We start from the raw sequence: 113,775 nt of genomic DNA, 5'->3' as shown, positions 1-113,775 counted from the left end.
CCGCCTTGATGGCGCTGTAGCGCCCGCCATTGGCCCGCACGGCCATTTCCATACCAGCGCGATAGTCGAAGACAAAGACGCGCGCGTCGCAGCGCCGGGCTTGAGTCATGAGGAAGGCTGACAACACCGATTTGCCGGAGCCAGGGCGGCCCAGGATCAATGTATGTCCACCGGTTGGCTCTTTTTCCGGCTGACCTGTCTCATGGTAGTTGAACAGAAAGCCCGAACGTTCAGGCGTCGGGAAGAGAGTAATCGGCTTGCCCCAAGGCACTTTGTGTCCAGGTTTGCCCAGTTGACCGCGATGAAGCGCTGCGAGGTCGGCAAAGTTGATGTTGGTGATGGCGGCCTTGCGGCTGCGCATCTGCCCATTGCCCGGATGCTGCGCGAAGTAATGGGTCCGCGCCGCAAAGCTCTCATTCACCAGATTGACGCCTTCACTGGCCGCGATGTTGCGCACTTCGGCGGCGATGGCTTCCAGCTTTTCTTCGGTCTCGGCGAAGACCGTCACCGTCATGTGATGATCGCCAAAGCTCAGCCGTTTGGATTCCAGATCGTCCAGAGCGTCGACCAGCTCTTCGGCGAGGGAAATCGCGCCGTCATCGCTGGCCTTCATCAGACGCTGTTGCCGCTTTATCCGACTGGCCATGATGTTGCTGTTGATAGGTGTGAACGATTGCGTGACCACCATGTCGACGGGCAGGTTCAACTCATCGAACATGGTGCAGTTGGTTTTGGCGGGATAGGTCTTGATTGCAAAGCTAGTGCCAAACCGCTTGCCTGCCGTCCCATCGTCGAGCGTAAAGCCTCGCCCCTGAAACGTGACGCGGGTGTTGGCTACATCTTCGGCAATGACGCCAAAGCGAGATTTTGCGAAGAGCGGTCGCTCCTGGCCAATGTTGAGCGCGCCGAGGAACCCGAGAAGCTCGCCGCTTTCGGCCCCCAGCAGATGCGGGTTCATTTCCGCAAAAGACGACAGTAGAAACCCGACGACCTCCTCGAGCTTGCGCAGTTGCTTGGCTGTCTGGTCTTTCAGCTGTGCGATGGAGGCTGAACGTTTCAGGCGCAGCCGCGCGCCGAGGGGAGGACGCTTCAACACGGTGAGCGTCAGCGTCTTGTCCCGCAGACCCGCCATCGCAATGGCCGATTGCCAGCGGGCATCCAGAGCGTGCGCAAACCCTTCCTCGCGAACCGGTGGCAAGGCAGTTTCGATCGCTTTCGAAACCTTGTGGACATAGTAACTGTATTCTGGCCCGATCTGCGCAATGATCGCCGCGAAAAGCGTGCGGATCTTCTCCAGATGCGCGTCATCGCTGGTCATGCTGTTGACGCCATCAAGACGGATGCACTGGAACAGCGCATTGCCGCGCGTGCGGATCGTCACGTCATTCACGAGGCTGACATAGGGCATCATGCTGGCCATCGGGCGCTCTTTGTGCGCCCAGTCCGGTAGCATCGCAAGATCATCCGAGGGGTTATGGAGCATAGCTGTCCCCCGAATGGATCTTGCGGTTCGGGGTGGGTGGCGTTTCCTGCAGGGCAGTGACTATCACTTCAAGAAAGGCCGGATCCCAATCCGCCGCTTTCCACAGCGCAGGATAGGCCAGCGCGGCGATGACGATCACCGGCCAGCTCTGGACCCACAGAAACAGCAACACAAACCCGAAGAGCCAGACCATGGCATACATGATTGGCAAGCCAATGAGCTTCGGTGGCCGGATCAGGCCCAGGAAGAGGCGAGTTTGCGTTGCCATGCCGAATTTACGCGCCCCAGATCGCGGTCACGATGGTCGGCGCAGCTGCGATGCCTGCGATGGCCACCAGAACCCAGAGTGCTTGGCGGAAATCCAGAATGCCAAACAGCCAGGAGAGAAACACGCCGATCAACGCCAAGGTGCCGATGACTATGCCCAAAGGGCCGGTGATCGTGTCGACGATGCCTTGCAGAAGGTTCTGCACCGGCGAAAGGTCGATGCTCTGCGCGAGTGCGGGGTTGGCAATCATTAGACTGGCCAGAGCCAGCGATAGGATCGTGCGGAATTGAATGTGCATCAGGAGGCTCCAGTCAGTCGTTCACGCACCGCCATGACGCGGCGCACGTGATTTTGGGTTTCTCGGTAGGGGGGAATGCCGCCGTGGCGCGCGACCGCGTCAGGCCCCGCGTTGTAGGCAGCAAGCGCGAGCTCAGGCGTGCCGAACTGCGCCAACATCATCAGAAGGTAGCGGGCGGATCCATCGAGGTTGGCCTGCCAGTCATTCGGATCAACGCCGAGCTGCGCGGCCGTCGCGGGCATCAACTGACCGAGGCCGATCGCGCCTGCCGAGCTGCGCGCAGTTGGTCGATAGGCGCTTTCGATCTCGATATTGGCTTGGAAGAGGGCCTGCCATTCCGTCACCGACAGACCCGCGCGACGCAACGCCGGGTGCCCGCCATAGCGATGCGCGGTGCTTTCAAGTGCTGCGAGGATTTCGGGGCGGGGAACTGCGCGGTCGGGTGCAGGAGGCGGAGCTTCAGGCTCAGGCGCTGTAAAAACGATCAGCTCTGGCGGGTTGGCACCAATCCCGTCGACGTAGCTTTGTGCAAAACCTGATTGGGGAGCTTTGGTTTCTAGCTGGCCATCGGCCCGCATGAAAAGAACGAAGCCTTCAGAATACGCGGGTGCAGCGATGATTGCTGCAAGGACGGCAAGTGGCTTAGCCCGCGTCGTACAGGTTGTGCGAGGCGATCTTGCCTTCGAGCATTGGGATCGAGACGATCGAGACACCAAGTCCAGCAAGGAAGCTGGATAAACCGTTGATAGTCTTGAACTCTCGGGCAGCCATGTTGTTGCGCGCGGTGACGAGCAGGCGACGCGTCTCGCCATCTGGCGAGACGCAATGCACGGTCCAAACCCCGGACCACTGAGCACCTGTACGTTTGGGCGTAACCCGGCACACAACATCCGCCGAATGACCCTCGGCAAGCAGCGTGCGCAGCCCGTCTTCACTGACAACATTGGGGGCGTCTTGCATCAAATTCATAGGATCGAGCCTTGCAGAATTGTGCATTAGCCCGGCAGTCCCTCATGGACTACCGAACCGATACAATATTATAATCTTGCAATCAATAGGTGCAATTTGAGTTGTTGCGCCCTTCATGCGTTGAAACAAATTTACTGCAACGGAGTGGCTGAGCCAAGATAATATGGCGCTTTTGAAACAAACATGGGCGGTTATGGCCGTTTTGAGTTGGGGGTCTGCCGCGATCGCAGGAAGTTGCCTACTGCCTGCGCCGCCCTGGATGCCGACCGATCCCGATGATGTCAGGGCCTATGCGGACCTTTTGAGACGCGATGCCGAGACGTATTTTGACGATGTTGAGAGGTACTTCCGTTGCCTAGATCAGGAGCGACGGGAGGTTTTTGAGCAGGCCCGCGAGGTTGGTGAAGACTATGCGCGCGTTCTGGAGTTCCTAGATTACATGAGGAATTGATACCCGTCTTCACATAAAGAAAACGGCCTTACGAAAAGGCTGCACCGGAGGTGGGAAAGTGGACAAATCTGCTATTCTTTCTGGGTGGAACAAGTCCCCGACCGATCGACAATTGTGAGGCCTCAAAGTGGCAGTAAGCCAGTGTGGCTTTTGGTTCGGCGCGGTCATCCGCTAAATGAGTACGGAGTAAAGCCGCTAGGACTGACAATCGTCTCGCCAAGCTGCCCCAAATTCAAATGGGTGGGCGACCGCTGGCAGCGCTCAATCGTAGCACCGGGCAAACATCAGCCGTCGTCATCTTTTCTGGAAACCCGCCCAAGTCTTGAGAGCATACGTGCCCAATCATCGACATCAGTGGAGAGCCGAGCTGCGGGTTCGGAACGTGGTTTGTCGGTTTTTTTGGCTGATTGCGAAACCGAATTGCCAAATTGTGTTCTAGATAAACGTGGGCGCTTCTTTACGCGTGCATGTGGTTGCGGCTTCTGAGCCTTTTGAGGTTTGTGACGTGCGGTTCGTTTCTTTTGCTTAGCTGGTTTTTCTTGCGAGACGCCGGATAGGGCAATCAGAAAAAAGGCAAGGCGAGGAGTCCAAGGCGAACCATCAGCAGTCACACGGCCTGTTTCATTCAAATAGTGAGAAACAAGTTTGGCCCCCACGATCCCCTTCTTGACGAAATCTTCGAGTACAGAACGTAGAGTTCCTGACACTTTGGCAGATCCGCCGCTTCCTGACCCAAAGTGCCTCCTCTCGGATGGCAAAAGCTCTGAAACATCACCGGGAATTATGCTAGGGTCGATATCCTCTTCCAGCGCTTCGAAGTCGACCAGCCGGTCCCCGTTGACAACGGTAGTATCTTCAAGTGACTGCGGGTGGAGAAATGAGAACGTCTCTCTACGACGACTGACGAGGTCACCTTCAACCAAAAGCGGCTGGTCACAGTAGATGAAAAATCGAAATTTCTGATGATTTTGGCTTGAAAGGTCTTCAACGTGAACTTCCATCCCGAAGTCGGCAAAGCGGACTTCAACCACCACCGCAAGCTTCCAGGAATCTCGTCTCGCTTTCCGGCCTACAGGTAGTATTCTCTGTTCGATCTTTTGTTCCGCACCGAGAATTTCTTTGATTTCGGCAACTGGTCGACTGGAGGGGCGAGTACGCACAGAGACAGAGGCAGTGCGCTCGTTGTCCGTGCAAGGGTGCTTCGCCCAAGGTTTTCCGAGTTCATCAAAGAATACACGGCTGCCGTGTTCATTGGCATAAAAATAGACGGGCTGACCGCAGACGGGGCAGAATGCATTGGGATTCACGAAGCAGCGAGAGTAGCTTGTTGCGCCGTAGCCTTTCAGCGTTTGCGTCGCTTGACGCTTTTCATAATCGGAATAGACCGGCTGAAGGGACTTTGTCGCTGGCGCAGCGGAGACGCCTCCACCGTTTCGGTTGCCTCCGCCGACGCACCATCCGCATGTGCACCATGGGTAATGATTGTGTCCTGTCAATTTAACACCAATATGGTTTTGGGAATTTCCGTAGACTGAACCAATATTGCTCCGTTAGGTAGCCCTTTTCCCATTTACTAAGAGCCTCAAGCCGCAGAACAAGGCGACGTTACTTTCCAACGAGCGAAATGTTTGATTTGGGCGGCGATACCGACGCGTGCGCGTGAAGCATGGATCCGTTCTGGCGAGCGCATTTTGAGCGGTTTTCAACCACTAGCCGCGTTTTGCGCCAAGGTTCGGTTCAGTAACCTGATTTCGGAAGCTTGGCGGTTTGCTTGATCCGTCTACATAAAGCGCGGCCTGCGTCTCGCCGTTATCCCACTGATACAGCAGACCGATTTCTTCGCCTGTTTGGATGCATGAAATACGACCGATGGCTTCGGCCGTTGAGCGAAAACTCTCACGTTTGGGCAAAACTAGCCCCTCTCGTTAAACAATTCCTTGGGATCGACCTCGAGAGCATCCGCGATCCGCTCCAGAACATCGATTGATGCTGAATTTTTGGCGAGTTCAATCTCGCTGATATAGCTGCGATCTACATCCGCAGCCAAAGCTAGCTGTTCTTGGCTCAATCCTCTGGAACTTCTTAGATTCCGGACATTTAACCCTACTCGTTCCCGTAATTTCATGGCCTGTATTCGGCCAGATCACAAGAACCGCTCTACGGAATATATTCCACAAAACGCGCGCGAACATCACAAACGCTATGCTCGCATATGGTGTGAGAGTCCGGGTTGGATGTAGTGTATCAATAATGCGGTAATGTAGTCATAAGGTAATTAATGATATGTGGTGCAGACTTATCAGAAATTGGGCCGCCGGAGCTGGCTTGGCTTTGCTTTCTACCGTGGTCCCGCAGGCGGCTAAGGCCTATCAGGTTGACTGCGCTATTTTGCTTTGCCTGGCAGGTGGGTGGCCTGCTTCAGCAGAATGTGCCCATGCCCGTGCCGTGTTTATCCGCCGGATCACGCCCTGGCCGATTGAGCCGCCTTTGCAAATCTGGCGCTGCCCTATGGGCGTTTCTGAGCGCACGCCTTTGCAAAGCTTGGCCCCAAAGATCTGGGAGGCCAGCAACCACAATGGCCAGACACTCGCCCAAGTTATTCAGGCTCAGGTGGCTGAAGGCGGTGCCGATATCGATATCAGCGGTCTGGAGTTTGATTTTGTCCGCTCGATCCGCGTCTGGGATGTGCGGTACTACAGCCATCGCGAGCGCGGTCGCGACGATGATTGCTCTGAGAGCTACAACATGCGCCTCGGGACCTACGGTACGCAGGGCGAATTCGGCTGGCAACGCACGACACCAGCCGCCGCCCCGCAATGGGTTCTGCCGTCACGGCGCTGTTCGTCATCAAATTGGCGACGAGGCGTCGGTGTGGAATGGGAAGATCACGAAGGCAACCACGGATATGAGTGGGTGGCCTACTAATGCCTAGCGCCCCTTTTTCCGTTCCCGTTTTGCCGTTTGGTGATTTGTGCTGTTGTTCGACAACGAGGGAACGAGGAGCACCCAAGGAACGGTTTGTCGTCTGGCCCCATTCGGAGAACCATGGTGCCTTGATTGCATGTTGGACATTTCGTCCCTTCAGCTATAGGGTCTTTTAGTCGAATAGATTTCACCGATGAAGCGCTGCTTCTACCAACCGAAAGTAGTCGCTTGGTATAATCACATTCTGGATGCGCGCTGCACGCTTCAAACGGCCCAAATCGTCCGTTTTTTTGGCTCAGCGTGCCAGCACCGCATTTTGGGCAGACCTTCAACGTAGCCTTTTCGCTTATAATCTCGGTATGCCCGTCTTTGGCGAGCTCGACGACAAACCGCGAAGGCTTGTCCTGCAATGTATAGATACGCGTTTGTCGGCGGGCGCGTGTCAGGGCAACATAGAAAAGGCGGCGCTCCTCAGCCAGTGGGAAGTCATCGGGCTCTGGCATCGCGAGCTGCAATGCAGGGTCGTCAACGATTTGGCTTGGAAAACCCATCAAGCCTTCGGTGACGTTGAGAAGCATCACATAGTCAGCCTCGAGGCCTTTTGCGGCATGGGCAGTAGAATAACTAAGATCAAGTTGATCGCCATAGGCGCGCTTCCAGCTGTTGAAGCTGGCGGGCTTATCCTTGTGATAACGGCCCAAGAGCATGATGGTGATTTTGTTGCCGTCGGGAACGTCAAGGAGGCCTTTTATGGCGGCACCATGCAGCTGCCTAAGATCTTTCTCGATGCGCTCAAGAGCGCCACTCATCGTCTCAGCTGCAAATGTATGAAGTCCGGCTCTTTCATACGTGTTGGTGGTTTCAACGGTCTTTCTTATTTGGATGGGATTCTTCTGGATGAATTCGCTGGATGCTTCGCACAAAACCTGAGGGCATCGGAACGTTTTGCTTAGTGTGAGCTGTGTAGCGTTCGGGAATGTTCGGTCGAAACCGGTCATGACAGAAATATCGGCACCAGCGAAACGGTTGATCCCTTGCCAGTCATCGCCAACAACGCACAAGCTTGCGGAAGTCCCTGCGCTTTCTTTTAGGGCTTTGAGTAAACGCAACTTAGCCTGAGAAACATCCTGAAACTCGTCCGCAAGAATCATGTTGAAGGGGCTTTGATATGTCCCTTCTTTCAGGTGCTTGATCGCATCGAGCAACATGTCATCGAAGTCGATGCAGTTTTCGACAGCAAGACGCCGCTGCCATTCCTCGGCGACCCTTTCGTAAAGTTTAACGAAGCGCGTTAGCCGGTCGCGGTGGCCACGCTCATGATCAGCAATCTTCTGGTGCAAGTCCCTCGGGTTCAGTCCATTACTTTTGACATGCTGCTGGAAAGCACGGATCGTCGAGGCTAGTTGCTTGGTTGGAATTGGCTCTTGGCCGGTGGATTTTCGGTTTTCGTCGAACTCCAGAACTTCGCCGTGTTTCTCCAGTTCGGATTTCAGCCGATCTAGGTCGTTCCCGTTTCGCAAGCCATGCGAGGTGGTTTCGAAAAGCTGGGTTTCTTTTTCGTCGTGTAGCTCCCTTTTCCAGAGGACACCCGCAACATAATCGCCGGTAAAATGGGCCGGTGCCTTACCATCCGCGTCAAGCGCAAAATGCTCATGATAGAGGTGCAAGCGGGGGTAATAAAAGTCAGGATGGTATTGGGAGTGCGCTTCTGTGGCAGTGTCGTGTTCGTATGCTCGTTCGTATTCATATGGCACGCCGTGGTAGAAGAGAAAATCGCAGATCATGCGCTCTTCATGGCTCTTAACCACTTTCCCGTCTGCAGTTGGAATGCTGCCTTTACCTATGACGTCGGTTTGCGGTTGTTTGAGGTTGTCCCACTCATCAATGCCGCGACCATAGACCGTTCTGAATAGATCCCAGTCAAGCCGGAAGCGGGGATCGCGTTGGCGAAGATCTTCTACAATTTCTGAGATGGCTTGAACGTCTTTGCCTGGTTCAACCCAGTCAGCCAACCTTGGCTTTCGCCCGGTGCTCTTTCCGATTACCTCCAGGCCGAAAGCATTGAATGTCTTTACATTAATGCGTTGAACATTGGGAAAATCACCAAGGCGTTCTTTGATACGAGCTTCCAGTTCGTCCTTTACAGATCGGTTGAACGCAAGAATCAAAATCTCCTCAGGTGGGACCAAGCCTTCCTTTAGGGCATACCCGACACGTGCAACGATAGTTGATGTTTTACCGGATCCTGCGGCGGCAACGATTTGAAGCGCGTTGTCCATGCAGATACAGCAATCCATTTGCTCATCGGTGAGCGGGTTCCGCTCGATTGACGAAAAAAAATCGCTCAACCGTTCTTTCTGTTTTTTGCCAAAAGCGGCGTTGGCCGCATCAAACTCCTTTGCAAGAGCCTTCTGAAAATGCGGATACTGCGAAGTGGTTTCAGCTTCTTCTCTCCCGTTCTTAAATGGTGGAAAGCGTCGGATAATGCTCTCGGCCGCACCTTTAGGTACCCACCTATCTGGGTCAACTTCGCCCTCCCACTTTGCTCGCCAAGCGGAGTATTCAGAGTCTTTGGTTATTGAAAGCGTTGGCTCAATTAGCTTTAAGCTAGCGCGTGCCAATTTGGGGCCGGGGTCTTTCGATTGCCCTTTGCCACCAAATAGCAAGCCGCCGAGTACGGCCGTTCCAATAATCCACTCAATCAATTCGAGCTCTTTCCTGCGTGCTTAGCCGCGCTCGTTCTTCGCATCGCCGCGTTCAATAGCGACCATCCGCGTTACTATCTCGTTGGCAATTGTTTCGTACAGCGCCGCTTGGCGCTCTCTCGCTGAGCCCGGTTTAGGCGCTCTGCGTCGTATTCTTTTGGCAAGCCAAAAAAGAAGCCTTGCAGCCGGATCGGTGACGTTTTCCGGTACAGGGGCCGGATAGTTTTCTTCGAGGAGGGCAACGACCTCAGCATTCATGCTGCGATGGTTAGCCTCAGCCGCGAGGCGTATTCGATCGCGCAGACCGTCTGGCAGACGCACGATGAATTTATCCTGATTTTGAGAGCTTTGTTCTGGCATGGTGGCACTGTGCCATAAAAAGCAATTGACGCAATAGTGGCTAAGTGCCACTAACAGGTTATGGTTTCAACCTGGAGGCGTTTCATGAAAAGTCGTAAACCAATGCAGCTTCGGCTTCCGCAAGAGCTCAAAGAGTGGATCAAGGCGGAGTCAGATCGCAATGGAAACTCCCAAAATTCTGAAGTGATCCGCGCCATTCGCGCGGCGAAAGACAGGCGGTCTACACTCGGATCAGTTGGAAATATCAATATGGATCAGGGTGATAGTGCGCGTTGTTGACGATTAAGAGAGGTGTCGATCAGATGACCAAAGCAAGTGTACAGACAAAGGCGAGACAGGCAGCCTCCGCCTTCATTCGCGAGGCGCGGGAGGCAGGTTGGCAGCGGGCAAAATTTGAGATCAAGCCTGATGGCAGTGTCATCGTCGATGCCAACATGGTCGCGCCAGAGGCGGCAGACGACTTTCTCAACAGTGACCTGAGAATGGGCGAATGACTCGCAAGAGCTTGCCCAAATACGTCTACAATGACCGGGGGTATCTCCGGTTCATTCGGCGTTCACGCGGTATCTCGGTCATGATGCACGAGGAAGCGGGCACCCCGGAATTTTGGGACCATTACAATCGCCTGCTGAAGGGAAAACCAGCGCCTGCGTCGGTTAAACGCAATTTTGAGGCGTTGATTCTCAGCTACTACGAGAGCGACGCCTACAAGAAGCTGAAGCCTCGGACGAAATCCGATTATCGGCGTTATATCAGCCACATTCGTGAGATCTGGGCCGACAAAGACCCGGCCAGGATCGAAACCCATCACATTTATGAATTGCACCGGGCCAATGCGGATCATTGGCGGCAAGCCAACTACCTTGTCCAGGTCATGGTTGTCCTGATGAACCACGCCCGGTTGATCGGCTTCATCAAGAAAGAGCACGGCAATCCGGCAAAGGGCATCCCGCTTTTCAAGCAGCAGAGCGACGGCTGGGAGCCTTGGCCGGACGATGTTCGCGCAGAGTTTGAAGCGCTGGCTTCAAAGCGGGCACGGCTGGTCTATGAGCTTTGCGTTGGAACAGGCCAGCGCATTGGCGATGTCGTGAAGATGAAATGGGAGCATTTTTCAGATGAAGGTTTCGATTTCACGCAGGGAAAAACCGACAAGCCGCTTTGGATCCCGCTCACCGACCGCCTGAAAACCCATCTCGACGGGCTCGCACGAACGGACGGCACTGTTGTGACCGACGCGAAAGGTCGACCAGTGAGCTACCGTATCGTTGCGGAGGAAATGCGCACCATCAAAAAGAAGATGCAGCACGAGAAGGCGAGCTACTACAAAACGCACGGGCTCAGGAAAAACGCGACAATCGAGCTTTATCTGGCGGGGTGTGATGACGAGATGGTCAAAGCCGTCACCGGTCACTCAGGCGTTGAGATGCTCAAAAAATACGGTGGGCCGATCCGGCAAAGGGAACTGGCGAAGCGCGCTCAAGAGGCAAGAAATCAAATGGAACGAAGCAAGACCGAAACGTGAAAGTTTCAACGGTTGTTTCAAAAATGGCAGTGAAGGAGAGGAAAGATGACGCAAGTTATTGATTTTATTGGAGGCGAGTACCGGAATCGAACCGGTGTACACGGATTTGCAATCCGCTGCGTCACCACTCCGCCAACTCGCCTTTTCAAGTAAAATCAAATACTTGCCGTGGTGTGCGTGGGGTTTTAGCAGCTTTCCGAAGGGGCGTCCAGAGGATTGCGCGCAATTTTGACGTATGGATTCAAAATTTACCAAAACCCGCGACGGCAAATGCGCAGGCGCAGGCGAGTTGCGTCAACAGGGCCGTTGCTGGCCGCTTCAGGATGTGGCACAAGCCGGGTAACTTTGGGAATGACACGAGAGATCCTATGACAGATTTCGCAGCCCGGCGCCGCACTATGGTTGACACGCAAATCCGACCTTCGGATGTTACAAAGTTCCCGATCATTGAGGCGATGCTGAATGTCCCGCGCGAAAACTTCGTACCTGATGCGCAGCGAGAGGCTGCTTATGTCGACGGCGTAATCGATCTGGGTAATGGGCGCTGTATGCTAGAGCCGAGAACGTTGGCTAAAATGCTGGACGCGCTTAACATTTCAAACGATGAGATGGTTCTCGATATCGCTCCGGCGACGGGGTATTCCACGGCGGTTGCCGCTCGTATGGCCCAATTGGTTGTGGGTGTGGAAAGCGACGACACGCTGGCGTCCGAGGCGCAAAGCCTACTGGCTGAGGCGGATGTGGACAACGCCATCATCCACGTCGGTCCGTTGGAACAGGGCGCGGCTGAGCATGGTCCTTACGATGCAATTATGGTGCAGGGCGGTGTCGAACGGGTTCCCGAGGCCCTGCTGGATCAGCTCAAGGAACACGGCCGGATCGCTTGCCTGTTTGTCGAAGGCAGTGTTGGGACTGTGCGGATCGGTCGAAAGGCCGGTGGCCGCGTCAGCTGGCGGGATACCTTCAACGCCAGTGCACCGATACTAGAGAGTTTTTCTGCGGAGTGTGCATTTTCGCTATAGTTCGCCGATAGATTTTTCTGGCGCCTTGAATAGTTGAAAAGAAGACCGCAAACTGCCTTCAGGGCAGTGTAATTTCGTTTTGAGAGGATTTCGGTATGCGTGGTTCAGCGACAGGCAAGCTGGTCAGGGCATTCGCAGTGACCGCAGGACTTGCCATCAGCGTTATGCCAGGGCGTCCGGTGTGGGCTGACAACATAACAGACGCCTTCATCGGCGCATATAACACAAGTGGCTTGTTGGAACAGAACCGGGCGCTGCTGCGAGCGGCAGATGAAGACGTGGCGATCGCACTTGCTGCATTGCGGCCGATCATCAACTGGACCGTACAGGTCAGCCAGGACTATACCCGGTCAAGGACCAGCAATGTGGTCACGACGACCGAGCCGTCCCGGTTTTTCACCGGGCTGGGACTGACTCAGCTTCTGTATGATGGCGGTGCTTCGGTTCTGGGCAAGCAATCGGCGCAGGAAACGGTTCTGTCGACACGGCAAACCCTGATCGACATTGAACAACAGGTGCTTATCCGCGCTGCGAACGCGTATCTGGGCGTGCTGCTACAGGAAGAGACAGTCGCAATTCGCCAGAACAACGTGGATGTTTCGGCGGAAGAACTTCGCGCATCGAATGATCGCTTCGAAGTCGGCGAAGTGACGCGCACGGACGTTGCGCTTTCCGAGGCGCAGTTGGCAAGCTCGCAGGCGGATCTTGCGGTTGCACGTGGTGAATTGAGCATTGCGCAAGCTGAATATGTCAACGCGGTTGGCAAGGCGCCAGGGCGGACGGCTGGTCAACCAAGTCTGCCCAATCTGCCGCGGAGCGAGGCAGAGGCGATTAGTCTCGCGCAACGCAACCACCCGGCGATTCTGTCGGCGCAGCATCAGGTCCGGGCCTTTGATTTGATTGTGCAGCAACAGCGGGCCAACCTTGGGCCGAATGTCAGCTTGAACGCCGATGCGGGCGTGCGGGAAAGCTATGACAACAACGACTATGTAAATGACGCAACCGTTTCGTTGGACTTTACACAGCCGATTTACGCCGGTGGCCGGTTGGCCGCCAATGTGCGGCGCGCTATGGCAAACCGGGATGCGTCTCGTGCGAACCTACTCAATGTACAGAAGAACATCACACAGGGTGTAACGGACCGGTATGCGGCTTTTCAGGCGGCCAGTGCCAGCCTCAGGGCATCTACGGAACGGGTTCGCGCCTCGCAAGTCGCATTTGACGGCATCCGGGAAGAAGCGACCTTGGGCGCCCGTACTACGTTGGATGTGTTGAATGCTCAGCAGGATTTGCTGGACGCGCAGTTGGCAGAAGTGGCATCCCGCACGGAACGATCCCGCGCAGCATATCAGTTATTGCAGGCGCAAGGTCTTTTGACGGCAGAACGTCTGGGGTTGGCGGTTCAGATCTATGATCCGACTTTGTACTACAATCTGGTCAAAAAAGCCCCCGCGCGTGTCAGCAAACAGAGCAAGGATCTGGATCGAGTCCTCAAAGCGTTGCGTCGGGACTAACCGGCAATACTATTTGTTGTAGGGCTCGGATTGTTTGGCTACACTCGATCCAACGATAGAGCGGTAGAGAACAATGTCTGATAATGTCGTGAAAGCAGGGATCGAAGACGTTCTGTCTTCGGTCAAACGTCTGGTCAGTGAAGATAGTCGTGGTAAACCCGCCCCGGATCAACAGGGTGCAACGCGTAAGCCGGGGCGTCTGGTGTTGACGGACGCACTCCGCATCAGCAAACCCGCTCAGCCCGAGGTCATATCAGCCAAGCCGACGCCTGATGTTGCCGACTCGGCCAAGCCGATGCTGCTGCGCACCTGCGACATTGTCAGGGCAGGGGATCCGGCCAACACTTCGGATGACGAGGTGGAGGCAAAAGCTGCAAAATCCGGCTCATCTGATGACCCTGCGATCAGTCTGAGCGCCAAAATCGAAGCACTGGAAGCGGCAATCGCGCAAACCGAGGATCAATGGGAGCCGGATGGCGACAGCGGTGATGCTTATTCGGGTACACCGACTCAATCCCTGCCGTGGAATGTCGAAGAAGAGTTTGCCGCCGCAAGGTCCATCGTTCTGACTGACGAAGAAGATGCAGGCGACCCGCGGCCTGAGGCCGATACGGCCCAACACGTTGAGTTCATCCGATCCGCACAACCGGTTGAGGCCGATCCTGCCGCTGATGTGGCAGAAGACGTCGCGACAATGGACTTGGATGAAGAGACATTGCGCGACCTGATCGCGGAAGTTGTACGTCAGGAACTGCAAGGTGCAATGGGTGAGCGGATCACGCGAAACGTGCGCAAGATGGTCCGACGGGAAATCGCTCGCGCGCTGAGCGCGAAAGATCTGGGATAAGATTCAGCCACGCTGCGGTGGCTGAGCCAGACTTAGCAGCAGGTCAAGATTCATGTGGCGTTCCAGATGATCCGCAAGATCGTTCAGCGCCTGCTCTACACCGTCTTCGTAAGCAATGTCCGACGTCACGCCCAGCGTTGACAAGTAGCGGGCGCGAAATGCGTCTGACGAGAAAATACCATGCAGATAGCTGCCTTTGACCCGGCCGTTGCTGCTGGCCGCACCTTCTGGTCTGCCTTCGACTTCCAGCCAGGCGCGGGCGCGGTCCGGGCCGTCGGTGTGCCCCATGTGGATTTCGTACCCGCTAACCGGTTCCAGGTCGGGCAGGGCATGGGCCGAACGCAGAATGACCTGTTTCTGGCCGCCCATGACGGTATCGACGTTCAACAATCCCAATCCATCAATCTTGCCTGGCCGGCCATCCACGCCATCGGGATCGGAAATGGTTTTGCCCAGCATCTGATAGCCACCGCACAACCCCAGGACATGTCCGCCCCGGCGAACATGGGCATAGAGGTCGATATCCCAGCCCTGTGCCCGGAAATAGGTCAGGTCTCCGATTGTGGATTTGCTTCCGGGCAGCAGAACCAGATCGGCGTCGCCGGGCAGGGGGCGTCCGCCAGGGATGATCTCGACACTTACGCCGGGTTCGGCGGACAACGGATCGAGATCGTCGAAATTCGCCATTCGCTCAAGCTGAGGCACAACGACCTTGCTCACGCCGCCGGTATGGGAACGGATGTCCATCATGTCCTCGGCGGGCAGTTTCCATGCGTCGTGAAACCATGGCACGACTCCCAGACAAGGCCATCCGGTGCGTGCGGAGATGTCCTCGCGCCCTTCCTCAAACAGGGACACATCCCCTTTGAAACGATTGACCGCAAAACCCTTGATCTGCGCCCGGTCTCCTTCGTCCAGCACGGCCTGAGTGCCAACGATCTGCGCAATCACCCCGCCCCGATGAATGTCCCCGACCAGAACCACTGGTATCTCCGCGGCACAGGCAAACCCCATATTGGCGATGTCACCCTTGCGCAGGTTGGTCTCAGCCGGGCTGCCAGCGCCCTCGATCAGAACCAGATCAGCGTCGGCGCAGAGCCTGTCAAAGCTTTCCAGCGCTGCTCCCAATAGCTTGGATTTGTCCTTGCGGTAATCTCCGGCCTTCATCGTGCCAGCGCGCTGCCCCTGAACGATGATCTGCGCGCCGGTATCGGTTTCAGGTTTCAGCAGAATAGGGTTCATGTCCGTGTGGGGTGTCCGCCGTGCAGCACGGGCCTGAAGGGCCTGCGCGCGGCCAATTTCGCCCCCTTTTTCGGTGACGGCAGCGTTGTTCGACATGTTTTGCGGTTTGAACGGCGCGACCTGAAGCCCCCGACGCGTGTAGGCGCGCGCCAGCCCGGCCACCAGAACTGATTTTCCGACATTGCTGCCGGTGCCTTGAATCATGATGGCGCGAACCATGTTTTGTCTCCTATATGTCAGGGCGCAGATGATCTGATTTGAGCCGAAAGGGAAAGCCCCGGATGAACACGCCAGCACATCTTTTGATCGGGGCTGCCGCGTTTGCCCGGCCGCCGCAAGGACGTATTCTCTGGGCTGCGCTCCTGGGAGCGTTAATGCCGGACATGTCCCTGTATGTGATGGCGGGCGTGTCCCTTTTTGTTCTGGCCATTCCCGAACAGGTGGTCTTTGGGCAGCTCTACTTTTCCCCGGCCTGGCAGACCGTATTCGCCATAGACAATTCCTTTATCCTCTGGGGGTTGGTATTCCTGCTGGCAGTCTGGAGAGGTTGGCATGTTCTGGCTGTCGGTGCAGCGGCGGGTCTGTTGCATCTTGCGACAGATTTTCTGCTTCATGCGGGCGACGGACGGCCACAGCTCTGGCCTGTCAGCGACTGGGTGTTCCACAGCCCTGTCAGCTATTGGGACAGCGACCATCATGCCTTGTGGGTGGCGCCGGTGTCAGCCTTTGTCTGTCTGGCTGCATATGTTTTGCTGTGGCAGCGTGGATTGCCTGTTTGGGGCAAAGCTCTGTTCGCGACCATGCTGGCGGCTGAATTCTGGGTGGTGCGGCAATGGCTGTTGTTCTTTTGATCCAACAACTTCATGCCTGACGATCAGGCATAGAAAAACGCGCTCTGATAGGCAGAGCGCGTTTGTTCAATCCAAATCCGCCCTGGTTCAGGCAGCTTCGGCCTGCTGTGCAGCGTTGCGGCGTTCGCTCTCTTCACGCGACAGGGCAACCGACGTGCGGACGCCGCGCCCAACGAATTCCATCAATCCGCTGACAACCCGTTCGTTTGGGTCAATTCCTGCGCAGGACAGCACTTCGCGCCCATCGCGCGAACGCGCCCAGCGGGCGATTTGTTCGGGGCCATTGCCGTATTTCTTGTCATCGGCGATAGCATCATCAAGTGCAGCCAACACAACGGCCGCGAAAAGTTTGCGCGCACGATTGCCTTGCTCATTGTTAAAGGCAGTGCCGTCAACGAAATCTCTCATCTCGTTTTCCTTGTTGTTCTTGCTCTTGCATTTTCGGCGTGAGGGTCCTTATGACCGATTAGGTGCGATTCGGATACAGCTAAAATGCATAGTTGCGTTGCGTCACTTGCATGGCTTGCTGCAAGTGCAGCACTAGGTGTCGTTGTCTTGTCAGGTGTGGTCCCGCCAGATATAGGGACCGCAACTGATGCATCAACCGTTTGTGAAGGATTTATGTAATGCCCAAGATAAATGGGAACGAAATTCGCCCCGGCAATGTGCTTGAGCATAACGACGGCCTTTGGGCAGCGGTCAAGGTTGACCATGTAAAGCCGGGCAAGGGCGGGGCTTTTGCACAGGTGGAACTGCGCAACCTGCGCAATGGCTCGAAGCTGAACGAACGCTTCCGCTCTGCGGACAAGGTCGAACGCGTGCGTCTGGAGCAAAAGGATCAGCAGTTCCTGTACGAATCCGACGGGATGCTGGTGTTCATGGATTCTGAAACCTACGAACAGATTGAATTACCTGCAGAATTGCTGGGAGAACGCCGCCCGTTTCTGCAAGATGGCATGACCATTGTTGTCGAGTTCTACGAAAGCGAGGCGCTGAACGCGACGCTGCCGCAGAAAGTGACTTGCAAAATCGTCGAGACCGAGCCGGTGGTAAAAGGTCAAACTGCGGCGAACTCGTTCAAGCCCGCGGTGCTGGACAATGGCGTGAAAGTCATGGTTCCACCCTTCGTCGGTCAGGACGAAATGATCGTCGTGAACACTGAAACTATGGAATATTCCGAACGCGCGTGACGTTTCGTCACGTTTCGCATCAGACCGCGCAGGCACCCGCCGCGCGGTCTTTTCTTATGCGTTGGGTCGATGGCGATAGCGGGTTGGATCCGGGCCAAACAATTCCAGCATCAGTTCGTATTTGATACGATTGGCACTGACCTGGCGATAGAATGCGATCAGAAAGGCAGTGGGCCCCTGAATGCGGCTGAGCCCACTGGTGGCAGCCACCACGGTGCCGACATCCGTTTTCCCTTGCAGGACCAGGTAGCCACCCAGCATCAGTATGCCGACGGTGCCGGCCCCGTTGATCACGCTCAGCAGGAACTTTGCCGATAGTTTCCACAGGAACATCCGCCGCCGCGTGTCGTAAATGTCATCGAACATGGTGTTGATGTCGCGCTCGACGGCTTCGATATCCTCGGTCGTAAGCCGGTCCGTGGCACCGCGCAGAATGCGAACGCGTTCCGCCACGAACGTGTTCACTTTGCGCTGCGAGGCCAGTACGATGATGATCTGCGGAACGATCATTGAAAGCGCAATCAGCCCCAGACCTGGTTGCGTGGATGAGATATAGCCGATGACGCTGATCAGCGTTCCGATCTGAACAACCGGATCCGAGAAAGCACCGCCCGCGAATTTTCCTAATTCTTCAGCCTCAGCTGAGATGGCTGTGGTCATGGTGCCCTTGCGAAGGTCTTCGCCGGTTTCCTTCAGGTCAGTCGAGCGCCAAAGCAAGCGCTGGCGGATCAGGCGTATCATGTCTTCGCCCAAGGTTCCTGCGCGAAACCCCAGCACCCATTTCAATGTCAGGCTCAGCAGGATGACCGCCATCATGCCAATGCCCAACTGGATCAGTTTCTCGACCCCGACATCATCGGACGTCAGGTGGTTGACGATGTCGCGCTGAAACTCCAGCGGCACGGCGGCAAGGCCCGCAATGGCAATGGACAGCAGGATAAGTATGATTTGCCGCCCGGCACTGGCGCGCCAGATCGCGGAGTAAAGTCGAAACATGCAGGTATCCGGTTTGCCCCGTTTGCCTATACTGTGGCAGCGCTGGACGACAGGTTCAAACTTTACGATACAAGCTGCTGTGCCGGACGTGCCGTTTAGGCAACAAGGTTGGTTTAGTCTTCCAGGCGAACGGTGGCGTCACCGGCCTGCATCTCTCCGCTTGCGCGATCAAATCGCAGATATGCAATCCCGTACCCGCCTGACTGTGTGTACAAAGTTCCGACAGGTTTGCCATTTGCCGTGATTTCGGTCCCTACTGGAGCAGAGCCCTGAACGACGACGCGTCGCAGACCTTTGCGCAATTCGGTTTTGTGCTTCATACGCGCAGTCACTTCCTGTCCGACGTAGCAGCCCTTTTTGAAATCCACGCCATTCAGTGCTTCGAACCCTGATTCCAGGATATAACTGTCCGGAGTCAGCTCAATGCCTGACTCGGGAGTGCAGTGCCGGACGCGCAGCGCATCCCAGTCGGATCCGTCATCGCCCTCTGGTTCGGTGGAATAGGTTCGCCAGCCCATGTTCGGGTGGCGGGGATCGGGCAGGGCGTTTTTCGACGCGGCCCCGGTGCCGCGTTGCAGGTTCAGATCAGCTCCCTCGATCACCACATCTGCACGCAGTTTGTACATTGTCAGACGTTTGACCAGATCATCTGCAAGGTGTTCGGCCACATCCAGAAGAACGCCATCGCCATCTCGTTTCAGGAAGAAATCCGCCAGGTACTTTCCCTGCGGTGTAAGCAGAGCGGCGTAGACCAGCCCGGTGCCCAGCCCCTGAATGTCGTTGGTAATCAGGTCCTGCAAGAAGCTATCGGTATCCGAGCCGGTCAGGCGCAGTATGCGGCGGGTGGGCATGGCTTGGTCCTCGTCATTTCCTCAGGCCTCGTGATATAGGAAGTTCCGATGCCAAGACCAGAGGTTATCAAACGTGCCTGCACCCATTTCCGTTGTGATTCCGACCTTTGATGCCGCTGACGCATTGCCGGCCTGCCTCGAGGCCCTGATGGAAGGGCTGCATGGCGGATTGATCCGGGAGTTGATCGTCAGCGACGCATGCTCAACCGATCATACGCTGGATATTGCAGAAGAGGCTGGCGCGAAGGTTGTGACCGGCCCGCCATCACGAGGTGGTCAGCTACGCCGAGGGTGCGCAGAGGCCAAAGGGGATTGGCTGCTGATCCTTCATGCGGACACTGTGCTGCAACAGGGATGGAGCGAGACCGTGAGCGCCCACCTGCCTTCGGGCAAACCGGCAGCTTTTCGGCTGGCGTTCCGCGCGCACGGTGTCGCTCCAGCGTGGGTGGCTGGCTGGGCCAATCTGCGCAGCAGGGTGCTGGGTTTACCCTACGGAGATCAGGGATTGCTGGTTCCGCGTCACGAGTATCAAACGGCGGGCGGGTTTCCGGACCAGCCGTTGATGGAAGATGTGACTTTGGTGCGCGCGCTGCCACGGATTACGATTTTGGAGACCCACGCCTTTACGAGTGCGGAGCGGTATGAGCAGGTGGGCTGGTTTCGGCGCGGCGCTCGGAACCTGTGGACTCTTCTGCGTTACTTTCTGGGGGCTGATCCGCAGGTTCTGGCGCAGGCTTATCGACGCTGAACGTGGTGCGCAGCTCGACCACGGATTTCCCGAGCCGAAAAGGTGCCGCAAAACTGACAAGGCATAGGGCCACAATCTGCAGGACAAGAATATGGGCATTGTCCTGTAGGTATTCCCATTCTTCTTTCAGCTTCCCGACCTGCGCGATCAGGTCGTCATAACTTTGCGCAAGTATCAGGTAGTCGCCCGCAATTGCGGGAACCTTGCGACGCATGTTGTCTATGGCGGTCTGCGTGCTTTCGTCCAGTGAAGTGAAGACAAGGAACTGGTCGATGTCAAATGCTTCGGCCTTGGCGGCCATGTCACGTATTTCGTCCATTTCGTCCTTGGACTGACCCCCAACGAGGAAGTGAAGCCCCTGCAAGGGGGCCACCTCATTCGTGACTGCGATGAACAGGGGCAGTTCCGAGTTGCTGGCTGTCGAGGCTGAAAGGAATTCAACTTTTTCACATAAAACGGCGGTGTCCGGGTCAAAGGCCGGATCACAGAACCGCAGACGGAACCGGGCAGCATCTCTGTCAAATGCCAGCGTCGCGGCATAGGCCACGTCGATTTGTCGGTCCAGTCGCGAACTGTCCGACGTATAAAGCCCGGCCAAAACAGCAACAAGTGCCCCGATGCCACCCAGCACAACCCATACCAGATCAGCCAGTTTCCACGCCCGGTGCCCCGCCGGTTTGCGAAACAGAAACGCGGTGCCGATTGTGCCTATGACAAAGAACAGGATCAGCAGGAGCAATTGATTGTCGGTCACAAAACTCATGGGCCCGATCTTAGGACCTGTGAACCGTCCTGCAACAGGGATCACGGGCAGTTGTAACATCTTGCCACATGCCCATACTCGGTCTTGCGTTGAGGGAGATTGTCCATGCCAAATGAAATTGTACTGATCCACGGGGCTTTTGCTGGACCATGGTGCATGCAGAATTACGCTTCCTTCTTTCGTGATCGGGGTTGGACGGTACATGTCCCGGCTCTGCGCCACCACGGTGGTGATCCCAAGAGCGGTCCCGACCCGGAACTGACGAACACCAGCGTCATCGACTACACCGATGACATTGCGGCTTTTGTGCAGGGATTGGACACCAAGCCGGTCATACTGGGACATGCCATTGGGGGTGTAGTCGCGCAGCAGGTGGCCGCACGGGGATTGGCCAGCGCCATTGTTCTTATCAATCCGAATGCACCTTGGGGAACGTTGCCTGAAACCGACGACGAGCGCGCCGTGCCACGAGCATTGATGGAGGGAGGCGCGTTTTGGAAACAGTCCATGCGGGTCGAGTTCGACCTGATGGCTCCGTTTGCTCTCAACAAAATGCCTGAAACGCAGCAGCATGTTGTGTTTGATCAGCTGGGGCCGGAAAGCGGGCGCGTTATGTTCGAGATGTTCTTTTGGATGTTTGATGACCACCACGCGATTAAAGTCGACTTCGACAAGATAGATTGTCCGGTACTCGTGGTCTCTGGCGCGGAAGATCGCGCCGTTAGCCCCAACACCTGCCGGGCCCTAGCTGATCAGTATGGGCAACGCGGAACTTTTCTTTTGGTTGAAGACCATGCGCATTTTCTGTTCATGGAGCCGGGATGGGAGCAACCTGTCACAAAAATTGAATCCTGGATAAACAGTCATGTGATCTGAAACAGGCTTGACAACAAACCACCCATTGGAGACATCGCGCCAAGTAAACAGGGCCACAGACCCTTTTTGCGCAAACTCTCTGCGGGAAAGGTTTTGGAGTGACCCTGTTCGTCATCCCTATCATTTTGTCGGCCGCGTTGTTGCATGCCGTTTGGAATGCCATAGTCAAGACAGCGGCGGATCGAACCACAATGCTGGGTTTGGTCGCTTTGGGTCAAGTCCTGCCTGCGGCGGTCATGGTGATGTTGCTGCCGCTGCCAAGCCCAGAGAGCTTTGTCTACATCCTGCTCTCGACCGTTGTGCATTTCGGCTATTACTTCATGCTGGGTAAAGCCTATCAGCATGGTGATCTGAGTGTGGTCTATCCCATCGCCCGCGGTATTGTCCCGGCGCTGGTCTCGCTCTGGGCCATGCTCTTGGTCGGAGAAGTGCTGCCTTTTCAAGCCTGGGGTGGGATCGCCCTGATTGCCGTTGGCATTCAGTTGAGTAGCTGGAAAGCGCTGCGCTCGGGCGTTGGGCGCAGCACGCTGCAGTTTGCGCTGGGCACCGGGTTCTGCATTTCGATCTATTCGGTCGTAGACGGGATCGGGGTTCGGCTATCGGGCAATACGCTAAGCTATTGGGCGTGGGGGGCATTTCTGCACCTGTTCATAGCCGGTTTTGTAGGCGTTCGGAAACGAGCGGCCCTCAAAGACCTTCCATCCAAAATATGGATGACAGGTATTCTTGGCGGACTGGTATCGATGACGGCCTATGGTCTGGTGCTGTATGCCAAGAACTTCGCACCATTGGGCGCGGTTTCGGCGCTGCGCGAGACGTCGGTCATCTTCGCAGCACTGATCGGGTTCATATTCCTCAAGGAAGGCAATTGGGCGCGACGGCTGGGTGCCGCGGTACTCATGGCTGTTGGCATCGCCCTGATAGGAATGGCTGTCTGATCCGGCTGAAAAGCACTGGATGGCGGTGATATCTCTGGCTTAGCGACCGACTTGAAACGTGCTTTGTGGTTTCCAGTGCATGTTGCCCTTGTCGTTGCTCACACATCGCAGCAAGCGTTCTTCACGCGTGTTGATCGTTTCTGTGACGGTATTGTCGCCAAAGATCACGATGAAGGAATCCGGGGAATAAGCCAGCCCTTTGTAATAGCAAAACCGCGTTTCCGCCCCGTCCGGGATCGGAGAAGCCAAGCTGAGCGTCTGTTGCGCCAGCGTCTGGGTCGCGAGCATGGCTAAGGCCAGCCCAAAAGTCAGTGTTTTCATGTCGTCCTCCCGTCCTGCAAATCTGTTGTCGATCAAAAGGTTTTGGACGCCCGGACCTCAATCATTGTTTTTGTTGCCGCAAGTTTGAACGGGATCAACGGGTTAGGCAACGAAAATCCGACAAGCACAGTGGCAACGCCGCGGGGCGATTTTTACGACCGGTCGTTTCTGTGGTAACATGACCGCATTGTTTTAGGAGAATTGAGAGATGTTCAGACCCTCTGTGGAAGCGATTATGGATGTCATGTCCCAAAAAGATTACGTGGTTTTCGATACCCCTACTGTGGATTGGAACCTGAACATAGTAGGCATTCGCGCCCACCCTGTTTCACCCAAGAAATTCGATGATGTCATGACGGTGTTCCACCGGTTTCTTGGCGTTTGGGATATTGCCTATTACCCGATGACCGCCGATCCAAGCGATCACTACCTGAAGAACCCGATAAACCCGGATGGGACGGCCATTCTGGCGCCGGGGCAATACCGGTCCTGCTACAAGATCGATATTCATAAAAGAGGCCGGCCCGGAGGCCACAAAGCGCTGTGTCAAAGGCTGGGAAACGTTACCGTGTTTCGGGACAACAACGAGGATGGGAACCTGAACCTTGATAATCCTCAAAGTGGGATGTTTGGCATAAATCTGCACAAGGGGCCAAACAACGGTGATGATGACACTGCGAATACGATCTATTCCGCCGGGTGTCAGGTATTCGCGGATCAGCGTCACTTTGCCGAGTTTCTGCTGAAATGCGAAGCCGGGCGCGATGCGTTTGGCAACAAGTTCACCTATACGCTGCTAGATCAGGCAGATTTCGAATAAGGCGACGCCTTGCGAAGGTTCTTCAAGCGCCGGGGCAGGTCAGGGGCTTTGGTCGTGCCCGGTTCCAAAACCGGGCGTTGACCCTAGGTCTCGACTTCGGCCTGAAGCTCGCGGAAATACCGGATGGTTGCGTTCAGCCCTTCTTTCAGCTGCACTCTGGGTTCCCAGCCCAGAAGGGTCCGCGCCAGAGTGATATCGGGCTGGCGCTGTTTCGGATCATCCTCTGGCAATTGCTTGAAACTGACGGGGGTTTCGGCCCCCACAAGGGCCTGCACTTCGCGGGCCAGTTCGTTCATCGAGAATTCGTTGGGATTGCCCAGATTGACCGGTCCGGTGACGTCTGGGCCTGTCTCCATCAGGCGGATGAACCCTTCGATCAGATCATCCACGTAACAGAAAGACCGGGTCTGCGTACCGTCGCCAAAGATCGTGATCGTCTCGCCGGTCAGGGCCTGCATGATGAAGTTCGACACGACGCGCCCATCGGCAGGGTGCATTCTGGGTCCGTAAGTGTTGAAGATGCGGGCCACCTTGATCTCCAACCCCATCTGCCGGTGGTAATCGAAGAACAACGTTTCGGCGCAGCGCTTGCCTTCGTCATAGCACGAGCGCGGACCAACGGGGTTGACGTTGCCCCAATAGTCCTCGGTCTGCGGATGGATGGTCGGGTCGCCGTAAACTTCGGAGGTCGAGGCCTGAAAGATCTTGCATTTCAGCCGCTTCGCCAGCCCCAACATGTTGATCGCGCCATGCACGCTGGTCTTGGTCGTCTGCACCGGGTCGTGCTGATAATGCACGGGCGAGGCGGGGCAGGCGAGGTTATAGATCTCGTCCACTTCCACAAACAGAGGGAAGGTCACATCGTGGCGCATGAACTCGAACCGCGGGTTGTTGTGCAGATGGTCGATATTGCGCTTGGTGCCAGTGAACAGGTTGTCGACGCACAAAACCTCATGCCCCTGATCCAGAAGCCGGTCACACAGATGCGAGCCCAGAAACCCGGCCCCACCGGTTACGAGAACACGTTTTCGACTGTCATAAAGGCGGGCCATTGCAAATCCTTAATCGTTAAATCCAAGCCAGCTTGCCACCGGGAAACCGGTTCTTGATCTGATTAGTAAACCGAAGGGGTTTGAATTGCAGTAGAATTTGGTTTTTTGAGGGCGCGTGTGGTGTGTGTGTTTCATCTTCCCAATGTATTGCACGAGGCAAGTTGCACGCGGGCAATTTGCCTCTTAGGCGCGTTAGATGCTTAGTTAGTTAGGATGAATACTTGCAGCAATCTAGAAGTAGTTGAAAAACAGATAAGTGCAGCCATCCCAAGCTTGTTGTTAGCCAACTATTTTTTTGTGAAAAAAGCTGATGCTATTCTTGAGTTTCTCAATGTCGGCTACATCTTCCTGTTTGTGAATCACTCGGTGACAGGTTGGACATAGCACCAGGAAGTCGTCTGGAATTTTGTACCTGCGTGTCTCACCTTCTGAGAGCTCTCGAATTGGTTTTGCATGGTGAACATCAAGCGGAACGTTCTTGATTGGGCCTTCGTAGCGATAGTGTTCGACTGGCGCTAAACCGCAACCTTCGCATTTTATCCCACGACGCTCCAAAACCCGCAACCGTACATTCTTTGCCCGTTCAATTCTTCTAGAAAGAACATAACTCCTGGTCTCGAGGATGTCCGTTGAACCAGACTCCTCCATCATGGTGTCGACAGGTGTTCTGCCCCCACGGTCTACAAGCGCTTTGTACGCCGCGAGAATCATTTCCAAGTCTTCGTAGAACTGGTTAGGATCAATCATATCTGCTTGGTAGACCCTACCGAATGCATGGCCAGCAACATATCCTGATGGAAGTTTTTCAGTCGAGCCGAGATTGATACTACCACTGTCAAATCTTTCAAAAAACTCGGGAATCCTCTCCGCTATGTCGACAGCACGACGAGCGAGAATACTCCGACCTTTGTCGTTTTCTCCGAATTCACGGTAAACCTCTGTCGTACCTTGATTGAGAGATAACACTACCTCTTCTGTTTGTGCGTTAATAAGGTAGACGACGTAATAACCGCGAGTTGCAGTGTCTGTTACGAGTGGGTCGAAGAAAGCTAACCACGGCACCGAAGCCCAACGTGATTGGCCGACACTTGCTTTCACTTCCAGTTCGTATGGTAGGAAAAGTAGGCGTTTCTTTGCTTCTATCGCTATGTCGTGCCGTACAAAATTTCCAAATTCACTCCCAGAGAAACTTTTAGCACGTTCAAAGACGTACTCGCGCGCGAGACGCGATAGATACTCATGAAGCATTTGGGCTACTCAAACATCCAGCTCCTCCACAAACCGCGCGTTCTCCTGAATGTATTGGAACCGCAGTTCGGGCTTTTTGCCCATCAGGCGCTCGACCAGATCGCCGGTTTCGCCGGGTTCGTCCTCATCGATGGTGACCCGGATCAATTTCCGGGACGCGGGGTCCATCGTGGTCTCTTTCAGGTCCTTGGCGTCCATCTCGCCCAGACCCTTGAAGCGGGACACGTCGATCTTGCCCTTGCCGCCCAGACCTTTCTCAAGCCACTCATCCCGCTCGGCCTCGTCCAGACAGTAAACGCGCTTGGCCCCTTGGGTCAGACGATACAGAGGCGGGCAGGCCAGATACAGGTGGCCCGCGTCAATCATCGGGCGCATCTGGGTAAAGAAGAACGTCATCAGCAGCGCCGCGATATGCGCCCCGTCCACATCCGCGTCGGTCATGATGATGATCTTGTCATAGCGCAGGTCGTCGACGTTGAACTTGGTGCCAAGCCCCACACCCAGCGCCTGCGTCAGGTCGTTGATCTCGGCATTGGTGCCCAGTTTCGAACTGGCCGCGCCCAGTACGTTCAGGATCTTGCCGCGCAGGGGCAGCAGGGCTTGCGTTTTGCGATTCCGGCCCATTTTGGCAGAGCCGCCCGCAGAATCGCCCTCGACGATGAATAATTCTGTGCCGTCCCGTGTTGAACTAGAACAGTCCACCAGCTTGCCGGGGAGACGAAGTTTCTTAGTGGCGGACTTGCGTTGTGTTTCCTTCTCGGCCCGTCTGCGCAGGCGTTCCTCGGACCTCAGGATAAGGAAGTCCAGAATCGCGCCTGCGGATTTATTGTCCGCGGCCAGCCAGTTGTCGAAATGGTCGCGGACCGAGTTTTCCACCAATCGCTGCGCCTCGACCGTGGCGAGGCGGTCCTTGGTTTGGCCGACGAATTCCGGTTCCGAGATAAAGCACGAGACCAGCGCGCAGCCGCCGGTGATCAGGTCCTCGCGGGTGATTTGCGCGGCCTTTTTGTTGTTGATCAACTCTCCGTACGCCTTGATGCCCTTGAGAACAGCAGCCCAGAACCCGGCCACATGGGTGCCGCCTTCGGGGGTGGGGACGGTGTTACAATAGGACTGGATGAACCCGTCGCGCGAGGGCGTCCAGTTGATCGCCCATTCGACCTTGCCGGGGGTGTTGAACTTTTCCTGAAAATCCACGGTGCCCGCAAAGGGTTGGTCAGCATAGGTGGAGGAGCCGTTCATCGTCTCCTTGAGGTAATCGGACAGGCCGCCGGGAAAGTGAAAACTGGCTTCTGTCGGGGTTTCACCGTCATCGATGGCGGATTTCCAGCGGATTTCTACGCCTGAGAACAGGTAGGCCTTGGAGCGGATGGATTTGAACAGGCGGGCGGGTTTGAACTTGTGATGGCCAAAGATGTCGGGATCGGCATGAAACGTCACCGTGGTCCCGCGTCGGTTTGGGGCCGCGCCGATCTTTTCGACAGGACCAAGGGGAACGCCGCGCGAGAAACGTTGTTCATACAGCGTCTTGTCGCGGGCCACCTGAACGACCATCGAATCTGACAGAGCGTTCACTACGGACGCTCCCACGCCGTGCAGGCCGCCCGAGGTCTGATAGGCCTTGCCCGAGAACTTGCCGCCCGCGTGCAGGGTACACAGGATCACCTCAAGTGCCGATTTGTCAGGAAACTTGGGGTGCGGATCAATCGGAATGCCACGCCCGTTGTCGCGAACGGTCAGGGCATAGTCAGCATGCAGCTCAACCTCGATCCGGTTGGCATGACCCGCGACGGCCTCGTCCATCGAGTTGTCGAGAATCTCGGCGACCATATGATGCAGCGCACGTTCATCGGTGCCGCCAATATACATGCCGGGGCGTTTGCGGACCGGTTCCAGACCTTCGAGCACCTCAATTGAGGAGGCGTCATAAGTTGTGGTCGCTTCTGGCGTCAACAGATCGTCGGGCATGGGTGCTGCTCTTGTTTTTGAGTTTCCCCCATTATGGCAGGTGATGTGGTCCGGGGGAAGAGGGGCGCGAGGTGTTGTGGATGGATTGAGGTCGCTGAGCCGTTGGCTGCCTGTACATTGTGTCGAACACCAAGATTGGCCCCCTTGCTGCCTGCCTCCACGACGCGAGCTGGTTCCGCAGTGCCGTTATCGACCGAAGAAAGGCCGGCATCTCTGGCTGAACATCGCGCGATAAACCCGTCCGATACAACAAGCGCCGCGGCAAACGCTGTACGCATCGGGTTCTTGTTCGGACGCCGGCAGGGCTGGCGCCAAACCGCAACCTGCTGGGATAAATGTCCGAAGATCTTCCTGTCGGCCATCGCTGTCGTGTCGGATAAACCTTCCTTCTTTCGGGCAGCAAGAGAGTTGTAACCGGTATGGCATACACATTTGGGTTTGGTGGAATCGTGTCTAGATTCAATTCGCTGTCTGGAAAACTCAATCCTAAAAGCTCAAGCCAGCCGAGGTATTTTCGAGAGAATCCTCTTTGGTTATTTTGCCAAATGAAGCAGTGTTTGCACCAGATCAGAACCCTTTCTTCAGCTGTCGATATCGGTTCAGTGCAGCCTTGTGGCGCTTCCGGATCATTGACGGAATCGCTGGAAAAATATAACGTGAAGGCAGACTCCCAAATTATCCATTTATGAGTACCAAGCGTTCATGAGTTACGATTTTTCGTAATTGGAAGGCTGCTATGGCTACGTTTCAGGACGTTCAGGCAGCAGTGCACGATATTGCTGCGCGTTTGAATGTTACCCCAGAGCTTGCTCGCGCTGCGCTAATTAACCCGCTGTTGGCGCTTGAGGAACTTGGGTTCGATCTGGATCTTTCAGGTCGGCTTGAGCTGGAGGACAGGGCGCGGTTTTCCAAGAAACAGATCGTTGAACGCAAAAGCTTGCGGAAAAAAATTTTCGTCGCGGCCGGGCATGAATTTGACCCCGGGCAGGAACACGACCTAGCAGCCGTGCTTTTCGATGAGTTGAAACTGGGCGAGGAAAATTCAAAACGCCCTGACGTGTCCCCCTTGTCCATGCCGAAACGAAGAGTGCGTTCTTCCACTTCCAAAGTGAAGATTACGAGGGTCAAGGCAACTGAAATCGCCCGTCAGTTTTCAGTGAAAGCCAAGGGCAACTCAGTCGCCGGGCTGGATCCAAGCCTGATCGGATCCGCGAAAATTCCCGACCCGCTGGAAACATTGAACAAGGCTCACAAAATCATCTCTCCATTGCTTGCCTACAGGCAACTTGATGCAACGGTACCGCGCTTCGCGCCCGCGTCGCTCTATCATGCCGTGCGATCCGGAAAACGCAGGCTTGTCAATATCACGCCCCGCGCCGTTGTCACCGGCACTGCTTGAAGACACCCGGGCGCGATTCCGTCGCGCCGATAGACCGAGGACGTCAGGATGGCAAATACAAGAGGATATGAAGTCGTCGTTGAAGCCTCGGAAGAGGTCCTGCGAAAGGTCATACGGGGGGCGTGGAAGTCTGCAGAATGCGACGATGACCCCGGCGATGAAGGCCGCATTCCCGAATTCATGGATGTTCCCGCGGGTGAAACCTTTGGTGGTTTCGTCGTAGCTGACGGATCTGTTCAGATTCCCGAAGACCAGTTGGACGCAAGCCTGCGCCCGGACATCACCGGTGCCGAAATCCAACTTGGTGTTTTGATCGAGATCGAGATTGAAAACCCACCGGTTCCTTCCGCGCAAATGCTGACGATGACGGCTGATCTTGCTGCGGCTGCGCCCATTGGTCTGATTCCCGGGCGACAGGATGTGGGATGGCTGTTGGACGGTATGCCCCGCAATCAGGTGTCAGCCACTCTGACCAGCGGCGACCCTATTGCCGCCAACATCGATTTGTATGCAACCGAATTCGTGGACAAAGCCTATGAGAACGGTGGCCCGGGTGGACCGATTGACCCGGCCTTCCCATCCATCCCCCATGTTATCGATGAGACCGCGCTGCCATTTGCCTTGGGAGCGTTGACGACGGATGTCCATGCCGAAATATTCAACGACGACTCGGTCGCGGCGCACGATATTGAAACCACCGTGTCCGGCGGTGACATAACAATTTCGCTGCCGGTCTATCTGCGGATGTTCAACATTGTTGTCGGCCCGGCGGTACAGCTCTTTTTCAATCCGCAGGATCCAATGGGGATCGAAACGCGGATCAACATTACGGCACCTTTCAGCCGGGTTGGTTCAGAGTTCCGTACAGATTTGAATGCGGCCATCGTCACCGTGGACGCGATCAATCCGGCCGGTCCGGAGTATGGGCCAGAGGGTGACAACTATATCGATAACCGCGATCAGCTTGCGGCAATCCCGTTGGTCGCGATTGACCTCGACGCCCAGATTTCCAGCGAACTGGTGTCGCGCGGGCAGGAACTGGCCAGTGGCCTAGGCGAGGTTTCCATTGCTGCCCCGACCGTAGACGAAATCGAAGAATTCATCGGCGACTTCTTTCACCGGGATCTGGAAGCACGCGACTTCGTTTACATCTGGGGCCCGGAGGCAACGGACGAAGAGTTTCAGGTCGACAGCATCACCGTCGGAGTGACAAACGAGTTTCTGGCCATCGCCTTGAACGATGATGGTGGCGGTGACGTAGGCGGGCTTGCCAATTTCATTCCGGCTGACAGGGATTTTGCAATTGCCATCAGCGCGGCCCAGGTCGAAGCGTCGATTGAAGCTGCTCGCATTGAAGCCGAGTTGTCGGATGATGACCTTCCGAAGACGTTTACGCCTGACGGGCGCGAAGTCCGGCTGACTGATCTGGACGTGAGCCTCAGGGCGGGGGCGATCAGAATATCGGGCAAAGTGACTGTTGTAGACGCGATCCTGGGCAGCATTGATGTGGACGCCGACTTTTTCAACGACGTCGGTTTGCGCTGGCAGCCGAACGGTTCGCTGGGCCCAGACGGCGGGCAGCAAATGGATCACTTTGAAATCGACAGCGATGTCGATCCCGAAGAGTCCGTGCTGCTTTGGGTGCTGACGGCAATCGCCGCGATTTTGTCGTTCGGAGCTTTCGGAATTCTGGGCGCACTGGTTGTTGTGATCGTGGCACTTGTCGTTCGCGGTATTGCCGAAAGCATGGGCAGCGAAATCCTGTCTGATGAAGTTACGAATACGGTTACGGGCATCACCGGCTGGCCGGAAAACCTTGCCAGGATCGGAAGGGTCGAGGCGGTTTTTTCGGACCCGATCGTCATTGATACGGACGGCCTTGAAATCGCCGGAGATTTCACTGTTATAAGCAGTTGTGAGGCCACGGATGTCGTCCCGGCGGATTCGGGTGGGGCACGGTCGGGTGCTGCGGCGTCCTCCATGTCGCTCTCGGCTGTGAATGAACACCCTGACGCAGGCTACGAATGGTTGCCGGGTGACGGAACTCCGGCCGCAGTTTTGCCTTCGATCCAGCATGTCTATGCGGCAAGTGGTGTCTACACCGCGAAACACGCGCTGACGATCAACCAACCGGGCGGCGCGCGCAGTCGCAGTTTCTCGCTTGTTACCGTCGAAAACGTGCCGCCGACAGTGGATGCCGGACCTGATCTGACGGTGCAAGAAGGCGAAGAGGTCGCGCTGATTGCACGGTTCAGAGATGTCGAATACCCCGACACGCACGAATCCATGTGGTATTTCGGTGATCACCACGCGCCCAAACCTGGTGTGATTTCTGAAACAAACACACCTCCCGAGGCGACAGGTACCTCGACCGTGACCCATGCCTGGTGCGACAATGGTGAATACACTGTCACGGTGCGCATTCGTGACGTCAATGGTGGCGAGGCCATTGACACCTTGCGTGTCACCGTCACCAATGTTCCGCCCGAGGTCGAAGCTGGCCCGGATCTCTTTGCATATGTCTGCACACCGATCACGCTTGTCGCTGATTTCCGGGATCCTGGCTGGTGCGACACGCATACAGCCAAGTGGGATTTCGGCGATTGCAGTGAACCCCGCACGGCCTTGATCGAGGAAACGAACGAACCGCCAGCGGCCGAAGGCACAGCGACCGCCACGCATGTCTATAACAGGTGTGGTGATTTCCGGGCCATCTGTACGGTCATGGATGACGACGGCGACTTTGGTCAGGACGAGCTGACCGTCCGCGTCGTGCATTTGTTGAACCCCGGCTTTGAAGACGGGTTCCGTTCTCTGCCAGCGGGCAATGTTGGCCGTTTCTGGACTCCTTATGCATGGCTGACCGATTTGGCTGCCTTCCACGCTGGTAAGGGCAATCCCGTTCCGATATTGGCCCCGATCCCTGCCGATGCCTTTGACTGCGAAGGTTGCATCGTCCGGACCGGTGACAGGTCCCAACGGGTCATCGCGCAACGCGGCCTTCGCGTCGGTATCTGGCAATCACTGGGCGCAAACCCGGGGTGGGACTATGAGTTCTCATGTTCGTTCACAACAGAAGCCCGCAGAGCTGGCGGCTATGCTCTTGGGTTGGACCCGCGCGGTGGTGACGATCCGCGAGCGCCCTGGGTGGAATGGTGGACCGGTGACCTGGACGGTGCCTGGCGGCAATTGCGGGGTCGTGTGACGGCGGAAGCCGAAGCCGTAACGGTATTTCTGGAATTCAGCGGAGATGATCCGCGCAACGATGTGCTTGGATACATTGATGATTGTGCGTTCATCGCGATTCAACCGCATTGCCCGGACCAGCCTAAACCCGATCCGGAAATTCCCCCGCGTGAACGTTGCATTGATTTCCGCGGCCAGAAAGTGCCTTCCCGCCATCCTGTTTTGAATGTCGGCGGTGTACGGTTCTTGCCAGCCAAGGGCAGCATTCTTCAGATCATTGGCGGTTTTCAGCCGCAAGGCACACCCAAACTGTTGCTTTCCATCGCCGGTGTCTTTGCCCATCTGCCGGTCGTCGCTGACTGGGCCCGCTTCAAGGTGAGCTTTGGTGGCGGAAAGCCGATAACGATTATTGCACTTGATGCGGACGGCAACGTCCTGATGACGCAGACAGGAACGCAGCAGCAGGGTGTACAGGTCATAGAGGTTCAGGCGAGCGGGATAGTGACCCTCGTCATGCGGGCGCAGGAAGGAGCGTTGATCGAGCTGTGCTTCCGGCCGGAACAACCCCGCAGCACGCCTTCGGCAGAGCCTGTACCGGGGCCCGGCATCATCGTGAATCCGCGTTTCGACCGCGCCGTCGCCCCGGCTATGTTCAGCGTGGCGGCGATCGAGGAGGATAACACCGTGACCGGAACCAACAGCAACCGTCCGTTTGGATTGTCCGAGACTGCGTGGGGCAAGCTGGACACTCAGCTTCAATCCAAATTGGCGCAGGCCGTAACAGACAGTGATGATCAGGATGCGGTACAAGTCATCTTGCGTCTGGCTCCTGACGCGGGTCGCGATGCGCCTGTTTTCCGGCGTGCTGAAACAAAGGCGCGCGAAGATTACTTCCGCCGGCGCACACAGTCTCTGGTTGATACGCTTGAAAACCTGGGCGGCACCGGGGTCAGGGAACTCTGGCTTGTTGACAGTATCGCAGTTGAGCTGTCGCCCGGAGCCATTGCGACAATCGCCAATGATACCTCTGTCGTGATGATCACCCATTCCACCGAGCGTCAGGCCATTCCTGAAAACCCAATTAGACCATGATCCAAAGGAGCACAAAATGTCCGAGTTAAGCCAGGATCACGTTGATCGCTTCGAGAGAGCGGAACGTCGCGAAATCGAGAAGCTTCGTGCCGAGTTTGGCAGCGAGTCCATCTCCAAAATGGACAGCATTGTTCTGCGAGACCTCTTGGCCAACAGAAAGGAAGCGCACCTGAACGCTTTGCTTGGCCATACAGAAACGGCCCAGCTTCCCCGGCATCGTGTGCTGGTCTTGCTGCGCAGCGGCAGGACATCACCTGATCGTGCACCACGCGCGTTCGACAGGCGTCAGCGTCGTCGTTTGATCATGCAACACCGCCGCCATGGCGAAGACGTGGTGGGACAGATTGCCAAGAGCTTTGGCGAGCGTGAAATCGAGGTCGAGCAGACCTTTTGGCTGAACCACAGCTTGGTGGTCTGGGCCGATGACCAGCGCCTGACTGACATTGCCGGGCGCGCCGATGTTCTGAAGGTGGCTCATTGCAAGAATCAAATCCTGATTGATCTGGATAACAGCCGTCCGCTTATCAATGCCGATGCCGTTGAAGCCAGCGGGATCACCGGTGCCGAAGTGGACGTCGCAGTTCTGGACACCGGCGTGGACCAGACACACCCTGAGCTTGCTGCGAACTTCGGCACACAACAGGATTTTACCGGCGAGGGGTTGGGCGACCTGAACGGGCACGGGACCCATTGCGCGGGCGTTGTTGCCAGCAATGGCGCGACCTTCCGGGGCGTCGCTACAGGGGCGGTCATTCACGATTACAAGCTTTTGAACCAATTCGGCAGTGGGAACGCCCCCAACTGCGTGTCGGCAATCCAGCAGGCCGTCGCGGACGGAATGGATGTACTTTCAAACTCCTGGGGCTTCACCCATAGAAACGGGAATTGGGTCGATCCAGACGGAACATGCGTTTTATGTGTCGCCGCGGACGCGGCTTCGACAGCCGGCGTGACCTTCGTGGTGGCCGCAGGCAACGAGGGCAATGACAGTTGCGGCACCTATGACACGCGTATTCGCTGTCCGGGTATTGCGCGGACCGTGATTACCGTCGGCGCAAGCGATGACAGTGACAACATGGCCGGCTTCTCCAGTCCCGGACCAACGCCGGATGGGCGCGACAAACCGGATGTCACCGCCCCTGGCGTGGATATCGTTGCGTCGCGATCGGCGACCGGCAATGACATGAATGGCGGCGCGACTGTAATCGATCCGCTTCATCTAGAAGCCAGCGGCACCTCCATGGCATGTCCTCATGTCGCCGGGGTCGCGGCACTGATGCTGCAACAAAACCCGACACTGCTGCCAGCTGACATCAAGGCAGTACTCATGGCTACCGCCGTCGACATTGGCGCGCCGACCACGCAGCAAGGTGCCGGGCGTGTGGACGCTCGAGCAGCTGTCGGCTCGGTCTGATTTGGAAAATTTGGAACGGAGGATACGAACGTGGCAGACTATGAACAGCGGATGCAGCCGGAAGAGGGTGCAAAGGCAGTTGAAAAACTGGCCGAAGATGCTTTGGCGGGTTTCAAGGCGGACGCCAAGAAGGAATATGCTGAACTGGTCAAGCAGTACGAGGGGGCCAGTGCAACGGTCGGTGTTTTTGGTATGGGGTCGGTCGAGGTCTCGGTCATGAGCGGCGAAGTTCATATCAACCCGAACCCAAAGCGCAAAGGGAAGGGCCGGGGCGTCGGCGCGATCTCACCGGAAGCTCTTGTAGCTATTTCCGAAGGCCGGATGACCGTAATGGACGCCTTCCACCGTGGTGAGATTGTTGTTCGCGCCGAGTCCGCAGCATTGCACGAGGGCTACGACAGTTTCATCAGGAACTCCGAAGCGGCGCTCAGGTCGAAGCGTTTGCAGAAGACGCTGGCGCAGTTCCGCAAGATTGCGGATGTCTGACTGGTTGCAAGACGAACAGGTCCGGGCCACGATACCCCAAGTTGAAGCATCAATGTTGGATGCCGTCGCCTCGGACCAGCCTGGGTTCGAAGAGATTGCACACTGGCTTATCGGGGCCGGCGGAAAACGGTTGCGACCAATTCTTCTGCTGCTTACTGCGCGAAGCCTCACCGACAAAGAAGGACGCAAACGCGCAGTTCAGGCGGCGGCGGCCGTTGAAATGATCCATGTGGCGTCGCTCTATCATGACGACGTCATGGACCGGGCCGAACTTCGGCGTGGAGCGGAAAGCGTGAATCGTCGCTGGTCTTCGCCCATCGCCAGCTTCGCCGGAACGTTTATTCTGGCCCGTGCAATCACCTTGTTGGATTCCGTCAGCCCCAAAGCCTCTGAGCTGGCCGGTAAACACTGTGCCGCGCTGTGTCTTGGGCAGTTGCGCGAAGCAGAAAACGCCTACAACGCCGATTGGACCATTGAAGAGCATCTTGAAATGCTTGAGGGCAAGACGGCCGAACTGTTTGTCCTCGCAGCATCGCTGGGGGCGATGCTGGCTGACGTAAGTGATCAGGATCGAGATTCACTGATCACGTATTCAAAGTGCCTCGGCCTTGCGTTTCAGCTTCGTGACGATGTTCTGGACTACATTGCAAGCAGCGCGGAGCTTGGGAAAGGGTCCACCTCTGATCTGCGCGAAGGCGCCTATACGATGCCGGTGCTCCTGTGCCTGGGCCAGAACGGTCAGGCCGCCGATGAATTGCGGGCCAGTTTGAGGCTGGCCGACATGCAAGATGCGGACATTTCGCGTGTTGTCGAGATCATTCGCAATTCGGGCGCGGTCGAAGCTACCGAAAAGCTGGCGCGGGACAAATCCGAGGCAGCCGTACAGGTCATCTCGGGGCTTGAAGATCATGTGCTGCGCGACTCGCTGGCAAACCTCGCCCGGCTCTCTGTCGAAAGGAGGGCCTGACATGGACGGTCACGGTCCTCTTGCGGACGATCTGCCGCTTGCGACACCTTCGGAGGCCGCGGCCGAGACATGGGACGCCATCATTGTCGGTGCGGGGCCCGGCGGCAGCGCCGCCGCCATCGAACTGGCGCGAAGAGGTCGAAAGGTCATTCTGATCGACCGTGAGGATTTCCCTCGGGACAAAAGCTGTGGAGACGGCATCACCCGGTCCGGCATCTCTCAGTTGAAACGCCTCGGCATTCTGTCCGCGCTTACCGATCAACAGGAGGTCGAAGGTGTGCGCGTCCATATGCGCAACAGAGGCCACCGGGATTTTCGATACGAGGGCGAAGACGACTACGGGCTGGTTGTGCCTCGTTTGATACTGGATGACTGTCTTTTGCGTCAGGCCCGTGCGGAAGGTGCGGCTTTCATGCCGAAATGCCGCGCCGACGATCTGGTGACGGATGAAAGCGGGACTGTCACAGGCGTCAGCGCGTACATGCAAGATGGCACGACAGTGGTTCTGACCGGGTACATGGTCATCGCCGCAGACGGGGCCGCGTCTCGATTGGCGAAAGCAGCGGGATTGCGGGAAACACCCGAACAGGGCTATGGCACGGCACTTCGCGGCTATGTCGACGGCTGCGGTGACACTCCGCCACTGCTCGAAATAATGCTGCCGTTGACTGATGTTACGGACCGGTACCTGTTGCCGTCCTATGGCTGGGCGTTCCCAACGGGGAAGGGAACTGCAAATGTCGGTGTCGGACTGTTCTGTCGGGCGTTTGACACCAATGTCAGGACACTTTTCGATCAATTTCTGGACGTGCTCCGAAAGGATTATCCAGAGTACTCGGGCATTCAGTTGTCCGGCACGACCTTGGGGGCACCGCTGAGGTTCGATTTCGCACCAGAACGTGCCGCCAATTCGGGTCTGTTGCTGGTTGGTGACGCCGCAGGTCTTATCAGCCCCTTTACAGGCGAAGGAATCAGCTTTGCGCTGGAATCCGGTGCGCTTGCGGCTCAAACCACTGATCGGTGCCTCCGCACAGGGGCAGGCCCCTGGGTGGCGGCGGATGATTATGCGCTTCTGCTGGGTGATCGCTTTGCCGGGTACTTCACGCTCGGGAACCGCGCAAGCCGCCGATACGAATTCATTTGGCGCGTGCTGGACGATACGTTCGAAAGCGAAAAGCCGGTCCACAACATGCTGCGCCGTGCCGTCTTGGTACCTGAAGGCACAGGCAATGATGTGGAAAGCGCCATGTTGGACGACGTATCGCCACTTGTGCGTGTGCCTGAGATGCCGCTGGGTGACGACCTGCGTGATGTCGGTGCGCGCCTCAATCGCATCGTGCGCACAGATTGGCCGTTTCTGACGCGCATGTCCTTCGCGGGCAAGCGGGCTGACATGGTTGCGTTCCGACCTTCGCTGTTGCTTTTGCTGACGTCCTATCTGGGTGATGTTGAGGCAAAAAGACGTCGGGCCGCGGCTACGGCACTGGAGCTTGCGTATCTTGGATTTCTTGCCCAAAGCGGCATACGAGGAATCGAGGCTGCCGCTGTAACAGCCGACGCTACAGCCAACTGGGGCGACAAGCTTGGGATACTCACAGGCGACTACTTGTTGGCGAAAGCACACGAAGTCGGCGCACGGGACTGCCCGGATCTGGTTCCAGCAATTCTGAGTGCCATGGCCTCGGCGTGTGAAGGCCGAGTGTCCGAGCTTCGTACCGCATGGCAACCGGATCTGACGGTCGAAGTGCGCATCGCGCAAATGCGGCAGTGTATGGCTGCATTCTTCAGGCTGCCCTGCGAACTCGGCGCGATGCTTGCAGAAAAAAACGATCTTTTGAACGCCCTCCGCGACTATGGCGGGAACCTTGGTCTGGCTTACCTGTTGACCGAGGATGAACTTGCCCTGAACCGCCCTTCGGGCAGCACACCATTTGCGTCAGACCTTTCCAGCGGCCTATTCAGCGTGCCCTTTCTCAAGGCGGCCCAGGGGCAAAAAGGGGGCGCGGCAGCCCGTGCTTTCATCAGTCACCGCGACCCCGCGCGGTTTTTGGCAGAGATTTCCCAGACCACGCGCCATATCAAGAGGCAGCAATTACCTGAAAAATACCGCGATCAGGCAATAGAGGCACTAAGCTTCTTGCCACAGGGCGGCGTGGCAAAATCGCTTTCGGCGCTCGCAGGTTATGCGGTAAGCCGACAGGTCCCAAAACGCCGCGTGCTGTGAAGGTGTGATCCAGGTTCCGAGGTGTCCCGCTGCCAGTCAAAAGCGCAGTGATCCACGTTTCCTTGACCCGTGCGCCGGGTGCTTCATTCGGGGGCAGGTGGTATTTGTAGGCAGCGCATGCTTCGGAAGGACGGTTCAGGTTCCATTCTGCTGCCATGAGCATGCCGCCTAGGACGATATCCAGCCGTGGTTCAATTTGGTTCGATAATGTCGACAAAGCGCTTCGTGGATAACCGCCTCTTCTGCGGCAGTTCCCCAGTGGAGGATCCGGTTGACGGACATATGAGCGAGGCTTCCCAGAATGTCGGCCAAACTGCTTCCCAGCCGGCCATCCTGTTCTTCTCGTTGGAGGCATCTGAGATCCGGATGAAACCTGGCTGCACGTGCATTCCAGCGAGATGGTCGCGAATGAATGCCCTTTCCCACACCCAGTTCATTCAGCACAACGCAGGCACTCTTCCATTCCTTACCCGTGGCCCGACGTGCCGTTCGGCACGACGCCGGGCCGCCGCCGTAGTTTTCCGAGCACCGCTCTGAGATCGCCAGCCGAACCCCTGTTGGGAGTTCGAGATCTTCAAACAGGGCATCGATACTAGCGACTGATGCCATCCATCGCCGGGATCGACTGATCTCTGGATCGTTGAGCACGTGAAGCGCAGCGATCGAGTCGGCGCCGAATATTCTCTCGCAGGCGCCGAGCCCCAGTTCTCCGCCGTATCGCGCCATTTCAGGCAGGTACTCATCAACAAGAAACCTGTCTACCAATCCTCCGGCTGTTTTCTGCAAGTGAACAAGCACCCGGTTCCTCAGAACTCTGTCATGGTCGCTTGGGAACTTGAGGCGGAGGCGCAGTTCAAGCTCTGGGTCTGCGTATCTAACGAAGAACCAATTCTCGATAAGGTTGCGTTTCTGCCACAGCGCCAACCTGTTAGATTGCAGTTTCAGGAACTGTTCCAGCTTCATGGCATCCCCGAAAAGCCGCAGATACAACCATGATCCGGCCTCGTCAGCGCCGTGCCCCAGCGGTTGCCATGCGGCCGGGTTGGCATCGTATTCGACATAGGGTGTATCAACTGGCTTTGCAGGGGCAAAAACCAGTTCAGAGGCCAATCGACCATGCGGTGAGTCGATCCACCAATCCTCTGGCGTTGGAAGGTACTCGCAGATCGAAAGCGGCCTTTTTTTCAACGTCTTGATCAGGTTCGCAGTGGAAAAGGGGTTGTCCAGATTCCATGGCGTGGCCATGTCACTGGCCTCATCTGTGGGGACTATGTATCGCGGCAGCTCCAGTTTTTGCCGCGTTGTTTCCAGCCAGCTTTCCTCTTTGCCCGATCTGATCACCTCTGTCGGAACACAAAGCCGCCACCGCTCCGGAGCAAGGATCACATTTCCAGCTGAGACCCTGGGCAACCGGTTTCGATTGCTTTGCGATTGCCATGACCAGATCACCGTCGGTTGCCTCATGTGCATCGCGATGTCGATGAGCAGAAGATAGACCGCCGGAGCCCCGGGAGGGCTTTGGTGGGCAGCATGCAGCTGTGGACTGACCTCGACGCTTTGGCTGCCCCAGAACAGTCGGAACCGACTGCCATCGTGACGGATCCACAGATCGTGAAGCGGTATCCTCCTTTCCGGCGGCAAACCGCTGTCGCCCAGAATTTCGATTACATACCGGGAAAGGCTGGCGCGTCGCAGGATGTTGGATGACCGGGGGTCGGTGGCACACAGGATGTCTGCTTCGACAATTGTCGAATCCTTTTCACGCGTGGGGCTGTGTTGCATCAACGCGTCTGCGATCAACTGATTTCGTCTTGAGAAACGGCCGAAAATCGCCTTTGGCCCGCCCGGAAAAATTCCCTCGGGATAAGCTGTCCAGACTGGCTTGTGCCCGGAACTGCGCCCTACCTTGCCCAAAAGAACGCCATCCTGGATGGCGAGAGGGGCCTGACCTGTGTTGTGGGCATGCAGGATCTCGATATCCTGCGCGGAAAGCCCCCATTCGCGCGCCTCCCAATCGGTTTCCAGCGGAAAATCCTGATGTTTGTGCCTGGGGGCATCACTTGACGATCCCGTACCTGTAACGAAATCCAATCGCAGCGGCATGCCGAGATATGCAAGCCCGCTTTCGGCGTCCACGGCCTGGCCGAGCAATACAGCGCGGTCGCCGTACCGGTCGAGGAACCGCCGTTCAAATTCCAGAAAACGGTTCGGCTTCGGCACGCGAAAGCCAATATTTTCCAATATGTTCCATGCGCTGGCCAGCGCTTGCTCCGCGCGCAGTGGTGTTTCCAACGTGCCGACGCAATGCGCATCGACATGAAGAAAATCACCCGTCCAACCCGGCGCAAGAGAGCCCGCTGTTCGCCCCAGTTGCTTTAACGCGATCATTGAAGTGTTTTCACGTGCGGCATCAAGAGCAGTCCCGATCTCCGCCAAGCCTCTCTTTTGTGGGGCGGTCATATCCCTTTCCAGCCGCTTCAGCGTTCTGGCGGTTGCGTTATGTCCCAGAAGTATTGGATCTCTCTGTGGTATCAGAGCCTCGGACCGACAGAGATCCGAGATCGTCACAGCAGATTTGAAAGGGCGATCCTTGAGGGCCGTTTCCAGATCGGAAACCGTGACAGAATCGACGTCAAAGATGAACTCTGCCAGATCGGAATCCGCCGCTGCAATGATCTGTTCGTGGTTCCAGGGCCCGTCGAGATCACCGTTGGTTATCCAGTGCAGAACGTCCTGTTCCCACCAGGCCGATGGATTGCATCGCACCCTCGTGCTTTGCGTCTCGGCGGTTCCGGCGGCAATATGTGCCAAAAATCCACAGTCCAGATCTATGTCCAGATGGTGGTCTGCCACGGTGACGATGTCCTTGCCTGCAACAGGTATTGCCGCGCCCACTGCTGCGAATGCACCGAACGGCGTTGGGCGAAAACACATTCTGTAAATAAACCGAAACAAGGTGCCGAGAACTGCAGGTGAGAGGCGTTCGTCTTTTTCGAATTCGCGCATGACCATCGAGAAGAAACCGGGTCGCGCAATGAATAACGACAAGGCAAAGGCCTGATCGTGAAGTAACTCTGAAGCACGCTTTTCCAGATCCTTTTTTCCGGTGCTTTTAGTTACTCCGCTAAGATCATGCTGCGGCGAACGCAAACAAACACGAATTCCGAGAAAGGGACGAGAGCTGGGCAGTTTCGGTTGAGAATGACAATGATTAGGCTCCTCGACATCCAGCCCCATGAACTTCAGGTAGCTGAGATAATCTGCGTCGCTTAAGGCAAGCAATGCTAGCAAAACGCCACTCGAACCGGTCAGAAGGTCCGTCGATTGAAACGTTTTCCAGCCTGCGCCGATCGCGGGAAGCCCGTCCGGGCTCAATTCGCGTTCCACGAGGCTCAGAAGCCGTTCGGCGTGCTTTTCGATCAGGGAATCGACGTCTGCTTCGGGATTGAGAGACCGAATAGCGAGGGCCATCACCACAATTCCGGCATCGCCATGACATAGCCCTCCGTCATTGATGCCCGTCTCGCTGAGAGGTCTGGCAACGCAAGATGTCAGAACCCGTGATGTGATGTCGTGTATTTCGTCTTCCATCCCAATCAGCGCGGCCGCCGCGAGTGCGGTATAGATGATCCCAAGATCGCCGTAACACCACGCAAAACGTGACGGTACTTCCCACGCGTGGCTGAGCGCTGACATGCAGGGGAAGCAGGATGACAGACCGCTGTCCGAAAACGCGCCCCGATGCGAAAGAAGGAACAGGACCGCGTCTTTGAGGTCTTCGATGTGTCGTGGCGTGAACGCGTGCCGCCGACCCAAACGGGCCAGAGCCAGAACGGCACCGGGTGAACCGTGGGCCAATCCCATATTGACGAGGTAACGCGTTGTCTTCTGGGAACCAGCCTCGTCTTCCGGAGAGGAAAAGGGTTCTGTCCACGCCAATCCCCGCTCTGTTCGGGCCGAGTGCCTCCAAAGCTCCTCTGCCAAACGCAAACACAGCGTCTTCCCCCCAAGACGGGCCGTTTGGGATTTCGGTTCGCAAAGAAATACGGATATGCCTGCAAGCCCCGAAACGTGATCGAAATGTCCCATCCACGGAGCTTCGAGAAGGCGTTGCGCAACCGAACGCAGGGCACGGTCGAGCGCCAGTTGCGCTTCAGGATCGTTCGGATTGGCGTCCAAGGTATGACAGGCGAGCAACCCAAGACCGGCTCGGCCATCGAACAGTGAAACAGGGGCTCCGCGCAGTTCTCGGTCGCGAACCCAGATGGTAGAAAGGCGACGTGACGCAGCGTATCGCACCCGATCGTCATCCAGAAACCTGTCTGCCGCCAGCAATGCCAGCGCCTCTCCGGCGACAGCGCTTCCCAGCCCGATTGCATCAGTTCTGATCGGAGCCACAACGAGCGACCCTGCAATAGACCGTATGGCCGCATCAATCCTCGTTGATGAAATAGACATTGACTATGACAGTTTCCCCGCCAAACGGGATTCATCATTCAGCAGGCGTTCGGATGGCATCCTTTGCTGCTTGCACGGATACTGCACCAATTTGCGCAACAATTCTTCGCCCAACTGAACGTTCGGCGCGTCGGACCGCCAACGCTGCCGGCGTCGACGAAGCCGAAGGCAGGACCGGTGGAGGTAGGATTGAAGCCAGAATAATGATCCCCCAGTTCGCCCAAGGATTCGATGGATGTCAAAAGCGCGTCTACGCGGTGTTCGACGGTTTCCAGCCTGTCTTCCGGGCCGGGTTCCATGACGCGCATCAACTGGTCGAGACGTTGCTCGATCGCGGTAAGCCTGTCATCGACAGACCGGCATTCCGGATCTGTCTTTTCGCTTTCGGTGTAATCGGGTTCTTTGCGATTGTCGTTTTCGTCAGCACTCATTTCTCTCTCCAGAATCTGAGGTGGTCGAATAGTCGACTTGGGACCGCCTGTGGAAAAACGTGTCGTTCAAATATCAACTCCGATGGAATCGGAGAGTCTTTGTGATGAGAGATTTCAATAATATACGAAAACGAGCATTTTGTCATGGAGCAGGCAGAGCAACGCACAGTTGTCCCAATGGTACTTTCAGCGACCATGAGCTGGTGTCAGGCAGGCGAACCGGCACGGTCAATCTTGCCAACGGTTTTGTGCATCACCCGTTGTCCGCTTCTTTCAGCCCCTCGATCTGCAAATCGAACCCGGCCTGAATATGGGCAGTGAAGGTTTCCAATGCTTCTGTCACGTCTCCGGTTTCAATCGCGTCGACAAGCGCCTGATGATCACCGAGGGATTTTGAGATGTCGACATTTTCAATTGCGGAAAACAGGTGAAAGGCCATGGCCTTGCCCCAGATCATGTCAAACATGTCCAGCAGGAACTTGTTTCCCGCTTCGACCATAAAGGCGCGGTGAATGCGTCGGTTGGCAATGAAATAGTCGCGTGTCGTAGGGTTGGTCAGGTTTTCTTCGCGCCGAATCAATTCGCGCAGACCGTCCAGAACCGTGGGTTCCGCATGGGCCGCGAGAATCCGCGCAGCCTGACCTTCGATTGCAGCGCGGGCCTGATACAGTTGCCGGACTTCGGTTTGATCCATGCGTGCGAGCCGGAATCCACCGCTTGCGGCGACTTCCAGAACCCCTTCGGTTTCCAGCCGCATCAGAGCCTCGCGAACCGGGGTGCGGCTGATATTCAGCTCTGCTGCCAGTTTCTCCTGAACCAATCGATCTTCTGTAGATATTTCGCGGCTCATTATGGCTTCGACCAGTTGATCATAAACCTCGTCCGCCAGCCGTCTACGCTGTGTCTTTATCTGTTTCAGAGCCACTCGGAGCCTCTCTTTCCGTGTTTTGTGAATTCTGTATTCAAAAAAGCATCTGGTGCCAAGGCGAATGGGCTTGCTATTCCTCGTGTACTGTATACAGTATACAGACGCAATTGAACAGGGAGCACTTCATGTGTGGTATCGCTGGAAGGATTCTAACCGCACCCGGGCAGGTCGGGGCAGATCTGGTGGACCTGATGGATGCGCAGGAACACCGTGGCGCAGATAGCACCGGGTTTGCAGTTTATGGGCCGCCACGAGACACCGGATACGTTTTGCGGGGGATGGGTTTTGATAAATCCCGGCAGGATGCTGACCTGGAAGCGTTTGAGGCGGTTTTGAAAGATCACGGCTCTGGCTTTCTGTCTGACCCGAAGATCGTAGCTGATGAGAACCGGCATTATTGCTTCCGGGCGGAAATCTCGGACCCGGCTGATCTGCAGGCCTGGGTGCGGGATGCAGATGAACTGACGGACCGGTTCGAAGTGCAGTCCTGTGGCCGTAGCCTTGAGATCATCAAGGATATCGGCGGGGCGGAAGCGGTTGCCGAAAAACATGGCGTGCGTGACATGATCGGAACTCACGGTCTGGGTCATGCGCGGCTTGCGACGGAAAGCTCGGTCCTGCCCAACGCTTCGCACCCGTTCTGGGCACGTCCCTTCTCGGATGTGGCGATCGTGCATAACGGCCAGATCACCGACTATTTTACATGGCGCGATAAGCTGAGCCGGAAGGGCTATCGCTTTTTGACCGAGAATGACAGCGAGTTGATTGCGGTCTGGGTCAGCGACCAGATGAAAGCTGGCCTGACGATGGAGCAGGCGCTGAAGAAGTCGATTACCTCTATCGACGGGGTATTTACATACATGATCGCAACGCCGGACGGGATCGGCTTTGCCAAGGATCGGTTCGCGATGAAGCCGCTGGTCGTGGTCAATCGCAATGGGGATCTGGCCGCCGCGACCGAGGAACAGGCTGTTCGTCGCGTGATGACCGAGGAAAGCGACGTGATCAACTATGATGGCCCTTCGCTGACCGGCATCTGGGGTGTCGGCAACCGGAGCCTGGCAGCATGAGCGAGGTAGCAAGACAGATGGATGAAATTGTCATCGAAGTCGGCAAGCGGCATATTCGTGAGGTGAACCGGGATATCATGGCCGCCTGCGCATCAGGACAGCCGATCCGGGTTGTCGATACGCTGTCGCGGCACAATCTGGGCGTGGGTCTACCGGACAATGTGGACATCACCTTCGAAGGCTCAGTGGGATATTATTGCGGCGGTTTGAATACTGGCGCCAACATCTCCATCGAACGCAATTGCGGGTGGGCCGTGGGCGAGGGGATGGCCAAGGGTCACATCACTGTCGGCGGCTATGCGGGCATGTCCTGCGGGGCGGCGATGATTGGCGGCACCATCCATGTCAAAGGTGATGCGGGGCCACGGGTGGGCGTCGCCATGAAGGGCGGCAACATCGTGGTCGAAGGCAGGATTGGCTATCAATCCGGTTTCATGGCGCACGCGGGACGGATCATTGCGCTGGGCGGTGCAGGTGAATCCTGTGCAGACGCGCTGTGGGAAGGCGAGGTTTGGGTCGCAGGAGAAGTTGACAGTCTGGGCGTGGACGTCGACGTGATCGAACCCACTGCTGAAGAGGTGGCCGAAGTCGATGCGATCCTTGATCCTTTGGGGCTGGTCGACAGCTCTCGTAACTGGCGCAAAATGGTCTCTGGCCAGCGTCTTTGGTATTTTGAAAGCAGGGACGCAAGCGCATGGCTCATGATCTGAGTAAACCCTATGAGTATCCGTTCGAAGTCGCGTCCGAGGAAGAAATAAGGTTCCGCGATGCGGGTGCGGTCGAAGGTCGGCCGGCCGGTGTGCCTTCGTCCTATGATGAGGGGGGATCGACCCGCTGGACACCCGAAGCGATATCGGAAGTTCACGCACTGGCGCAGCTTGGGCGGTATCAGGTGCGTGGCTACAATACGTTCAACAAGCAGCTGCCGACATTCGACGATTTGACATTTGTCCCGGCGACAATGACCCGCCTGCCGCTGGAAGGGTACCGCGAGAGCTGCGATACAACGACAGTTCTAGGTGGCGGGCGCGGATTGGTGGAACGGCCACTGGAACTGAAAATCCCGATCTATATCGCATCGATGTCTTTCGGCGCGCTCTCGGCCTCGGCCAAAGCGTCGCTTGGTTATGGGGCCTCGAAGGTGGGTACCATGACCTGCACCGGCGAAGGCGGCATGCTGGAAGAGGAGCGCGAAGCCTCCCAGCGCTTGCTCTACCAGATGTCGCCCGCCCGCTATGGAGTCGATCTGGATCACCTGCGCCGGGCCGATGCCTTGGAGATTGTTGTGGGGCAGGGGGCCAAACCGGGCACCGGCGGTTTGCTGCTGGGTATGAAAGTCAGCCCGCGCGTCAGCGAGATGCGCACTTTGCCGGAAGGGGTCGATCAGCGATCCACCATCCGGCATCCGGATTTTCTTGGGGCAGACGATCTGGCGGTCAAGATTGAGGAACTGCGGATCGCCACGAACTATCAGGTGCCGATCTTCATCAAGATGGGGGCAACACGGCCCCGTTTCGACGTGGCCGTGGCCGCAAAGGCCGGTGCCGATGTGGTTGTGGTTGACGGGGCTGAAGGCGGCACCGGTGCTTCGCCCGAGTTGCTGCTGAATCACACTGGCATTCCGACCATGAGTGCCATTCGCGCAGCACGCGAAGCGCTGGATGAGTGTGGGATGAGCGGCAAGGTCTCGCTTGTCGCCGCGGGGGGTATTCGATCAGGTGTGGACGCGGCCAAATGTCTGGCACTTGGGGCGGATGCGGTCATGATCGGGAACGCCGCGATGGTCGCGCTGGGGTGCAACACTCCGAGATATCTGGACGATTATAAGGCGTTGGGCACATCGCCGGGGGCGTGCCATCACTGCCATACGGGCCGCTGCCCGGTTGGGATCGCGACGCAGGACCCTGACCTTGAAGCGCGTATGAACCCGCATGCAGGTGCAGAGCGCGTGGCCCGGTATCTGACCGCGATGACAATGGAGATCACGGCGCTTGCCAAGGCCTGCGGCAAATCTTCGGTACATAATCTGGAAACCGAAGATCTGCGCGCGCTCAGTTTTCAGGCCTCGGCCTTTACCGGCGTCAAGATGGCGGGCATCGACCGGGCCTTCGACTGGTGAGGATTGCGCTTCTTGAACTGACCCTCCATCCCTTGCCACTGCTTGAGGGTCTGCCGCGGACGGCTCATCAGATCCGCGCATGGCTTGAACCGCATCTGCCCGAAGCCCGATTTTCCACGGTGGATGTGGTCGATGGCGTGCCATTGCCGCAGTTCAGGGATTTTGATGGGGTTGTTGTCGGAGGGTCCGAATTCGGCGTCTATGATGACACGGAATGGATGCGGCCCCTTCGCGATTTCCTGGAAATGTGCCGGGACCATGCCAAGCCGGTCTTCGGCATCTGCTTTGGCCATCAGATCATGGCGGATGTCTATGGGGGCAAGGCCGAGAAGACCAAGGTCGGCAATGTCGTCGGTGCACGAGGCTTTGACTATGGCGGAGCCAGCGTTGACGCCTTTGTCTGGCATCAGGATCAGGTCACGTGTGTTCCGCCTTCGGCGCAGGTGACGGGGTCGGCGGATCACTGCCCGGTAGGGGCCTTGGATTATGATTTCCCGGCCCGTTCCGTGCAATTCCATCCCGAATACAGGGCAAGCCATCTGCGTGAATTATTTGTGCGCGGGCGCGACGTGTTTCTTACCGCGCGCGAGGCGGACGAGGGGCTGGCCTCACTTGAAACGGCGCATGTATCGAAGGATCTGGCCGCTTTGCAGGCGGTTGAATTGTTTCGCAATGCCAGCGGTGGGCCGTGAGATCTAACAGCCCGCTTGATCCTGATCAATTCCGGCTTTGAAGTACTGTGTATACTGTATCCATAACGTGGTGGAGGAGGCCGCGAGATGTCGGGATACACAGATTTCTTTCAGAAAATAGCGCGGATTGTCAGTACACCTCGGGATGAAAGCCTGAGTGACAGGGAGCTTTCAGACCTTGGGTTGTCCCGCGCGGATCTGGCTATGTTGCGATCGGGCGCGCCACAGGCACGAGAGCGTATAATTACCATGGCCGGGCAATTCGGACTGACCGAGGCAGATCTGAACGCGCACTCGGAACTGGGGTTGGAGCTGGCGGAAAAATGCGGGCATTGCCTTCAGGCCGAAACCTGCCGTGACGCAATCCGGGCGGGCGCGCGTCTTCCCCAGGGCAAGTGCCCAAATGCTGGAATTTATCGCGCTCTCTTGGATGGTTAGCGTCCGCTGGGGCTTTCCTTCGGGCTCAGTTTTCTTCGACCTGCGATCTTGAACCGATCCGCGGTCCCAAAATCCTTCAACCCGACACCCGCCGCGAATTCTGCAAACACAGGGGCGTGCTTGAACAAATGGCCAGAGCATCCGCCAGCGAACAGCACGTTTTCATGCTCGGGGTGCCAGTCGGCAATGAAATGTGTATCCGGGGTCAGAATGATCTGGTTGAACTTGGAATCCACAACCCGTTGCCCCTCCAGCCCCGGCAGCCGGTGACGGATATAGCTGCGTGTGCGGCCCAGCGTTTCCTGGCGGATCAGCCGTTCATCATTGTCCAGATCGATCTTGTCCGGGATGACAACCGCGGCCTTTACGCCGGATCCTTCGGACGACGGCAGGCCAAAGGACCCTTGCCCGTGATCGATCCAGCAGGGCATTCGGCTCATGTCGAAATCTTCCGACCCGTCGGGTGTCGAGGTGTAGAGGACATTGACGCCAACTACGGTCGAGATCGGCTTGATCGTTCTGGGAAACATGTCGGCCATCCATGGGCCGGTCGCCATGATGATCAGATCGGCCTCAAGCGGTTTGTCGTCAAGCATCGGACGTTCCGACCCATCCGTGGTGACGCGACCGCGCCGTACTTTGCCTCCTGCCTTTCGGAACAGATCCAAACCGGTCAGAACGCATCGATGGGCCATCAGCATTCCGGCTTCGGGTTCGAACAACGCATATTCGATGTCGGTGACCTTGAACTGAGGGAACCGCGATTCGATATCCTGCTGACCGAATTTGTAGTAGGGCACCCCGACCCGGTCGAAAGTCTGTGCGGTTGCGTCTTCCCAATCGCAATGTCCCGCAGTCGCCAGAATCAACGCGCCGCATTCGTACATCAGGTTCTGGCCGCTTTCGGCCTGCAGTTCCAGCCATCGCAGGCGGCTTTCGCGCGCCCACCGCGTATAGAACTCGTCCCGCCCGGATATGGCACGGATCACTCTGTTGTAATCTGTTGAAGATGCACGGGAATGTCCCGGTTCCCACCTGTCGATCAGTGTCACGGTCTCGCCGCGCCGTTGCAGTGTAAGCGCCGTCATGACGCCAACTATGCCGCCTCCGACAACGATAACCGAGCTTTTGGACATGGCGCAGATTTTCCTTGTTTCCTGACTGGCTTTGTGAATACTGTATACAGAATACAGCAATTATAAAGCTAAAAACAGGGAGCACGCGCAAATGAGTTCGGGGTTTGATCTGCCCGAGGGCACGCATACCGTCATTCTTGGTGTCGGGGATCTCAACGGCATCATGCGTGGCAAGCGCATTCCGGCCAGCCATTGGGATCATGTCTGCAAAAGCGGCAATGCTCTGTCGATTGCGCTGCTGGCGATCGATATGACCTGCGACGTCTGGGATACGCCTTACGTCAATTTCGACAACGGTTATCCCGACATGCATGTCTTTCCGATGACAAAGCCTGTCGCCGTCCCGTGGGAGCCGGGCGTGGCCGTCTGTTTTGGCCGCGCTGAGGGCATGGATCACAAACCGGTGCCGATCGATCCGCGTCAGGCTTTGGTGCGGCAGGTGGACCGGGCCCGCGATATGGGGTTCGAGGTGAATGTCGGCACGGAACTGGAATTCTACCTTCTGGACCCGGAAACCGGCCAGCCGCGCGACACGGGCATCCAGGTCTACGGCCTGGGCCGCGCCGCCCGGATGGAACACATCGTTGGCCCGATCCGTCAGCAGATCAATGAATGTGGCATTCCCATCGAACAGTCCAACCCGGAATATGCAGCCGGCCAGATCGAGGTCAATATTCGTTATGGTGAAGCTCTGGCAGCTGCGGATCGTGTCGTTCTGTTCAAATCTCTGATCCGCCAGTTGGGCATCGCGCACGACTATCTGGCGACGTTCATGCCCAAGCCGTTTTTTGATCAATCGGGCAACGGGTTTCATACGCATTACTCGCTGTGGAAGGACGGCAAAAACGTCTTTGCCGACAATGGCAAGATCAATGACATCGGCAAATCCTTCATCGCAGGTCTGCAACAGCGCATGTGCGAGACGGCGATTTGCGGCAGCGGCACGGTCAACGGATATCGCCGTCGCCAGCCCTATACATTCTGCCCGATCAACACGAGCAGGGGCTATGACAACCGGACAGTTGGTATCCGGGTCATCGAAGGCTCGGACAGCGCCGTGCGGGTGGAAAAGCGCGACGCTGGTGCAGACGCCAACCCGTATCTGTTGCTTGCGGCCGAGATTGCCGCCGGGCTCGACGGGATCGAACAGGGGCTGTCCCCCTCTGAGCCGACGACAGGCAACGGGTATGAGGAAGGGATCGGAGATCCAATTCCCACCGATTTGCCAACCGCCATCAAACTGGCGCGCGGATCAGAATGGCTACGGGATGTCATGGACGAAATGCTGTGGGATCTGGTGCTGCAACAGGCGGAGCGAGAGCTGGAATTCTTCAATCAACAGGTCACCCAGGTCGAACTGGACCGCTACCTGAGGGCGTTCTGATGCACTTGGGCAAGGTCGCTGGAACTGTCACGGCAACTGCCAAGGATGCCAGGCTTGTTGGAACAAAGCTGCTGGTGACGGATCTGGTCGACAGCAAGGGCAGCTTGATCGATCCCGCACGGGTTGCGGTCGATACCTGCGGCGCTGGGGTTGGGGACATGGTTCTGGTTGTCAGCGGGTCTGCGGCCCGTATGGCGACCGGGTTGTCCACGGCCCCCGTGGACATGGCCATCATCGCGGTGATCGACCGCGTCTCGACGACCTGAATCACGATACGCGAAACATCAATTTTGGGAGGAACAAAAAATGGCGAAACCAGTGGCAGGGCAGATGGCCCTGGGCATGATCGAAACACGTGGCCTGGTCGGCGCGATTGAAGCCGCGGATGCGATGGTTAAGGCAGCCAGTGTTGCCATCGTGGGTCAGACCAAGGCTGGCGGCGGGCTGGTGACGACCCTCGTGCGCGGAGAGGTCGGCGCGGTCAAGGCCGCCACCGATGCCGGCGCAACAGCGGCCAACAAGGTGGGCGAGGTCGTCTCGGTTCACGTGATCGCACGACCGCATGACGAGCTTGAGGCAATCATCGACGGGCTGGGTGCCGGGTCGTCGGCCTGATCAACCCCTTTGAGGAGGTACCATGTCAGCCGGTTTCGAGGATTTCACGCGCGCGGTGACACGTGGCGCGACACGGGATGCACCCGTTGCCCAAAGGTTTGAGCGCATTGCAGTATTGGGTGGCGGCCCGGATGCCCGTCTCCTGGCAGCGCTGTGTCTGGCGGAAGGGGCTGAGGTTACGCTGTTTTCGGCCTATGGGGCGGAACTGTCACTGCTTGCCCAATCCTCGGGCATTGGCATTAGCGGCGAAGGGCCTGTGGGCACGTATCAGGTGGATCGCGACGGGCCTTCAATCCGCACCACGGCAGAGTTGGATGCAGCAGTGCGGGGCGCACAGGCGATTTTTCTGACCGGACCGATCCATAAACAGCGCACCTATTCCATGGTGCTGGCCGATCATCTGCACGATGGTCAGGTGCTGGTTCTGGCACCGGGTCGTTCTCTGGGCGCGGTTGAAGCGGTCTGGATGCTGCGAATAGGAGGCTGTACCGCAGACGTAACTCTTGTCGAGGTACAGGGCCTGCCGTACTGGTATCAGGCTGAAGGTGCAGGGCTGACCTTGACGCAGGCGGCGCCGATGGCTGCGGCAACACTGCCGCGTGGACGCACGGACGTTCTTGAGGCGCTGCGACCCTACCTTTCAAACATCTTGCCGCTGGATTCGGTTCTGGCGTCAGGCTTCGCCGATCTTTCCGCAGCGGTCGAGATACCGGTATTGATCCTTGGTGGCGCTGGGCTGGGGTCTGGTGGACCGGATGTGCCGATGGGCGGGGTGCCGCTGGAAGGCAACCGGACATTTGCCGCACTCATAGGACCGGATCAGCGTGAGGTGATCCATGGATTGGCTGACGAAAGGCGACAGGTCGCACAGGCCTTTGGCGTTCGAAACCTGCCCGAGACCGATGACTGGATCACGACCTTTGCCGGAGCCGAGCGTGGATCGGGTGCGCGTCCGGTCCCGGATCGGCAGGCCGCGCGCCAGTTGATGCGCGACGGCGTATTGGGGTCATTGGTGCCCCTCGTTTCAGCCGCAAAGCTCGCAGGTTTGACCGCACCTTTGACGGAAAGCCTGATCTGCGTGACAGACCGTCTTCTGGGTGCTGACGTGGCCGCGTCCGGGCGCAGGCTGGAGACCATCGGAATTTCCGCAGGCGATGTCGATCAGGCCCGCCGCATCTTTGACACCATTGCCACCGGAGCCTCGTGATGGACGCTGATCTGAAATCCATCGCCGCCGCACGGCGCGCTGCTGAAACGGCTTTCGAAGCATATCGCGCCTTTCTCGGCACTGACCCGGCACAGGTGGATGCCATCGTCGATGCCATGGCTCGGGCGATCGAACCTGAAGCCGAACGGTTGGGGCAATTGGCGGTCGAGGAAACCGGGTACGGCAATGTACCAGACAAGCGGGTCAAGAATCTGTTCAACGCATTGTCGGTCGCCGATTACCTGCGGGATGTTACGACGCTGGGCCTGTTGTGGCGGGACGACGCGACAAAGATCGCAGCTTTCGGAGAGCCGATGGGTGTGGTCGCGGCGCTTATCCCGGTGACAAATCCAACATCCACGATCATCTACAAGGTTCTGTCTGCGGTGAAGGCGGGAAATGCCGTTGTCTGCGCCCCGCATCCGCGCGGCGTGGAATGCGGGAAGGAAACCGTCCGCATCATGGCACGCGTTGCCGAACAGATGGGCGCGCCCAAGGGGTTGATACAATGCCTGGACGCCGTGACGATTCAAGGCACCGCCGAGTTGATGAAGCATCGCCGCACTTCTGTCGTCATGGCGACTGGTGGCCCAGCTATGGTCAAGGCCGCCTATTCCAGCGGTAAGCCGACGCTCGCAGTAGGGGCGGGGAACGTGCCGTGTTACGTGCACAAATCCAAGGCCCGCGATCTGTCCGAAGTTGCCGAGATGATCGTGACGTCAAAAAGCTTCGACTACGGCACGGCCTGTGTCAGTGAACAGGCAGTGGTCGCCGATCCTGAAATTGCTCGCGATCTGCGCCACGAACTGAAACTCAAAGGCGCTTACTTCTGTACCCCGGCCGAGGCTGATCGACTGGCACGGGTCATCTTTAAAGGAGTGCAGGCAATGGATCCCGAACGCGTCGGCCAAAGCCCTCAGGCGCTGGCCGATGCTGCGGGGTTCTCGATTCCGCCGCGCACGCGCTGTCTGGTGTCGGAAGAAACCGAAGTGGGGTGGCAACGCCCGCTTTCGGCCGAAAAGCTGAACCCGGTGCTGGCCTTTTACGAGGCGAAGTCCACCGATCACGGCATCGAACTGGCGCAATCCATTGCCAAATTCGAAGGTTGGGGGCATTCCTCGGTCATCCATTCCGACGATCCCGAGGTGGTCGCTCGTTTTTCTACCGTGCCCACGGGCCGGGTCCTGGTGAACACGCCGGGGATAATGGGCGGAATGGGGTATTCCACCGACCTTGAACCTTCCTTCATGCTGGGTACCGGCACGTGGTCGGGGTCGATCACCTCGGACAACGTCACCGCCCTGCATCTCATCAACATAAAGCGGGTCGCTTACGAAAGCAGACCCTGGCGCGACATTTACGAGGAGTATGGCGCATGAGCGAGATCACGATCCGGGCGCTGATGCAGATCGACAACCTGCAACCGAAATTCGCCGCCTATAACGGTGCGACGGTGCAAGGGTCAGTGCCTTTGTCCGGTGACACCGTGCTGATCGGAGAGTTCGCGCCGGGCAATGGCGTATTCTCGCTGATCGACAGGGCACTCAAGGCGTCCTCGGTCGAGGCGACGACGCAGATGGTAGAGCGCGAGTTCGGATTCTTCATCCTCCGCTCGCCTTCAAACGCCGAAGTGTCCGCTGCACGGGACGCGATGCTGGCCGAACTTGGGGCTTCCATGACAGACCGTTTAAAGCCTGCGATCAGTTCCACACAGATCATTACCAGTGTCGAACCCTATCAGGCGCAGCTTTTGAACAAATGGCGCAAGGGTGCGTTGATCGTGCCGGGGCAGACGTTGGGGATCGTGGAATGCGCGCCCGCCGCCTACATCTCGATTGCCGCAAATGAGGCCGAGAAAGCCGCCGAGATTGACATCGTCGAGGTGCGCGCGGTGGGGCGGTTTGGTCGCTTGTTCATCTCGGGTTCTGAAAACTCGGTCGAAACCGCCGTTGAGGCCGCGACGCGTGCAGTCGAGGCGGTGGACGGGCAGGGCGGTTGATGGCAACCCCACGCGTCATAGGCTCGGATGCGGTCGAAGATGCGCGCCGCCGGGGCAGGATCGTATTCGAGGTTTTGCCGGGTGACATCGTGACGGCCCTCGCGCGTGAAACCGCAGAGCGTGTTGGTATCTCATTGGTGGACGGCCCGCTGGAGCGACCGAAACCGCCGCGTACGGATGGTGCTGTTTCAATGCGCCGGGTGCTGTACCGTCGTTCACCCAAATGGGTTGCGCCTTCGCGTGCGCCGCGCAAAGCCCGCAGGCTGGGCAAGCTTGCCTTGATCGGGGCAGGGGGTGTTGGCGGAAATATCGCGCATCTGGCGGCGATGGCAGACATAGCCGATGAAATCGCGCTGATCGACATCACTCCGGGATTTGCGGCTTCTACCGCGCTGGACCTCAATCATACGTCCGGGATCACCGGTGCGAGGGCCCGATGTGTCGGTGGCGAAGCGATGGATCTGGTGGCCGGGGCAGACGTGGTTGTCGTCACTGCCGGACGAGCCCGCCGTCCGGGCATGACACGTGCAGATCTGATCGATGTGAACGCCCGCGTGATCCGTCAGTCAGCCGAAGCCATCCGGTCAGCCGCGCCTGATGCAATCGTGATCGTAGTGACCAACCCGCTGGACGAAATGACGGTCGAGATGCTGCGCGCTTCAGGTTTTCCCCGCGAACGGGTTTTGGGTATGGCAGGAACGCTGGACAGCAGCCGGTTTCGCAACGCGCTGGCGATGGCCGCAGGTGTCACACCTGTGGACGTCGAAGCGTTCACACTTGGCAGCCATGGGGATGAAATGGCCCCGATCCCCAGCCGTGCGAAGATCAAGGGGCGTCCGCTGGATGTATTTCTGTCCCGCGAACAGATCGAAGCCTGCGTTCAGGATGCGATCACCGGGGGTGGTCAGGTGGTCGCGCTCCGGAAATCAGGTTCTGCAACGATAGCTCCGGCTCATGCTTCGATCGAATTGATTGATCACATTCGGGGTGCGCGGACAGGCCCGGTTCCGGTGTCGGTCATGTTGCGGGGTGAATACGGCATCGACGGTGTCGTGCTGGGAGTGCCAGCCCATCTTGGTGCAGGCGGATTGGTAGAGGTTGAGGAGCTGCGGCTAACTGCCGAAGAAAACGCGGCATTGAAAAACGCGGCCGAGGCGATCCGGGTGAGGCTGGGCCTGTGACCGTGCGCTTTTGGAAATCCGGCGGACGGTTTGAAGAAGTGGCCTCGTACTCTCGGGCCAAACGCATCGGCCCCTTTGTCTGGGTTGCCGGAACAACGGCCATCGAGCCGACGGGCCGCATCCACGCGCCGGGAAACGTTGGCGCACAGACCCTTTATATCCTGTCACGTATCGAGGACGCGCTGAAAGAGGTTGGCGCCGAACTGCGACATGTGGGGCGGGTGCGCGCCTACCTGACCGATCTGTCCCAAGCAGGCGCGTTCGCGCAGGCGCATGGCGAATTTTTCACGGGGATTGATCCAGCTCTGACAGCCGTTCAGGCAGGGCTTACCCAGCCCGGACTGATGGTGGAAATTGACGTGGATGCTGTGATCCACGGTGAAAACGGCGAAATCAGCGGATTCTGAACATGAGTCTTCAAGAAAGGATTTGATCGAACCATCTTCTTGTGTACTGTATACAGAATACAAGAAAGGCATAATGAGACACAGGGAGCTAATGTGATGATCAAGACAGCGCTGCTCAGCGGAACATGCATCGCGCTCATGGCCTCGGCGGCCGGAGCGGAAATCAAGGTAGGATTCATTGGATCGCTTTCTTCGGACACAGGATTGTCGACCCTGCGCGGGGCCGAGATTGCGATTGAAGAGCTCAACGCAAATGGTGGCGTGATGGGCGAACAGATCACCCTGGTCTCGGCAGATACCGGACAGGATCCGACCGAAGGCATCCGGGCCTATGAATACCTTGCGGAAACGGAAGAGGTTGATTTCATCATCTCGGGTTCGATTGACGATGTGTCGCTGGGATGGCTGCCCCGAATGCAGGAGTACCGGATTCCAACGCTGGACACTTGGACATCCTATATCGGCATCATCGACATGGTTGTCGAAGACCCTGAGGGCATGGCGCCCTATTTCATGAACATCGCCTCGGATGAGGCGCTGGCCACGTTGTACATCAACTTTGGCGCGGATGTTCTGAAGGAAAAGATGGGGTGGGATTCCGTTGTCATTCTGGCGGAAGATACTGCCTTTGGCGAGGCAATCACCGGCCTTGTCACCGAAGCGCTTGCACCGGTTGCCGGCATCGAGGTCAAGGACATCATCACCTATGACGTTGCCACCGTCGATTTCGCTCCGATCTTCAGCCGCGCGCAAGATACCGGGGCGGACTTCATCTATCAGGTCTCGTCGGTGAATTCGCAGGTTGTGTCATCGCAATATGTTAAGCTTCAGGTGCCGATGGCGATGACGGGTGTGAACGTCGCTGCACTGGGGATGGAGTATTGGGAAGATACGGGCGGTGCCGGGGGCGGTATCTCGACCTTGTCGCCAATTCCTTCAGTTGGATTTCGGCTTGATCCGGCCAGCCAGGAATTTGTCGACACCTATCAGGCCAAGTATAACAGCCGTCCGCTGCTGCCGCATTTCAACGGGTTCAATGCCTATCATGGGCTGAAACAGGCCATGGCCGCAGCCGAGGAGGCCGGTGGTTTCGACAATGTCGAAGGCTGGGCCGATGCAATGAAGAAACAGGATCTGGTTCTTGAGTTGGATGGCCAGCTGTGGCTGCGCTACGCCTTCTGGGGTGATGACGAGGTAGAGCCTGTGACCGGCCGGACGTACCCGCACAATATCCGTTTTGATCTGTCCGAGCCGTTTGATGATGCCGCACCGTCAATGGTTGTGGTCCAGTGGTACGAGGACGGCACCGCCGCCGTTGTCTACCCCGAGAAATACGCGACGGGTGAATTCACTTTGCCAAGCTGGGTCAAGCAGTAACCTGTCCGTTCGCTTAGCTTGAAACGGGTGCGCGAGGGCGCGCACCCGCAGTCAGGGATCCTTACATGTTGCAAATACTGATCCAGGGGCTTTTGCTCAGCGGTCTCTATGCGCTTATCGCAATGGGTTTCACGCTGATCTTCAGTATCGGTCGAGTCCTGAACCTGGCCTACGGTGCCTATCTGATGGTCGGCGGATACATGTATTTCTGGGTGTCTCAGACCTTGGGAATGCCCAAGCTGATGGGCGTGGTTGTGGCCGTCCTACTGGGCGTTCTGATGGGGGTTCTGAAATATCGCCTTATCGTCAAGACTCTGAAAGGGGATCATGTAGCGGTCGAGATTTCGACGCTGATCCTTGCGGTCGTGATTCAGGCGGGGATCGTTCTTGTCTTTGGTGACAGCAGCAAGATCCTGCTGCCAATCGTACCGGGTGTGATCAACGTGGCCGGGGCATCTGTCACCTATAACATCCTGATCGCAACGGTGATCAGTTGGGCCATTCTGTTAGGGCTTTATGCCTTTGTGCGTCTGACACATACAGGGCGGGCGATGCAGGCGGTTTCGATGGACGCCAAAGGGGCAGCAATTTCCGGGATCGACCCGGACCGGATCAACCTGATCACATGGGGTATCTCGGGTGCCCTGGGGGCCTTGGGCGGCGTGTTTTTTGCCAGCTATACGCAGCTCTCGCCATCAATGTGGGTCGCGCCTCTGATCATTTCGGTGGCCGTCGTCATTGTGGGTGGCATCGGATCGATCATCGGCACGCTGGTCGTTGCTCACATCGTCGGCTTTCTCGAAGTCATAGTTGTCGCCACCCTGGCGCCGGAACTGCGCGGCGTCTTCACAATGCTGCTGATCATCGGCGTGCTGGTGACGCGACCGCAGGGTCTGTTTGGCCGCGAGGAGTTGTAACATGGGTCTGCGCTGGTTTCACTTTGTCCTCTGGGGCGGCCTGATTGCGGGGATGCTGCTGCTACCTCAAGTGGTCTCGAATGGCACACTGCGAACAATGATCTTTGCCAACTATCTGGCCATCTTCGCCATCAGCTGGGACGTGCTGTCGGGAAAGACGGGGTACGTGAGTTTCGGCCACCCTTTCCTGATCGGTATCGGAGCTTATACGACTGCCATCCTGACCAAACGATTTGACGTGCCGGTCGAAATCTCAATCCCTGTGGCCGTGTTGGTCACAATGATCGCGGGTCTTATTGTGTTGTTGCCCGCTCTACGCATTCGCGGCAGCTACTTCGCGCTGGTCACACTGGCCTTCATGGAACTGCTCTATCAGCTGGTTCAGGTGATCCGCCCGGATCTGACCGGCGGAACACGTGGTATGTCAGGGATACAAACTCTCACACGTGGCGCGGCCAACGGATACTATTTGTCCACGGCGCTAATGCTAAGTGTTGCAGTCAGCATGTGGCTGCTGATGAAAACCCGGGTAGGGACCGCTTTGGCTGCAATCGGAATGAATGAAGAAAGCGTTCGTGGTTCAGGTCTCAGCACTACGCGGCTTAAGGCGTTTGCGTTCCTGACCAGCGCTCTTGTCGCCGGGCTGGGAGGGGCTTTTTATGTCCACTACCTTGGCTCGCTTGCACCGCGGGCGCTGTTCGACATCAACTTTCTCTTCACCATCATAGTTGCGGCATTGCTGGGCGGAACATCGACCATTATCGGCCCCATGATCGGTGCGTTCTTCATGACGTTCCTTCTGGAGTACCTGCGTCCCGTGCTTCCCGGAGCAGAACGGTATTTCGTCTACGGTGCTATTGCACTGCTTCTCTACATGTATCAGCCAAAGGGATTGGTTGAACTTGCTCAACGCGGCTTTCAACGGCTGCGGAAAGGGGGGCTGACATGACCGTTGCATTGAAAGTGTCTGGTCTTGTCAAACGGTTTGGCGGGCTGGTAGCCACGAATGATCTGTCCTTTTCCCTGCAAGAAGGAGAGTCGCTGGGCCTGATCGGGCCGAATGGCGCGGGAAAGACAACGGTTTTCAGCCAGATCATGGGTGAGTTGCGGCAGAACAGCGGTACAATCGAGCTGTTCGGGCAAGAAATCTCGGCGCTGTCGACGCCGCAACGTATTCGGGCTGGGGTCAGCAGGACCTATCAGATTCCGCGTCCGTTTGGTGACATGAGTGTTGCCGAAAATATCAGGGTGGGCCTGATGCCGGACGACATCTGGCGTATGATCGTTTCGCGTCCGGATACGGAACGGGAAAAGGAACTTGCGCTGAGTGTCGGATTCACGGAAACGGATCTGAACCGTTCACCGTCCGAATTGGCTATGGGTGATTTGCGCAAGCTCGAAATGGCCCGAACCATGGCCACGGCACCGCGTGTCATGTTGCTGGATGAGGTGTTTGCAGGTCTGACAGTCGGTGAAATCGCGCAGATTTCCGATCTCATACAATCCATGCGCAAGGACGGGATGACCTTTTTGATCGTCAGCCATGACTTGCCGGCGCTGGAACCGCTAATCGACCGCGCCATCGCCATCGAGCGGGGCACCATGATTGCCGAAGGCTCGTTCAGCGACGTGATGAACGACACGGCCGTTCAGGCCTCGTACTTGGGGAGCGTCTGATGTCCTATCTGGAAATCGAGAACCTGTCTGCGTTTTACGGCAAGGCCCAGGCGTTGACCGATATTTCGATCACGGTGCAGCCCGGTGAGATTGTCGCCGTGGTCGGCCCGAACGGTGCAGGTAAATCCACCCTGTTGGACAGCATCATGGGCCTCGTGAAAGTCGAAGGCGACATCCGCTTGCGAGGGCACAGCCTTGCCGGTCGAAGCCCTTCGGAAATCGTGCGTCACGGGGTGGGCTATGCGCCCGAGCGGTTCAACCTGTTTCCTTATATGTCAGTGCGCGAAAATCTGATGGTTGGGGCCTTCACCGCACGAGACGACATCGAAAGCAACCTTGAAATGGTGCACAGTCTTTTCCCGCGCCTGCAAGAACGGGAAGGCCAGGAGACGTCGACCCAATCCGGTGGGGAAAGGCAGATGGTGTCCTTTGGCAGGGCCTTGATGACTAGCCCGGAACTGCTGCTTGTCGATGAGCCCACAATTGGCCTAGCCCCGAAAATCTGTCACGAGATTGCTGAAGTTGTCCGTCAGCTGAACAAGGACTACGGGCTGACCGTCGTCATTACGGAACAGAATGCCAATTTTGCCCTGTCGCTTGCCAGCCGCATCTATGTGCTGGAGTCCGGACGGATGCAGACGTCGGGTACAGCTGACGAATTGAGAAATGACAAACGCTTGCTCGAGGCCTATTTCGGCGGCCATTGAGTGGCGCGGTTGGCAAGCTGGGCAGGTGCTGTCCGGCCATTCGATAGCCGGTGATTTCAGTTTCAGCCGAGTGCGTCCAGAACCTCGGTACTCACGTCAATGCCATGGGCTTCGGCGGCTACCCGTTTTGCAAGGCGACCGTCCCCCGGAACCCGTGCGGAACCGTTGCCGGAAATCTCGGCGCAGATGCGGGCGACATATTCGTTGAAGGCCGCGTTGCCGAACCGGCTGGGATCAATTGCAATCAGGGTCGCACCACCTTTGATGTTCAGGGCATCGAAGGACTCGCGTTCTTCGTTGTCCACGGACAGGGTTCCACCGGCCAGTGCTGCGCCCAACACCTCAACCATGAAGGCGATCGCGGCCCCCTTATGCTCTCCGAATGGCAACAGGCTGCGGGTTTCAAGGATGGCATTCGGGTCGGTGGAGGGCTCGCCCCGGGGGTCAAGACCGGCAGGGCGGGGCAGGTCGTGCCCCTCGGCAGCGGCCATGCGGATATCCATGAGGGCCACCATGGACGAGGCCTGATCCCAGACCACCGGCGCGTCGCCTTCGCGTGGGCAGGCAAATGACATGGGATTGGTGCCAAATACCGGGCGAACCCCACCTTGCGGAACCACCATGGACAATGAGTTGATCACGGCAAAAGCCACCAAACCTGCTTCGGCCAAGGGTTCGGTGTCAAACCGTAAGGCACCCAGATGGTGACAGTTTGTACAAGTGAACGCGGCAATGCCGTTTTCCCGTGCCATCGCGATCAGATCCTCGCGGGCTTCAGCCGCTGCAACCTGATAATAACCGTTGTCGGCGTCACAGCGCAAAACGCCCGGGGCAACCTTTTCGGTCTTGGGCGTCGCGTGCCCGTTGGCATAGCCGGACGTGAAGCTTTGGACATAGACCGGCAACATGCGCAACCCGTGGCTGCGCGGGCCGTCCCGTTCAGACCGGGTGACGATATCAGCAAGAATATCACTGCTGCGTGAGTCCACTCCGGCAGAAACAAGAACTGATTTGGCCAAGTCCCGAACTTCAGCAAGAGAAAGCGTTTTTGTCGATTGTTCGGTCATCAGTTCGAGTCCAGTCTCTATGTTTTAGCACTCATGCGCGCGCGCGAGTGTTTGCGGGATCGACAGCACATGTGTCAATGACCACGGCGTCGCGCATTTCATTGTGGACCAGCACCTGCATTTTCGTACCGGGCGCCGTCATGTTCTGTGGCACTAGTGCCATCGCAATGTCGTGGTTGCAATAATAAGAGAACCCGCCCGAGGTGACTCGGCCGATCAGCTTGCCCTGAGCGTAGACACTCTCGTCAAACATCACCGACGTTTCGCCAAAGGGCAGTTTCAGCGTGACCAGCCGCCGGTGCGTGCCTTCCTTTTTCTGTTTCAAAAGAACGGCCTTGCCTATGAAAGCGCGACCTTCGGTTACCACGAACCGGTCGAGGCCGGCCTCGTATGGCGTCATGTCCTTGCAAATCTCGCGATTGATGGCGCGATAGGATTTCTCAAGGCGCATGGATTCCAGTGCCTCAAGCCCGAAAGGTTTCACACCGGCCTTCAACAGCAGGTCGACAAGATGGCGGTTGTAACCGACCGGGTGATGCAGTTCCCACCCCAGCTCGCCGGTATAGGACACGCGAAGCAGATGAACGCCCTTGGCGTAACCCACTTCACCCATTTGCGCAGAAAGCCAGGGGAAGGTTTCGTTCGACAGGTCATTGTCGGTCAACGGTTGCAGGATCTCTCGTGCCTTGGGGCCTGCCAGAGCAATCACGCCCAGTTGTTCTGAAACATCTTCAAGAAGGACAGAGCTGTCATTGGGCAGCAAACGTCGCAGTTGATCCCAGTTGTAGGCGCGCCAGTTCGGGGTGGAGACCAGGTAAAAATCATTCTCAGCATAGCGGACGACCGTGTATTCAGCATCCATGCCGCCCTTTTGGTTCAACAAAAGCGACAGGGTCATTCGCCCCACTTTGGGCAGCCTGTTCGCCATAAGGCCATCCAGCCATTTGGCGGCCCCCGGTCCGCGCACGGTGAACTTGGTCATCGGTGACATCTCGATGAACCCGGCCACGTCACGGGTGGTGCGCACTTCTTCCTGAACGCGTTCCATGTGGTTGGTGCGACGGAAGGAATGTTCCGGAATAGCTTCCTCGCGCGATTTGGCGAACCAGCGTGGAAACTCATATCCGTTGAAGCTGGTCCAGACGGCGCCATGCGCGCTCAGCAGATCGTAGGACCCCATCGTTTTCATCGGGCGCGCGTCGGGAAAATCTTCTCCGGGAATGTGCGCGTTCATGTGGGTCCCCCACGTTTCGCGCACCTTGTCCATGGTCCACTGCTTGGACGCGTAATCCGAAAAACGGCGCGGGTCGAGTTCGGACATGTCCATGCCCGGATCCCCATCTACAATCCAGCGGGCCAGGCGTTCACCAACAGTGCCACCCCACAATATGCCGCCGGGCATGCCTTCGGCCAGCCACAGGTTTTCATGCCCCGGTGCGGGTCCCGCAAGCGGCAACTCGTCTGGTGTCATCTGGAACGGACCCCGAGTGTTGGCCTTGATACCCACCTCACCAAGTGTTGGAACCCGCTCGATGGCACGTTCCCACTGCGCTTCGACCGCGTCGAAATCTTCGGGCAGGAGGTCGGCACCAAAGTCAGGCGGCACACGATCTTCGGCGAATAGCTTGAGGTCTTTGGTGAACTCATAAGGGCCGAACTGAATGCCGCCCACGTCTTCGCGCAGATAGGCGCCGTAATCTTCATCCCGCAGGATCGGGAACTCGGGCAACCCTTGCGCGCGGCGTTCTTTGAGAAGGGGAACGGTTTCCGTTGTCCAGTATTGGTGAACGATTGGAATGCAAGGCAGATCCAGGCCAACACGGCGCGCGTTCTCGCGGGCATAGTTTCCAGTCGCGAAGACCAGATGTTCGCAAGTGATCTCCCCCTGATTGGTTGTCACCTTCCAATGACCGTTTTCCAGTTTTCCATAGGTCAGCGCTTCGGTGTTCTGAAACACTTTGGCGCCCTTTTCACGCGCCAGCTTGGCCATTGCCATGGTGATGTCGGCAGGGTTCACATAGCCGTCCTCGGTATGCAGGATGCCGCCGCGAATATTTTCCGATTGGTTGAGCAGAGGGTGCAGTTCGGCGATTTCCTCTGGAGTCAAAAGTTTGCAAGGCACACCGGCAGCTTTGGCAATCGATGCATAGGACAGGAATTCGTCCCAGCGTTCCTGCGTATTGGCGACGCGCAGCTGGCCAACTTTGCGCAGCCCGACCGAAGCGCCGATTTTCTTTTCGACTTCGGAATAGATGCGGATGGTCTCCATCGTCATCTTCGAAACGTTGTGGGACCGCACAAAGGTGACCAGCAGACCTGCCGCGTGCCAGGTGGAGCCGGAGGTCAGCGTGGTTCTCTCAAGCATGATCGCATCGGTGCACCCGTGCTGCGTCAATCCATAAAGAACCGAAGCCCCGACGCATCCGCCACCAACGACAACAACCTTGGCATGTGATTTCATTCGCTGAATTCCCTCTTGCGACTGATTTCGTTTTCAGACGGACCGTCAGCATGAAATCAGTAAACCCAGAACTGCTTGAACTGTTTACGTAAAGTCAGCGTCAGACAATTCGAAAAATTTTCGGACCCAGCTTAGTTGAATTAAACCTTGGTCGTGTGTGCCGATGACTCCACGCGTTCTGCGAGGGTCTTCATAAAATTAAGTGCCATCTCTTGCGTCGCCTTGATATGTTAGCGCAAACTGTGCTGATAAGGTCTGACATAGGTTCCAAGTGCTTGATGGCACCATCAGCCTGTGCTGCATTAAGGGGGAAAACGCGTGTATCTCGGTCTGGATTTGGGGACGTCAGGTCTTCGGGGAATTGTGGTCAGCGAAGAGGGCAACGTCGTTGCCGAAGCCGAAGCAGGTGTTGTGACATCCACGCCGCACCCCGGTTGGTCAGAACAAGATCCGTTCGATTGGGTAGAAGCCTGTCAAAACGTCGTTGCCCAATTACGTGAGCTGAACGGTGCCGCATTTTCCGCGGTGCGCGGCGTCGGTCTGAGCGGCCATATGCACGGTGCCACGTTGCTGGATCGGGATGGCAATGTGCTAAGGCCCTGTATCCTTTGGAACGACACGAGATCAGCGCAGGAAGCTGCGGATTTGGATGGTCTGGCTTCTATGCGCTCGATCACCGGAAATATCGTTTTTCCGGGTTTCACGGCACCCAAGCTAGAATGGGTGCGCGGGCATGAGCCTGACGTGTTTGCGAAGACATCCAAGGTGTTGCTTCCGAAAGATTATCTGCGTTTCTGGCTCACCGGATCCTACGTCAGTGACATGTCCGACAGCGCCGGTACGGCATGGTTGGATGTTGGAGAACGTGAATGGTCAGACATTGCGCTGGATCTGAGCCATATGCGCCGGGATCAAATGCCAGAGCTGGTTGAAGGCAGTTCAGCAGGCGGAGAACTGCGATCAGAGATCCTTCAGCAATGGGGCCTGACCGGGCCGGTCGTGGTTGCCGGCGGGGCCGGTGACAACGCGGCAGCGGCCTGCGGCATCGGAAGCATCGGCGAGGGCAGCGGATTTCTGTCATTGGGCACGTCGGGTGTGTTGCTGGTCGCGAAGGAAAGCTATGCGCCTGCGCCGGAAACAGCCGTTCATTGTTTTTGTCATGCAGTCCCGGATCGCTGGATTCAAATGGGTGTGATCCTGTCGGCCACCAACAGTCTCAACTGGCTGTCCCGTCACCTCGGTCAACCCGTCGGCACGCTGGCATCGGAACTGCCGGATTCGGTGAAGGGGCCATCAAAGATCACCTTCCTTCCGTACCTGTCCGGTGAACGGACGCCGCATAACGACAGCGCCATACGCGGAGCGTTCCTGGGCCTGGATATCGCATCGGAAACCGCTGATCTGACCCAGTCTGTGATGGAGGGAGTTTCCTTTGCGATGCGCGATTGTTTGGAGGCACTCAAGAGTACGGGCACCAAGCCCGAAAGTTTGCTGGTTGTCGGTGGCGGGGCGCGGTCGCGATTTTGGCTGGAGACACTGGCCACAGTTCTGAACACACCGCTTGCTCTGCCCAAGGGAAGTGAGTTCGGTGCCGCCATCGGCGCGGCACGTCTTGCTGCCTGTGCAGTGCAGGGCGCCGACCCCGAGGACGTCATGCTTTCCCCGGAAGTCGCTGAGCGTGTTGAACCACGTGTCGAACTGTCCAACGCTTATGAGGCGGAATACCAGCGGTATCGCGAGTACTATGCCGCTCTGTCCCCTCTGGCTGCACGGTGATGGCTGATCCCAAGTCTATGCCTGTCGAACAAGTCATACTTCAAGACGGTGACATGTCCGTTTCGGTATTGAGCTATGGCGCAAGCACGCAAGGATGGTGGCTTGGCAAAACACCCTTGATATTGGGCTACGAAAACCCGCAGGATTACCTGTCGGACCCGTTTTACCTCGGCGCGATTGTGGGGCGTGTAGCCAACCGCATCGGCGGAGCGCAGTTTTCATTGCAAGGGGGCGTTCATCACCTGACAGCAAACGAAGGGCCGACCACGCTGCATGGTGGTCCGAGCGGGCTGTCACGCAAATACTGGGATATCGTGAAAACCTCTCCAAATCAGGCGGTTCTGTCCTTGACTTCACCTGACGGTGAAGGCGGATTTCCCGGGGAAGTCAAATTCGAGGTGCATGTCGAACTGACCTGTCCGCGTCTGATCTATACAATCAGGGCGCGACCGGATCGCCCCACACCGATCAGCATCGCGCAGCACAATTATTACACTCTGGGCTGTCCGGAGGATATCCTGGGCTGCCTGCTCAGGCTAAGATCGAACCGGGTGCTGGAATTGGATGCGCTTTCAGTTCCTTCCGGAGATATCTCCGGTGCCGGCGAAAGTGTGCCAGATTTCGCGTTGTCACGTACCGTCGGGGCGGAGGGGCGCGAACTGGACCATTTTTTTGTGTTTGATGAAAGTGGAACCCATGACCATCCGGTTGCAGCGGTCAGGGCACCTTCGGGATTGAGGATGAACGTGTATTCAGATCAACCCGGGGCACAGGTCTATACCGGGGCACATCTGTCAGGCCGATTTAGCCCGGGTGCGGGGCTGTGTATTGAACCGTCAGGATATCCGAACGCCGTGAACATCCCTGCGTTCCCGTCCGTCATCCACACGCCGGACAACCCGTATCAACAAACACTGACACTTGAAATTCCCGAGGATCAATCATGAGAATCCAGATTGCTGCGAGTGCTGTGGGCATCTGGCTGACGCTTTCAGTTGCTCAGGCGCAAGACCTTGGTTCGCGCCCTGAGTTTATCGAACCTGACCTTTCCAACGCAGAGTTGGGGCAAATGCTGTTTTATGATCCGATCCTGTCGGGGAACAGGAACATCAGTTGCGCAACCTGTCATCATCCGAAACTGGGAACGTCTGACGGGCTCTCGCTGGGTATCGGCGAAGGTGGAACCGGGCTGGGGGGAAAGCGTAAGCTCACTCAAGATAACATGCCCGAGCAGCGTATTCCGCGAAACTCGCCCGCGATGTGGAATCTCGGGGCGCTGGAATTCACGACGTTTTTCCATGACGGCCGCCTCGAGGCGGATCCTTCTCGGCCCAATGGCATCAGAACCCCGTTGGGGACACATATGAGGCCGGGGTTCCAGTCGGCTTTGGCGGCGCAGGCGATGTTCCCTGTGCTGTCACCTGACGAAATGGCGGGACATTATTCTGAAAACGAAGTCAGCAAGGCCGTGCGTCTCGGCTTGCTCACACAAGAGGGTGGCGCCTGGGATCTGATTGCCGCGCGGGTGGCCGCGATACCGGAATACAAACAGCGATTTGACGACATCGCGCCCGGAGAAGACATCACCTTTACCGCAATTGCCAATGTCATTGCCGATTTCATCGCGTTTGAATGGCGGGCTGACAACAGCCTCTTTGACCGAGCGATGCGAGGCGATGACGCGCTGCCCGATCAGGCGCAACTGGGGATGGAACTGTTTTACGGAAAGGCTGGATGCAGCGCCTGCCATTCCGGGTGGTTCCAGACCGATCACCGTTTCCATTCCATCGCCATGCCTCAGATCGGTCCAGGAAAAGCAGCGCGTTTCGAAAATCATGTGCGGGATGACGGGCGACTACGCGTCACGGGCGACAAGGACGATGCGTTCGCGTTTCGCACGCCTTCATTGCGCAACGTGACCCTGACGGCGCCATATGGCCACAGCGGAGCCTATGCGCAGCTTGAAGATGTCGTGCGCCATCACCTGCACCCGGTTGCCGCCTTGCGGAGTTACTCAATCGAAAAGGCTGATCTGCCCGAGTTTTCCGGGGCAGAGGACCAAAAGGCTTTGTTGGACGCCCAGCATATTGAGGCTATCGCGGCGTCAAACGATCTGGTTTCCATCAGCCTGAGTGACGAAGAGGTCGACGCCATCCTGAGTTTCCTGGGCACGCTGGAAGATCCGGCAGTGCGGCTGGGAGTGCCGCAATCAGTTCCCAGCGGATTGCCCGTGGATCAGTGATCAGCGCTGGAGGTGGATTACTCGGTTGGGGTCGGCAGGCTGCCAGTCTCCGTGTTCGCCATCTGGCCAGATCACCCGTACCTCTGCGGTCTCGGAATCCCCCAGACCAAAGTGGTGGGGCCCGGATATTCCACTTGCATGTCCTCCGCCAATGGTAACTTCGCGGGTTTGCATGCCAGCAGGTGATTTGACCTCGATAAAACTGCCGACCGCCGCTTGATTGGGGTGGTTCTGACTAAGATCAACCATGAGCCAGTTGCCAGAGGTCGGTTCATTCTGGAAAACCTCAAGGTCCGAGCCACGGTTGACTACCATCAAATCCAGCCAGCCATCCCCATTGAAATCCGCCAGGGCCCCGCCGCGGGACTTTGCCATGGACGCGACACCAGCTTGTGATGCTGTTTCGACAAACTGACCGTCGGCGGCCTGCATCAACAGGTTATTCGGATCGGTTTGCGCCGCGTCGGGCATCTGCTCAACATTGCCTTTCGCGACAAAAATGTCGTCCAGCCCGTCATTGTTGACGTCCCCGAACTGAGCATGCCAGCCGGTTGAGGGGCGGCCATCTTCTCCTACATGCGGCCTGTGTGCGGTGGTGCCTCGGTCATAGGTTGCATCCCGCCAGGTCGGCCCATCCGTTGCGGGATCGAAAACCTGGAATTTCTGATCCCCCATGGAAGTCAGATAAACATCGGGAAACCCATCACCGGTCAAATCCCTCGAGGCAATCCCCATGCCCCAGATCGAGTAGGGAAGCCATCCATCGCCCTCGCTGTACAGGCGCGGGGGGTCTTCCATTGCCCACAGTTGTTCTTGCCCGCCACGCACATAGTAGTGGCGGTCATTGCTGACACGCAGATCCGCGCGACCCGTGCGCGCCCAGTCGGAAAACAGGATGGACAAGGAACAATGACCGGGTTCCAAATGGACAGGGCTGCCATATTCGCTCCCTTCCGGGCGGTACAACAGAGTTGGTCCGCAAGCCTCAAAAGGTCCATCCGGATTGCTTCGGTCGACATAGGTCCCAAAGGCCAGTGTTGGCAGGGTTTGCCCGCTTTCCCAAGTCACGGAAAAGCCGGTGGTCCAATGGTCCTGAGATTGAAAGTTCAGTTCCGCAAAGGGCTCGAATGCGCAGTTCGGTTTGCCGCGCAGCAAGAGGTCTTTGCCCACGCGCAAGACCGCCAGATCCAGAAGCCCATCGCCATCAATGTCCACCGGGTATGCACCGGTCACATGAAACAAGGATAACTGGTCAGGTGTTTTTGAGCGAAAACTGACTTTTGCGTCGGATGTGTTGATGAATAGTTGCGCTGGGTTCGATCCGCCTGCCACAAACAATTCAGGGCGGTCGTCATTGTTGCAATCGAAGACTGCAACACCCCCGCCCACGAAATGTTCCCAGCCGCCATCGTAAACATGGCCGGGGGTTTCCACCTTTTGAAAGCGTGGTGGAACGGTGTCCGCAGCGGCAGCGGAAGCCACCGCAAGCAGGATTGCTATCTTAGTTCGCATGAGCCGCCAGTTCCCTGACCTTCAGGATAGAGACTTGTTCAATTCCATACGCCGCTGCCCCTTTCGCCCACATTGAATCACCCCAGTGGTTTACCTTGATTTCGGGCAACGGCGCGTCAACGCTGACAACACCGTTTTGGACACGGGTCATCACCTCTTCCGAGTGCAGGTAGTCAAAGCTGCCTCTGGCACCGGACAGGATAATGCACTCGGGGTCGAACAGATTGATCAGGTTCGAAACTCCCATGCCGAACATTTGGCCCGCGCGGGCCAGAACGGAAATGGATCGGGCGTCGCCGGCTTTTGCTGCTGCGAGTATATCAACAAGAGTGCGGGGATCTGTCGCTTCACTGGCGATCGTTGCTTCGCGGATCAGGGCGTATTCGCCCACATAGGCTTCCAGGCATCCGCGCTGCCCGCACTGGCACAACGCACCGTCCAACTGAACTTTGAGGTGCCCGAATTCTGCTCCGCATCCGCGTTCACCGCGATAAAGCTTGCCGTCAAGAACAATACCCAGGCCGATGCCGTGCTCGATCGTAACAACCAAAAAGTTCTTCAGCCCCTTTCCCAATCCGAAAAGCTGTTCCGCCTTTGCGACCAGATTGGCGTCGTTTTCGATGAAGGCAGGGCAGGGCAGCACCTCGGACAAAAGAGAACTCAGATCCACATTTCGTTCCGTTAGGGAAGATGACCAATGCACAAAGTTCTGCTTTGCATCAATAAGGCCGGCGATGCCGATGCAGACACCGGACAAATCTGCAAGGGATCGGTTTGCTGAGGCGCAGGCCTGATCAAGCACGGCGCGAATCTTCTTGGCAAACGCATCCGGGGCCATGCGGGCTTCGTCCAGCGGATGTGTGTACGAAGTGATTTCGGTTCCTTCGAAATCCACGAGAATGACTGAAACCTGCTGGCGGGCGACTTTCACGCCCGCAATCAGATGCGACGCGCCATGGAGCTTCAGCTGTACGCGCGGTCTGCCGCGGCGCGCCGACTTGGAAGGTGTTTCGCCTTCTATTTCCTGAATCAGACCAGCAGACAGAAGATCGGCAGTGGCGGTTGTGATGGTCGCGGGGCTGGTTTCCAACGCGCTGGCGATGTCGATTCGTGAAATGGTCCCCTTGGCCCGGATTTTTTCCAATACGCGCAGGCGAGTGATGTTCCTTTGGTCCGTGGCATTTGAAGAAGCTTTGCTTTTCAGCATCTTGCCCTCGCGAATCTGATCCCTGTTTCAACCTAGGTGGTTTTTTCTGTTACCGATAGCATAAATATTTTACCGACTGAAATAAATATGCTACTCAGAATTATCGGGGCCACGAATCATGAAACGATGGCTCATTGAAACCGGGAGGAAATCATGAAACGAATACTCAGCGCCTCTGCTGTGGCAGTCCTGATGGGGACAGTTGCATTTGCAGAGCCCACGGTCGGTGTAAGCTGGTCGAATTTCCAGGAAGAGCGTTGGAAAACCGACGAAGCGGCGATCAAGGCTGCACTGGAAGCGGGCGGTGCCGAATACATCTCGTCTGATGCGCAATCTTCTTCCGCCAAGCAATTATCGGATATTGAAAGTCTGATCGCGCAGGGCGTTGATGCGCTGATCATTCTGGCGCAGGATTCTCAGGCCATCGGCCCGGCAGTGCAGGCAGCGGCAGACGAAGGCATTCCGGTCATTGCGTATGACCGTCTGATCGAAGATGACCGTGCGTTCTATCTGACATTCGATAACGTTGAAGTTGGCCGGATGCAGGCGCGCGCAGTGTTCGAAGCGATGCCCAAAGGCAACTATGTGATGATCAAGGGCTCGCCCACAGATCCGAACGCGGATTTCCTGCGCGGTGGTCAACAAGAGATCATCCAGGCCGCCGTTGACAGCGGTGATATCGTCATCGTGGGTGAAGCTTATACCGACGGCTGGCTGCCTGCGAACGCGCAGCGCAACATGGAACAGATCCTGACTGCGAACGAAAACAACGTTGATGCCGTAGTGGCCTCGAATGACGGTACTGCTGGCGGCGTTGTCGCCGCGCTGACCGCGCAGGGTATGGAAGGCATTCCTGTCTCGGGTCAAGATGGTGATCATGCGGCGCTGAACCGGGTCGCCAAGGGCACGCAAACCGTTTCTGTATGGAAAGATGCGCGTGAGCTGGGCAAGGCTGCCGGTGAAATAGCAGTTGCGTTGAGCAGCGGAACCAGCCCTGAGGATATTGAAGGCGCCATCAGCTGGACGTCGCCGGGCGGAACCGAGATGAACTCGGTCTTCCTTGCGCCTGTACCGATCACCAAAGACAACCTGTCTGTCGTGGTCGATGCTGGTTGGATTCCGCTGGAAGACCTGTGCCAGGGCGTCGAAAACGGCCCCGCACCCTGTAACTAAACCTAGTTCCAAACTGTCACATCTCTGGCCCGCATGGCCGGGCCAGAGATCATAGCTGAACATGAAAGATCGGATATGACCGAAACTTCGTCTCAGCCGGTACCCCAAAAAGCAAAGGCCAACCTGTTTCAGCAACTGGAACTGGATATGCGGCTATTGGGCATGATCGGCGCCTTCATCATCCTGTGCATCGGCTTCAACATCTTTACGGACGGCCGTTTTCTGACGCCCAGAAACCTGTTCAATCTGTCGATCCAAACCGTCTCGGTCGCCATCATGGCCTGTGGCATGGTGTTCATCATCGTCATGCGCCACATCGATCTCTCGGTCGGCGCGCTTCTGGCGACAACATCCGCCGTCATGGCGATGACCCAGACCGAGCTGTTGCCGAATGTGTTAGGGATGGGATTGAACCACCCCGCGACGTGGGCGATCACGTTGGTGGTGGGCCTTGCGGTCGGGACAATGATCGGTGCGTTCCACGGTTGGATGGTGGGGTATCTGACCATTCCGGCTTTCATCGTGACGCTTGGAGGGTTTCTGGTCTGGCGCAACGTTGCCTGGTACATGACTGACGGCCAGACAATCGGCCCACTGGACAGCACTTTCCTGATGTTTGGCGGCACCAATGGGACCTTGGGCACAACGGTCAGTTTGCTGATCGGCTTCGCGGCCACGGCTATTGCAATCTGGGCGTTGTGGAGCGGTCGCCGGTCCAAAGCCGCTCACGGGTTCCCTGTCAAACCGGTATGGGCCGAAGCGACACTGGCCGGAATCGTTGGCATTGCCATCATGGGCTATGTCTTTATCGTCAACAGCTATGCCATCCCGACACGTCGGCTTGAACGCATGTTTGAAGCGCGCGGCGAGACCATGCCTGAAGGACTAGTTGTTGGTTACGGCATCCCGATTTCGGTGCTGATCCTGATCCTTGTGGCGGTGACGCTGACCGTTGTGGCCCGCAAAACCCGCTTTGGACGCTATATCTTTGCAACAGGCGGCAACCCGGATGCGGCCGAATTGTCAGGCATCAACACCCGCATGATGACCGTCAAGATCTTCGCTCTGATGGGGTTTCTCTGTGCACTGTCGGCGGTCGTGGCCTCGGCCCGTCTGGCCAATCACTCAAACGATATCGGTACGCTGGATGAGCTGCGCGTGATTGCCGCTGCCGTGATCGGTGGAACGGCGCTGTCCGGCGGTATCGGTACGATCTATGGTGCAATCCTCGGCGCGCTGATCATGCAGGCACTGCAATCCGGCATGGCCATGGTCGGCGTGGATGCGCCGTTTCAGAATATCGTCGTCGGCAGCGTGCTGGTTCTGGCCGTCTATATCGACATCGTCTATCGCAAACGTCTGGGGGCGAAATGATGCAAGCACAAGAAACACAAAGCCAGGCTTCGGGCCGCGGATCGGGTCAGCCTCCCTTAGTGGAAATGCGTGATATCTCGATTTCCTTCGGGGGCATCAAGGCGGTAGATCATGTGTCGGTTGATCTCTACCCGGGCGAGGTCGTGGGCCTTCTAGGGCACAATGGGGCCGGCAAATCCACCCTGATCAAGGTGCTTTCGGGTGCCTATCAGATGGACCACGGCGAAATTCTGATCGACGGCAACAAGGTTGAGATCAACAATCCCCGCGACGCGCGCGCCAACAATATCGAGACGATCTATCAGACGCTGGCGCTGGCGGATAACCTGGATGCAAGTTCGAACCTGTTTCTAGGCCGCGAAATGGTTACGCCCTTTGGCCTGGTCAACGACGCCGCGATGGAGGCGGAATGCCGCAAGATCATGGCACAGCTGAACCCGAACTTTCAGAAGTTCAACGATCCGGTCTCGGCCCTGTCAGGGGGGCAGCGTCAATCGGTGGCCATCGCGCGTGCGGTGTACTTCAACGCCCGTATCCTGATCATGGACGAGCCCACGGCTGCGCTTGGCCCGCACGAAACACAGATGGTGGCGGACCTGATCCAACAGCTCAAGGCGCAGGGAATCGGGATTTTCCTGATCGACCACGATGTGCACGCGGTGATGGAATTATGTGACCGGGCTTCGGTCATGAAGAACGGAAAGTTGGTTGGAACGGTTGATATCGCCGATGTCACCGATGACGATCTGTTGTCGATGATCATTCTGGGCAAAAAGCCCGGCGAAAAAACGGATTGAGGTAGACGAGATGACGAGCGGTTTTTTTCAGGGAATTGAACAGGTGCAATTCGAAGGCGAGGACAGTAAGAACCCGCTCGCATTCCGTCACTACAATCCGGATGAGATCGTCATGGGCAAGCGCATGGAAGACCACTTGCGGTTTGCCGTGGCGTGGTGGCATTCATTCGCCTGGGAGGGTGGTGATCCGTTTGGTGGGCCCACCTTCGAACGTCCCTGGCATCCGCAAGATGATATGGGCCGGGCCAAGATGAAGGCTGATGTCGCCTTTGAGATGTTCCAGATCCTCGGGCAGCCCTATTTCTGCTGGCATGATGCTGATATCCGCCCTGAGCAGGGGAACTTTGCCGACAATCTGCGCACTCTGAACGAGATCGCAGACTATATCGGTGAAAAGATGCAGGCATCCGGTACCAAGTTGCTATGGGGCACGGCCAATATGTTCAGCCATCGTCGCTGGATGGGAGGGGCCAGCACGAACCCTGACCCCGAGGTCTTTGCTTTCGCTGCCGCCACTGTGAAGTCATGCATGGATGCCACTCACAAGTTGGGGGGCGAAAATTATGTGCTTTGGGGCGGGCGTGAAGGGTACGAGACGCTGCTCAACACCGATATGAAAACCGAATTGGATCACATGGGCCGGTTCCTGAACATGGTGGTCGAGTACAAGCACAAGATCGGATTCAAGGGTGCTATTCTTGTCGAACCAAAGCCGCAGGAGCCATCGAAGCATCAGTATGATTTCGACGCCGCCACCTGCATCGGGTTCCTGCGCAAATATGGGCTTGAGGATGAGGTCAAGCTGAACCTTGAACAGGGGCACGCGATCCTGGCAGGTCACAGCTTCGAACACGAAATTGCGGTGGCTGCGGCTGAGGGGATGCTGGGATCCATCGACATGAACCGGAACGACTATCAGTCAGGATGGGATACGGATCAGTTCCCCAACAACACCCCCGAAGTCGCGGTGGCGTACTACCACATCCTGAAAGCGGGCGGGTTCACAACCGGCGGCACCAATTTCGATGCCAAGCTGCGCCGGCAGTCGATCGATGCCGAAGATCTGATCGCCGCGCATGTGGGCGGGATGGATATCTGTGCCCGGGGTCTGAAAGCGGCAGCAGCGATGATCGAAGATGGGGGATTGGAACAGGCGCTGGTTGATCGGTACGCGGGCTGGAATACGCCTGAGGCGCAGGCAATGCTGTCCTCCGGGCTTGACGAGATTGCAGCGCGGGTGTTGGCCGAAGATCTCAATCCAAGTCCGCGCTCGGGACGTCAGGAAATCCTCGAGAACTACGTGAACCGTTTTGTCTGATCCCTGTGGGTTCAGCCGATCCGTAAAATAACCTGTGTACAATGCCCCGGAAACGCGTGAGTTTGCTTCAGTGTTGGTCGGGGTTTTCCCTGGCCGAGCGCAAAGACATCAGAGGCCCGTCCGGGTCGAACAGATGGGGCGAACAGGGTTTTGGCGGATCGATCGGCAGGCAAAGCGGTGTTTCTGAGCGGCAGCCTTATGCTGCACGTGACCCGCATGTCGCTGACCACCAGCATTGGCCTGATGGCCATTTTTGCCGTCGACTTTGTCGATATGATCTTCATCTCGATGTTGGGCAAAGACGCCCTTGCGGCGGCGGTGGGCTATGCCGGTACGCTGCTGTTTTTCACCAACGCGATCAATATCGGATTGTCCATTTCGGCCGGGGCGCTGGTCGCGCGCGAACTTGGGGCCGGGCGGGCTGAACAGGCAAGGCATTACGCGTCCAGTGTGGCTGTTATCGGACTGATTGCCGGGCTGATGACATCGGTACTGGTATTGTTGAATCTCAGTTACCTGCTGTCGTTGCTCGGCGCAGAAGGTGAGGTTCTGAGGCTGGCGACGCGGTATGTGTCGATCATCCTTCCCACCATGTGCGTGATGTCGATTGCGATGGCGGCAATGGCGGTGCTGCGCGCCCACGGCGATGCGCGACGGTCGATGATGGCAACGATTTATGGCGGTGTGGTGAATGCTGTTCTGGATCCGATTTTGATCTTTGCTGTCGGGTTGGGGCTGGACGGGGCCGCGATTGCCTCGGTCCTGGCGCGGCTGTGCATGTTGGGAGCGGCGTTGTGGCCCGCGCTCCGGGTGCATCGGGGATTTGCGCGTCCTTCACTGAAGCAGGTAACACAGGATTTGCGCCCTGTGCGGGCAATTGCAATTCCCGCTGTTCTGACGAATGTCGCCACGCCGATCGGGAATGCCATTGTGGTGCGGGAGATCGCGCAATATGGCACGGATGCGGTTGCGGGCATGGCTGTGATTGGACGTCTGTTGCCAGTGGCGTTTTCAGTCATCTTCGCGCTGTCTGGCGCGATAGGGCCGATCATCGGGCAGAATTTCGGGGCCGAAAAGTTCGATCGTGTGCGCGCTGCCTTTTTGGCAGGGATCAAGTTTACGGCCATTTATGTACTTTGCATGTCGGCTATCTTGTTTTTGCTGCGCGCACCGATTGCGGATTTGTTCGCAGCCGAAGGCGAAACCCGAAGTCTGATTTATCTGTTCTGTGGCCCGCTGGCATTGGCTTCGTTCTTCAATGGCGTGATCTTCGTGACAAATGCCAGCTTCAACAACTTGGGGCACCCGGTGTATTCCACATGGATAAACTGGGGTCGCCACACAATTGGAACATGGGTTTTCGCAACGATTGGTTCACAGATCGCCGGAGCTTCCGGCGTTCTGCTGGGTCAGGCCTTCGGAGGCGTCATCTTTGCAGGTGTTGGATGGGTTCTGGTCGCGCGGGTTGTGGCACGGTTGGAGCGCTCACAAGCGCTGGAGCCTTTTTCCGATCAAGGTCGACTCCATTCACTGTTCGGGCGTCGCGGATGGTGATCAGGTCGGATCAGTTCCCCTGATTGCGCGCTTCCAGCCGTTCCAGATTGACCACGGTCGACAGCATCAGGCGATCATGGCTCCAATCCTGTGTTTGCTGTAGCGACGCAGACCCCAGTGCAAGAAGGGTGGCGAAGGTCAATGCCATCCCCAGGAACAGAGCGGGGAGGGTGGGCACCGTCGGTTGCGCATCAGTCAGCGCAAGCACACGCTGTCGCAGCACACGCTTGGCCTTGCCGCCAGTCACAAAGGCAACGTTCAAAACGCGTGGATTGTTAACCGAGATCGTACGTGCGCAATAATCCAGCAGGCACGCGGTATACTCGCGCGCATCGATCCGTTTGCGGGCCACCACTGACTGGTCGCATGCCAGTTCACGTAGACGGCCGAACTGATACTTGAGCATCAGATAGGCAGGGTTCCAGAACAACAGCGGGCGCAGCATTTCAAAGCCCAGTTCCCATTCGACATCGCCCGCCCGAACATGCTGAAGTTCGTGCGCCAACGCAAAACGCAGCTCGTGCGGGTTATCCAGCAGGTGGCTTGGTAGAACGACATGGCGACGGCGCAATCCGCGAACTGCGAAAGGTACGGTGATGCGATCCGAGAGATGGATATCAACCTTGTTTGACTGCCGCCAAAGAAAGCTGGATTTGACTGTCTGACGGATCATCATCGCGTCCCGCAGGGCGCGAGCCGCAAACACGGCGGCGACCAAAACGAGCAGTGTCGCGAATGCGGTGATAATCGGCTGCTGCCCTGACAACGCAAGATCCACCCACCTTTCACGGGTGTTCAGCAGGGCCTCGAACTGGGTGGCAGGCATGGCGATGTCGCCGCGCAGATAGGCGGCAACGGCGATGTCACCGAGCGCCATGGCGCTGCCCGGCCATGCATAAGAGGCGAATGATGAAACACCGATCGCAAGAAAGGGGCTGATAAGTACGCAAACGCACAGCGCCTTGAGTGCACGCAATTGCGCGACAAAGCTATGGCGCAGGGCTGTTCGGTTCAGGGCTGCGCGTGCCACCAGCCAGATGACGGCCGACAAGGCCAGCACGATGTTGAGTTCAATGAATGCGTCGAGAACCGGTCTAACCGCTGTCATTTTGCAGTCTCCTCTCTACCAGCGCTCGAATTTCCTCAAGATCGGCTTCGCTCAGCCCCGCATCATCGACAAGCCGTGCCACCAATGTGGCGGGGGTGTCGTCGAACAGTGTACGGGACAGGTTTTGCAGCGAACGGGCCTGATATCTGTCCTTTTCCAGAAGCGGCGTATAGATCAGGGTCTTTCCTGTCTTGTGGCTTTCCACAAAACCCTTTTCGTCCAGAATACGAAGGATCGTGGCCCCGGATGTGTAGGCTAGATTGCGTTCCAAAGGCAGGCGGTCCAGGACATCTCGCACCGAGCCTTGCCCGAGGGCCCAGAGTTCGTTCATGAACTCCAGTTCAACCTCGGTCAGCAGATTTGTTGTCTTTTTCTTTCGCATCGATCTCGGTGTAGTCATGTTTAGTATGCCTGACAGACAAGCATCCTTTCGCGATTTCTCAAAGTCTAAACTTTCCAGAACACAAAAACGCCCCAACCGATAGACAGGAAAAGAGGTATCCAGACCGGCTGTCCGACAAGCCCCAGCCAGGCGAGGAAGATATAGGCGGACCCCAGAAGGGTGATGAACAGCCGGTCGCCCAATGTGGTCGTCAGCCCCAGTACACCGCGCCGTTCTATACCATCGCGATACTTGAAGCCCTCAAGAACGCCAATCACAGCGATGGCCGAAAAGATTCCGACGAACACGGCCAGTGTCGCCGGGGTCCAGGCCATCCAGAAATCGGGCCACAGTGGGGCAGTCCAGGAAAAGCCTTTTTCCTCTGGCTGGCCGACGCTGCCCCATCCGGCCTGCTGGGCAAAAGTGGTGGAAGGCAGGAAAAAGAGGGTGAGAAGAAGTTTACGCATATCGAACCTCACACACGTCCCATCGCGAAACCACGCGCGATGTAGTTGCGGACAAACCAGATGACGATGGCGCCGGGGATGATGGTCAGGGTGCCGGCGGCGGCAAGCAGGCCCAATTCGTACCCCGCGCTGGATGCGGTGCGGGTCATCACGGCGGCGATGGGCTTGGCCTCGACCGCCGTCAAGGTCTTGGCCAACAGCATTTCCACCCACGAGAACATGAAGCAGAAGAAGGCCGCGACGCCGACGCCAGCTTTGATATTCGGCAGGAAGATCGTCACGAAGAAGCGCGGGAAGGAATAGCCATCGACATAGGCTGTTTCGTCCAGTTCCTTTGGAATGCCGCGCATAAAGCCTTCCAAAATCCAAACCGCCAGCGGCACATTGAACAGCGTGTGTGCCAGAGCCACGGCCAGATACGTGTCGAACAGACCGATGGAAGAGTAGAGCTGAAAGAATGGCAGCGCAAATACCGCAGCCGGAGCCATCCGGTTGGTCAGCAGCCAGAAAAACAGCTGTTTGTCACCTAGGAACCTGTAGCGAGAGAAAGCATAGGCAGCAGGCAGTGCGACACAAACCGAAAGTACCGTGTTCAGAGTCACATAAGCGATCGAGTTGATGTAGCCCCAGTACCAGGTCGGATCAGTGAAGATCGTGATGTAATTTTCCAGCGTAAATGTCTGGGGGAACAGGGAAAAGCCCGACAGAATCTCGTTCGTGGTCTTGAAGGACATCGCCACCAGCCAATAGATCGGCAGCATCAGGAACGCGATGTACAGGATCGGGATGAGGGAACGCTTTTTCATTCTGCGTCATCCTTTGTCATCAGAGTGTAGAAGAGCCACGACACAAGCAATGTGATGGCGAAATAGATCAGACTCATCGCCGCCGCCGGGCCAAGGTCGAACTGTCCCAACGCGATCTTCACCAGGTCGATCGACAGTAGGGTGGTCGAGTTGCCGGGGCCACCGCCGGTCAGTACGAAAGGCTCGGTATAGATGTTGAAACTGTCCATGAACCGCAAAAGAATTGCGATGGTCAGAACTGTCTTCATCTTGGGCAGTTGGATGTAGCGGAACACCGACCAAGGGCTGGCACCGTCGATCTTGGCCGCCTGATAATAAGCGTCAGGGATCGACACGAGGCCCGCGTAACAAAGCAGCACCACCAGTGAGGTCCAATGCCAGACGTCCATCACAATGACCGTAATCCAGGCCGACAGAGGCTGTTGGGTCATGTCATAGTTGATGCCCAAAACGTCATTTAGGAAGTATCCAAGCAGGCCGATCTTGGGCAGGGTAAAGATGTTCCACATCGAGCCCACCACATTCCACGGTATCAGCATCGGCAGAGCCATCAGAACCAGACAGACCGGCACCCAAAAGCCTTTACGCGGCATGGATAGCGCGACGATGATACCCAAGGGCACCTCGATGATCAGGATCATGAAGGTAAACAGGAACTGCCGTCCCAAAGCGGCCTGGAAACGGTCTGATCTCAGGATTTGTTCAAACCAGCCGAGCCCTTCCCAGAAGAACTGGTTGTTGCCAAAGGTTTCCTGCACCGAATAGTTGACCACAGTCATCATCGGCACCAGCGCGTTGAACGCGACCAGCGCCAAGACCGGAAGGACGAAGAACCACGCCTTTTGGTTTTCTGTTCTCATTTCGCCCGCTCCTCGGTTGCGATCCAGCCGTCCCGATAGACGCGGGATTGTTCGGGTTTGAATTGCAGGAAGACCTGCGAGCCCGGCTCGGGCACGCTGTGTTCGGTTACAGCCTTGAGGGCGGTGTTTCCGACCATCGCGCTAACCACAAAATGGCGGCCGATGTCCGATACTTTGGTCACATGCGCGGGGATGCCGGTCTCGCCGAAGCCCACATATTCCGGGCGAATACCCAGATCAGTGTGGCCGCCGTCACCATGCGCGGGGCCTTCCAGCATGATTTCGTGCCCTTCAAAGATGGCGCGGTCGCCTTTGGCCTCACACGGAAGAACGTTCATACCGGGCGAGCCGATGAAGTGGCCGACAAAAGTGTGCTGAGGACGCTCGAACAGTTCGACCGGCGTGCCGATTTGAACCACTTCACCGTCCTGCATAACGACAACCTCATCGGCGAAGGTCAACGCCTCGGTCTGGTCATGGGTCACGTAGATCATGGTGGCTTGCACGCGCTGATGCAGTTCTTTCAGCTTGGACCGCAGCTTCCATTTCAGATGGGGGTCGATCACGGTCAGCGGCTCATCGAACATCACAGCGTTCACGTCATCACGAACAAGGCCACGGCCCATCGAGATTTTCTGCTTGTTGTCCGGGCTCAGGCCCGAGGCCTTGGTGCCCAACATATCCGTGACATCCAGCATCTCAGCAATTTCATTGACACGGCGCTTGACCGTAGCGGCATCAACGCCTCTGTTCTTCAGCGGAAAAGCCAGGTTTTCGCCGACGGTCATGGTGTCGTAGATCACCGGGAACTGAAACACTTGCGCGATGTTGCGCTGATCCGGGGGTAGGGCCGTTACATCCTGATCATCGAACAGGATACGCCCCTCGGACGGGGTCAGCAGGCCGGAGATGATGTTGAGGAGTGTGGACTTGCCGCAACCTGACGGCCCCAGCAGTGCATACGCCCCACCATCACGCCATGTCACGTCGATTTCCTTCAGCGCATAGTCCTCTGGGCCTTTTGGCGCGGGCATGTAGCTATGTCGAAGGTTTGAAAGCTTGATCTGTGCCATGTCAGGCCACCCTTTTGCCGTCTTGGCCGAAATACCGGCAATGGGCCGGGTTCATGTAGAAACTGTGATCTTCACCCACCTGATAGGGGTGAACGCCAGCAGCCAATGATACCCAGGCGTCATCCCCATGCTGGAAATGCGCGCTGGAATCCGAACCTGAGAGTTCGGTTACGATAACGCGGCCCGTCAGCTCGACATCCGTGTCAGATGTTCGGAATGGCGTCACGCGGTGAGGGCGCACGGCGACCATGTACTCTCCATCCACCAAATCCGTGACGGACCAGCCGCCGCCGCCAGCCAACTGCGCCTGAGCGCCTGATACTGTTACTTGGGCAACGTTGATCGGCGGGTCCGAGAACACACGTGCGGCGGCAATGTTTTCAGGGTTTCGGTAGATGTCGGCAGTCGGACCGAATTGGGTCACACGGCCATCTTCCATGAGGGCGGTGTAGCCGCCCAGCAAAAGGGCCTCTTCGGGTTCCGAGGTGGCGTAGACCACAACAGCCCCGCGACCAGCGAACAGGTCGGGAAGCTGCTCGCGCAGTTCTTCACGCAGTTTGTAATCAAGGTTGGCCAGCGGTTCGTCGAGGAACACGGCGCGGCTTTCCTTCGCGATGGCACGCGCCAGTGCGGTCCGTTGCTGTTGCCCGCCCGACAGCTCGTGCGGCCGACGGTGCAGCATGGGGCGTAATTGCAGCAGGTCCGCAGCCTCTTCAACGCGGCCCTGGATTTCGGACTGCGCCATGCCTGCTACACGCAGAGGAGAGGCGATGTTGTCGAATACGGTCATATGCGGGTAGTTCACGAAGAACTGGTGCACGAGGCTGATTTGTCGCTTTTGCGTGTTCAGCCGCGTGACGTCCTGGCCATCCATAATGACCTTGCCCGAGGCTATCGGATCCAGACCGGCCATCATCTTGATAAGAGAGGTCTTGCCTGACCCGGTGGCACCCAGCAGCACATTGAAATGGCCGGTTTGCAAGGTCAGTGACGTGGGTTTGATATGGTTGACGTTGCCGACCCGTTTGGTCGCGTCTTGAAGTTCGATCATGTCTGTGGGTTCCGATCCCGCAGCGCGTCGCGCTGTCTTGGTCTTGATGTGGGGATGCCGCAAACGGCACCCCCGGTTTCAACAGCTTACTGAGACTGCCAGCGCTGAACCAGTTCGTCATAGTTGACGGTCTGGCCTTGCGGCTTTTCGTTCTCAAGCTTGGCCTTGGGCGAGCCCGGCTTCTCCAGCCAGAAGGACGGATCCTGCGGCTCGTTCAGGCGCGGGCCACAGCCACCGTAGACACCGGCACTTTCATCCGCTGCCTGCATGCGGGCCATGGTGATGTCCATCTCTTCGGCCAGACGATCCATCGCCTCTTGCGGGGTGAAGGCACCCGAGTTCACGTCACCGATCTGCTGCCACCAGATCTGGGCCAGCTTCGGATAATCCGGCACGTTGATGCCGGTCGGCGACCATGCCACACGGTCAGGCGAGCGGTAGAACTCGACCAGACCACCCAGCTTGGGTGCGCGTTCGGTGAACGATTCGTGATTGACCGAGCTGTCACGGATGAAGGTCAGACCCACATGGGACTTCTTCACATCGACAGTTTTGGACGTCACGAACTGAGCGTATAGCCACGCCGCCTGAGCGCGATCCGCAGGGGTCGATTTCAGGAAGGTCCAGGAGCCCACGTCCTGATACCCAACCTTCTGGCCTTCTTCCCAATAGGGGCCGTGCGGGCTGGGCGCCATCCGCCACAGCGGTGTGCCTTCGTCATCCACAGTGTTATTGCCTTCAGACTTCGGCTTCACCATGTCGGCGGTAAAGGCGGTGTACCAGAAGATCTGCTGGGCCACGTTGCCTTGGCTGAGCGCGGGCAGCGACTGATAGAAGTCATAAGACGCAGCACCCGGAGGCGCATAGGCCCGCAGCCATTCATCCCATTTGCGGATCGCATAGACCGCAGCCGGACCGTTTGCAGCACCGCCGCGTGACACCGAAGCGCCAACAGGGTTACAGGTGCCCGCTTCCATGCGGATGCCCCATTCGTCGACAGGGATACCATTGGGTTCGCCCACATCACCGGCACCGGCCATCGACAGCCACGCATCAGTCATACGCCAGCCAAGGTCAGGCGCACGTTTGCCGTAATCCATGTGACCATAGATCGTGGTGCCATCGACTTCTTTCACATCGTTGGTGAAGAACTCGGCGATGTCCTCATAGGCTGACCAGTTGACCGGGACACCCAGATCATAGCCGTACTTCTCTTTGAACGCGGCTTTGTTCGCCTCATCATCGAACCAGTCCTTGCGGAACCAGTAGAGGTTCGCAAACTGCTGATCGGGCAGCTGATACAGCTTTCCGTCCGGACCCGTGGTGAACTGAATGCCCATGAAGTCATCCAGATCCAGTGTCGGCGAAGTCGTCGCCGCCCAATCACCACCCATCATGTCGGTCAGCGGATAAGCCAGTTGCAGACGCGAGTGCGTGCCGATCAGGTCACTGTCATTGACATAGCCGTCATACAGGTTCCGACCTGTCTGAAGCTGGGTCTGAACAGCCTGAACCACTTCGCCTTCGCCGAGGATTTGGTGGTTGACCTTGATTCCGGTGATTTCCTCGAATGCCTTGGTCAGGACCTCGGATTCGTAAGAGTGGGTCGGAATGCCTTCGGACAGGACGTTGATTTCCATGCCAGCGTAAGGCTGTGCAGCCTCGATGAACCACTGCATTTCACCCATCTGTTCGTCTTTCGACAAGGTCGATGGCTGGAATTCGTCGTCGATCCAGCGTTGTGCTGCGGCTTCGTCGGCCCAAACAGGACCGTGCCCCGCAATGACGGCAGCCGCCGCCACTGCGGAAAGTAGATGTCTCCGCATCTGTCTCCTCCCAAAAATTATGGTTCTCCGGCAGAAACCGGATGCCGGACAGCATCAGCGATTTCTTGCGTACGTGTCAAACTAAAAATTTAGTAATTGACGTTCAGACATCCCGAAAGAGGGGGGCTGAACTCATTTACCAATTTGTGAATTCGCTGTAAGCTGCCATTTTTTATACAAAAATTACCGCTGAACCGTGCAGCCCGAATTGCGGAAAACGACTTGGAACAGTGAGGGCAGGCAATGTCCCGAAGTCTGTTGAAGTACACGCGTGTTCTGGAAATTGTCGGGGACACAATCAAGGTTCGTGTGCCAATCGAGGACACTCGTGAACCGGCTGTTCGGTTCAACGACCTTGCTGTGATCGAGACGGTAAATGGCCGAAAATCACTGGCCCAGACGATCTTCATCGACCGGGATGTCGTCATGTTGCAGGTGTTTTCGGGTACCAAGGGAATATCGACCGAAGCAACGGCAACCTTTCTCGGTCATCCGATGCAGACACCTTATTCGGCCAACATTCTGGGGCGGGTCTTTGATGGCGCCGGTGTTGCCATTGATGGAGGCCCCGACCTGTCTGCGGAGCCGCATATCGATATTGGCGGACCGACCGTCAACCCGGCGGAACGAGCGGTTCCGAATAAAATGATTCGGACAGATGTGCCGATGATCGATGTGTTCAACACTTTGGTCGAGAGCCAGAATATTCCGATTTTCTCGGTTTCTGGCGAGCCATTCAATGCTTTCCTCAGCCGAATCGGTATCCAGGCAGACGCAGATATCGTGGTCTTTGGCGGGCTGGGACTAATTTTTGACGACTACCACACGTTCCGCACCTCGTTCGAAGATGCGGGCGTGTTTTCGCGCACCGTCATGTTCGTCAACCAGGCGATTGATCCTTTGGTCGAACGTCTGCTGGTGCCGGACATGTCGCTGGCGGTGGCCGAGAAGTTTGCTGTGGAAGAGGGCAAACGCGTGCTGGTCTTGCTGACAGATATGGCCGCCTATGCTGATGCAATGAAAGAGGTTGGTATCAGTCAGGAAAGGGTGCCTTCTCAGCGCGGCTATATGGGGGACCTGTATTCCCAGCTTGCGCGCGATACGAAAAAGCCTGTGACTATGCCAAAGGCGGGTCGGTTACGGTTCTGACCGTCACGACTATGCCCGGAAATGATGTAACCCACCCGGTACCTGACAACACCGGCTATATCACCGAAGGGCAGTTCTATTTGCATTCCGGCGTGATCGATCCGTTTGGCAGCCTGTCGCGCCTCAAACAGAACGTGATCGGCAAGACCACCCGCGAAGATCGCGGGCAGATCATGAACACGATGATCCGTTTCTATTCTGAAAGCCGCGATGCCGTGCAAAAACAGGCGATGGCCTTCGATCTGTCGGACTACGATCACCAGTTGTTGAAATTCGGCGGCCTGTTCCGGTCTCGGTTCATGGACATCAATGTTTCGATCCCGCTGGAAGAGGCGCTGGATCTGGGTTGGAAGACACTGGCAGAGTGCTTTGCGCCGGAACAGTTGCTTATGAAGCAGGCATTGATCGACAAGTATTTCCCGAAGGATGCCAATGGCGCGGTTGCAGCTGAATAAATCATCGCTTGCACGCGAGCAGACACAGCTAAAAAGCTATGAGCGGTTCCTGCCGTCTTTGGACCTGAAACGGCAACAGTTGATGGCCGAACGGGTCAGGGCTCGGGAAGAAGTCAAGCGGCTTGAGCACGAATTGCAGGTCCTTTCGCAGCAGGTAGGAGAAAAGCTACCGATGCTGGCCCAACAGGGCATTGATTTGGAGGGGCTGGTCGAGCTCAGGGATTACAAGGTCAAGGAGGTCAACGTGGTGGGTGTCAAGATGCCCGACCTGGTCCGGATCGACGTTGTCGTGCGTCCATATCCCGTTTTGGCCAAACTCCATTGGGTCGATGTCGCTGCTCGGTTGCTGCACGATATGGTCCTTTACGCCGTCAGTGAAGGTGGGCGACACGGTCACTGCTGGGGACAGCATTGGAACAGTACCCGAAGGCCATCTCAGCCACAAGATCATGCTGCCGTTCAACTGGACCAGCGTGTACATGGTAGTCTGGGTGCAAAAAGGCGCGGCCACGATCCATGACATCGTGGCCCGTCTGGAAGACGAAATCGGTGGTGAGCATACGCTGACACTCTCGCAGAAATGGCCGGTTCGGCGACCACTGCCAGAAAATGTACTGAAGCGCGCACTGTCCGAGCGGTTGTATCCGACGGAACCGGTTCTGACTTCGCAACGACTGATTGACACGTTCTTTCCGATTGAACGCGGTGGCACGGCCTGTATTCCTGGGCCGTTCGGAGCGGGTAAAACCGTGCTGCAAAACCCGATCGCACGGAACGCAAAAGTGGATATCGTGATCGTTGTGGCCTGCGGCGAGCGCGCGGGTGAGGTGGTAGAGACCATCGAGGAATTCCCGAAGATGACCGATCCGACCACCGGCGGCAGCCTGATGGATCGGACGATCATCATCTGTAACACGTCGTCCATGCCGGTTGCCGCGCGCGAGGCGTCGATCTTCACCGGAATAACGTTGGGGGAATACTACCGTCAGATGGGGTATGACGTTCTGTTAATCGCCGACAGCACCAGCTGGTGGGCGCAAGCCATGCGTGAAACCTCTGGCGAGCTCGAGGAAATTCCGGGCGAAGAAGGGTTTCCGGCCTATCTGGAAAGCTCGATCAAGGGTCTGTACGAACGCGCCGGGACGTTGAAAACAAATGACGGCGATTTCGGCAGCCTGACACTGATCGGTACGGTTTCGCCTGCTGGCGGCAACTTTGACGAGCCGGTAGCCCAGTCAACCCTGTCGACGGTCAAGTGCTTCCTCGGGTTGTCATCTGAACGGGCTTACAAGCGGTTTTTTCCGGCAGTCGACCCGATGCTCAGCTGGTCCCGGTATTCAGCTGGTCCCGGTATACTGACCAATTGTCCGACTGGTACGACAAGAACGCCGAACCGGGGTGGACGGGCAAAGTACGTGAGCTTCTGACGCTGATCGAAAAAGGTGAACAGGTCGATCAGATGATGCAGGTCACTGGGGAAGAGGGTGTCACGATTGACGATTTTGTAACCCAACAAAAAGCGTTGTTCGTTGACATGGTCTACTTGCAGCAGGACGCATTTGACAAAGTCGATGCGACCGTGCCACTCGAACGGCAAATAATGACGTTCAAGCTTGTGCACGATGTGGCGCAATCCACAGCAATTTATGTCGACAAGGCCGAGGCCCGACAGGTGTTCACGCAACTGACCGGGTTGATGAAGAACTTTCACTATGCGGCAGAAAACACACCCGAATACAAATCCACCTGGCATAAGATCGAAAACCTGTGCCGAGAAAAGCTTGGGGTCTGAGACAGATAACTCCGGTTCGTTCCGGCGATCCCCGAAGGCTGGAAATACCTCGCCGCACAGTCGTGTCACCGGCTTGTCGTGTGCGACGATCCATGCCCTTATGATGCGAAACCGAATATTCGGAGCTGACAGTGAAGAAAAAAGCCCCAAACACCCATCGTGAACTGGAATTGCTTGACGCATTGCGGCGTCTGGGCGGGGCAGCGCGAAACTCTGATTTAGTGAATGTGCTGGGTGTGTCCGAAGAAACGGTGCGACGTACGATCAAGTCCCTGTCCAAGGCGGGCACGATCGAGCGCGTTCATGGCGGTGCCTACCTTGCCGGGGCGCAAGGTGATCCCGGTTTCTTTCGCCGAATTTCGCAACATGCCGACGAAAAGCGTCTAATCGCGGCTCATACGGCCAAAATGGCCCGGGATCAGATGACGGTTTTTCTGGATGTCGGCTCGACCACCGCCTTTGTTGCCGAGGAATTGCGCCGGGCCAGCCGCCTGACGGTTGTCAGCAATTCTATCGGTGTTGTGCAGACCTTGGCAGGGATCAATGGAAACCGTGTGCATCTGCTGGGCGGAGAGCTGCAAAGTGATGAGAGGGGCACGTTCGGCCACGTCGCCCAGAGGCAATTGCAACGATATGCGTTTGATCTTGCGATCCTCAGCACGGATGCGATCTCGGACAGCAAGGGGTTTCTGTATCACAGCCCGGCGGAGGCAGATCTTGCCACGGTCGTGGCTGGTCAGGCGGATCACGTTGTCATGGCTGCTGCGCATTTCAAATTTGGCAATATGGCCCCTTATGTCGGGCCAGATCCGCGTCTGGTGCACGCGATTGTGACAGATGCGGCACCGAAAGGGGCGATGGCCAAGTCCTTTGACCGTTGGGGCATTGACGTACAGGTTGCGAAAGCAGGTGGATCTGATGCGGCGTGACATCAACCACGCGTCAGAAAAGGCCAATTGTCAGATCAGAAAGCAAAGGCTGAAGATGCGGGGAAATGGTAGCCCGTAGGGGAATCGAACCCCTCTTTCCAGGTTGAAAACCTGGCGTCCTAACCGATAGACGAACGGGCCACATGAGAGTGACGCAAGCACAAGTGGTAGCCCGTAGGGGAATCGAACCCCTCTTTCCAGGTTGAAAACCTGGCGTCCTAACCGATAGACGAACGGGCCACGCTGGCTTGTGGAGGGCCTTTTACGGTTTCACTGTGACCCCCGCAAGCCGAAAAACGCAGGGAGTTGAAAGTTTTTTGGCCCATCTGGGCGAGACGTCAACTTGCCTCTGCCGCGTCCTCGAGCCTGAGTTGCACGGATTGGCGCCCACCCCAGGTGTTCACCTCAAGTCGGCCTGCAAAATGAAAGCGTGCGCCACCATGATTTGACAGTTTCTCGCCCATCGGACCGTCAAAGGCACCAAAGGCAATCGCATCCAGCCCGCCGCCCATGCCATCGGACAACGACAGCTTCAGATGCGTTTCCCCCACACGTTTGGCAAAACGCACCTGGAGATCCGGAAGCGCGTATCGCGGGGCGGGGGCTCCGGCACCAAACGGTCCGGCCTGTTCGATCTGTTCGACCAGTTCCACTGTCGCCGCACCCGGCATAAGGGCACCGTCCAGCTTCATATCCGCCGGGCCGCCCTGACCTGCGCCTTGTTTTACCAGCAATTCACTGAGACGTTCCATGGCAGGTTCCAGTTTGTCGCGCATGACGGTAAGTCCAGCGGCCATCTTGTGGCCGCCACCCTTGACCAGCAACCCTTCAGCCGCGAGCCGCTGGATCGACGCCCCTAAATCCACACCCGAGACCGAGCGGCCCGAGCCTTTGCCCTCATCACCGTCAAAACCGATCACAATGGCCGGACGGTTGGCGGTTTCCTTCAATCGAGACGCCACGATGCCCACCACACCGGGGTGCCAGCCTTCACCGGCTGCCCAGACCAGTGGCGCGTCGAGCCCGCGGCCTTCGGCCTGTTCCATTGCTGCAGCGCGTACGGCATTTTCAATGTCCCGGCGTTCTGTGTTCAACGCGTCCAGCCGTTCGGACAGGGCCTGTGCCTCGGGCAGGGAATCCGTGCTCAGCAGGCGGGCACCCAGATCGGCCTGTCCGATGCGACCGCCCGCGTTAACGCGGGGACCAAGCAGAAAACCTAGGTGATAGCTGTTAGGCGCCGTATCCATGCGTGAGACATCGGACAATGCGACAAGTCCGGGGCGTTGCCTTTGCGCCATCACTTTCAGGCCTTGTCGAACAAGGGCGCGATTGGCACTGATCAGAGGCGCGACGTCAGCCACGGTTGCCAGGGCCACCAGGTCCAGCATCGACATCAGGTCAGGCCCCTTTGCGCCCGCCTCGCGCATTTGGCGCCCAGCTTCGACCAACATCAGAAACACGACACCCGCCGCGCAGAAATAGCCCAGATCACCGCTTTCATCCTGCCGGTTGGGATTCACGACGGCAACGCAGTCCGGCAGGGTTTCGCCGCCGAGGTGATGATCCAGCACAATTACATCCGCACCCTTGGCTGCGGCAATCGGTTCATGGCTGAGGGTGCCGCAATCGACGCAAATGATCAGATCGTGGCTGGCTGCCAGCTCTCGCATTGCCGGGGCATTGGGACCATATCCCTCTTCAATCCGATCCGGCACATAAAGCGTCGCCTGCAATCCCATATGCCGAAGCCAAACCAACAGCAGCGCGGCAGAACTGCCGCCGTCAACATCGTAATCTGCGAACACCGCGATCTTCTCGCGACGACGCACGGTGTCCAGGAAGCGTGTCGCCGCCGCTTCCATGTCTTTCATGTCGCGAGGATCGGGCAGCAGTTCCTTGAGTTTTGGATCCAGGAAGCCGCGCGCCTCCATGACCGGCACGCCACGACGGGCCAGAACCTGACATACCGCACGAGGCAGGTCGGTCTGTTGCGCCATCATCTCGGCAGCCCGTTCCACCTCGGCTCCTGGGCCAACCCAGCGCCGACCTGTCAATGATTGCTCAACCCCAAGAAAACTCATCCATGCCTCTTATGTGCCAAGGCCGGACCCTCGCGGACCCGGCCTTTTCGTTTCTTCAAGTTATGCAGGCCGAAGGCAACGGCGCAAGCCGTTAAGCGTTATCGTGCGGCCAAGTGGGAGTACGATACGACATGCGGCGCACGGACCCGGTCTTTGACCGCATCAGCAGCGTCGTGGTTTCCACCCAGCCCGGCTCGCGCTTGATGCGCGGCAACAGAGAGCCGCCGGTTACGCCTGTAGCGGCAAAGATCACATCCGCAGTCACCATCTCATCGCGCGAATATACCCGGTCCAGATCAGTGATGCCGGCCTTGGCAGCACGGCCCCGTTCGTCATCATTGCGGAACAACAGGCGACCAAAGATCTGACCGCCCATGCATTTCAGCGCAGCAGCAGCCAACACCCCCTCGGGCGCGCCACCCTGGCCCATATACATGTCGATGCCGGTCACTTCGCTTTCAGCGCAATGCATGACGCCCGCCACGTCACCATCGGTGATCAGGCGGATCGAGGCTCCGGTTTCGCGTACTTCGGCAATCATCGCCTCGTGACGGGGACGTTCCAGAATACAGACGGTGATGTCGGCCGGTTTGCAGCCTTTGGCCTTGGCCAGTGCCTCAACGCGTTCACGCGGAGACATGTCCAGATTGACGACACCCTCGGGCAGGCCCGGACCAACGGCCAGCTTGTCCATGTAAACGTCCGGCGCGTGCAGCATGGAACCGCGAGGACCCATTGCAATCACGGTCAGTGCGTTGGGCATATCCTTGGCGGTCAGCGTTGTGCCTTCCAGCGGGTCCAGCGCGATGTCCACGCCAGGGCCGTTTCCGGTGCCGACTTCTTCGCCGATATAAAGCATCGGAGCTTCGTCGCGTTCACCTTCACCGATCACCACGACGCCAGCAATGTCCAGCATGTTCAGCTGTTCGCGCATCGCATTTACGGCGGCCTGGTCGGCGGCTTTCTCGTCACCACGCCCAACCAGAAAAGCCGAGGCCAGCGCAGCCTGTTCTGCCACCCTTGCCAGCCCCAGAGACAGCAGGCGGTCGTTGAAATCGGTTTTGGCAGCACTCATTGTTCAGTATCCTCTGGTCATTAAAGCCGTTTCTATCGGCATAGCTTGCGTTTCATGCAGGCCGCAAGTTCAAACCTCTTCAATCCGCAAAGCGACGGGGTCGCCAGCTACCACATCCGTTTCCCGGAACCGGTCCAGCGCGACGTCCAGCGCGGCGCGGGTGGTTTTGTGGGTAACGATCAACACAGGCGCTGTGCTTTCGGCATGGGCATACTGGCGCATCCGGTCAATCGAGACACCCGCATCGCCCAGAATGGCTGCAACCTTGGCCAGAGCACCGGGTTTGTCCAACAGGCCCAGCCGCAGATAATAAGGCGCCGGCAGACCGGTGACAGCGGGGGCCGCGGTTTCCAGCGAATTGGCCGGTCGACCAAAGGTCGGGATTTGCAACCCACGTGCCAGATCGCAGACGTCGCCCATTACGGCGCTGGCGGTCGGGCCTTCGCCTGCACCCGGGCCACGCAGAACAACCTGTTCCACCGCGTCGCCTTCGATCACCACCATGTTGGTGCCGCCTTCTAATTGACCCAACGGCGAGTCGCTGGGCACAAGGCAAGGCTGCATGCGCTGCTCCAGCCCGCGCGCAGTGCGCTGTGCCACGCCCAGCAGCTTGATGCGGAAGCCCATATCCTCGGCCTGGTCGATATCGTCGAGGCTGATTTGCTGAATGCCTTCGATTTCGATCCCGTCGAAATTCGGCTTGGTGCCAAAAGCAATCGAGGCCAGCAAAGCCAGTTTGTGCGCGGCGTCGATGCCACCGACATCCAGATTGGGGTCGGCCTCAAGATACCCAAGTTCGGCGCATTCGTCGAACAGGGCGTTATAGCCCTGACGCTGCGATTGCATCCGGGTCAGAATGTAGTTGCAGGTGCCGTTCATCACGCCCATCACACGCGTGATCTCGTTTCCGGCCAGCCCTTCGGTCAGGGATTTGATTACGGGGATACCGCCCGCGACTGCGGCCTCAAACCGGATGACGCGACCTGCGGCTTCGGCCTGTTCGGCCAGTTCCTGCCCGTGAATAGCCAGCAACGCCTTGTTGGCGGTCACGACATCTTTACCGCTGGCCAGCGCGGCTTCGACCGAGGCTTTGGCAGGGCCGTTTTCGCCGCCCATCAGTTCGACATAGACATCGATATCGTCGCGTTTTGCCAGCGCAACCGGGTCGGTTTCCCACGCATAATCTGACAGGTTCACGCCACGGTCTTTGTTTGGATCCCGTGCAGATACGGCCACGATTTCAATCGATCGGCCCGTGCGTGTCTTCAGCAACTCTGCATGGCGGCGGACAATCTTGACGACACCCACGCCGACAGTTCCCAAGCCCGCAATTCCCAGCCGCAGTGCCTGTGTCATTTCGTGGGTTCCTTTTCGCTCGAAACTTATCTGAAATCGGACGCCCGCCCGATCAGCGCTGCCTTATCGGGTTCAGGCCAAGGGTGCAATCCGTCACCGGGGGATTGTAGGCATGAAATGTCGCGCTTTAGTTGGTTCGCGCGTTTTGCAGCGCCTGGGCCTTTTTAGCCAGCGCCTCGCTGCGCTGCGTCAGGTCTTCTTCCACCTCTGCGGCCTGGCTGATGGGGTCAATAGAAGGCCCCAAAGTTTCCTGCAACGGGACAAGACGCGGGTAGGGGGCCGATTTGACCGAGGCCGGTTCACTTCCTTCAAGTTCGGGAAAGTCTGAACACCCGGCAAACACAAGAATAATAGGCAGAACAGGCAGCAGTTTCATGTGGCACGCTTTTCGGTTTCGCTCGTCCTTTCGTGATGCACCTTTTACTGACGTCGATCAAGCGGGGTTCTATATGAACATTTGTTCAGATACTGTGGGCGCATGGCACGTACTCAAGGCTCCCACTCTGATATTACAGGCCCGCGCATCCGAAAGGCGGCCCTGAACCTGTTTGCCCGCCACGGCTATGCAGCGGTCTCGATGCGACAGATCGCGAAAGAGGTCGGCGTTCAAGCGGGGGCGTTGTACAATTACACGCCGGACAAGCAGAGTTTGCTGTATCGGTTAATGCGGGAACATATGCAGGAGCTGCTTTCAGCGCTCAACGCGCTGGAGCGCTGCGATGACTGTCAGCAAGCGTTGCGCCGATTTGTTGGCTTTCACATTCGTTTCCATCTGCAACGCCCTGACGAAGTGTTCATCGCCTATATGGAACTGCGCAACCTCTCACCCGAAAACTTCGCCGAAATCGAAGACCTTCGGCGTCAGTACGAAAACGCGTTGGAAGACATCCTTCACTCTGGCCAACAGGCTGGTCAGTTTGCAATACCGGACACCAAGATCGCCACGCTGGCGGTGATTGCCATGTTGAACGGTGTGATGACCTGGTACAGGTCCGGAGGGCGGCTGTCACTGGACGAGGTTGAACAGATCTATTGGAACATGGTGCATAAGGCGGTGACGGCCTGACACGGCCAGACCGTCACAGTGTCAGTGCGCAGGGCGAATGAAGGTCCCGTTGCGCAGGTCCCGAAAGGCTTGTTCAAGTTCGGCCCGCGTGTTCATCACGATCGGGCCATGCCAGGCGACGGGTTCATTGATCGGAGCCCCCGAGATCAGCAGAAACCGCACGCCTTCGGGGCCAGCCTGAACGGTGATTTCGTCCCCCGTCCCGAAACGGACAAGCGTGCGGTCGCCCGACATATCCCGGATATTCATCTCTTGCCCGGCGACCTCTTTCTCCAGCAGCACACCGGACGGTTGTGATGCATCTGCAAAGGCTGCCTGACCTTGAAACACATAGGCAAAGGCACGACGGTAAGTGTCAATGCGGAAGGTCTTTTTCAAACCTGCGGGGACCGAGATGTCCAGATATTGTGGATCTGCCGCGATGCCATCCACGGGGCCGGTCTTGCCCCAGAAATCGCCGACAATCACCCGAACGGTCGTGCCGTCGTCATCAGTGACTTCGGGGATGTCCTTGCTTTGAACATCCTGATAGCGCGGGGCAGTCATCTTCTGATCCGAAGGCAGGTTGCCCCAAAGTTGAAACCCGTGCATCTGCCCCGAGGTGTTTCCCTGGGGCATCTCCTGATGCAGGATACCGGACCCCGCTGTCATCCATTGTACGTCACCGGCGCCCAGAGTGCCGGTGTTGCCCAGCGAATCCGAATGCTCCACAGATCCGGCCAGAACATAGGTGATCGTCTCGATCCCGCGATGCGGATGCCAGGGAAAACCGGCCTGATAGTCCTGAGGCCGTTCATTTCTGAAGTCATCGAACAGCAGAAAAGGATCAAGTTCTGACGGGTCCTGAAACCCGAATGCGCGGTGAAGTTTCACGCCAGCCCCTTCCATTGTCGGGGTGGCCCTGCGTGTTTCCAATGTAGGTCTAAGGGACATGTTGGCCTCCGGTTCGTTTGATCAGCATGTAACCTCTGCGTGAATGCGGTCAATTTGCGTGAACTAACCGGACCTGTGCAAATTTGCTGCGTGACCAAAGCCCTGTTGTTTCCGCTGGAAAGTCGCTAAGCCGAAGTTGAACGAACAGGAGACATCCATGCAGGACGAAGTGCTGGCAACGATTCAGGCATCATCCCCCAGACGGTGGGTCGGAGTAGGGATGCTGTCGACGGTTGGGGCGCTGGTTACATACGTTGCTTTGGCATCGCCGCCAGAACCGGAGTGGCAAGTGTTTCTGTTTGCCGTTGGTGGCGCGTCGCTTTGGCTGGCCTACCGCGTTTGGCAGGCGACCCAGGACCATATTGAACTGACGCAGTCGGATTTGCGTACAGGGTCAGGCCAGGTGATCGCAAAAGTGGACGATATTGAATCGGTGGATCGCGGTGCGTTCGCATTCAAACCGTCAAACGGCTTTCTGGTTCGTACAAAGCACAAAGCAACAAAACAATGGGCCCCCGGATTGTGGTGGCGGATTGGTCACCGTGTCGGCGTAGGCGGCATGACGTCTGCCGCCGAGGCCAAGTTCATGTCAGAGATCTTAAGCGCTATTGTCCACGCAGACGACCGGAGGCCGCACTAGGTTGCAGGCGACCTTGGTGGAAAAGCGGGGGCGGGTGAAGATGAAGTTTTCAAAGGTGATACCGGTCGCCAGATCCCAACCAGGTTTGAACTGAGGAATATACTCGTTGGACGTTTCCACCAGAATGACCGTGTCCTGATCCGGCATTGGCGGAAGGCGGGTTTCGATTTCCTGGATGTTGTTGTCGTTCCATTCTGTGTCATAGCCTCGAACGGTTGACCACTCTACATAATGGCGGTTGTCGCTTTCGTCAAAACGGACCAGCGAGACGCGAATGCGGACTTCAGACCGGTTGTTGATCATTTCGCCCATAAGTTCGTGAAGCGAGTCGATATAGACATCCGTCACAGCGGCCGATTCACGTGAGATCAGGTCGCTGACCGTATAGGCTGCCTTCAGATTTGACGCGCTTTGGCGAAATCCCTCAAAGGCGGTGAATGTAAACGTAATCGTCCACAGCAACAGTGGGAAGATCATGATGGCCTCGACGGTCAGAATGCCACTTTCGTCCTGCTTGAAGGCCTTGATGCGGTTTTTCACGTTTCTGAATACAGACATAGCTTTACCGTGGCTCCTGCACGAATGCGGTCGTTGCGGTCACAGCATAGTGGCCGCTTTCGTCGACCACTGTGTTTGCGATGATCGAGCTTTCCAGAACAGGATCGATACGCAGGCAGGCGCGCAAAATCATCAGCTCATTGGATGCCCCGCTTTTGAAATCCAGCACTGGCTTGGGGTCTTCCGAACTGTCGGTGCAGGGGATTTCATCCGAAAGAACGATGCCATTGAATGCATTCTGACGAAGCATTTGCAGCCGCAGGTTGGTTTTACAATCTTTGATGCCGGAAACGTCGCATATCCGGTCCTTGATAACATCATGGCTCCAGTTGGTGCCTGTGCCCAGACGAATGTCCCGCACGACCAGATCAACACCACGTTCCAGCGCGGCGTGCTTGGTGGTGATGATTGACATCTCCCCACCAATACCAAGAAATGCCAGGAAAAACGGAATGATCATGACAAACTCGATCGTCGCGTTTCCGGTCTCAGATCGCTTGAATGCACGGAGAATTGACAGCGATTTGCGGATCATTGGGTCAACCTCAGTTTGCGGATGGAAGAAGCAATCGCAGTAAACGCTTCGTCTAGATCCAATCCTTTTACGTTGTGTACATGGCTGTCCGAGCTTGCGCAGGACTTGATGGTGTTCAAGCCGCTGGTCGGGGCTTCGAAAGCGATGCCGTAGATGATGACGCCCTTGTCCTTGGCGGCGCCACAGATACTGGCCGTGCGCGCGTTCTTTGTGGACGATCCCACTGACTTCCTTAGGTTGTAGTACCAGGTATTCTCGTGGTTGTTTTGCCAATAGAAGTTGTTCTTGGCATTCCACCACAGCGAAGCCCGATTGAACAGTTCTGGATACGAAAGACGTGTGGCAGTTCCAACTTCTTCATTTGTTGGATTTTCGTTCGGTGGATTGCCGAAAGGATGTTCTGCGGTCACGTAGTTGCCGTTTTCTTCGGTGTGCTGCATCCAAACCCACCGGTCCGGATTGTTCCCCTGCGGGTCGTGGTAGTAGCGAATACTGTACTCACCTTTACTGCCGTCCGCGCGTTCAAATTCTGGATTGAACCAGACGTCAGTCTGCCCACTGCGAACCGACGGGTCCAACATATACTGCGTGGTGTTTTGCCCGTCAGTCATTACGATCACGACTTTAAGCACGTCCGAGTCATAAGATTCCGGGCGATTGGCAAATTTGGTAGGCACCTTGTTTTCGGTGGCCAAGGCGCTGACCACGGGCTTGAATGACGGATCCAGCATGCCGACGCCCCATTTCATGCCCACATCAATGGATGTGTTGCCGCTTGCGGTCAGGGCATCGATGCGATTGTGCAGATATTGGACGTTGTCTGTGACGGCTGTAATCTCACTGCCAGCGCGAACGGGGCAAACAAGGTAGGCAGGAGGTTCGCCATCGGTCGTCCGACCGTTTACAGTTGCTCGCGTGTAACGCCATGGATCGAAATGTCCGGTGCGCTGATAAAAGGTAGTGGGATCAAGGGTTACAGACCCGAATTGCCCCGAAGTAAAGTTCACGCAATGGGAATAGTTGTGCTCTGAGGTCACGTTAGTGAATTTACCCAGGATGTCCTGCCCGCCATTGACTTGGGTAGCATAGGGAACAATCGACATCGAAATCTTCGTTTCGCCCGATTCCTCAAGCATTTTGGTGACAAAACCTTTCGCCGCGCTCCTCAACACTTCGATCTTCGATTTTCCGGCGGTGGCGGAAGACCTTGTCATGGACCCCGACATGTCCAGAACCAGCGAGATTTCGACAGAACCGATGGACTCTATTGCTGTGCTTGCAGCTTTCATGTTCAGTTCGGTAACTTTTCCAAACCTCATGAAACGCGTCGGAACAACAGCATTGGCGGTCGCGGCAACTTTTCTTGACCCAAACCCTTCGGTGACTGTCACAGTTTTCTCAAGATGGCCCAACCCGGCCTTTTCCATATAGGCGTCGACGACATCCTTGGGCGGCAGCTTCTGGTCAAGGTCAGCGGCAGCAAGAACCGCGCGGTCCAGCGTGGATTGCAGGCTGGCGCGGTCACGTTCATACGTCATCAGATCCATCGCCATACCGGTGATGGCCAGCATCAGGATTAAAATGAGCAGGGTGAAGATTGTAAATGTGCCGTCTTCTTTTTTGGCAAACCGCCGCAACCAGGAAATCTTGCGCTTCGGCTTCGAGCCGTCGTTCTGAAGCGAGAAAATTATCATATTTATGACTCCGCCTCGCACATGGAAGTCGTGCGTCAAAGAAAGGAAATTTGGGTTAAATTTAGTTTTCAAACGTGGCGTGAATTGGGCGAAAAAGGCTTGGTTTCGGCCTTTTTGCGCACTCAAGGGGTATAATTTTCGCGATTCCCCCCGGTCTGTCGATGAAATGAAGACAATCCGTTAAGCGATTGACCGGATTGGGCGACTCACTATCAGGTGCTTAAGTTGCTATTAAGAAGGTGATGAAAAAAAGTGCATTGTTTGATTGCAGCCAGCGTTGAGTGGTGCGACAAAACGTCATGACGTTTCGTCATCCAGCGGTACGGAGGATTTTATGACCGGCATCCAAGAACCAAGCTTTCGCGAAAGTGTTGACCTGATGTTCAACAGGGCGGCAGCCCTGATGGAACTGCCGCCGGGGCTGGAGCAGAAAATCCGGGTTTGTAACGCGACCTACACTGTTCGGTTTGGTGTGCGCCTGCGCGGCGAGATCCACACCTTCACCGGGTACAGGTCTGTCCATTCCGAACATATGGAGCCGGTCAAAGGCGGCATTCGCTACGCTACCGCGGTGAACCAGGATGAGGTCGAAGCTCTGGCTGCGCTGATGACCTACAAATGTGCTCTTGTCGAAACACCGTTCGGCGGTTCGAAAGGTGGGCTTTGCATCGATCCGCGGAAATACGAAGAGCACGAGCTGGAACAGATCACGCGACGCTTTGCCTATGAGCTTGCCAAGCGCGATCTGATCAACCCGTCGCAAAACGTTCCGGCGCCCGACATGGGCACGGGCGAACGCGAAATGGCCTGGATGGCCGACCAATACGCGCGGATGAACACCACCGATATCAATGCGCGTGCCTGTGTGACCGGTAAGCCATTGAACGCAGGTGGCATCGCGGGGCGGGTCGAGGCGACCGGTCGTGGCATACAATATGCTCTGCGCGAGTTTTTCCGTCACCCTGAAGACGTCCAGAAGGCTGGCCTGTCGGGAAAGCTGGATGGAAAGCGCGTCGTGGTGCAGGGGCTCGGCAACGTGGGCTACCACGCGGCAAAGTTCCTGAGCGAGGAAGACGGCTCGCGCGTTGTCGGTATCATCGAGTGGGACGGGGCGTTATACAACCCGGACGGTATCGATGTCGAAGCCGTTCGGCAGTGGATCGTCAAGCATGGTGGGGTCAAGGATTACCCGGACGCGACACATTCAGCAGAAGGTGCAAGCGTTCTGGAGGCTGAGTGCGATATCCTGATCCCGGCAGCCCTAGAAGCTGTCATCAACCTGTCCAACGCTGATCGGATCAAAGCGCCTTTGATCATAGAGGCCGCGAATGGCCCGGTCACTGCTGGCGCGGATGAGGTTCTTCGCAAGAAAGGCACCATCATCATCCCGGATATGTATGCCAACGCGGGCGGTGTGACGGTATCTTATTTCGAATGGGTCAAGAACCTTAGCCACATTCGTTTCGGTCGGATGCAGCGTCGCCAGGAAGAGGCGCGGCATGAACTGATTGTCAGCGAGCTGGAGCGGCTGGACCGTTATCTGGGTGATGCGTGGTCGATGTCGCCAGACTTCAAGGCCAAGTACCTCAAGGGTGCTGATGAGCTTGAACTGGTGCGCTCAGGCCTCGATGACACCATGCGTATTGCCTACCAGTCGATGCGTGAGGTGTGGCACAGCCGTGACGATGTCGAAGACCTGCGTACTGCGGCCTATATCGTCGCGATCGACCGCGTGGCCAAAAGCTATCGCGCCAAGGGGCTCTGAATCAAACAGGCGGGATGATCATTTCGCCCCGCCTGAACGTTCTGCGGCTTGAATGTCGATGGTGGCCCGTTAGTTTGACGGATAGTAGACACTCAGAGAAACGAATCCCGGAGACCCCCATGTTGCGTATAGCCATTGTCGCGGCTCTGCTGGCCACCCCTTTGGCCGCACAGGAAACAAAGGAAGAAAGCTGCAAGTATCAGGCTGATGTCGTAGCCGCGATACAAAAGGCCCGGCTGGATCGCGTGAAAGAACGTGATGTAGCACAAGCCGTTGCAGATAGTGGCCCATCATGGCCTGAGAACTATAACGCCGCGATCCCGCTGATCACACCGTGGGTCTACGAACAAAAGATGCGCGACGTGCGCAAAAAGGATCTGGGTGCCGCGTGGCTTGAGCTGTGTTTGCAGCAATAATCCACAGCACCATCATTTCCCTGTGGACAAACGCGCGTCATACCCTTGGCGCGCGTTCCCGTTTCTGTCAGGTTTGACCCATGTCACTGCCCCCCGGATTTCTGGATGAACTACGCACCCGCCTGAGCCTGTCTCAGGTCGTCGGGCGCAAGGTGATGTGGGATCAGCGCAAATCCAATCAAGGCAAGGGTGACATGTGGGCGCCTTGCCCGTTTCATCACGAAAAGACAGCCTCATTCCATGTCGACGACCAAAAGGGGTTTTATTACTGCTTCGGCTGTCACGCCAAGGGCGACGCGATCAGCTTCGTGAAAGAGACTGAGAATGTCTCGTTCATCGAAGCCGTTGAAATATTGGCCCGCGAGGCCGGGATGCCGATGCCTGCGCGTGATCCCAAGGCGCAGGAAAAGCAGGACCGCCGCAGTCAGCTTGCCGATGTGATGGAGCAGGCCGTGCAGTTCTTCCGCTTGCAGCTCAAAACAGCGGCGGGGGCAGAGGCACGGGATTACCTGTCGCGCCGGGGTCTGGATCAAAGGGCGCTGGATCGGTGGGAGATCGGGTTTGCGCCGGACGGTTGGCAGGCGCTTTGGGATCACCTGCGCGGCAAGAGCATCGAAGAGGAGTTGATCCTTGGCGCCGGGCTGGCCAAGCCTTCAAACAAGGGCAAAAAACCCTACGACACCTTCCGCAATCGGATCATGTACCCGATCCGTGATCCGCGTGGGCGCTGCATTGCATTCGGTGGCCGCGCGATGGACCCGAATGACAATGCGAAATACCTGAACTCACCCGAGACCGAGTTGTTCGACAAGGGGCGCAGCCTTTACAATCAAGGTCCAGCGCGGCAGGCGGCGGGCAAAGGGCAGCCGTTGATCGTGGCCGAAGGGTATATGGACGTGATCGCGCTGGCCGAGGCGGGCTTTGGTGCGTCGGTTGCACCGTTAGGAACGGCCATTACAGAACACCAGTTGCAACTGCTCTGGCGGATCGCAGATGAGCCGATCATAGCGCTGGACGGGGATGCAGCAGGTCTGCGAGCGGCCATGCGGGCGGTTGATCTGGCGCTGCCTCTGCTGGAGGCCGGAAAATCCCTGCGTTTTGCTTTGATGCCTGAAGGTAAGGACCCGGACGATCTTTTGCGCGCCGAAGGGGCAGGGGCCGTAAAGGCTGTGCTGGATGGTGCCATTCCGATGGTCAAGCTGCTGTGGCAGCGCGAGACCGAAGGTAAGGTTTTTGACAGCCCCGAGCGCAGATCCGCGTTGGACAAAGCGCTTTGGGAAAAAATCAAGTTAATCCGGGATAAGTCGATACGAAATCACTACCGACAAGAAATCCGGGATCTACTTTTTCATTTCTACCGCTCTCAGAAACAAATCCCTGCGCGAAACTGGAAGTCTAACAGAGAGCGCGACCGTAAGTCCGCTGGGCCTACACAAGGCACACGTACTTCCTTCTTGGTCAGTCAGAAGAACAGCGCGGATATTCGTTGGCGGGAAAGTGCAATTCTAGCAATCGCAATATTGACGCCCACCTTGGTTGTACAGTTCGAACATCAGATTGATGAAATGTCGTGTCTAGATCCCGAACTGAATGCGATGCGGGATGTTTTGCTCAGACACGCAATCGACGACCCGGACAATATCAAAGACCACATTGTTGCAGCCTTAGGACCTGAACCCCTTGAAAAACTGCTGGCCCTTCGCCATGTCGCAGTCATCCCTAGTGTGTCCAAACCAGGCGACGTTGAAAAGGCCGAAATGACACTGGCCGAGGAACTCGCGAAAATCAAAGCGCTCCGGGGGTTGGATGCCGAGATTGCCGAAGCTGCAGAAGAACTGTCTGATCTGGCTGATGAGGCGCTGACATATCGGCTGGCGCAAGCCGCCGAAGAGCGTAACCGAACAAGCCGCAGCCAGAACGAAGACCGGGCCGTATTCGATGTCGCCGACAACGGCGCGCGAATCAATCGTGACGAGAAAGACGCGTTTGCGGCGATCATGTCAGGTATCAAATTCGAGCGGAAACGCCGATAAGTGGTGTTTTCGTAAGGCACTGGAAAAGAAAAACGGGTAAACGGGTGGCCGAATCACTTATACGCGCTAATGATTCGGCTGAGACGAATCACCCATCCCTGCAGGAGCATTGAATGGCCGCCAAGGATACGAACGAAGACCGCAAATCCGACGAGCAGGAACAGGAAATCTCGCTGGACATGAGCCAGGCCAACGTCAAGAAGATGATCGCCGAGGCTCGCGAGAAAGGTTATATCACCTACGACCAGCTCAATCAGGTCCTGCCGCCTGATCAGGTCAGCTCGGAACAGATCGAAGACGTTATGTCGATGCTGTCCGAGATGGGCATCAACATCATCGAAGATGAAGAGGCCGAAGAAGAAGAGAACAAAGGCTCGACCGAACTGGTTGCCGCGGAAAGCAACCGCGAGGTTGCACTGGCTGGTGCAGGCGCAGAAAAGCTGGACCGCACGGACGACCCCGTCCGCATGTATCTGCGTGAGATGGGTTCGGTTGAATTGCTGAGCCGCGAGGGCGAGATCGCAATCGCCAAGCGGATCGAAGCCGGTCGCAACACGATGATTGCCGGCCTGTGTGAAAGCCCGCTGACCTTCCAGGCGATCACAATCTGGCACGACGAATTGCTGTCCGAAGACATTCTTCTGCGGGATGTGATTGATTTGGAAACCACGTTCGGCAACCAGTTGGACGAAGACGGTGACGTTGATGAGCCGGTCGTTGATACGTCGGCGGTGCAGGCGAACAAGCCGGCCAAGGATAGCGGCCCTGAGCTGGATGCCGATGGCAACCCGCTGAACAACGACGACGATGACGATGACGACGATCAGGCCAACATGTCGCTGGCCGCGATGGAAGCGGCGCTGAAGGATCAGGTTCTGACAACCTTGGAGCGCATCTCGACCGACTTTTCGATGCTGTCTGAAATGCAGGACAGCCGGATTTCGGCCACGCTGAACGAAGACGGCACTTTCAGCGAAAAAGACGAGGCGACGTATCAGAAGCTGCGGGCCGAGATAGTCGAGCTGGTGAATGGTCTTCACCTGCACAACAACCGTATCGACGCATTGATTGACCAGCTTTATGGGATCAACCGTCGCGTCATGTCGCTGGACAGCTCGATGGTGAAACTGGCGGATCAGGCGCGCATTAACCGCCGTGAGTTCATCGACGCTTATCGCGGGCGGGAACTTGATCCGAACTGGCTGGCCGAGATGGCTGAAAAACCGGGCCGGGGTTGGCAGATGTTCATCGAACGCTCAACCGCCAAGGTTGAAGAACTGCGCAACGACATGGCCCAGGTCGGTCAGTATGTCGGTCTGGATATCTCTGAATTCCGCCGCATCGTGCAGCAAGTTCAGAAGGGCGAGAAAGAAGCGCGGCAGGCCAAGAAAGAAATGGTCGAAGCGAACCTGCGTCTGGTGATTTCAATTGCCAAAAAATACACGAATCGCGGCCTGCAATTCCTTGATCTTATTCAGGAAGGCAACATTGGCCTGATGAAGGCCGTGGATAAGTTCGAATACCGCCGTGGCTACAAGTTTTCGACCTATGCGACCTGGTGGATCCGGCAGGCGATTACCCGCTCGATCGCGGATCAGGCCCGCACGATCCGTATTCCGGTTCATATGATCGAAACGATCAACAAGCTGGTCCGGACCGGTCGTCAGATGCTGCACGAGATCGGTCGTGAACCGACGCCGGAAGAACTGGCGGAAAAGCTGCAAATGCCGCTGGAAAAGGTTCGCAAGGTGATGAAAATCGCCAAAGAGCCGATTTCGCTGGAAACGCCCATCGGCGACGAGGAAGACAGCCAGCTTGGCGATTTCATTGAGGACAAGAATGCCGTGCTGCCGCTGGACAGTGCCATTCAGGAAAACCTCAAGGAGACCACGACCCGGGTTCTTGCCTCGCTCACCCCGCGCGAGGAACGGGTTCTGCGGATGCGTTTCGGCATCGGCATGAACACCGACCACACTCTGGAAGAGGTCGGCCAACAGTTCAGTGTTACCCGCGAACGTATCCGTCAGATCGAAGCGAAAGCGCTGCGGAAGCTGAAACACCCCAGCCGTTCACGGAAACTCCGTTCGTTCCTGGATCAGTAAACTTTTAGGCGCCTCGACCGAGGCGCCTTTTTTCATTTTGTTCACATTGGCTGGTTCTCACATCACATTGGCGAGAACGCACAAGGTCCGGGCGGTGTGCCTTTCTATATCGGTCCAGTCCACTCATGGGACAGGCCGGGGCGAGGTTTTTCACACCGATGACCCCTGGCCAGCTGTCCGAATGGGATGTTCCACACGGGTCTTGAAGGCGCTGGGCGGCTGACCTGTCCACCGTTTGAAGGCGGTCGAAAAAGCAGCCTGATCAGCATACCCCAGCGCGTATGAGATTTCAGACAGAGTCATGCCATTTGTGATGAAAGTCTGGGCCAGATCACACCTTAGATCGTCAACAATATCGCGATAGCTGGTGCCTTCATCCTTAAGGCGTCGGCTGAAGGTTCTGAGGCTCATACCCAGATCAGCGGCTGCATCTTCGGCTTGCAGGATTGCGCCGGGCAGGGATCGGGTGATCAGCCCTTCGACACGGGCACGGGTCATATTCTTGGGGGATGGCTTCTCGGCCAGCAGTCTTTCACCGTATTCGAGCAAATGCGCCCGCAGCTTGGGATCATAGGTCGGCACCTGCAAATCCAGCGCAGATAACGGCAGAATGATCTCGATCTTTTCAGCTCCGAAAACCACGGGACAACCTACCAGCTTTTCGTAGGTTTTGACGTGGTTTCCAACTTTGTGCTGAAAGCGCATCTCAATCGGGTACAAGTTCACCTGCGTCAGGTTCCTCATTCTTGCCAACGCAGCGAACAACAGGAATTCCGTGCGCCGATGATAGCGGGCAAAGCTGGGATCTTTCCAATCGGCCTCAAGCGCCGCGAAGTTGCCGGCAACACGGAAGCTGAGCCCGATGGCCGGGTCGATGATTCCGTGAAAGCGTGACAGGTTTTCCATCACCTGCTTCAAATCGCGTGAGTATTTGCTGATATACCCTGTAACGGTCGAAGCCGACGTGACCTCGAGCCCTGTGCGTGCCGCAAATGTGATGTCACCAACGGCGTCACAGGCGTGTCGGATGAACAGGGCCTCTTTATGCGCACTGTAGACTGCGGCAGGGGGCGCGATGTCTTGCTGTCGAAGCCCGGTCTGCATCATTACCCGCTGAGATACTTCGCTATTGCCGGTGAGGCGATCAAGCGCCCGGGTCAAAAAATGTAGTCGGTCGATATCTACATCCATCGTGGAACAACACCTTACGTTCTCAAATACTCTAACAGGCTATCACAGAAATCCCGTTTTTTGACTTCGGCTATTGGCTAGAGGGATTGTGCAACGGTGTTCGATGTGTTGGCAAGTTCTCGAAAGGTTTTGACCGGAACGCACATGAACTGAGGCGCCTCGCTGCCCAAATCAGCAGCGTTGCCGGGTCGAGACCTTTATGGGGATGAGGTCAGAGCCTCGGAGAAATCACCAGCCTCCGCTCAGGGCTCCCCGGCACACTCTTTTTCTTCCGCAAGTGTCGCATTGTTCTGCGACGCTGGAATTGTCATCCTGACTCGAATGATGACACTTGTGCGATGCGAATGCGAGACAAGGCCGGAAACACAGATACCCGCATTGGAAACCTGATCGTATTTGATGGTGAATGCGTTCTATGTTCGGGCTTTTTCCGATTCATGCTTGAACTTGATCGGTCACGGAATTTCCAATTCGCGACAGCGCAGTCACCCCTTGGACAAAAACTGTATCGCGACCTTGATCTGCCCACATGCGACTTTCAGACAAATCTGGTGATAGTGAATGGCGCAGTCTATCAAAATCTGGATGCGTTTGCCGCCGCGATGCGTCAATTGCCGGGTTTGTGGCCGCTGCTTTCGGTGTGCCGGTTCCTGCCCGGTTTAGTCAAAGATCCGATTTACCGCCTGATTGCGCGAAACAGATATACATTGTTCGGAAAAACCAAGACATGTTTGGTGCCGGGACCTGATGTGAAGGCACGTTTTGCGAGCGATGGATTTTGATGTCGTGGGATCCGTTTTTGCAGGCGCTGGGTTCGGTTGACGACGTGCCAGATGCGGTTCTTCGGCTGCACAGCTCCGAGGCATCCTACTCAGGTCGATGCGATATCGAGCTTGGCGCAGGTGCCTTGGTTGCTTTTGCAACGCGCATGGCCGGATTTCCGCAGGACGGAAAGGACGTCGCAGTATCAGTGAAGGTACGCTCAGAAGGTCAGGCCGTAATTTGGGAACGCGACTTCGCCGGCCATCGCACAACCTCCTGTCTGACCTATGACAGCACGCGGGCAAGTGTCCGCGAGGATTTCGGAGCGATTTCAATCTGGCTGAAGCCCAGCTGGCAGAACGGCGCGCTGTATATCAGGATCCTCCGCCTGACAGTTTTGGGCATCCCGGTACCTTTATTTGCGGTGCCACGTTCGAACACACGGGAATGGCAGGATGCAACGGGCGGGTTCAGGTTCAACGTGTCAGCAGAGGCACCGGGATTGGGCCTGCTGATCCGCTATCAGGGCTGGCTCACGCCGGATCACGCAATGCACGAAGCGGGTTGAATTGATCGTGAGGTGTCCTGTGCACGCGATGAAGTTCGTCTAACCTATTTGGAACAAGCAATCAGGGAAGAATTAACGATGAAACAGTTATGCACCTTCGCCGCGCTGGCCGCCTTGACCCTCAGTATCCCCATGACAGCAGATGCTGCGCCGAATGGATTTCGAACAGAACCCATCAACGCCACTGATTTTGAGGTCATCCCGCGCGGTGACAAACGTGTCGAAGGCTATTGGTGCGCGGCCGCGGATTATGCGCGCCGGACCTTGGGGTTGGGCTGGATGGACCGGATTTATGTGTTGCGAGGATACGGGCCCAGTGTCACCACCGGGCGCAGAACAGCAGTTCAGTTTTCGATTAAGCAGCCTCAGTCGGTTGATGTGCAACCAAGCAGCTTTGTTTCGTTCGGGTTTCAGCCCGGTAACAGTGAATCTATACAAGGTGCGAATGCACGGTGTAACTATCGGCCGTTCTTCAACGATTGATTGGCGCGCGGGATTGTAACGATGCAGACTGAATTCGTTTTGCACACTCAAGGGCCGGGGCTGTACGAATTTACGTCTGATGTGCTGCAATGGCTTGAACGGGTAGCGAAGGATGGGGTTTTGACTCTGTTCGTTCGCCACACCTCTTGCTCGCTGTTGATCCAGGAAAACGCGGACCCCGAGGTTCAAACTGATCTTCAGGCGTTTTTTGAGCGGCTCGTTCCTCGGTCAGACAACCCCGCCATGTCCTACCTGAGGCACACGTATGAAGGACCGGATGATATGCCAGCGCATATCAAAGCGGCGCTCATGCCGGTTTCGCTGACGATCCCGGTGTCGCAGGGCCGGCCTGTGCTTGGAACATGGCAAGGGATTTACCTGTTTGAACACCGTACTGCGCCGCATCAAAGGAAGGTTGCAGCGCATCTGGCCTGACCCTTTATTTAGCGGTTTGAATTTCCGACTACCCAAACCCTAGCGGCTGCCCTATAGTTGTGGATAAGTAAGCCGCAGCGCTTACAAAAAGAGGCCGAACATGGTACGAGGAGACGGCGGATGCGCTGCCCGTTTTGCGGAAATATCGACACTCAGGTGAAAGATTCACGCCCGGCAGAGGACCACGTGGCTATCCGCCGACGCCGGTTCTGCCCGGCCTGTGGCGGACGGTTCACGACCTACGAACGTGTGCAGCTGCGTGATCTGGTTGTCATAAAAACCAATGGTAAACGCGAGGATTTCGATCGCGACAAGCTGGAGCGTTCGATCCGCATCTCGATGCAGAAACGGCCCGTTGATCCCGAACGGATCGATCAGATGATCTCGGGCATCGTGCGCCGTCTGGAAAGCATGGGCGACACGGATATCCCGTCCAACAAGATCGGTGAAATCGTTATGGAAGCTCTGGCGCGGATCGACACTGTCGCCTATGTTCGCTTTGCGAGTGTGTACAAGAATTTCCAGGCGGCCGATGATTTCGAGGAGTTCGTCCACGAACTGCGCCCGCCGCAGCCTTCGACTGACGAGTGAACGAAGCAGATAAGCGATTTATGGCGCTTGCCCTGTCTTTGGGGCGGCGCGGTCAGGGGACCTGCTGGCCGAACCCCGCCGTAGGGTGCGTCATCGTTCGTGATGACCGGATCATTGGGCGGGGCTGGACACAACCGGGTGGCCGCCCTCATGCCGAGACCGAAGCATTGGCTCAGGCCGGGCAGGGTGCGCGTGGTGCGACCGCCTATGTAACGCTGGAGCCCTGTGCCCATCACGGCAAAACGCCGCCCTGCGCCGAGGCCTTGATTGCGGCAGGTGTATCCCGTGTTGTGGCCGCTGTCGAAGACAGCGATCCGCGCGTGGCTGGGCAGGGTTTTGCCATGTTGCGCGAGGCGGGGATTGACGTTGTAAATGGCGTTCTTGCGGAACAGGCAGAACGGGATCTGGAAGGCTTCTTCCTCAAGACTGAACAAGGCCGGCCTTTTGTGACGCTGAAGATGGCCAGCAGTTTTGACGGGCGCATCGCGACCTCGACAGGGCACAGCCAATGGATCACCGGACCGCAAGCACGTCGTTTGGTCCATGCCATGCGTGCACGTCACGATGCAGTGATGGTCGGGGCAGGGACGGCGCGCGCCGACGACCCCTCGCTGACCGTTCGGGATCTTGGCGTTGAGCATCAACCCGTCCGCGTCGTGGTGTCCCGCCATATGGATATTTCTCTGATGGGGCAGCTGGCGCGCACGGCCTCAAAGATACCTGTCTGGCTCTGCCATGCGCATCACCCGGATGCCGAACGTGCACAGGCGTGGGAGGGATTGGGGGCAAAGCTGATCTCCTGCGCGTTGAAGGACCACCATATCGATGCGTTGGATCTGCTTCAGCAACTGGGTCAGGCCGGTCTGACCAGCGTGTTCTGCGAAGGTGGGGCTGCGCTTGCGGCCTCGTTGCTGGCTGAGGATCTGGTGGACGAACTGATCGGGTTCACTGCCGGTTTGACCATCGGAGCCGAAGGACTGGCCGCGGTCGGGACACTTGGTCTGGAAACGCTGGAGGTCGCACCGAGGTTCGATTTGATCGAAACGCAGGCGGTCGGCGGGGATGTTTTGCACCGTTGGCGCAGAGCGTCGGAATAACGTCAACGCCAAAGATGAGCGTGCGTCGCGAACGCGCCCTGCAGCTTTGCCAGGAAACGATTGAACGGACCAGACGGTGCCGAATACCCCAGCGCCAAGCGTTCAACAGCCACTTCGACAGGGCAGGGTTGTCTGGTGATCGGATCGAAATAGCGCGGATAGTCAATCAAGGTGGCGTGCACCAAGCCCATCAGCGATGGCCGTGCGCCTCGCCTGACGGGAACGGTATCGAGATCGGTGGTCAGGCCCCATCCCGCATAGAAGGGCGCCCCCAGAGTCGTGACCTTCACCCCGCGCAACAATGCCTCGAACCCCAACTGCGATGTCATCGTCCACACCTCGTGCACCTGCGGCAGCAGAGAGGCGGGGTCAATATGGGTCACAACAAGGTCTGCAAGTGCCTCTGCGTCTATCTGGCCATCCCGTAACCCGGCTTCGACATCTGGGTGCGGTTTGTAGATCAGGATCGCGTTGGGGTTGGCCTTGCGCGCGGTTTGCAGCAGTGCCAGATTGCTACGCACTGTGTTGGTGCCCAAAAGGATCGAGGCATCATCTTCAACTTGTCCGGGCACAAGAATACGATGCCCGTTGGGCAGTGAAGGCGCTGGCTGGCCCGAGTTGTACTTGCTCAAACCATCGGCCAGCAATCTCTCAACAAGTCTTTCAGCGCGTAATTCCTGATCCGGACGCAATGTTGCGCGCTCGCCGATCAGGTTTTCCAACTGGCTGGGTTTTGTGGGGTCGTAGTAGATGCCGATTTTGTCCGTTACCAAGGATAGAGGCGGAACAAGTGCGGCCCCCAATCCGCGTGAACGCAAGAATCCGTCTTCCACGCGAACTGCCCCTTCGCTTTCGCGCGCCTGACTGGCCCAGACCATATGGGGGCGATCCGAGGCGACAGGCTGTGTGGACGTAAAGCGCAACTTGCCATGTCGCCCGAAAATCTGCTGCAAGTGTCTTCGTTTCCACAAGCGCATGCCAGCGGCGGTCCAACCGTGCCTGTCCTGCCGCCACGCGCGGGTCTGTGCCTCCAACGTGTCCAGAACCGTTTCCAGTTCGCACAGCTGATCTCGGTAAGGGTCGTACCAAGTCGGGTAAAGCAGCATCGCGGCCGCGAACAGTTGCGCGCGGGTCAGATTGCGCTGACGGCGTTGGACTGGGAATTCATCCTGCGTCAGGCCCCAACTGGCGTAGAAAGGTTGGCCGAAAATGCGCGGTTTGTGACCGGCCAGGATCGCTTCGAAGCCCAGTTGCGAGGATACGGTATAGACCGCGATTGCGCCCTCAAGCAGGGGCCAGGGGCTGATCGGCTTGTCAAACCGAGTGACCCGGTCTGTCAGGTCCTGATCGGTAAAGTGCCCCTGACGATGACCCGCCAGCGTTTCTGGATGTGTCTTGATCAAAATGCGCGCGCCGGGATTCTCCTCCTGTGCGACCACCAGCATTTCAAGAAAACGGGCACGATCGGCACCACTTGCCGTGACAGCAGCATCGCCAACCGTCTGATCAATGACCAGTACATATCCGGGGGTGGGTGCGACAATACCCGGGTCAAACGCTGAATACTTGCTGAGGTGCAGCTCCCTGACCCGCTCGATCGCGGCACGCGCGCGGTTCAGCAGCGCGGTGTCGTCCAGCGGATCAGCGTTCAGCAACTTCTCAAGGTCCGAAGGTTCGGCTGCATCAAAATGCGGGCCTGAACGGTCCAGCAACAGGCCCAACGGGGGTTCACCGGCACGGCCCGGATGCAGGGATCTGAGCAAGGCGTCTTCGACGCGCAGAACCGGGGCATTGTATTTTTCGGCGACCCGTAGACCCCGATACGCAGTAGGGCTGTTACCCCAGAGTCCTACGCAGCCGCCATCCTTGGGAAAACCCAGGCGAATGTCATAGCCCGAAAGCGTCAGAATGCGCCTGAGACGTTTCTGCGTCAGGAAGCCACCGTTATAGACAAACAGCTGGGTGCGCTTGGCCCCGGCTGCGCTGTCCGGATCGGGTACCATGCATCAGTTGCCGGTCAGCGTGGCAACGTTTGCGATGGGGGTCAGGCCACCAGCGATAAGCGAGATGGATTTGCTCCACTGTGCATAGGGTGCTTCGGTCACATAAATCGTATCATCGTCGCGGATCACGAAATCCCGCGCAATGAACAGGCCGTTGGGGGCCGTCAGGTTCAGCAGGTAGATCATACGCTGGTCGCCCTTAAAATCGGCGCGTCCGGTGATACTGCGTGCGACGTCCTGGCGTTCTTTTCGCAGAATGAAAATACCGGTTGG

108 protein-coding genes and 3 tRNA genes (2 of these 111 only partly in view) are annotated in these 113,775 nt (G+C 57.1%); 63 read left to right on the top strand and 48 right to left on the bottom strand.

From position 1 onward, the window contains the following. From AC2FEB_RS07680 to AC2FEB_RS07645, 8 genes are all read right to left on the bottom strand, one after another. A protein-coding gene (locus AC2FEB_RS07680) for a VirB4 family type IV secretion/conjugal transfer ATPase (protein WP_496883941.1) crosses the window boundary here: on the bottom strand, positions 1–1,483 show its 5' portion. Its footprint begins 884 nt before the window's first position; 1,483 of the gene's 2,367 nt are visible here — the first part of the coding sequence; it begins with the start codon at positions 1,481–1,483; its stop codon lies beyond the left edge, outside the window. Continuing rightward, complete coding sequence (locus AC2FEB_RS07675) at positions 1,473–1,751, bottom strand: VirB3 family type IV secretion system protein (protein ID WP_496883940.1); 279 nt, start codon at positions 1,749–1,751, stop codon at positions 1,473–1,475. Before AC2FEB_RS07675 ends, AC2FEB_RS07680 begins: the two co-directional genes overlap by 11 nt. Positions 1,752–1,758: 7 nt before the next feature. Continuing rightward, entirely contained in the window at positions 1,759–2,049 is a 291-nt protein-coding gene (locus AC2FEB_RS07670) for a TrbC/VirB2 family type IV secretion system protein (protein WP_114885057.1), read from the bottom strand. Continuing rightward, on the bottom strand, positions 2,049–2,627 hold the full coding sequence (locus tag AC2FEB_RS07665) for a lytic transglycosylase domain-containing protein (protein ID WP_234170516.1): 579 nt from the start codon (positions 2,625–2,627) through the stop codon (positions 2,049–2,051). The genes AC2FEB_RS07670 and AC2FEB_RS07665 overlap by 1 nt, the downstream gene beginning before the upstream one ends. 64 nt (positions 2,628–2,691) lie before the next feature. Then, the gene (locus tag AC2FEB_RS07660) at positions 2,692–3,018 is read right to left on the bottom strand and encodes a hypothetical protein (protein ID WP_496883939.1); all 327 of its coding nucleotides are present in this window, start codon (positions 3,016–3,018) and stop codon (positions 2,692–2,694) included. 735 nt (positions 3,019–3,753) lie between these two features. Beyond that, positions 3,754–4,965, bottom strand: coding sequence for a hypothetical protein (locus tag AC2FEB_RS07655; protein WP_234170518.1), 1,212 nt, complete (start codon positions 4,963–4,965; stop codon positions 3,754–3,756). A gap of 213 nt (positions 4,966–5,178) precedes the next feature. Then, positions 5,179–5,379 carry a hypothetical protein gene (locus AC2FEB_RS07650; protein ID WP_234170519.1) on the bottom strand — a complete coding sequence of 67 codons (201 nt, stop codon included), beginning with the start codon at positions 5,377–5,379 and terminating at the stop codon, positions 5,179–5,181. Between the two features lie 2 nt (positions 5,380–5,381). Continuing rightward, complete coding sequence (locus AC2FEB_RS07645; RefSeq protein ID WP_055190692.1) at positions 5,382–5,594, bottom strand: helix-turn-helix domain-containing protein; 213 nt, start codon at positions 5,592–5,594, stop codon at positions 5,382–5,384. A gap of 158 nt (positions 5,595–5,752) precedes the next feature. Between AC2FEB_RS07645 and AC2FEB_RS07640 the strand changes: the two genes are divergently transcribed. Beyond that, on the top strand, positions 5,753–6,394 hold the full coding sequence (locus AC2FEB_RS07640; protein WP_496883938.1) for a hypothetical protein: 642 nt from the start codon (positions 5,753–5,755) through the stop codon (positions 6,392–6,394). Here the strand turns inward: AC2FEB_RS07640 and AC2FEB_RS07635 are convergent. Continuing rightward, positions 6,391–9,099: a UvrD-helicase domain-containing protein gene (locus tag AC2FEB_RS07635; RefSeq protein ID WP_496883937.1), complete on the bottom strand. Its 2,709-nt coding sequence runs from the start codon at positions 9,097–9,099 to the stop codon at positions 6,391–6,393. The genes AC2FEB_RS07640 and AC2FEB_RS07635 overlap by 4 nt on opposite strands. A 21-nt stretch (positions 9,100–9,120) precedes the next feature. After that, positions 9,121–9,459, bottom strand: coding sequence for an Arc family DNA-binding protein (locus AC2FEB_RS07630; protein WP_394409764.1), 339 nt, complete (start codon positions 9,457–9,459; stop codon positions 9,121–9,123). A gap of 84 nt (positions 9,460–9,543) precedes the next feature. Here AC2FEB_RS07630 and AC2FEB_RS07625 point away from each other — a divergent pair, with 84 nt between their 5' ends. Genes AC2FEB_RS07625 through AC2FEB_RS07615 form a run of 3 tightly spaced genes read left to right on the top strand, consistent with a single transcriptional unit; the run spans position 9,544 to position 10,981 of the window. Further along, the gene (locus tag AC2FEB_RS07625) at positions 9,544–9,738 is read left to right on the top strand and encodes an Arc family DNA-binding protein (RefSeq protein ID WP_082995993.1); all 195 of its coding nucleotides are present in this window, start codon (positions 9,544–9,546) and stop codon (positions 9,736–9,738) included. A 23-nt stretch (positions 9,739–9,761) separates the two neighbouring features. Further along, positions 9,762–9,953 carry a hypothetical protein gene (locus tag AC2FEB_RS07620; protein WP_027259529.1) on the top strand — a complete coding sequence of 64 codons (192 nt, stop codon included), beginning with the start codon at positions 9,762–9,764 and terminating at the stop codon, positions 9,951–9,953. Next, entirely contained in the window at positions 9,950–10,981 is a 1,032-nt protein-coding gene (locus AC2FEB_RS07615; RefSeq protein WP_496883936.1) for a site-specific integrase, read from the top strand. Before AC2FEB_RS07620 ends, AC2FEB_RS07615 begins: the two co-directional genes overlap by 4 nt. Before the next feature lie 68 nt (positions 10,982–11,049). Here the strand turns inward: AC2FEB_RS07615 and AC2FEB_RS07610 are convergent. Next, a tRNA-Cys gene (locus tag AC2FEB_RS07610) sits at positions 11,050–11,123 on the bottom strand. A 226-nt stretch (positions 11,124–11,349) separates the two neighbouring features. Here AC2FEB_RS07610 and AC2FEB_RS07605 point away from each other — a divergent pair. From AC2FEB_RS07605 to AC2FEB_RS07595, 3 genes are all read left to right on the top strand, one after another. Further along, the gene (locus AC2FEB_RS07605; RefSeq protein ID WP_496674804.1) at positions 11,350–12,003 is read left to right on the top strand and encodes a protein-L-isoaspartate O-methyltransferase family protein; all 654 of its coding nucleotides are present in this window, start codon (positions 11,350–11,352) and stop codon (positions 12,001–12,003) included. Between the two features lie 95 nt (positions 12,004–12,098). Then, positions 12,099–13,517 (top strand): TolC family outer membrane protein, encoded by a 1,419-nt coding sequence (locus tag AC2FEB_RS07600; protein WP_496674806.1) that lies wholly within the window; start codon positions 12,099–12,101, stop codon positions 13,515–13,517. Between the two features lie 73 nt (positions 13,518–13,590). Then, positions 13,591–14,364, top strand: coding sequence for a hypothetical protein (locus AC2FEB_RS07595; RefSeq protein WP_299895768.1), 774 nt, complete (start codon positions 13,591–13,593; stop codon positions 14,362–14,364). Between the two features lie 3 nt (positions 14,365–14,367). Here AC2FEB_RS07595 and AC2FEB_RS07590 read toward each other — a convergent pair whose 3' ends face one another. After that, the gene (locus AC2FEB_RS07590; protein ID WP_496674808.1) at positions 14,368–15,825 is read right to left on the bottom strand and encodes a cobyric acid synthase; all 1,458 of its coding nucleotides are present in this window, start codon (positions 15,823–15,825) and stop codon (positions 14,368–14,370) included. A 62-nt stretch (positions 15,826–15,887) separates the two neighbouring features. Between AC2FEB_RS07590 and AC2FEB_RS07585 the strand changes: the two genes are divergently transcribed. After that, complete coding sequence (locus tag AC2FEB_RS07585; protein WP_496674810.1) at positions 15,888–16,457, top strand: cobalamin biosynthesis protein CobQ; 570 nt, start codon at positions 15,888–15,890, stop codon at positions 16,455–16,457. An 87-nt stretch (positions 16,458–16,544) separates the two neighbouring features. Here AC2FEB_RS07585 and AC2FEB_RS07580 read toward each other — a convergent pair whose 3' ends face one another. Next, entirely contained in the window at positions 16,545–16,865 is a 321-nt protein-coding gene (locus AC2FEB_RS07580) for a DUF6280 family protein (protein WP_037310273.1), read from the bottom strand. 218 nt (positions 16,866–17,083) lie between these two features. On the opposite strand from AC2FEB_RS07580, the gene efp reads away from it, so the two are divergent. Beyond that, positions 17,084–17,647 (top strand): elongation factor P, encoded by a 564-nt coding sequence (gene efp / locus AC2FEB_RS07575; RefSeq protein ID WP_299635772.1) that lies wholly within the window; start codon positions 17,084–17,086, stop codon positions 17,645–17,647. Between the two features lie 54 nt (positions 17,648–17,701). Here the strand turns inward: efp and AC2FEB_RS07570 are convergent, their stop codons facing one another. Further along, positions 17,702–18,643, bottom strand: coding sequence for an ABC transporter transmembrane domain-containing protein (locus tag AC2FEB_RS07570; protein ID WP_496674812.1), 942 nt, complete (start codon positions 18,641–18,643; stop codon positions 17,702–17,704). Positions 18,644–18,756: 113 nt separating this feature from the next. Continuing rightward, a complete protein-coding gene (gene ygfZ / locus AC2FEB_RS07565) occupies positions 18,757–19,494 on the bottom strand; it encodes a CAF17-like 4Fe-4S cluster assembly/insertion protein YgfZ (protein WP_496674814.1) in 738 nt (245 codons plus the stop codon). A gap of 73 nt (positions 19,495–19,567) precedes the next feature. On the opposite strand from ygfZ, the gene AC2FEB_RS07560 reads away from it, so the two are divergent. From AC2FEB_RS07560 to AC2FEB_RS07550, 3 genes are all read left to right on the top strand, one after another. After that, the gene (locus AC2FEB_RS07560; protein ID WP_496674816.1) at positions 19,568–20,242 is read left to right on the top strand and encodes a TIGR04283 family arsenosugar biosynthesis glycosyltransferase; all 675 of its coding nucleotides are present in this window, start codon (positions 19,568–19,570) and stop codon (positions 20,240–20,242) included. Positions 20,243–21,110: 868 nt separating this feature from the next. Beyond that, positions 21,111–21,881, top strand: coding sequence for an alpha/beta hydrolase (locus AC2FEB_RS07555; protein ID WP_496674818.1), 771 nt, complete (start codon positions 21,111–21,113; stop codon positions 21,879–21,881). Positions 21,882–21,979: 98 nt separating this feature from the next. Continuing rightward, entirely contained in the window at positions 21,980–22,819 is an 840-nt protein-coding gene (locus AC2FEB_RS07550; protein ID WP_496674820.1) for an EamA family transporter, read from the top strand. 39 nt (positions 22,820–22,858) lie between these two features. Here AC2FEB_RS07550 and AC2FEB_RS07545 read toward each other — a convergent pair whose 3' ends face one another. Continuing rightward, entirely contained in the window at positions 22,859–23,140 is a 282-nt protein-coding gene (locus AC2FEB_RS07545) for a hypothetical protein (RefSeq protein ID WP_117869486.1), read from the bottom strand. 208 nt (positions 23,141–23,348) lie between these two features. Here AC2FEB_RS07545 and AC2FEB_RS07540 point away from each other — a divergent pair, with 208 nt between their 5' ends. Then, complete coding sequence (locus AC2FEB_RS07540; protein WP_496674822.1) at positions 23,349–23,960, top strand: hypothetical protein; 612 nt, start codon at positions 23,349–23,351, stop codon at positions 23,958–23,960. A gap of 83 nt (positions 23,961–24,043) precedes the next feature. On the opposite strand, the gene AC2FEB_RS07535 is transcribed toward AC2FEB_RS07540, so the two are convergent. The 3 genes from AC2FEB_RS07535 to parE all read right to left on the bottom strand — a co-directional run bounded on the left by AC2FEB_RS07535 (position 24,044) and on the right by parE (position 28,228). Then, positions 24,044–25,012 carry a UDP-glucuronic acid decarboxylase family protein gene (locus tag AC2FEB_RS07535; protein ID WP_496674824.1) on the bottom strand — a complete coding sequence of 323 codons (969 nt, stop codon included), beginning with the start codon at positions 25,010–25,012 and terminating at the stop codon, positions 24,044–24,046. Between the two features lie 279 nt (positions 25,013–25,291). Beyond that, positions 25,292–26,260 (bottom strand): MrcB family domain-containing protein, encoded by a 969-nt coding sequence (locus AC2FEB_RS07530; protein ID WP_496674826.1) that lies wholly within the window; start codon positions 26,258–26,260, stop codon positions 25,292–25,294. A gap of 9 nt (positions 26,261–26,269) precedes the next feature. Beyond that, the gene (gene parE / locus AC2FEB_RS07525; protein ID WP_299895794.1) at positions 26,270–28,228 is read right to left on the bottom strand and encodes a DNA topoisomerase IV subunit B; all 1,959 of its coding nucleotides are present in this window, start codon (positions 28,226–28,228) and stop codon (positions 26,270–26,272) included. Positions 28,229–28,964: 736 nt separating this feature from the next. Between parE and AC2FEB_RS07520 the strand changes: the two genes are divergently transcribed. The 6 genes from AC2FEB_RS07520 to AC2FEB_RS07495 are packed head-to-tail and all read left to right on the top strand — an operon-like array spanning position 28,965 to position 38,996. Then, positions 28,965–29,627, top strand: a complete 663-nt coding sequence (locus AC2FEB_RS07520) for a hypothetical protein (RefSeq protein WP_496674828.1) — start codon at positions 28,965–28,967, stop codon at positions 29,625–29,627. A gap of 48 nt (positions 29,628–29,675) precedes the next feature. Next, positions 29,676–33,905, top strand: coding sequence for a PKD domain-containing protein (locus AC2FEB_RS07515; protein ID WP_496883935.1), 4,230 nt, complete (start codon positions 29,676–29,678; stop codon positions 33,903–33,905). 16 nt (positions 33,906–33,921) lie between these two features. Then, complete coding sequence (locus AC2FEB_RS07510; protein ID WP_162896794.1) at positions 33,922–35,319, top strand: S8 family serine peptidase; 1,398 nt, start codon at positions 33,922–33,924, stop codon at positions 35,317–35,319. 30 nt (positions 35,320–35,349) lie between these two features. Further along, entirely contained in the window at positions 35,350–35,805 is a 456-nt protein-coding gene (locus AC2FEB_RS07505; protein ID WP_496674832.1) for a hypothetical protein, read from the top strand. Next, on the top strand, positions 35,798–36,772 hold the full coding sequence (locus tag AC2FEB_RS07500; protein ID WP_496674834.1) for a polyprenyl synthetase family protein: 975 nt from the start codon (positions 35,798–35,800) through the stop codon (positions 36,770–36,772). The genes AC2FEB_RS07505 and AC2FEB_RS07500 overlap by 8 nt, the downstream gene beginning before the upstream one ends. A gap of 1 nt (position 36,773) precedes the next feature. Then, the gene (locus AC2FEB_RS07495; RefSeq protein WP_496674836.1) at positions 36,774–38,996 is read left to right on the top strand and encodes a geranylgeranyl reductase family protein; all 2,223 of its coding nucleotides are present in this window, start codon (positions 36,774–36,776) and stop codon (positions 38,994–38,996) included. Between the two features lie 168 nt (positions 38,997–39,164). Here AC2FEB_RS07495 and AC2FEB_RS07490 read toward each other — a convergent pair whose 3' ends face one another. The 3 genes from AC2FEB_RS07490 to AC2FEB_RS07480 all read right to left on the bottom strand — a co-directional run bounded on the left by AC2FEB_RS07490 (position 39,165) and on the right by AC2FEB_RS07480 (position 44,810). Then, positions 39,165–43,394: a thiopeptide-type bacteriocin biosynthesis protein gene (locus AC2FEB_RS07490; protein ID WP_496883934.1), complete on the bottom strand. Its 4,230-nt coding sequence runs from the start codon at positions 43,392–43,394 to the stop codon at positions 39,165–39,167. A gap of 98 nt (positions 43,395–43,492) precedes the next feature. After that, positions 43,493–43,885, bottom strand: a complete 393-nt coding sequence (locus tag AC2FEB_RS07485; RefSeq protein ID WP_117869474.1) for a hypothetical protein — start codon at positions 43,883–43,885, stop codon at positions 43,493–43,495. 253 nt (positions 43,886–44,138) lie between these two features. Then, on the bottom strand, positions 44,139–44,810 hold the full coding sequence (locus AC2FEB_RS07480; protein ID WP_117869473.1) for a GntR family transcriptional regulator: 672 nt from the start codon (positions 44,808–44,810) through the stop codon (positions 44,139–44,141). A gap of 128 nt (positions 44,811–44,938) precedes the next feature. Here AC2FEB_RS07480 and AC2FEB_RS07475 point away from each other — a divergent pair, with 128 nt between their 5' ends. The 5 genes from AC2FEB_RS07475 (at position 44,939) to AC2FEB_RS07455 (ending at position 49,132) form a co-directional block, all read left to right on the top strand. Continuing rightward, a complete protein-coding gene (locus AC2FEB_RS07475) occupies positions 44,939–45,883 on the top strand; it encodes a class II glutamine amidotransferase domain-containing protein (protein ID WP_496674840.1) in 945 nt (314 codons plus the stop codon). After that, positions 45,880–46,593, top strand: coding sequence for a GltB/FmdC/FwdC-like GXGXG domain-containing protein (locus tag AC2FEB_RS07470; RefSeq protein ID WP_117869471.1), 714 nt, complete (start codon positions 45,880–45,882; stop codon positions 46,591–46,593). The genes AC2FEB_RS07475 and AC2FEB_RS07470 overlap by 4 nt, the downstream gene beginning before the upstream one ends. Beyond that, on the top strand, positions 46,578–48,002 hold the full coding sequence (locus AC2FEB_RS07465; protein ID WP_117869470.1) for an FMN-binding glutamate synthase family protein: 1,425 nt from the start codon (positions 46,578–46,580) through the stop codon (positions 48,000–48,002). The genes AC2FEB_RS07470 and AC2FEB_RS07465 overlap by 16 nt, the downstream gene beginning before the upstream one ends. Further along, on the top strand, positions 47,999–48,694 hold the full coding sequence (locus AC2FEB_RS07460; RefSeq protein ID WP_162896791.1) for a type 1 glutamine amidotransferase: 696 nt from the start codon (positions 47,999–48,001) through the stop codon (positions 48,692–48,694). Before AC2FEB_RS07465 ends, AC2FEB_RS07460 begins: the two co-directional genes overlap by 4 nt. A gap of 87 nt (positions 48,695–48,781) precedes the next feature. Continuing rightward, complete coding sequence (locus tag AC2FEB_RS07455; RefSeq protein WP_117869468.1) at positions 48,782–49,132, top strand: YjiS-like domain-containing protein; 351 nt, start codon at positions 48,782–48,784, stop codon at positions 49,130–49,132. Here the strand turns inward: AC2FEB_RS07455 and AC2FEB_RS07450 are convergent. Then, on the bottom strand, positions 49,129–50,268 hold the full coding sequence (locus AC2FEB_RS07450; protein WP_117869467.1) for an FAD-dependent oxidoreductase: 1,140 nt from the start codon (positions 50,266–50,268) through the stop codon (positions 49,129–49,131). The genes AC2FEB_RS07455 and AC2FEB_RS07450 overlap by 4 nt on opposite strands. Before the next feature lie 91 nt (positions 50,269–50,359). Here AC2FEB_RS07450 and AC2FEB_RS07445 point away from each other — a divergent pair, with 91 nt between their 5' ends. From AC2FEB_RS07445 to AC2FEB_RS07385, 13 genes are all read left to right on the top strand, one after another. Next, positions 50,360–51,652, top strand: a complete 1,293-nt coding sequence (locus tag AC2FEB_RS07445; protein ID WP_496883933.1) for a glutamine synthetase family protein — start codon at positions 50,360–50,362, stop codon at positions 51,650–51,652. Continuing rightward, complete coding sequence (locus tag AC2FEB_RS07440) at positions 51,652–51,918, top strand: EutN/CcmL family microcompartment protein (protein WP_117869465.1); 267 nt, start codon at positions 51,652–51,654, stop codon at positions 51,916–51,918. The genes AC2FEB_RS07445 and AC2FEB_RS07440 overlap by 1 nt, the downstream gene beginning before the upstream one ends. A gap of 40 nt (positions 51,919–51,958) precedes the next feature. Continuing rightward, the gene (locus tag AC2FEB_RS07435) at positions 51,959–52,267 is read left to right on the top strand and encodes a BMC domain-containing protein (RefSeq protein WP_117869464.1); all 309 of its coding nucleotides are present in this window, start codon (positions 51,959–51,961) and stop codon (positions 52,265–52,267) included. A gap of 22 nt (positions 52,268–52,289) precedes the next feature. Beyond that, a complete protein-coding gene (locus tag AC2FEB_RS07430) occupies positions 52,290–53,474 on the top strand; it encodes a hypothetical protein (protein ID WP_496883932.1) in 1,185 nt (394 codons plus the stop codon). Further along, positions 53,474–54,853 carry an aldehyde dehydrogenase family protein gene (locus tag AC2FEB_RS07425; RefSeq protein ID WP_299635743.1) on the top strand — a complete coding sequence of 460 codons (1,380 nt, stop codon included), beginning with the start codon at positions 53,474–53,476 and terminating at the stop codon, positions 54,851–54,853. Before AC2FEB_RS07430 ends, AC2FEB_RS07425 begins: the two co-directional genes overlap by 1 nt. Continuing rightward, a complete protein-coding gene (locus AC2FEB_RS07420) occupies positions 54,850–55,473 on the top strand; it encodes a BMC domain-containing protein (RefSeq protein ID WP_117869461.1) in 624 nt (207 codons plus the stop codon). Before AC2FEB_RS07425 ends, AC2FEB_RS07420 begins: the two co-directional genes overlap by 4 nt. Next, entirely contained in the window at positions 55,473–56,654 is a 1,182-nt protein-coding gene (locus tag AC2FEB_RS07415) for a malate dehydrogenase (protein ID WP_496674847.1), read from the top strand. The genes AC2FEB_RS07420 and AC2FEB_RS07415 overlap by 1 nt, the downstream gene beginning before the upstream one ends. Beyond that, complete coding sequence (locus AC2FEB_RS07410) at positions 56,651–57,061, top strand: Rid family hydrolase (protein ID WP_496674849.1); 411 nt, start codon at positions 56,651–56,653, stop codon at positions 57,059–57,061. Before AC2FEB_RS07415 ends, AC2FEB_RS07410 begins: the two co-directional genes overlap by 4 nt. Positions 57,062–57,157: 96 nt before the next feature. Next, positions 57,158–58,438, top strand: a complete 1,281-nt coding sequence (locus AC2FEB_RS07405; protein ID WP_496674851.1) for an ABC transporter substrate-binding protein — start codon at positions 57,158–57,160, stop codon at positions 58,436–58,438. A 65-nt stretch (positions 58,439–58,503) separates the two neighbouring features. After that, on the top strand, positions 58,504–59,355 hold the full coding sequence (locus AC2FEB_RS07400) for a branched-chain amino acid ABC transporter permease (protein ID WP_496674852.1): 852 nt from the start codon (positions 58,504–58,506) through the stop codon (positions 59,353–59,355). A gap of 1 nt (position 59,356) precedes the next feature. After that, on the top strand, positions 59,357–60,304 hold the full coding sequence (locus AC2FEB_RS07395) for a branched-chain amino acid ABC transporter permease (RefSeq protein ID WP_299635733.1): 948 nt from the start codon (positions 59,357–59,359) through the stop codon (positions 60,302–60,304). Continuing rightward, positions 60,301–61,032 (top strand): ABC transporter ATP-binding protein, encoded by a 732-nt coding sequence (locus tag AC2FEB_RS07390; RefSeq protein ID WP_299895854.1) that lies wholly within the window; start codon positions 60,301–60,303, stop codon positions 61,030–61,032. Before AC2FEB_RS07395 ends, AC2FEB_RS07390 begins: the two co-directional genes overlap by 4 nt. After that, positions 61,032–61,739 carry an ABC transporter ATP-binding protein gene (locus AC2FEB_RS07385; RefSeq protein ID WP_496883931.1) on the top strand — a complete coding sequence of 236 codons (708 nt, stop codon included), beginning with the start codon at positions 61,032–61,034 and terminating at the stop codon, positions 61,737–61,739. The genes AC2FEB_RS07390 and AC2FEB_RS07385 overlap by 1 nt, the downstream gene beginning before the upstream one ends. A gap of 62 nt (positions 61,740–61,801) precedes the next feature. On the opposite strand, the gene AC2FEB_RS07380 is transcribed toward AC2FEB_RS07385, so the two are convergent. Further along, positions 61,802–62,806, bottom strand: a complete 1,005-nt coding sequence (locus AC2FEB_RS07380; RefSeq protein WP_496674855.1) for an Ldh family oxidoreductase — start codon at positions 62,804–62,806, stop codon at positions 61,802–61,804. Positions 62,807–62,837: 31 nt separating this feature from the next. After that, complete coding sequence (locus tag AC2FEB_RS07375) at positions 62,838–65,267, bottom strand: GcvT family protein (protein WP_496883930.1); 2,430 nt, start codon at positions 65,265–65,267, stop codon at positions 62,838–62,840. Between the two features lie 318 nt (positions 65,268–65,585). Between AC2FEB_RS07375 and xylB the strand changes: the two genes are divergently transcribed. Genes xylB through AC2FEB_RS07360 form a run of 3 tightly spaced genes read left to right on the top strand, consistent with a single transcriptional unit; the run spans position 65,586 to position 69,285 of the window. Then, positions 65,586–67,043, top strand: a complete 1,458-nt coding sequence (gene xylB, locus AC2FEB_RS07370; protein WP_496674859.1) for a xylulokinase — start codon at positions 65,586–65,588, stop codon at positions 67,041–67,043. Then, positions 67,043–67,990, top strand: a complete 948-nt coding sequence (locus AC2FEB_RS07365) for an aldose epimerase family protein (protein WP_496761273.1) — start codon at positions 67,043–67,045, stop codon at positions 67,988–67,990. The genes xylB and AC2FEB_RS07365 overlap by 1 nt, the downstream gene beginning before the upstream one ends. After that, entirely contained in the window at positions 67,987–69,285 is a 1,299-nt protein-coding gene (locus AC2FEB_RS07360) for a cytochrome-c peroxidase (RefSeq protein WP_496674861.1), read from the top strand. Before AC2FEB_RS07365 ends, AC2FEB_RS07360 begins: the two co-directional genes overlap by 4 nt. Here the strand turns inward: AC2FEB_RS07360 and AC2FEB_RS07355 are convergent, their stop codons facing one another. Both AC2FEB_RS07355 and AC2FEB_RS07350 read right to left on the bottom strand, forming a co-directional pair. Continuing rightward, on the bottom strand, positions 69,286–70,797 hold the full coding sequence (locus AC2FEB_RS07355) for a CRTAC1 family protein (RefSeq protein ID WP_496674863.1): 1,512 nt from the start codon (positions 70,795–70,797) through the stop codon (positions 69,286–69,288). Then, positions 70,787–72,004, bottom strand: a complete 1,218-nt coding sequence (locus AC2FEB_RS07350) for an ROK family transcriptional regulator (protein ID WP_117869448.1) — start codon at positions 72,002–72,004, stop codon at positions 70,787–70,789. The genes AC2FEB_RS07355 and AC2FEB_RS07350 overlap by 11 nt, the downstream gene beginning before the upstream one ends. Positions 72,005–72,157: 153 nt before the next feature. On the opposite strand from AC2FEB_RS07350, the gene xylF reads away from it, so the two are divergent. From xylF to AC2FEB_RS07325, 5 genes are all read left to right on the top strand, one after another. After that, positions 72,158–73,177 (top strand): D-xylose ABC transporter substrate-binding protein, encoded by a 1,020-nt coding sequence (xylF, locus tag AC2FEB_RS07345; protein WP_117869447.1) that lies wholly within the window; start codon positions 72,158–72,160, stop codon positions 73,175–73,177. Between the two features lie 75 nt (positions 73,178–73,252). Continuing rightward, the gene (locus AC2FEB_RS07340) at positions 73,253–74,551 is read left to right on the top strand and encodes a sugar ABC transporter permease (protein WP_117872798.1); all 1,299 of its coding nucleotides are present in this window, start codon (positions 73,253–73,255) and stop codon (positions 74,549–74,551) included. Next, positions 74,551–75,348, top strand: a complete 798-nt coding sequence (locus AC2FEB_RS07335) for an ATP-binding cassette domain-containing protein (RefSeq protein WP_299897210.1) — start codon at positions 74,551–74,553, stop codon at positions 75,346–75,348. Before AC2FEB_RS07340 ends, AC2FEB_RS07335 begins: the two co-directional genes overlap by 1 nt. A gap of 10 nt (positions 75,349–75,358) precedes the next feature. Then, positions 75,359–76,666, top strand: coding sequence for a xylose isomerase (gene xylA / locus AC2FEB_RS07330; RefSeq protein ID WP_299895867.1), 1,308 nt, complete (start codon positions 75,359–75,361; stop codon positions 76,664–76,666). A gap of 198 nt (positions 76,667–76,864) precedes the next feature. Next, the gene (locus tag AC2FEB_RS07325; RefSeq protein WP_496674886.1) at positions 76,865–78,220 is read left to right on the top strand and encodes an MATE family efflux transporter; all 1,356 of its coding nucleotides are present in this window, start codon (positions 76,865–76,867) and stop codon (positions 78,218–78,220) included. A 10-nt stretch (positions 78,221–78,230) separates the two neighbouring features. Here AC2FEB_RS07325 and AC2FEB_RS07320 read toward each other — a convergent pair whose 3' ends face one another. The 8 genes from AC2FEB_RS07320 to AC2FEB_RS07285 all read right to left on the bottom strand — a co-directional run bounded on the left by AC2FEB_RS07320 (position 78,231) and on the right by AC2FEB_RS07285 (position 85,793). Continuing rightward, positions 78,231–79,328 (bottom strand): M56 family metallopeptidase, encoded by a 1,098-nt coding sequence (locus tag AC2FEB_RS07320; protein WP_299636725.1) that lies wholly within the window; start codon positions 79,326–79,328, stop codon positions 78,231–78,233. After that, a complete protein-coding gene (locus AC2FEB_RS07315; RefSeq protein WP_117869443.1) occupies positions 79,315–79,710 on the bottom strand; it encodes a BlaI/MecI/CopY family transcriptional regulator in 396 nt (131 codons plus the stop codon). The genes AC2FEB_RS07320 and AC2FEB_RS07315 overlap by 14 nt, the downstream gene beginning before the upstream one ends. A gap of 65 nt (positions 79,711–79,775) precedes the next feature. Then, the gene (locus AC2FEB_RS07310) at positions 79,776–80,177 is read right to left on the bottom strand and encodes a DUF2160 domain-containing protein (protein WP_299636723.1); all 402 of its coding nucleotides are present in this window, start codon (positions 80,175–80,177) and stop codon (positions 79,776–79,778) included. 8 nt (positions 80,178–80,185) lie between these two features. Then, positions 80,186–80,983, bottom strand: coding sequence for a carbohydrate ABC transporter permease (locus AC2FEB_RS07305; protein ID WP_117869441.1), 798 nt, complete (start codon positions 80,981–80,983; stop codon positions 80,186–80,188). Further along, the gene (locus AC2FEB_RS07300) at positions 80,980–81,843 is read right to left on the bottom strand and encodes a carbohydrate ABC transporter permease (RefSeq protein WP_117869440.1); all 864 of its coding nucleotides are present in this window, start codon (positions 81,841–81,843) and stop codon (positions 80,980–80,982) included. The genes AC2FEB_RS07305 and AC2FEB_RS07300 overlap by 4 nt, the downstream gene beginning before the upstream one ends. After that, positions 81,840–82,916 (bottom strand): ABC transporter ATP-binding protein, encoded by a 1,077-nt coding sequence (locus AC2FEB_RS07295; RefSeq protein ID WP_496674868.1) that lies wholly within the window; start codon positions 82,914–82,916, stop codon positions 81,840–81,842. The genes AC2FEB_RS07300 and AC2FEB_RS07295 overlap by 4 nt, the downstream gene beginning before the upstream one ends. 1 nt (position 82,917) lies before the next feature. Next, positions 82,918–83,967, bottom strand: coding sequence for an ABC transporter ATP-binding protein (locus tag AC2FEB_RS07290; RefSeq protein WP_496674870.1), 1,050 nt, complete (start codon positions 83,965–83,967; stop codon positions 82,918–82,920). Positions 83,968–84,053: 86 nt separating this feature from the next. After that, the gene (locus tag AC2FEB_RS07285) at positions 84,054–85,793 is read right to left on the bottom strand and encodes an ABC transporter substrate-binding protein (protein WP_117869438.1); all 1,740 of its coding nucleotides are present in this window, start codon (positions 85,791–85,793) and stop codon (positions 84,054–84,056) included. 243 nt (positions 85,794–86,036) lie between these two features. Between AC2FEB_RS07285 and AC2FEB_RS07280 the strand changes: the two genes are divergently transcribed. From AC2FEB_RS07280 to AC2FEB_RS07255, 6 genes are all read left to right on the top strand, one after another. Next, entirely contained in the window at positions 86,037–86,942 is a 906-nt protein-coding gene (locus AC2FEB_RS07280) for a hypothetical protein (protein WP_496674872.1), read from the top strand. 11 nt (positions 86,943–86,953) lie between these two features. After that, complete coding sequence (locus tag AC2FEB_RS07275) at positions 86,954–87,397, top strand: ATP synthase beta subunit C-terminal domain-containing protein (RefSeq protein WP_496674888.1); 444 nt, start codon at positions 86,954–86,956, stop codon at positions 87,395–87,397. Then, complete coding sequence (locus AC2FEB_RS07270; protein WP_496674873.1) at positions 87,375–87,917, top strand: V-type ATP synthase subunit D; 543 nt, start codon at positions 87,375–87,377, stop codon at positions 87,915–87,917. Before AC2FEB_RS07275 ends, AC2FEB_RS07270 begins: the two co-directional genes overlap by 23 nt. Continuing rightward, positions 87,808–88,824, top strand: a complete 1,017-nt coding sequence (locus tag AC2FEB_RS07265) for a V-type ATP synthase subunit A (RefSeq protein ID WP_496674890.1) — start codon at positions 87,808–87,810, stop codon at positions 88,822–88,824. The genes AC2FEB_RS07270 and AC2FEB_RS07265 overlap by 110 nt, the downstream gene beginning before the upstream one ends. Then, positions 88,761–89,189, top strand: coding sequence for an ATP synthase beta subunit C-terminal domain-containing protein (locus AC2FEB_RS07260; RefSeq protein WP_496674875.1), 429 nt, complete (start codon positions 88,761–88,763; stop codon positions 89,187–89,189). The genes AC2FEB_RS07265 and AC2FEB_RS07260 overlap by 64 nt, the downstream gene beginning before the upstream one ends. 131 nt (positions 89,190–89,320) lie before the next feature. Next, on the top strand, positions 89,321–90,118 hold the full coding sequence (locus AC2FEB_RS07255; RefSeq protein ID WP_496674877.1) for a DeoR/GlpR family DNA-binding transcription regulator: 798 nt from the start codon (positions 89,321–89,323) through the stop codon (positions 90,116–90,118). Positions 90,119–90,184: 66 nt separating this feature from the next. Here AC2FEB_RS07255 and AC2FEB_RS07250 read toward each other — a convergent pair. The 6 genes from AC2FEB_RS07250 to AC2FEB_RS07225 form a co-directional block, all read right to left on the bottom strand. Beyond that, positions 90,185–90,259: transfer RNA gene (locus tag AC2FEB_RS07250), tRNA-Glu, on the bottom strand. Between the two features lie 24 nt (positions 90,260–90,283). Beyond that, positions 90,284–90,358, bottom strand: a tRNA-Glu gene (locus AC2FEB_RS07245). Between the two features lie 98 nt (positions 90,359–90,456). After that, on the bottom strand, positions 90,457–92,199 hold the full coding sequence (gene recJ / locus AC2FEB_RS07240) for a single-stranded-DNA-specific exonuclease RecJ (RefSeq protein WP_496674948.1): 1,743 nt from the start codon (positions 92,197–92,199) through the stop codon (positions 90,457–90,459). Between the two features lie 91 nt (positions 92,200–92,290). Continuing rightward, positions 92,291–93,274 carry a class II fructose-bisphosphatase gene (gene glpX / locus AC2FEB_RS07235; protein WP_117869433.1) on the bottom strand — a complete coding sequence of 328 codons (984 nt, stop codon included), beginning with the start codon at positions 93,272–93,274 and terminating at the stop codon, positions 92,291–92,293. A gap of 69 nt (positions 93,275–93,343) precedes the next feature. Further along, positions 93,344–94,630 (bottom strand): homoserine dehydrogenase, encoded by a 1,287-nt coding sequence (locus AC2FEB_RS07230; protein ID WP_496674950.1) that lies wholly within the window; start codon positions 94,628–94,630, stop codon positions 93,344–93,346. A gap of 127 nt (positions 94,631–94,757) precedes the next feature. Next, positions 94,758–95,006 carry a hypothetical protein gene (locus AC2FEB_RS07225; protein WP_496674952.1) on the bottom strand — a complete coding sequence of 83 codons (249 nt, stop codon included), beginning with the start codon at positions 95,004–95,006 and terminating at the stop codon, positions 94,758–94,760. Between the two features lie 102 nt (positions 95,007–95,108). Between AC2FEB_RS07225 and AC2FEB_RS07220 the strand changes: the two genes are divergently transcribed. Then, positions 95,109–95,696 (top strand): TetR/AcrR family transcriptional regulator, encoded by a 588-nt coding sequence (locus AC2FEB_RS07220; protein ID WP_117869430.1) that lies wholly within the window; start codon positions 95,109–95,111, stop codon positions 95,694–95,696. A gap of 21 nt (positions 95,697–95,717) precedes the next feature. Here the strand turns inward: AC2FEB_RS07220 and AC2FEB_RS07215 are convergent, their stop codons facing one another. Then, positions 95,718–96,629, bottom strand: coding sequence for a pirin family protein (locus tag AC2FEB_RS07215; RefSeq protein WP_496674954.1), 912 nt, complete (start codon positions 96,627–96,629; stop codon positions 95,718–95,720). A gap of 157 nt (positions 96,630–96,786) precedes the next feature. On the opposite strand from AC2FEB_RS07215, the gene AC2FEB_RS07210 reads away from it, so the two are divergent. Continuing rightward, positions 96,787–97,269 carry a hypothetical protein gene (locus AC2FEB_RS07210; RefSeq protein ID WP_496883929.1) on the top strand — a complete coding sequence of 161 codons (483 nt, stop codon included), beginning with the start codon at positions 96,787–96,789 and terminating at the stop codon, positions 97,267–97,269. Here AC2FEB_RS07210 and AC2FEB_RS07205 read toward each other — a convergent pair. From AC2FEB_RS07205 to AC2FEB_RS07195, 3 genes are read right to left on the bottom strand one after another with little or no spacing between them, the layout of a single operon-like run. Continuing rightward, entirely contained in the window at positions 97,228–97,827 is a 600-nt protein-coding gene (locus tag AC2FEB_RS07205) for a TadE/TadG family type IV pilus assembly protein (RefSeq protein WP_117869427.1), read from the bottom strand. The genes AC2FEB_RS07210 and AC2FEB_RS07205 overlap by 42 nt on opposite strands. A 4-nt stretch (positions 97,828–97,831) precedes the next feature. Next, positions 97,832–98,362 (bottom strand): TadE/TadG family type IV pilus assembly protein, encoded by a 531-nt coding sequence (locus AC2FEB_RS07200; RefSeq protein WP_117869426.1) that lies wholly within the window; start codon positions 98,360–98,362, stop codon positions 97,832–97,834. Further along, positions 98,359–100,056: a Tad domain-containing protein gene (locus AC2FEB_RS07195; protein ID WP_299895904.1), complete on the bottom strand. Its 1,698-nt coding sequence runs from the start codon at positions 100,054–100,056 to the stop codon at positions 98,359–98,361. Before AC2FEB_RS07195 ends, AC2FEB_RS07200 begins: the two co-directional genes overlap by 4 nt. 334 nt (positions 100,057–100,390) lie before the next feature. Between AC2FEB_RS07195 and AC2FEB_RS07190 the strand changes: the two genes are divergently transcribed. The 4 genes from AC2FEB_RS07190 to rpoD all read left to right on the top strand — a co-directional run bounded on the left by AC2FEB_RS07190 (position 100,391) and on the right by rpoD (position 106,372). Continuing rightward, the gene (locus tag AC2FEB_RS07190) at positions 100,391–101,821 is read left to right on the top strand and encodes a Glu/Leu/Phe/Val family dehydrogenase (RefSeq protein ID WP_299895907.1); all 1,431 of its coding nucleotides are present in this window, start codon (positions 100,391–100,393) and stop codon (positions 101,819–101,821) included. Positions 101,822–101,940: 119 nt separating this feature from the next. Further along, complete coding sequence (locus tag AC2FEB_RS07185; protein WP_117869423.1) at positions 101,941–102,237, top strand: hypothetical protein; 297 nt, start codon at positions 101,941–101,943, stop codon at positions 102,235–102,237. A gap of 80 nt (positions 102,238–102,317) precedes the next feature. Next, complete coding sequence (gene dnaG / locus AC2FEB_RS07180; RefSeq protein ID WP_299895910.1) at positions 102,318–104,270, top strand: DNA primase; 1,953 nt, start codon at positions 102,318–102,320, stop codon at positions 104,268–104,270. Positions 104,271–104,383: 113 nt separating this feature from the next. Continuing rightward, positions 104,384–106,372 (top strand): RNA polymerase sigma factor RpoD, encoded by a 1,989-nt coding sequence (rpoD, locus tag AC2FEB_RS07175; RefSeq protein ID WP_117869421.1) that lies wholly within the window; start codon positions 104,384–104,386, stop codon positions 106,370–106,372. A 150-nt stretch (positions 106,373–106,522) separates the two neighbouring features. Here rpoD and AC2FEB_RS07170 read toward each other — a convergent pair whose 3' ends face one another. Then, positions 106,523–107,563: a helix-turn-helix domain-containing protein gene (locus AC2FEB_RS07170; RefSeq protein WP_496883928.1), complete on the bottom strand. Its 1,041-nt coding sequence runs from the start codon at positions 107,561–107,563 to the stop codon at positions 106,523–106,525. 338 nt (positions 107,564–107,901) lie between these two features. On the opposite strand from AC2FEB_RS07170, the gene AC2FEB_RS07165 reads away from it, so the two are divergent. The 6 genes from AC2FEB_RS07165 (at position 107,902) to ribD (ending at position 111,499) form a co-directional block, all read left to right on the top strand. After that, positions 107,902–108,345, top strand: coding sequence for a thiol-disulfide oxidoreductase DCC family protein (locus AC2FEB_RS07165; protein ID WP_496883927.1), 444 nt, complete (start codon positions 107,902–107,904; stop codon positions 108,343–108,345). Next, positions 108,345–108,893 (top strand): DUF4166 domain-containing protein, encoded by a 549-nt coding sequence (locus AC2FEB_RS07160; RefSeq protein WP_496674963.1) that lies wholly within the window; start codon positions 108,345–108,347, stop codon positions 108,891–108,893. Before AC2FEB_RS07165 ends, AC2FEB_RS07160 begins: the two co-directional genes overlap by 1 nt. 78 nt (positions 108,894–108,971) lie before the next feature. Next, positions 108,972–109,376, top strand: coding sequence for a hypothetical protein (locus AC2FEB_RS07155; RefSeq protein WP_117869417.1), 405 nt, complete (start codon positions 108,972–108,974; stop codon positions 109,374–109,376). Between the two features lie 21 nt (positions 109,377–109,397). Then, positions 109,398–109,811, top strand: coding sequence for a secondary thiamine-phosphate synthase enzyme YjbQ (locus AC2FEB_RS07150; RefSeq protein ID WP_117872795.1), 414 nt, complete (start codon positions 109,398–109,400; stop codon positions 109,809–109,811). Between the two features lie 120 nt (positions 109,812–109,931). Next, positions 109,932–110,402 (top strand): transcriptional regulator NrdR, encoded by a 471-nt coding sequence (gene nrdR, locus AC2FEB_RS07145; RefSeq protein WP_117869416.1) that lies wholly within the window; start codon positions 109,932–109,934, stop codon positions 110,400–110,402. After that, positions 110,399–111,499 (top strand): bifunctional diaminohydroxyphosphoribosylaminopyrimidine deaminase/5-amino-6-(5-phosphoribosylamino)uracil reductase RibD, encoded by a 1,101-nt coding sequence (ribD, locus tag AC2FEB_RS07140; protein ID WP_496674966.1) that lies wholly within the window; start codon positions 110,399–110,401, stop codon positions 111,497–111,499. The genes nrdR and ribD overlap by 4 nt, the downstream gene beginning before the upstream one ends. 2 nt (positions 111,500–111,501) lie before the next feature. On the opposite strand, the gene AC2FEB_RS07135 is transcribed toward ribD, so the two are convergent. Further along, entirely contained in the window at positions 111,502–113,502 is a 2,001-nt protein-coding gene (locus tag AC2FEB_RS07135; protein WP_496674968.1) for a capsule polysaccharide biogenesis protein, read from the bottom strand. 3 nt (positions 113,503–113,505) lie between these two features. After that, positions 113,506–113,775 carry the end of a polysaccharide biosynthesis/export family protein gene (locus tag AC2FEB_RS07130; protein WP_117869413.1) on the bottom strand. Its footprint extends 864 nt past the window's final position, so the window shows 270 of its 1,134 coding nt (coding positions 865–1,134); its start codon lies beyond the right edge, outside the window; its stop codon occupies positions 113,506–113,508.

The sequence above is a fragment of the Ruegeria sp. YTSC106 genome, assembly GCF_059609765.1.
Note: the sequence above shows the minus strand (reverse complement) of the source record. Positions and strands in the feature narration are given on the sequence as shown.

Excerpts from the sequence above, each read along its gene's own strand:
- AC2FEB_RS07205 (WP_117869427.1), bottom strand. The coding sequence starts at position 97,827 with ATGTCTGTATTCAGAAACGTGAAAAACCGCATCAAGGCCTTCAAGCAG.
- AC2FEB_RS07595 (WP_299895768.1), top strand. The coding sequence starts at position 13,591 with ATGTCTGATAATGTCGTGAAAGCAGGGATCGAAGACGTTCTGTCTTCG.
- parE (WP_299895794.1), bottom strand. The coding sequence starts at position 28,228 with ATGCCCGACGATCTGTTGACGCCAGAAGCGACCACAACTTATGACGCC.
- AC2FEB_RS07340 (WP_117872798.1), top strand. The coding sequence starts at position 73,253 with ATGACCGAAACTTCGTCTCAGCCGGTACCCCAAAAAGCAAAGGCCAAC.
- AC2FEB_RS07355 (WP_496674863.1), bottom strand. The coding sequence starts at position 70,797 with ATGCGAACTAAGATAGCAATCCTGCTTGCGGTGGCTTCCGCTGCCGCT.
- AC2FEB_RS07500 (WP_496674834.1), top strand. The coding sequence starts at position 35,798 with ATGTCTGACTGGTTGCAAGACGAACAGGTCCGGGCCACGATACCCCAA.
- AC2FEB_RS07190 (WP_299895907.1), top strand. The coding sequence starts at position 100,391 with ATGACCGGCATCCAAGAACCAAGCTTTCGCGAAAGTGTTGACCTGATG.
- AC2FEB_RS07155 (WP_117869417.1), top strand. The coding sequence starts at position 108,972 with ATGAAACAGTTATGCACCTTCGCCGCGCTGGCCGCCTTGACCCTCAGT.
- AC2FEB_RS07270 (WP_496674873.1), top strand. The coding sequence starts at position 87,375 with ATGGCGCGGTTGCAGCTGAATAAATCATCGCTTGCACGCGAGCAGACA.
- AC2FEB_RS07230 (WP_496674950.1), bottom strand. The coding sequence starts at position 94,630 with ATGACACAGGCACTGCGGCTGGGAATTGCGGGCTTGGGAACTGTCGGC.
- AC2FEB_RS07385 (WP_496883931.1), top strand. The coding sequence starts at position 61,032 with ATGTCCTATCTGGAAATCGAGAACCTGTCTGCGTTTTACGGCAAGGCC.
- AC2FEB_RS07210 (WP_496883929.1), top strand. The coding sequence starts at position 96,787 with ATGCAGGACGAAGTGCTGGCAACGATTCAGGCATCATCCCCCAGACGG.
- AC2FEB_RS07600 (WP_496674806.1), top strand. The coding sequence starts at position 12,099 with ATGCGTGGTTCAGCGACAGGCAAGCTGGTCAGGGCATTCGCAGTGACC.
- AC2FEB_RS07285 (WP_117869438.1), bottom strand. The coding sequence starts at position 85,793 with ATGCGGAGACATCTACTTTCCGCAGTGGCGGCGGCTGCCGTCATTGCG.
- AC2FEB_RS07300 (WP_117869440.1), bottom strand. The coding sequence starts at position 81,843 with ATGAGAACAGAAAACCAAAAGGCGTGGTTCTTCGTCCTTCCGGTCTTG.
- AC2FEB_RS07630 (WP_394409764.1), bottom strand. The coding sequence starts at position 9,459 with ATGCCAGAACAAAGCTCTCAAAATCAGGATAAATTCATCGTGCGTCTG.
- AC2FEB_RS07605 (WP_496674804.1), top strand. The coding sequence starts at position 11,350 with ATGACAGATTTCGCAGCCCGGCGCCGCACTATGGTTGACACGCAAATC.
- AC2FEB_RS07170 (WP_496883928.1), bottom strand. The coding sequence starts at position 107,563 with ATGGATGTAGATATCGACCGACTACATTTTTTGACCCGGGCGCTTGAT.
- AC2FEB_RS07520 (WP_496674828.1), top strand. The coding sequence starts at position 28,965 with ATGGCTACGTTTCAGGACGTTCAGGCAGCAGTGCACGATATTGCTGCG.
- AC2FEB_RS07570 (WP_496674812.1), bottom strand. The coding sequence starts at position 18,643 with ATGTTTCGACTTTACTCCGCGATCTGGCGCGCCAGTGCCGGGCGGCAA.
- AC2FEB_RS07220 (WP_117869430.1), top strand. The coding sequence starts at position 95,109 with ATGGCACGTACTCAAGGCTCCCACTCTGATATTACAGGCCCGCGCATC.
- AC2FEB_RS07625 (WP_082995993.1), top strand. The coding sequence starts at position 9,544 with ATGAAAAGTCGTAAACCAATGCAGCTTCGGCTTCCGCAAGAGCTCAAA.
- AC2FEB_RS07435 (WP_117869464.1), top strand. The coding sequence starts at position 51,959 with ATGGCGAAACCAGTGGCAGGGCAGATGGCCCTGGGCATGATCGAAACA.
- AC2FEB_RS07585 (WP_496674810.1), top strand. The coding sequence starts at position 15,888 with ATGAACACGCCAGCACATCTTTTGATCGGGGCTGCCGCGTTTGCCCGG.
- AC2FEB_RS07280 (WP_496674872.1), top strand. The coding sequence starts at position 86,037 with ATGTCCCGAAGTCTGTTGAAGTACACGCGTGTTCTGGAAATTGTCGGG.
- AC2FEB_RS07185 (WP_117869423.1), top strand. The coding sequence starts at position 101,941 with ATGTTGCGTATAGCCATTGTCGCGGCTCTGCTGGCCACCCCTTTGGCC.
- AC2FEB_RS07150 (WP_117872795.1), top strand. The coding sequence starts at position 109,398 with ATGCAGACTGAATTCGTTTTGCACACTCAAGGGCCGGGGCTGTACGAA.
- AC2FEB_RS07535 (WP_496674824.1), bottom strand. The coding sequence starts at position 25,012 with ATGGCCCGCCTTTATGACAGTCGAAAACGTGTTCTCGTAACCGGTGGG.
- AC2FEB_RS07495 (WP_496674836.1), top strand. The coding sequence starts at position 36,774 with ATGGACGGTCACGGTCCTCTTGCGGACGATCTGCCGCTTGCGACACCT.
- ygfZ (WP_496674814.1), bottom strand. The coding sequence starts at position 19,494 with ATGCCCACCCGCCGCATACTGCGCCTGACCGGCTCGGATACCGATAGC.
- AC2FEB_RS07415 (WP_496674847.1), top strand. The coding sequence starts at position 55,473 with ATGGCAACCCCACGCGTCATAGGCTCGGATGCGGTCGAAGATGCGCGC.
- AC2FEB_RS07200 (WP_117869426.1), bottom strand. The coding sequence starts at position 98,362 with ATGATCCGCAAATCGCTGTCAATTCTCCGTGCATTCAAGCGATCTGAG.
- AC2FEB_RS07445 (WP_496883933.1), top strand. The coding sequence starts at position 50,360 with ATGAGTTCGGGGTTTGATCTGCCCGAGGGCACGCATACCGTCATTCTT.
- AC2FEB_RS07420 (WP_117869461.1), top strand. The coding sequence starts at position 54,850 with ATGAGCGAGATCACGATCCGGGCGCTGATGCAGATCGACAACCTGCAA.
- AC2FEB_RS07510 (WP_162896794.1), top strand. The coding sequence starts at position 33,922 with ATGTCCGAGTTAAGCCAGGATCACGTTGATCGCTTCGAGAGAGCGGAA.
- AC2FEB_RS07405 (WP_496674851.1), top strand. The coding sequence starts at position 57,158 with ATGATCAAGACAGCGCTGCTCAGCGGAACATGCATCGCGCTCATGGCC.
- AC2FEB_RS07450 (WP_117869467.1), bottom strand. The coding sequence starts at position 50,268 with ATGTCCAAAAGCTCGGTTATCGTTGTCGGAGGCGGCATAGTTGGCGTC.
- AC2FEB_RS07640 (WP_496883938.1), top strand. The coding sequence starts at position 5,753 with ATGTGGTGCAGACTTATCAGAAATTGGGCCGCCGGAGCTGGCTTGGCT.
- AC2FEB_RS07295 (WP_496674868.1), bottom strand. The coding sequence starts at position 82,916 with ATGGCACAGATCAAGCTTTCAAACCTTCGACATAGCTACATGCCCGCG.
- AC2FEB_RS07215 (WP_496674954.1), bottom strand. The coding sequence starts at position 96,629 with ATGTCCCTTAGACCTACATTGGAAACACGCAGGGCCACCCCGACAATG.
- AC2FEB_RS07645 (WP_055190692.1), bottom strand. The coding sequence starts at position 5,594 with ATGAAATTACGGGAACGAGTAGGGTTAAATGTCCGGAATCTAAGAAGT.
- AC2FEB_RS07430 (WP_496883932.1), top strand. The coding sequence starts at position 52,290 with ATGTCAGCCGGTTTCGAGGATTTCACGCGCGCGGTGACACGTGGCGCG.
- AC2FEB_RS07470 (WP_117869471.1), top strand. The coding sequence starts at position 45,880 with ATGAGCGAGGTAGCAAGACAGATGGATGAAATTGTCATCGAAGTCGGC.
- AC2FEB_RS07660 (WP_496883939.1), bottom strand. The coding sequence starts at position 3,018 with ATGAATTTGATGCAAGACGCCCCCAATGTTGTCAGTGAAGACGGGCTG.
- AC2FEB_RS07440 (WP_117869465.1), top strand. The coding sequence starts at position 51,652 with ATGCACTTGGGCAAGGTCGCTGGAACTGTCACGGCAACTGCCAAGGAT.
- AC2FEB_RS07310 (WP_299636723.1), bottom strand. The coding sequence starts at position 80,177 with ATGCGTAAACTTCTTCTCACCCTCTTTTTCCTGCCTTCCACCACTTTT.
- AC2FEB_RS07290 (WP_496674870.1), bottom strand. The coding sequence starts at position 83,967 with ATGATCGAACTTCAAGACGCGACCAAACGGGTCGGCAACGTCAACCAT.
- AC2FEB_RS07135 (WP_496674968.1), bottom strand. The coding sequence starts at position 113,502 with ATGGTACCCGATCCGGACAGCGCAGCCGGGGCCAAGCGCACCCAGCTG.
- AC2FEB_RS07315 (WP_117869443.1), bottom strand. The coding sequence starts at position 79,710 with ATGCGAAAGAAAAAGACAACAAATCTGCTGACCGAGGTTGAACTGGAG.
- AC2FEB_RS07335 (WP_299897210.1), top strand. The coding sequence starts at position 74,551 with ATGCAAGCACAAGAAACACAAAGCCAGGCTTCGGGCCGCGGATCGGGT.
- AC2FEB_RS07465 (WP_117869470.1), top strand. The coding sequence starts at position 46,578 with ATGGCTCATGATCTGAGTAAACCCTATGAGTATCCGTTCGAAGTCGCG.
- AC2FEB_RS07475 (WP_496674840.1), top strand. The coding sequence starts at position 44,939 with ATGTGTGGTATCGCTGGAAGGATTCTAACCGCACCCGGGCAGGTCGGG.
- AC2FEB_RS07675 (WP_496883940.1), bottom strand. The coding sequence starts at position 1,751 with ATGGCAACGCAAACTCGCCTCTTCCTGGGCCTGATCCGGCCACCGAAG.
- AC2FEB_RS07305 (WP_117869441.1), bottom strand. The coding sequence starts at position 80,983 with ATGAAAAAGCGTTCCCTCATCCCGATCCTGTACATCGCGTTCCTGATG.
- AC2FEB_RS07160 (WP_496674963.1), top strand. The coding sequence starts at position 108,345 with ATGTCGTGGGATCCGTTTTTGCAGGCGCTGGGTTCGGTTGACGACGTG.
- AC2FEB_RS07590 (WP_496674808.1), bottom strand. The coding sequence starts at position 15,825 with ATGGTTCGCGCCATCATGATTCAAGGCACCGGCAGCAATGTCGGAAAA.
- AC2FEB_RS07380 (WP_496674855.1), bottom strand. The coding sequence starts at position 62,806 with ATGACCGAACAATCGACAAAAACGCTTTCTCTTGCTGAAGTTCGGGAC.
- AC2FEB_RS07485 (WP_117869474.1), bottom strand. The coding sequence starts at position 43,885 with ATGAGTGCTGACGAAAACGACAATCGCAAAGAACCCGATTACACCGAA.
- AC2FEB_RS07555 (WP_496674818.1), top strand. The coding sequence starts at position 21,111 with ATGCCAAATGAAATTGTACTGATCCACGGGGCTTTTGCTGGACCATGG.
- AC2FEB_RS07350 (WP_117869448.1), bottom strand. The coding sequence starts at position 72,004 with ATGCTGAAAAGCAAAGCTTCTTCAAATGCCACGGACCAAAGGAACATC.
- AC2FEB_RS07665 (WP_234170516.1), bottom strand. The coding sequence starts at position 2,627 with ATGCGGGCCGATGGCCAGCTAGAAACCAAAGCTCCCCAATCAGGTTTT.
- AC2FEB_RS07540 (WP_496674822.1), top strand. The coding sequence starts at position 23,349 with ATGTTCAGACCCTCTGTGGAAGCGATTATGGATGTCATGTCCCAAAAA.
- AC2FEB_RS07400 (WP_496674852.1), top strand. The coding sequence starts at position 58,504 with ATGTTGCAAATACTGATCCAGGGGCTTTTGCTCAGCGGTCTCTATGCG.
- AC2FEB_RS07165 (WP_496883927.1), top strand. The coding sequence starts at position 107,902 with ATGCGAATGCGAGACAAGGCCGGAAACACAGATACCCGCATTGGAAAC.
- AC2FEB_RS07195 (WP_299895904.1), bottom strand. The coding sequence starts at position 100,056 with ATGATAATTTTCTCGCTTCAGAACGACGGCTCGAAGCCGAAGCGCAAG.
- AC2FEB_RS07545 (WP_117869486.1), bottom strand. The coding sequence starts at position 23,140 with ATGAAAACACTGACTTTTGGGCTGGCCTTAGCCATGCTCGCGACCCAG.
- xylA (WP_299895867.1), top strand. The coding sequence starts at position 75,359 with ATGACGAGCGGTTTTTTTCAGGGAATTGAACAGGTGCAATTCGAAGGC.
- AC2FEB_RS07360 (WP_496674861.1), top strand. The coding sequence starts at position 67,987 with ATGAGAATCCAGATTGCTGCGAGTGCTGTGGGCATCTGGCTGACGCTT.
- AC2FEB_RS07615 (WP_496883936.1), top strand. The coding sequence starts at position 9,950 with ATGACTCGCAAGAGCTTGCCCAAATACGTCTACAATGACCGGGGGTAT.
- AC2FEB_RS07275 (WP_496674888.1), top strand. The coding sequence starts at position 86,954 with ATGCCCGGAAATGATGTAACCCACCCGGTACCTGACAACACCGGCTAT.
- AC2FEB_RS07390 (WP_299895854.1), top strand. The coding sequence starts at position 60,301 with ATGACCGTTGCATTGAAAGTGTCTGGTCTTGTCAAACGGTTTGGCGGG.
- dnaG (WP_299895910.1), top strand. The coding sequence starts at position 102,318 with ATGTCACTGCCCCCCGGATTTCTGGATGAACTACGCACCCGCCTGAGC.
- efp (WP_299635772.1), top strand. The coding sequence starts at position 17,084 with ATGCCCAAGATAAATGGGAACGAAATTCGCCCCGGCAATGTGCTTGAG.
- AC2FEB_RS07225 (WP_496674952.1), bottom strand. The coding sequence starts at position 95,006 with ATGAAACTGCTGCCTGTTCTGCCTATTATTCTTGTGTTTGCCGGGTGT.
- AC2FEB_RS07325 (WP_496674886.1), top strand. The coding sequence starts at position 76,865 with ATGCTGCACGTGACCCGCATGTCGCTGACCACCAGCATTGGCCTGATG.
- AC2FEB_RS07670 (WP_114885057.1), bottom strand. The coding sequence starts at position 2,049 with ATGCACATTCAATTCCGCACGATCCTATCGCTGGCTCTGGCCAGTCTA.
- AC2FEB_RS07365 (WP_496761273.1), top strand. The coding sequence starts at position 67,043 with ATGGCTGATCCCAAGTCTATGCCTGTCGAACAAGTCATACTTCAAGAC.
- AC2FEB_RS07455 (WP_117869468.1), top strand. The coding sequence starts at position 48,782 with ATGTCGGGATACACAGATTTCTTTCAGAAAATAGCGCGGATTGTCAGT.
- recJ (WP_496674948.1), bottom strand. The coding sequence starts at position 92,199 with ATGAGTTTTCTTGGGGTTGAGCAATCATTGACAGGTCGGCGCTGGGTT.
- xylF (WP_117869447.1), top strand. The coding sequence starts at position 72,158 with ATGAAACGAATACTCAGCGCCTCTGCTGTGGCAGTCCTGATGGGGACA.
- AC2FEB_RS07515 (WP_496883935.1), top strand. The coding sequence starts at position 29,676 with ATGGCAAATACAAGAGGATATGAAGTCGTCGTTGAAGCCTCGGAAGAG.
- AC2FEB_RS07395 (WP_299635733.1), top strand. The coding sequence starts at position 59,357 with ATGGGTCTGCGCTGGTTTCACTTTGTCCTCTGGGGCGGCCTGATTGCG.
- AC2FEB_RS07425 (WP_299635743.1), top strand. The coding sequence starts at position 53,474 with ATGGACGCTGATCTGAAATCCATCGCCGCCGCACGGCGCGCTGCTGAA.
- AC2FEB_RS07375 (WP_496883930.1), bottom strand. The coding sequence starts at position 65,267 with ATGAAATCACATGCCAAGGTTGTTGTCGTTGGTGGCGGATGCGTCGGG.
- AC2FEB_RS07320 (WP_299636725.1), bottom strand. The coding sequence starts at position 79,328 with ATGACAGCGGTTAGACCGGTTCTCGACGCATTCATTGAACTCAACATC.
- AC2FEB_RS07620 (WP_027259529.1), top strand. The coding sequence starts at position 9,762 with ATGACCAAAGCAAGTGTACAGACAAAGGCGAGACAGGCAGCCTCCGCC.
- rpoD (WP_117869421.1), top strand. The coding sequence starts at position 104,384 with ATGGCCGCCAAGGATACGAACGAAGACCGCAAATCCGACGAGCAGGAA.
- glpX (WP_117869433.1), bottom strand. The coding sequence starts at position 93,274 with ATGAGTGCTGCCAAAACCGATTTCAACGACCGCCTGCTGTCTCTGGGG.
- AC2FEB_RS07530 (WP_496674826.1), bottom strand. The coding sequence starts at position 26,260 with ATGCTTCATGAGTATCTATCGCGTCTCGCGCGCGAGTACGTCTTTGAA.
- nrdR (WP_117869416.1), top strand. The coding sequence starts at position 109,932 with ATGCGCTGCCCGTTTTGCGGAAATATCGACACTCAGGTGAAAGATTCA.
- AC2FEB_RS07580 (WP_037310273.1), bottom strand. The coding sequence starts at position 16,865 with ATGAGAGATTTCGTTGACGGCACTGCCTTTAACAATGAGCAAGGCAAT.